Source organism: Streptomyces sp. NPDC051662, from assembly GCF_040681655.1.
In the GTDB taxonomy this organism is placed as follows: Bacteria; Actinomycetota; Actinomycetes; order Streptomycetales; family Streptomycetaceae; genus Streptomyces.
The window spans coordinates 340,094-455,436 of record NZ_JBFAZD010000002.1; the positions used below are offsets into that span (position 1 = coordinate 340,094).

At 69.6% G+C, this 115,343-nt stretch carries 104 protein-coding genes, 1 pseudogene and 2 riboswitches (1 of these 107 cut by a window edge); of the genes and pseudogenes, 45 read left to right on the forward strand and 60 right to left on the reverse strand.

The window, feature by feature from the left end:
• The 5 genes from AB0M67_RS04200 to AB0M67_RS04220 form a co-directional block, all read right to left on the reverse strand.
• A protein-coding gene (locus AB0M67_RS04200; protein ID WP_365742397.1) for a hypothetical protein crosses the window boundary here: on the reverse strand, nt 1–567 show its 5' portion. It extends 402 nt beyond the left edge of the window; the window shows 567 of its 969 coding nt (coding positions 1–567); it begins with the start codon at nt 565–567; the stop codon falls past the left edge of the window.
• Nucleotides 568–618: 51 nt separating this feature from the next.
• Nucleotides 619–1,536, reverse strand: a complete 918-nt coding sequence (metF, locus tag AB0M67_RS04205) for a methylenetetrahydrofolate reductase [NAD(P)H] (protein ID WP_365742399.1) — start codon at nt 1,534–1,536, stop codon at nt 619–621.
• A 201-nt stretch (nt 1,537–1,737) separates the two neighbouring features.
• On the reverse strand, nt 1,738–2,388 hold the full coding sequence (gene thiE, locus AB0M67_RS04210; RefSeq protein ID WP_365742400.1) for a thiamine phosphate synthase: 651 nt from the start codon (nt 2,386–2,388) through the stop codon (nt 1,738–1,740).
• Nucleotides 2,389–2,485: 97 nt separating this feature from the next.
• Nucleotides 2,486–2,851 carry an Rv2175c family DNA-binding protein gene (locus AB0M67_RS04215; protein WP_365742402.1) on the reverse strand — a complete coding sequence of 122 codons (366 nt, stop codon included), beginning with the start codon at nt 2,849–2,851 and terminating at the stop codon, nt 2,486–2,488.
• A gap of 104 nt (nt 2,852–2,955) precedes the next feature.
• On the reverse strand, nt 2,956–4,119 hold the full coding sequence (locus AB0M67_RS04220) for an FAD-dependent oxidoreductase (RefSeq protein WP_365742860.1): 1,164 nt from the start codon (nt 4,117–4,119) through the stop codon (nt 2,956–2,958).
• 249 nt (nt 4,120–4,368) lie between these two features.
• Nucleotides 4,369–4,482: riboswitch (TPP riboswitch) on the forward strand.
• Between AB0M67_RS04220 and thiO the strand changes: the two genes are divergently transcribed.
• From thiO to AB0M67_RS04245, 5 genes are all read left to right on the forward strand, one after another.
• Entirely contained in the window at nt 4,480–5,679 is a 1,200-nt protein-coding gene (gene thiO, locus AB0M67_RS04225; protein ID WP_365742404.1) for a glycine oxidase ThiO, read from the forward strand. Its footprint overlaps the riboswitch before it by 3 nt.
• A complete protein-coding gene (gene thiS / locus AB0M67_RS04230) occupies nt 5,676–5,876 on the forward strand; it encodes a sulfur carrier protein ThiS (RefSeq protein ID WP_365742406.1) in 201 nt (66 codons plus the stop codon). Before thiO ends, thiS begins: the two co-directional genes overlap by 4 nt.
• A gap of 3 nt (nt 5,877–5,879) precedes the next feature.
• A complete protein-coding gene (locus AB0M67_RS04235) occupies nt 5,880–6,677 on the forward strand; it encodes a thiazole synthase (RefSeq protein WP_365742408.1) in 798 nt (265 codons plus the stop codon).
• 511 nt (nt 6,678–7,188) lie between these two features.
• Nucleotides 7,189–9,093, forward strand: coding sequence for a Stk1 family PASTA domain-containing Ser/Thr kinase (pknB, locus tag AB0M67_RS04240; protein WP_365742410.1), 1,905 nt, complete (start codon nt 7,189–7,191; stop codon nt 9,091–9,093).
• Nucleotides 9,094–9,097: 4 nt separating this feature from the next.
• Nucleotides 9,098–9,952, forward strand: coding sequence for a deoxyribonuclease IV (locus AB0M67_RS04245; protein ID WP_365742412.1), 855 nt, complete (start codon nt 9,098–9,100; stop codon nt 9,950–9,952).
• Between the two features lie 15 nt (nt 9,953–9,967).
• Here the strand turns inward: AB0M67_RS04245 and AB0M67_RS04250 are convergent, their stop codons facing one another.
• On the reverse strand, nt 9,968–10,600 hold the full coding sequence (locus tag AB0M67_RS04250) for a sulfite oxidase-like oxidoreductase (RefSeq protein WP_365742414.1): 633 nt from the start codon (nt 10,598–10,600) through the stop codon (nt 9,968–9,970).
• Between the two features lie 156 nt (nt 10,601–10,756).
• Here AB0M67_RS04250 and bfr point away from each other — a divergent pair, with 156 nt between their 5' ends.
• On the forward strand, nt 10,757–11,236 hold the full coding sequence (gene bfr, locus AB0M67_RS04255; RefSeq protein ID WP_365742416.1) for a bacterioferritin: 480 nt from the start codon (nt 10,757–10,759) through the stop codon (nt 11,234–11,236).
• A 15-nt stretch (nt 11,237–11,251) separates the two neighbouring features.
• Here bfr and AB0M67_RS04260 read toward each other — a convergent pair whose 3' ends face one another.
• Nucleotides 11,252–11,518, reverse strand: coding sequence for a (2Fe-2S)-binding protein (locus AB0M67_RS04260; RefSeq protein WP_365742418.1), 267 nt, complete (start codon nt 11,516–11,518; stop codon nt 11,252–11,254).
• Nucleotides 11,519–11,676: 158 nt separating this feature from the next.
• Complete coding sequence (locus AB0M67_RS04265; RefSeq protein ID WP_365742420.1) at nt 11,677–13,029, reverse strand: class II 3-deoxy-7-phosphoheptulonate synthase; 1,353 nt, start codon at nt 13,027–13,029, stop codon at nt 11,677–11,679.
• Nucleotides 13,030–13,303: 274 nt separating this feature from the next.
• Here AB0M67_RS04265 and AB0M67_RS04270 point away from each other — a divergent pair, with 274 nt between their 5' ends.
• Nucleotides 13,304–15,217, forward strand: coding sequence for an anthranilate synthase family protein (locus tag AB0M67_RS04270; protein ID WP_365742422.1), 1,914 nt, complete (start codon nt 13,304–13,306; stop codon nt 15,215–15,217).
• A gap of 62 nt (nt 15,218–15,279) precedes the next feature.
• On the opposite strand, the gene AB0M67_RS04275 is transcribed toward AB0M67_RS04270, so the two are convergent.
• From AB0M67_RS04275 to AB0M67_RS04290, 4 genes are all read right to left on the reverse strand, one after another.
• The gene (locus AB0M67_RS04275; protein ID WP_365742424.1) at nt 15,280–16,308 is read right to left on the reverse strand and encodes a 6-phosphofructokinase; all 1,029 of its coding nucleotides are present in this window, start codon (nt 16,306–16,308) and stop codon (nt 15,280–15,282) included.
• Nucleotides 16,309–16,453: 145 nt separating this feature from the next.
• A complete protein-coding gene (locus AB0M67_RS04280) occupies nt 16,454–17,128 on the reverse strand; it encodes a response regulator transcription factor (RefSeq protein WP_365742426.1) in 675 nt (224 codons plus the stop codon).
• Complete coding sequence (locus tag AB0M67_RS04285; protein ID WP_365742428.1) at nt 17,125–18,306, reverse strand: DUF5931 domain-containing protein; 1,182 nt, start codon at nt 18,304–18,306, stop codon at nt 17,125–17,127. Before AB0M67_RS04285 ends, AB0M67_RS04280 begins: the two co-directional genes overlap by 4 nt.
• Nucleotides 18,307–18,387: 81 nt before the next feature.
• Nucleotides 18,388–19,101, reverse strand: a complete 714-nt coding sequence (locus tag AB0M67_RS04290; protein WP_365742430.1) for a lysophospholipid acyltransferase family protein — start codon at nt 19,099–19,101, stop codon at nt 18,388–18,390.
• 148 nt (nt 19,102–19,249) lie between these two features.
• On the opposite strand from AB0M67_RS04290, the gene AB0M67_RS04295 reads away from it, so the two are divergent.
• Nucleotides 19,250–20,029 carry an alpha/beta fold hydrolase gene (locus tag AB0M67_RS04295; RefSeq protein WP_365742432.1) on the forward strand — a complete coding sequence of 260 codons (780 nt, stop codon included), beginning with the start codon at nt 19,250–19,252 and terminating at the stop codon, nt 20,027–20,029.
• On the forward strand, nt 20,022–20,699 hold the full coding sequence (locus AB0M67_RS04300; RefSeq protein WP_365742434.1) for a hypothetical protein: 678 nt from the start codon (nt 20,022–20,024) through the stop codon (nt 20,697–20,699). The genes AB0M67_RS04295 and AB0M67_RS04300 overlap by 8 nt, the downstream gene beginning before the upstream one ends.
• Before the next feature lie 28 nt (nt 20,700–20,727).
• On the opposite strand, the gene AB0M67_RS04305 is transcribed toward AB0M67_RS04300, so the two are convergent.
• From AB0M67_RS04305 to AB0M67_RS04330, 6 genes are all read right to left on the reverse strand, one after another.
• The gene (locus tag AB0M67_RS04305) at nt 20,728–21,480 is read right to left on the reverse strand and encodes an endonuclease/exonuclease/phosphatase family protein (protein ID WP_365742436.1); all 753 of its coding nucleotides are present in this window, start codon (nt 21,478–21,480) and stop codon (nt 20,728–20,730) included.
• A gap of 122 nt (nt 21,481–21,602) precedes the next feature.
• Nucleotides 21,603–22,544: an ROK family glucokinase gene (locus AB0M67_RS04310; RefSeq protein ID WP_249950828.1), complete on the reverse strand. Its 942-nt coding sequence runs from the start codon at nt 22,542–22,544 to the stop codon at nt 21,603–21,605.
• 102 nt (nt 22,545–22,646) lie between these two features.
• A complete protein-coding gene (locus AB0M67_RS04315; protein ID WP_365742439.1) occupies nt 22,647–23,117 on the reverse strand; it encodes a DUF5304 domain-containing protein in 471 nt (156 codons plus the stop codon).
• 89 nt (nt 23,118–23,206) lie between these two features.
• Nucleotides 23,207–24,388: an ArsA-related P-loop ATPase gene (locus AB0M67_RS04320; protein WP_365742441.1), complete on the reverse strand. Its 1,182-nt coding sequence runs from the start codon at nt 24,386–24,388 to the stop codon at nt 23,207–23,209.
• Nucleotides 24,389–24,393: 5 nt separating this feature from the next.
• Nucleotides 24,394–24,837, reverse strand: a complete 444-nt coding sequence (locus AB0M67_RS04325) for an SRPBCC family protein (protein ID WP_365742443.1) — start codon at nt 24,835–24,837, stop codon at nt 24,394–24,396.
• 74 nt (nt 24,838–24,911) lie between these two features.
• Nucleotides 24,912–25,679: a metallophosphoesterase gene (locus AB0M67_RS04330; protein ID WP_365742862.1), complete on the reverse strand. Its 768-nt coding sequence runs from the start codon at nt 25,677–25,679 to the stop codon at nt 24,912–24,914.
• 297 nt (nt 25,680–25,976) lie between these two features.
• On the opposite strand from AB0M67_RS04330, the gene AB0M67_RS04335 reads away from it, so the two are divergent.
• Complete coding sequence (locus AB0M67_RS04335; RefSeq protein WP_365742445.1) at nt 25,977–27,773, forward strand: AMP-dependent synthetase/ligase; 1,797 nt, start codon at nt 25,977–25,979, stop codon at nt 27,771–27,773.
• Between the two features lie 489 nt (nt 27,774–28,262).
• Here AB0M67_RS04335 and AB0M67_RS04340 read toward each other — a convergent pair whose 3' ends face one another.
• Entirely contained in the window at nt 28,263–29,417 is a 1,155-nt protein-coding gene (locus tag AB0M67_RS04340; RefSeq protein ID WP_365742447.1) for a glycosyltransferase family 4 protein, read from the reverse strand.
• A gap of 113 nt (nt 29,418–29,530) precedes the next feature.
• Here AB0M67_RS04340 and AB0M67_RS04345 point away from each other — a divergent pair, with 113 nt between their 5' ends.
• Nucleotides 29,531–30,781 carry a glycosyltransferase family 87 protein gene (locus AB0M67_RS04345; protein ID WP_365742864.1) on the forward strand — a complete coding sequence of 417 codons (1,251 nt, stop codon included), beginning with the start codon at nt 29,531–29,533 and terminating at the stop codon, nt 30,779–30,781.
• On the opposite strand, the gene AB0M67_RS04350 is transcribed toward AB0M67_RS04345, so the two are convergent.
• The 5 genes from AB0M67_RS04350 to AB0M67_RS04370 form a co-directional block, all read right to left on the reverse strand.
• Entirely contained in the window at nt 30,738–31,913 is a 1,176-nt protein-coding gene (locus AB0M67_RS04350) for a hypothetical protein (protein ID WP_365742866.1), read from the reverse strand. The two genes, AB0M67_RS04345 and AB0M67_RS04350, sit on opposite strands and share 44 nt — an antisense overlap.
• A 114-nt stretch (nt 31,914–32,027) precedes the next feature.
• Nucleotides 32,028–33,062 (reverse strand): NlpC/P60 family protein, encoded by a 1,035-nt coding sequence (locus AB0M67_RS04355; protein WP_365742449.1) that lies wholly within the window; start codon nt 33,060–33,062, stop codon nt 32,028–32,030.
• Between the two features lie 232 nt (nt 33,063–33,294).
• Nucleotides 33,295–34,332 (reverse strand): NlpC/P60 family protein, encoded by a 1,038-nt coding sequence (locus tag AB0M67_RS04360; RefSeq protein WP_365742451.1) that lies wholly within the window; start codon nt 34,330–34,332, stop codon nt 33,295–33,297.
• Nucleotides 34,333–34,691: 359 nt separating this feature from the next.
• Entirely contained in the window at nt 34,692–36,056 is a 1,365-nt protein-coding gene (locus AB0M67_RS04365) for an NYN domain-containing protein (RefSeq protein WP_365742453.1), read from the reverse strand.
• Nucleotides 36,057–36,093: 37 nt separating this feature from the next.
• Complete coding sequence (locus AB0M67_RS04370; protein WP_249950837.1) at nt 36,094–36,336, reverse strand: hypothetical protein; 243 nt, start codon at nt 36,334–36,336, stop codon at nt 36,094–36,096.
• Between the two features lie 211 nt (nt 36,337–36,547).
• Between AB0M67_RS04370 and AB0M67_RS04375 the strand changes: the two genes are divergently transcribed.
• The 7 genes from AB0M67_RS04375 to AB0M67_RS04405 all read left to right on the forward strand — a co-directional run bounded on the left by AB0M67_RS04375 (nt 36,548) and on the right by AB0M67_RS04405 (nt 42,716).
• Complete coding sequence (locus AB0M67_RS04375; RefSeq protein ID WP_365742455.1) at nt 36,548–37,258, forward strand: rhomboid family intramembrane serine protease; 711 nt, start codon at nt 36,548–36,550, stop codon at nt 37,256–37,258.
• Nucleotides 37,255–37,536 carry an Lrp/AsnC ligand binding domain-containing protein gene (locus AB0M67_RS04380; protein WP_249950839.1) on the forward strand — a complete coding sequence of 94 codons (282 nt, stop codon included), beginning with the start codon at nt 37,255–37,257 and terminating at the stop codon, nt 37,534–37,536. The genes AB0M67_RS04375 and AB0M67_RS04380 overlap by 4 nt, the downstream gene beginning before the upstream one ends.
• Before the next feature lie 107 nt (nt 37,537–37,643).
• A complete protein-coding gene (locus AB0M67_RS04385; protein WP_365742458.1) occupies nt 37,644–37,949 on the forward strand; it encodes a small hydrophilic protein in 306 nt (101 codons plus the stop codon).
• Nucleotides 37,900–39,363 carry an ATP-binding protein gene (locus AB0M67_RS04390; RefSeq protein ID WP_365742460.1) on the forward strand — a complete coding sequence of 488 codons (1,464 nt, stop codon included), beginning with the start codon at nt 37,900–37,902 and terminating at the stop codon, nt 39,361–39,363. Before AB0M67_RS04385 ends, AB0M67_RS04390 begins: the two co-directional genes overlap by 50 nt.
• The gene (locus AB0M67_RS04395) at nt 39,360–40,019 is read left to right on the forward strand and encodes a response regulator transcription factor (RefSeq protein ID WP_129769780.1); all 660 of its coding nucleotides are present in this window, start codon (nt 39,360–39,362) and stop codon (nt 40,017–40,019) included. Before AB0M67_RS04390 ends, AB0M67_RS04395 begins: the two co-directional genes overlap by 4 nt.
• Nucleotides 40,020–40,110: 91 nt before the next feature.
• Nucleotides 40,111–41,544: an SLC13 family permease gene (locus AB0M67_RS04400; RefSeq protein WP_365742463.1), complete on the forward strand. Its 1,434-nt coding sequence runs from the start codon at nt 40,111–40,113 to the stop codon at nt 41,542–41,544.
• Nucleotides 41,541–42,716 carry a glycerate kinase gene (locus tag AB0M67_RS04405; RefSeq protein WP_365742465.1) on the forward strand — a complete coding sequence of 392 codons (1,176 nt, stop codon included), beginning with the start codon at nt 41,541–41,543 and terminating at the stop codon, nt 42,714–42,716. The genes AB0M67_RS04400 and AB0M67_RS04405 overlap by 4 nt, the downstream gene beginning before the upstream one ends.
• Nucleotides 42,717–42,719: 3 nt before the next feature.
• Here the strand turns inward: AB0M67_RS04405 and AB0M67_RS04410 are convergent, their stop codons facing one another.
• From AB0M67_RS04410 to AB0M67_RS04435, 6 genes are all read right to left on the reverse strand, one after another.
• Complete coding sequence (locus tag AB0M67_RS04410) at nt 42,720–44,105, reverse strand: aminotransferase class V-fold PLP-dependent enzyme (protein WP_365742467.1); 1,386 nt, start codon at nt 44,103–44,105, stop codon at nt 42,720–42,722.
• Nucleotides 44,106–44,302: 197 nt separating this feature from the next.
• A riboswitch (SAM riboswitch) is annotated at nt 44,303–44,420 on the reverse strand.
• A gap of 660 nt (nt 44,421–45,080) precedes the next feature.
• Nucleotides 45,081–46,145, reverse strand: coding sequence for an anthranilate phosphoribosyltransferase (gene trpD, locus AB0M67_RS04415; RefSeq protein WP_365742469.1), 1,065 nt, complete (start codon nt 46,143–46,145; stop codon nt 45,081–45,083).
• A 194-nt stretch (nt 46,146–46,339) separates the two neighbouring features.
• Nucleotides 46,340–47,965 carry a ubiquinol-cytochrome c reductase cytochrome b subunit gene (locus tag AB0M67_RS04420; protein WP_365742471.1) on the reverse strand — a complete coding sequence of 542 codons (1,626 nt, stop codon included), beginning with the start codon at nt 47,963–47,965 and terminating at the stop codon, nt 46,340–46,342.
• Nucleotides 47,962–49,014 (reverse strand): Rieske 2Fe-2S domain-containing protein, encoded by a 1,053-nt coding sequence (locus AB0M67_RS04425; protein ID WP_365742473.1) that lies wholly within the window; start codon nt 49,012–49,014, stop codon nt 47,962–47,964. Before AB0M67_RS04425 ends, AB0M67_RS04420 begins: the two co-directional genes overlap by 4 nt.
• Entirely contained in the window at nt 49,011–49,820 is an 810-nt protein-coding gene (locus AB0M67_RS04430) for a c-type cytochrome (RefSeq protein ID WP_365742475.1), read from the reverse strand. Before AB0M67_RS04430 ends, AB0M67_RS04425 begins: the two co-directional genes overlap by 4 nt.
• Nucleotides 49,821–49,890: 70 nt before the next feature.
• On the reverse strand, nt 49,891–50,511 hold the full coding sequence (locus AB0M67_RS04435) for a heme-copper oxidase subunit III (protein WP_365742477.1): 621 nt from the start codon (nt 50,509–50,511) through the stop codon (nt 49,891–49,893).
• A gap of 196 nt (nt 50,512–50,707) precedes the next feature.
• On the opposite strand from AB0M67_RS04435, the gene AB0M67_RS04440 reads away from it, so the two are divergent.
• A complete protein-coding gene (locus tag AB0M67_RS04440) occupies nt 50,708–51,109 on the forward strand; it encodes a hypothetical protein (RefSeq protein WP_365742479.1) in 402 nt (133 codons plus the stop codon).
• A 100-nt stretch (nt 51,110–51,209) separates the two neighbouring features.
• Here AB0M67_RS04440 and AB0M67_RS04445 read toward each other — a convergent pair whose 3' ends face one another.
• From AB0M67_RS04445 to coxB, 4 genes are all read right to left on the reverse strand, one after another.
• The gene (locus AB0M67_RS04445; protein ID WP_365742481.1) at nt 51,210–52,460 is read right to left on the reverse strand and encodes an Ig-like domain-containing protein; all 1,251 of its coding nucleotides are present in this window, start codon (nt 52,458–52,460) and stop codon (nt 51,210–51,212) included.
• Nucleotides 52,461–52,566: 106 nt separating this feature from the next.
• Nucleotides 52,567–52,965, reverse strand: coding sequence for a cytochrome c oxidase subunit 4 (locus AB0M67_RS04450; protein ID WP_249950853.1), 399 nt, complete (start codon nt 52,963–52,965; stop codon nt 52,567–52,569).
• Entirely contained in the window at nt 52,962–54,701 is a 1,740-nt protein-coding gene (gene ctaD, locus AB0M67_RS04455; protein WP_365742484.1) for a cytochrome c oxidase subunit I, read from the reverse strand. Before ctaD ends, AB0M67_RS04450 begins: the two co-directional genes overlap by 4 nt.
• Nucleotides 54,698–55,660, reverse strand: a complete 963-nt coding sequence (gene coxB / locus AB0M67_RS04460) for a cytochrome c oxidase subunit II (protein WP_365742486.1) — start codon at nt 55,658–55,660, stop codon at nt 54,698–54,700. Before coxB ends, ctaD begins: the two co-directional genes overlap by 4 nt.
• Nucleotides 55,661–55,950: 290 nt before the next feature.
• Here coxB and AB0M67_RS04465 point away from each other — a divergent pair, with 290 nt between their 5' ends.
• Entirely contained in the window at nt 55,951–57,336 is a 1,386-nt protein-coding gene (locus AB0M67_RS04465) for an aminotransferase class V-fold PLP-dependent enzyme (RefSeq protein ID WP_365742488.1), read from the forward strand.
• Nucleotides 57,337–57,351: 15 nt separating this feature from the next.
• On the opposite strand, the gene AB0M67_RS04470 is transcribed toward AB0M67_RS04465, so the two are convergent.
• Entirely contained in the window at nt 57,352–58,329 is a 978-nt protein-coding gene (locus AB0M67_RS04470; protein ID WP_365742490.1) for a carbohydrate kinase family protein, read from the reverse strand.
• Between the two features lie 252 nt (nt 58,330–58,581).
• Here AB0M67_RS04470 and AB0M67_RS04475 point away from each other — a divergent pair, with 252 nt between their 5' ends.
• Complete coding sequence (locus AB0M67_RS04475; protein WP_365742492.1) at nt 58,582–60,138, forward strand: hypothetical protein; 1,557 nt, start codon at nt 58,582–58,584, stop codon at nt 60,136–60,138.
• Nucleotides 60,139–60,271: 133 nt separating this feature from the next.
• Here the strand turns inward: AB0M67_RS04475 and AB0M67_RS04480 are convergent, their stop codons facing one another.
• Complete coding sequence (locus AB0M67_RS04480) at nt 60,272–60,628, reverse strand: iron-sulfur cluster assembly accessory protein (RefSeq protein ID WP_030355429.1); 357 nt, start codon at nt 60,626–60,628, stop codon at nt 60,272–60,274.
• A gap of 267 nt (nt 60,629–60,895) precedes the next feature.
• Here AB0M67_RS04480 and nadA point away from each other — a divergent pair, with 267 nt between their 5' ends.
• Both nadA and AB0M67_RS04490 read left to right on the forward strand, forming a co-directional pair.
• On the forward strand, nt 60,896–62,083 hold the full coding sequence (nadA, locus tag AB0M67_RS04485; RefSeq protein WP_365742495.1) for a quinolinate synthase NadA: 1,188 nt from the start codon (nt 60,896–60,898) through the stop codon (nt 62,081–62,083).
• 271 nt (nt 62,084–62,354) lie between these two features.
• Entirely contained in the window at nt 62,355–63,587 is a 1,233-nt protein-coding gene (locus AB0M67_RS04490; RefSeq protein WP_365742497.1) for a multidrug effflux MFS transporter, read from the forward strand.
• A gap of 82 nt (nt 63,588–63,669) precedes the next feature.
• Here AB0M67_RS04490 and AB0M67_RS04495 read toward each other — a convergent pair whose 3' ends face one another.
• From AB0M67_RS04495 to AB0M67_RS04515, 5 genes are all read right to left on the reverse strand, one after another.
• Nucleotides 63,670–66,828, reverse strand: coding sequence for an efflux RND transporter permease subunit (locus tag AB0M67_RS04495; RefSeq protein ID WP_365742499.1), 3,159 nt, complete (start codon nt 66,826–66,828; stop codon nt 63,670–63,672).
• A 195-nt stretch (nt 66,829–67,023) separates the two neighbouring features.
• Nucleotides 67,024–67,716: a response regulator transcription factor gene (locus AB0M67_RS04500; protein WP_365742501.1), complete on the reverse strand. Its 693-nt coding sequence runs from the start codon at nt 67,714–67,716 to the stop codon at nt 67,024–67,026.
• Complete coding sequence (locus AB0M67_RS04505) at nt 67,713–68,954, reverse strand: sensor histidine kinase (RefSeq protein ID WP_365742503.1); 1,242 nt, start codon at nt 68,952–68,954, stop codon at nt 67,713–67,715. The genes AB0M67_RS04500 and AB0M67_RS04505 overlap by 4 nt, the downstream gene beginning before the upstream one ends.
• A gap of 166 nt (nt 68,955–69,120) precedes the next feature.
• Nucleotides 69,121–69,402, reverse strand: a complete 282-nt coding sequence (locus tag AB0M67_RS04510; RefSeq protein ID WP_249950863.1) for a hypothetical protein — start codon at nt 69,400–69,402, stop codon at nt 69,121–69,123.
• 9 nt (nt 69,403–69,411) lie between these two features.
• Nucleotides 69,412–70,179, reverse strand: coding sequence for a PspA/IM30 family protein (locus AB0M67_RS04515; RefSeq protein WP_249950864.1), 768 nt, complete (start codon nt 70,177–70,179; stop codon nt 69,412–69,414).
• Nucleotides 70,180–70,464: 285 nt separating this feature from the next.
• On the opposite strand from AB0M67_RS04515, the gene AB0M67_RS04520 reads away from it, so the two are divergent.
• The 5 genes from AB0M67_RS04520 (at nt 70,465) to rph (ending at nt 77,889) form a co-directional block, all read left to right on the forward strand.
• Complete coding sequence (locus AB0M67_RS04520; protein ID WP_129769807.1) at nt 70,465–71,061, forward strand: DUF3043 domain-containing protein; 597 nt, start codon at nt 70,465–70,467, stop codon at nt 71,059–71,061.
• Between the two features lie 59 nt (nt 71,062–71,120).
• Nucleotides 71,121–71,855, forward strand: a complete 735-nt coding sequence (locus AB0M67_RS04525; protein WP_365742868.1) for a methyltransferase domain-containing protein — start codon at nt 71,121–71,123, stop codon at nt 71,853–71,855.
• A gap of 75 nt (nt 71,856–71,930) precedes the next feature.
• Nucleotides 71,931–73,721 (forward strand): ABC transporter ATP-binding protein, encoded by a 1,791-nt coding sequence (locus AB0M67_RS04530; protein ID WP_365742869.1) that lies wholly within the window; start codon nt 71,931–71,933, stop codon nt 73,719–73,721.
• A gap of 104 nt (nt 73,722–73,825) precedes the next feature.
• Nucleotides 73,826–74,914, forward strand: coding sequence for a trypsin-like peptidase domain-containing protein (locus AB0M67_RS04535; RefSeq protein WP_365742506.1), 1,089 nt, complete (start codon nt 73,826–73,828; stop codon nt 74,912–74,914).
• Between the two features lie 377 nt (nt 74,915–75,291).
• A complete protein-coding gene (gene rph / locus AB0M67_RS04540; RefSeq protein ID WP_365742508.1) occupies nt 75,292–77,889 on the forward strand; it encodes a rifamycin-inactivating phosphotransferase in 2,598 nt (865 codons plus the stop codon).
• Between the two features lie 143 nt (nt 77,890–78,032).
• Here rph and AB0M67_RS04545 read toward each other — a convergent pair whose 3' ends face one another.
• The gene (locus AB0M67_RS04545; protein WP_365742511.1) at nt 78,033–78,242 is read right to left on the reverse strand and encodes a hypothetical protein; all 210 of its coding nucleotides are present in this window, start codon (nt 78,240–78,242) and stop codon (nt 78,033–78,035) included.
• Between the two features lie 92 nt (nt 78,243–78,334).
• Here AB0M67_RS04545 and AB0M67_RS04550 point away from each other — a divergent pair, with 92 nt between their 5' ends.
• The 11 genes from AB0M67_RS04550 to AB0M67_RS04600 all read left to right on the forward strand — a co-directional run bounded on the left by AB0M67_RS04550 (nt 78,335) and on the right by AB0M67_RS04600 (nt 94,076).
• Nucleotides 78,335–79,543, forward strand: coding sequence for a bifunctional adenosylcobinamide kinase/adenosylcobinamide-phosphate guanylyltransferase (locus AB0M67_RS04550; protein WP_365742513.1), 1,209 nt, complete (start codon nt 78,335–78,337; stop codon nt 79,541–79,543).
• Between the two features lie 98 nt (nt 79,544–79,641).
• A complete protein-coding gene (gene cobT / locus AB0M67_RS04555) occupies nt 79,642–80,730 on the forward strand; it encodes a nicotinate-nucleotide--dimethylbenzimidazole phosphoribosyltransferase (protein WP_365742515.1) in 1,089 nt (362 codons plus the stop codon).
• A gap of 75 nt (nt 80,731–80,805) precedes the next feature.
• The gene (locus AB0M67_RS04560) at nt 80,806–82,584 is read left to right on the forward strand and encodes a phosphatidylglycerol lysyltransferase domain-containing protein (RefSeq protein ID WP_365742518.1); all 1,779 of its coding nucleotides are present in this window, start codon (nt 80,806–80,808) and stop codon (nt 82,582–82,584) included.
• Nucleotides 82,585–82,638: 54 nt separating this feature from the next.
• A complete protein-coding gene (locus AB0M67_RS04565; protein WP_365742520.1) occupies nt 82,639–83,454 on the forward strand; it encodes an adenosylcobinamide-GDP ribazoletransferase in 816 nt (271 codons plus the stop codon).
• A gap of 205 nt (nt 83,455–83,659) precedes the next feature.
• Nucleotides 83,660–85,192: a leucyl aminopeptidase gene (locus AB0M67_RS04570; RefSeq protein WP_365742522.1), complete on the forward strand. Its 1,533-nt coding sequence runs from the start codon at nt 83,660–83,662 to the stop codon at nt 85,190–85,192.
• 248 nt (nt 85,193–85,440) lie between these two features.
• Complete coding sequence (gene lpdA / locus AB0M67_RS04575) at nt 85,441–86,829, forward strand: dihydrolipoyl dehydrogenase (protein WP_365742524.1); 1,389 nt, start codon at nt 85,441–85,443, stop codon at nt 86,827–86,829.
• Nucleotides 86,830–86,925: 96 nt separating this feature from the next.
• A complete protein-coding gene (gene sucB / locus AB0M67_RS04580) occupies nt 86,926–88,728 on the forward strand; it encodes a 2-oxoglutarate dehydrogenase, E2 component, dihydrolipoamide succinyltransferase (protein ID WP_365742526.1) in 1,803 nt (600 codons plus the stop codon).
• Nucleotides 88,729–88,859: 131 nt separating this feature from the next.
• On the forward strand, nt 88,860–89,483 hold the full coding sequence (locus AB0M67_RS04585) for a GntR family transcriptional regulator (protein ID WP_249950878.1): 624 nt from the start codon (nt 88,860–88,862) through the stop codon (nt 89,481–89,483).
• A gap of 215 nt (nt 89,484–89,698) precedes the next feature.
• The gene (gene aceE, locus AB0M67_RS04590; protein ID WP_365742529.1) at nt 89,699–92,389 is read left to right on the forward strand and encodes a pyruvate dehydrogenase (acetyl-transferring), homodimeric type; all 2,691 of its coding nucleotides are present in this window, start codon (nt 89,699–89,701) and stop codon (nt 92,387–92,389) included.
• A 97-nt stretch (nt 92,390–92,486) separates the two neighbouring features.
• Entirely contained in the window at nt 92,487–93,452 is a 966-nt protein-coding gene (locus AB0M67_RS04595) for a YafY family protein (protein ID WP_365742531.1), read from the forward strand.
• Between the two features lie 102 nt (nt 93,453–93,554).
• A complete protein-coding gene (locus AB0M67_RS04600; protein ID WP_365742871.1) occupies nt 93,555–94,076 on the forward strand; it encodes a DUF4240 domain-containing protein in 522 nt (173 codons plus the stop codon).
• A gap of 10 nt (nt 94,077–94,086) precedes the next feature.
• Here the strand turns inward: AB0M67_RS04600 and AB0M67_RS04605 are convergent, their stop codons facing one another.
• On the reverse strand, nt 94,087–94,584 hold the full coding sequence (locus tag AB0M67_RS04605) for a GNAT family N-acetyltransferase (protein WP_365742533.1): 498 nt from the start codon (nt 94,582–94,584) through the stop codon (nt 94,087–94,089).
• Between the two features lie 35 nt (nt 94,585–94,619).
• On the opposite strand from AB0M67_RS04605, the gene AB0M67_RS04610 reads away from it, so the two are divergent.
• Both AB0M67_RS04610 and AB0M67_RS04615 read left to right on the forward strand, forming a co-directional pair.
• Nucleotides 94,620–95,528: a TIGR01777 family oxidoreductase gene (locus AB0M67_RS04610; RefSeq protein WP_365742873.1), complete on the forward strand. Its 909-nt coding sequence runs from the start codon at nt 94,620–94,622 to the stop codon at nt 95,526–95,528.
• 754 nt (nt 95,529–96,282) lie between these two features.
• Nucleotides 96,283–97,605, forward strand: coding sequence for an NAD(P)/FAD-dependent oxidoreductase (locus tag AB0M67_RS04615; protein WP_365742535.1), 1,323 nt, complete (start codon nt 96,283–96,285; stop codon nt 97,603–97,605).
• A gap of 102 nt (nt 97,606–97,707) precedes the next feature.
• Here the strand turns inward: AB0M67_RS04615 and AB0M67_RS04620 are convergent, their stop codons facing one another.
• Nucleotides 97,708–99,159 (reverse strand): regulator, encoded by a 1,452-nt coding sequence (locus tag AB0M67_RS04620; protein WP_365742537.1) that lies wholly within the window; start codon nt 99,157–99,159, stop codon nt 97,708–97,710.
• 308 nt (nt 99,160–99,467) lie between these two features.
• On the opposite strand from AB0M67_RS04620, the gene lipB reads away from it, so the two are divergent.
• The 4 genes from lipB to AB0M67_RS04640 all read left to right on the forward strand — a co-directional run bounded on the left by lipB (nt 99,468) and on the right by AB0M67_RS04640 (nt 102,710).
• The gene (gene lipB / locus AB0M67_RS04625) at nt 99,468–100,265 is read left to right on the forward strand and encodes a lipoyl(octanoyl) transferase LipB (RefSeq protein ID WP_365742539.1); all 798 of its coding nucleotides are present in this window, start codon (nt 99,468–99,470) and stop codon (nt 100,263–100,265) included.
• Nucleotides 100,266–100,490: 225 nt separating this feature from the next.
• Nucleotides 100,491–101,456, forward strand: a complete 966-nt coding sequence (lipA, locus tag AB0M67_RS04630; RefSeq protein ID WP_365742541.1) for a lipoyl synthase — start codon at nt 100,491–100,493, stop codon at nt 101,454–101,456.
• A gap of 356 nt (nt 101,457–101,812) precedes the next feature.
• Complete coding sequence (locus AB0M67_RS04635; RefSeq protein ID WP_365742875.1) at nt 101,813–101,998, forward strand: hypothetical protein; 186 nt, start codon at nt 101,813–101,815, stop codon at nt 101,996–101,998.
• Between the two features lie 10 nt (nt 101,999–102,008).
• Complete coding sequence (locus AB0M67_RS04640) at nt 102,009–102,710, forward strand: DUF4191 domain-containing protein (protein ID WP_365742543.1); 702 nt, start codon at nt 102,009–102,011, stop codon at nt 102,708–102,710.
• Between the two features lie 1,492 nt (nt 102,711–104,202).
• Here the strand turns inward: AB0M67_RS04640 and AB0M67_RS04645 are convergent.
• The 16 genes and pseudogenes from AB0M67_RS04645 to AB0M67_RS04720 form a co-directional block, all read right to left on the reverse strand.
• Nucleotides 104,203–104,706, reverse strand: a pseudogene (locus AB0M67_RS04645) (recombinase family protein); the annotation flags it as partial.
• Nucleotides 104,707–105,608: 902 nt separating this feature from the next.
• The gene (locus AB0M67_RS04650; protein ID WP_365742545.1) at nt 105,609–105,860 is read right to left on the reverse strand and encodes a hypothetical protein; all 252 of its coding nucleotides are present in this window, start codon (nt 105,858–105,860) and stop codon (nt 105,609–105,611) included.
• 9 nt (nt 105,861–105,869) lie between these two features.
• Nucleotides 105,870–107,624, reverse strand: a complete 1,755-nt coding sequence (locus AB0M67_RS04655; RefSeq protein ID WP_365742547.1) for a DNA polymerase — start codon at nt 107,622–107,624, stop codon at nt 105,870–105,872.
• Nucleotides 107,625–107,672: 48 nt separating this feature from the next.
• Nucleotides 107,673–108,302 carry an SAM-dependent methyltransferase gene (locus AB0M67_RS04660; protein ID WP_365742877.1) on the reverse strand — a complete coding sequence of 210 codons (630 nt, stop codon included), beginning with the start codon at nt 108,300–108,302 and terminating at the stop codon, nt 107,673–107,675.
• 86 nt (nt 108,303–108,388) lie between these two features.
• Nucleotides 108,389–108,835: a hypothetical protein gene (locus tag AB0M67_RS04665; protein WP_365742549.1), complete on the reverse strand. Its 447-nt coding sequence runs from the start codon at nt 108,833–108,835 to the stop codon at nt 108,389–108,391.
• Nucleotides 108,836–109,044: 209 nt separating this feature from the next.
• Entirely contained in the window at nt 109,045–109,596 is a 552-nt protein-coding gene (locus tag AB0M67_RS04670) for a hypothetical protein (protein WP_365742551.1), read from the reverse strand.
• Complete coding sequence (locus tag AB0M67_RS04675; protein WP_365742553.1) at nt 109,589–110,401, reverse strand: metallophosphoesterase; 813 nt, start codon at nt 110,399–110,401, stop codon at nt 109,589–109,591. Before AB0M67_RS04675 ends, AB0M67_RS04670 begins: the two co-directional genes overlap by 8 nt.
• Nucleotides 110,398–110,787 (reverse strand): hypothetical protein, encoded by a 390-nt coding sequence (locus tag AB0M67_RS04680; protein WP_365742555.1) that lies wholly within the window; start codon nt 110,785–110,787, stop codon nt 110,398–110,400. Before AB0M67_RS04680 ends, AB0M67_RS04675 begins: the two co-directional genes overlap by 4 nt.
• Before the next feature lie 127 nt (nt 110,788–110,914).
• Entirely contained in the window at nt 110,915–111,514 is a 600-nt protein-coding gene (locus AB0M67_RS04685; protein ID WP_365742879.1) for a topoisomerase, read from the reverse strand.
• Complete coding sequence (locus AB0M67_RS04690; RefSeq protein WP_365742557.1) at nt 111,438–111,839, reverse strand: CHC2 zinc finger domain-containing protein; 402 nt, start codon at nt 111,837–111,839, stop codon at nt 111,438–111,440. The genes AB0M67_RS04685 and AB0M67_RS04690 overlap by 77 nt, the downstream gene beginning before the upstream one ends.
• Before the next feature lie 123 nt (nt 111,840–111,962).
• Nucleotides 111,963–112,262, reverse strand: a complete 300-nt coding sequence (locus AB0M67_RS04695; RefSeq protein WP_365742559.1) for a hypothetical protein — start codon at nt 112,260–112,262, stop codon at nt 111,963–111,965.
• 41 nt (nt 112,263–112,303) lie between these two features.
• Nucleotides 112,304–112,585 (reverse strand): hypothetical protein, encoded by a 282-nt coding sequence (locus AB0M67_RS04700; protein WP_365742561.1) that lies wholly within the window; start codon nt 112,583–112,585, stop codon nt 112,304–112,306.
• The gene (locus AB0M67_RS04705) at nt 112,578–113,015 is read right to left on the reverse strand and encodes an endonuclease VII domain-containing protein (protein WP_365742563.1); all 438 of its coding nucleotides are present in this window, start codon (nt 113,013–113,015) and stop codon (nt 112,578–112,580) included. Before AB0M67_RS04705 ends, AB0M67_RS04700 begins: the two co-directional genes overlap by 8 nt.
• Nucleotides 113,015–113,362 (reverse strand): hypothetical protein, encoded by a 348-nt coding sequence (locus tag AB0M67_RS04710; protein WP_365742565.1) that lies wholly within the window; start codon nt 113,360–113,362, stop codon nt 113,015–113,017. The genes AB0M67_RS04705 and AB0M67_RS04710 overlap by 1 nt, the downstream gene beginning before the upstream one ends.
• Before the next feature lie 33 nt (nt 113,363–113,395).
• The gene (locus tag AB0M67_RS04715) at nt 113,396–114,232 is read right to left on the reverse strand and encodes an AAA family ATPase (RefSeq protein ID WP_365742567.1); all 837 of its coding nucleotides are present in this window, start codon (nt 114,230–114,232) and stop codon (nt 113,396–113,398) included.
• A 146-nt stretch (nt 114,233–114,378) separates the two neighbouring features.
• Nucleotides 114,379–115,182, reverse strand: a complete 804-nt coding sequence (locus AB0M67_RS04720; RefSeq protein ID WP_365742569.1) for a PD-(D/E)XK nuclease family protein — start codon at nt 115,180–115,182, stop codon at nt 114,379–114,381.
• Nucleotides 115,183–115,343: the final 161 nt, after the last annotated feature.

Genomic DNA, 115,343 nt, shown 5'->3' on the forward strand with positions numbered 1-115,343 from the left:
CGCGTCATATCCGCCGCCGTACTCATGCGCGCCGCCGCCGCCGGCCGCCGCGCCCGCGCCCGCGTGGGGCTGCTGCTGGTGGGCCTCACGAGCCGCGTCGTCGTATATCCCGTACTGCCCGGTGTCATCGGGCAGCGGCTCCGGCTCGTACACCGCGGCGGCCGGCGCGGGCGGCTCCGCCGGGTACGCGGCCGTCGCGGGTGGCTCCGGGTCGTACGCCACCGGCTCGTACTCCAGGTCCGAGACCTCAAGCGCGGGCTCGCGCTCCTCCGCCTGCCGGCTCCCGGCCTTGCGGCGGCGGCTCGCGCCGGGGCTGCCGCCTATCGCCCAACCCGTCGAGAATCCGCGGCGGAAGGACAGCGTCACATACGTCTGGCCGACCGCGAACGCGACCGCGCCCAGCGCGATGACATATATGGAGGGGATCAGTACGCCGAGGACGACGCCCATGAAGCCGGAGAAGGCGAGCAGCCGCCAGCGCAGCCGCGCCTTGTACTGGAGCAGTACCTCACCGAGCAGCCACAGCGCCACGATGCCGAACGCGATGTAGAGGACCGTCCAGCCCATGCCCGCCCCTCTCCTGGGCCCACCGCCCCGGGACAGGGCGGGTACGGCCGGTCACGACTGCTCGTGCAGTCCGAGATTCTCGTAGATTTCGAGCGTCGCCGTGGAGTTGTTGAGTGTGATGAAGTGCAAGCCGGGGACACCCTCGGAGAGCAGTTCGGCACAGAACTCCGTCGCGAACTCGATGCCAATGGAGCGTACAGCGGCGGGATCCTCCTTGACCGAGAGGATCCGCTCTTTCAGCTCGGGAGGGAAGACCGCGGTGGAGAGCTGCGGCAATCGCTCCAGCATCTTCACACTGGTGACCGGCATGATTTCCGGAATGATCGGCGTCTCGCAACCGGCGGTGGCGACGCGGTCGCGCAGCCGCAGATAGCCCTCGGGGTCGAAGAACATCTGCGTGATCGCGTAATCGGCGCCCGCGCGGCACTTGTTCACGAAGTGCCCGACGTCGGTCTCCCAGTCGGTGGAGCGCGGATGCATCTCGGGGAAGGCCGCCACTCCGACACAGAAGTCCCCTGACTCCTTGATCAGGCTGACCAGTTCGGAGGCGTAGCGCACACCGTCGGGGTGCTTGATCCACTCGGCCATGGGGTCGCCGGGCGGATCGCCCCGTACGGCGAGGATGTTACGGATCCCGGCGTCGGCGTACTGCCCGACCATGTTGCGCAGTTCGGCGACGGACTGGCCGACGGCCGTGAGGTGCGCGACCGGTGTGAGCGTGGTGTCGGCGGCGATCCGCTCCGTCGCCCTGACCGTGCCCGCGCGGGTGGAGCCGCCCGCGCCATAGGTCACGGAGACGAAGCTCGGGGCGACCGCCTCGATCCGGCGCAGTGCGTTCCAGAGGTTCCGCTCGCCCTTCTCCGTCTTGGGCGCCCAGAACTCGAAGGAGAACGAAGTCTTGCCGGTCGCGAGCAGATCACGCACGGTCAGCGCGTGATCCGATCTGGTCGAAGCTGTACCTAGGGCCATATGTGCAGGCTATCGAGGGTGTGCCGGTCCCCCAACCGGAGGCGGGGCTTTTGGCTGGATTGCCGGGTAAGTGGCCACACTCCCTCACGCTCCGTTCCCATACGGCGAACCGCCGTCCTCCGCGCGTGAACACCGCCGTCATCCGGCGTACAGCCGCCCTTCACACTGCCGTCATTCGCACCGCCGTCATTCGCACCGCCGTCACACGGCACGGTCCCGCACCCGCTTCGCCAGGGCCGCGGTCGCCGCCGCCGGGTCGTCGGCCTCGGTGATCGCCCGTACGACGACGACCCGGCGCGCACCGGCGTCCAGCACCTCGTCGAGATTGGCCGCGTCGATCCCGCCGATCGCGAACCAGGGCCGCTCCGTGGCACGGGACGCGGCGTACCGCACCAGTCCCAGCCCCGGCGCGTGGCGCCCCGGCTTGGTGGGGGTGGGCCAGCAGGGGCCCGTACAGAAGTAGTCCACGCCGGGCTCGGCGACCGCCGCGTCCACCTCGGCCTCGGCATGGGTGGAACGGCCGATCAGCGGGGCGTCCCCGAGGATCGCGCGCGCGGCGGGGACGGGCAGATCGCCCTGTCCCAGATGCAGCACGTCGGAGCCGATGGCATGGGCCACATCGGCGCGGTCGTTCACGGCGAGCAGCCGGCCGTGCCGACGGCAGGCGTCCGCGAAGACCCGGAGATGGTCCAGCTCCTCGGCCGCCTCCATGCCCTTGTCGCGCAGTTGCACGATGTCCACGCCCGACGCGAGTACCGCGTCGAGGAACTCGGGGAGATCCCCCTGCCGCTTACGGGCGTCCGTGCACAGATAGAGCCGGGCGTCGGAGAGCGACGCGGAAGCCGTGGACATGGAAGATCCCCCCGTGGTGTTGGGTCGGCGGTGCGCGGCGGCCGGCCCACGACCGGACGGTCGTACGGGGCCGCCGCGCACCGCGGATGGTGATGTCTCAGACGGCGAGCGCCTGGGCCCGGCGCTTCACCTCCGTGCCGCGATTCTCACTGAGCGCCTGCGCGGGCGTGCCCGGCAGCGTGGGGTCGGGGGTGAAGAGCCACTCAAGCATCTCTTCGTCGGTGAAGCTGTCGTCCCTCAGGAGCGTCAGGGTGCCCGCGAGCCCCTTGACGACCTTGTTGCCGTCGATGAAGGCGGCGGGCACCTGGAGCGTCCTGTTCTCGCCGCGGCGCACCGCGATCAGCTGGCCTTCCTTCACCAGCTGCCGCACACGCGTCACCTCGACATCGAGCTTTTCCGCGATGTCCGGCAGGTGGAGCCAGGCGGGGACGAGAGCATCGATCTTTGCGTCAATCTCGGTCACAAGGACAAGCGTGCCATCCCGGACTGACAGACGGTAGCCGAGGAGCCCCAATCGGGCCGCCGCCCCGGCGGGGCCGGGGGCCCGGGACGGGCTCCCGCCCGAGGTCAGAGGGCGGCTTCGCGCAGCGGTACGGACGGGTCCGCGGTCCGCTCGGGGTCCAGCCGCGCGCCCGCCTCGATCAGCTTGCGCCCCTGGGCCAGATCCCGGGGCCTGCCGACGGCCAGCAGCGCGGTCGGCAGGCCGTCCCGCAGCCACACCACCGACCAGGCGCTCTCGGCCGGATCGCCGCGCCACACCAGGGTGTCGCCGGCCGCGTGGTGGCCCGCGTACTGCACGAAGCGGCCGAACTGCTCCGACCAGAAGTACGGCACGGGGTCGTAGACCGCGTCGGTCTCGCCGGTCACCTGCGCGGCGACCGTGCGCGGCCCCTGGAGCGCGTTGTCCCAGTGATGTACGAGCAGTCGCTCTCCGTAACGGGCCGAGGGGAACGAGGCGCAGTCACCGACCGCGTACACCTCGGGCAGCGAGGTCCGCAGCCGCTCGTCCGCCACGATGGCGCCGTCCTGGCCCAGCTCGATGCCCGATCCGGCCAGCCAGCCCGTCGCGGGCCGCGCGCCGATGCCCACGACCACCGCGTCGGCGGCCAGCCGCCGGCCGTCGGCGAGGATCACCGCGCCCGGTTCGACACCGGCCACCGGGGCGTCCGTCAGCAGTTCGGCCCCGCACTCCGGGTACCAGCGGGTCATGGGCGCGGCGATCTCGGCGGGCAGGACGCCCGCGAGCGGCCGGTCGGCCGCCTCCACCACGGTCACGGCGCAGCCCGCCTCCCGGGCGGCGGTGGTGAACTCCGCGCCGATCCATCCGGCGCCGACCACCACGACCCGCTGTCGTCGGCCGAGTACCGGACGCAGCCGCTCCGCGTCGTCCAGCGTGCGCAGCAGATGGACCCCGGGCAGCGACTCGGTGCCCGGCAGACCGATCGGTTCCGCGCCGGTCGCGATGACCAGCACGTCGTACGGGACGGGCCCGCGCGCGGTGTCCAGTTCCCGTGCGCCGGGGCGCAGTCCGGTGACATCGAGCCCGAGCCTGAGCCGGACGGAGAGCGCCGTGAAATCGATGTCGAAGGCCGAGCTCTCGGCCTTGCCCAGCAGGACCGCCTTGGAGAGCGGCGGCCGGTCGTACGGCGGATGCGGCTCGGCGCCGAGCACCGTCACCGGGCCGCCGAAGCCCTTCTCCCGCAGGGCCACCGCGGTCTGCACCCCCGCCATGCCCGCGCCGACGATGACCACCCGCGGCTGTCCCGCCGCTGCCGGCTCCCGCTGTCCCTGCTGTCGCTCGCTCACCCGATCACCTTAGACAGCCCGCCTCACACAAGCTGACGGAACATCCGTCGGAGGCCGCCCTTCACGCCCGTGTCCCCGCCCCTCGTACCCGGCGGCGGACGAGGCCGTCCAGTGAACGGGCCACCGCCATCGCTCCCTTACAAGGCGGAGGACAGGGCGTTAGTCTGGCTTTCGACACTACCTCGCGGGAGTCCGGACGCACCGGGCTGAGAGGGAGGCTGAGGCGGCCTCCGACCGTACGAACCTGATCCGGGTCATGCCGGCGAAGGGAGGGGCTGGACGCCCATGCAGTCACCCCATCAAGGAACCGGTACGGGCTCCGACGTCCTCGTCATCGGGGGCGGGCTCATCGGCCTGGTCACCGCCTGGCGCGCGGCGGGGCGCGGGCTGCGTACCGCCGTCACCGACCCCGAGCCGGGCGGCGGCGCGGCGCGGGTCGCGGCGGGGATGCTCGCCGCCGTCACGGAACTCCACCACGGCGAGGAGACATTGCTCGGCCTCAACCTCGCCTCCGCCGCGCGCTACCCGGACTTCGTCGCCGAACTGGAGGCGGCGAGCGGCCGGGACACCGGCTATCGCGCCTGTGGCACCCTCGCGGTCGCCCTGGACACCGACGACCGTGCCCAGCTGCGTGAACTGCACGACCTCCAGCAGCGCTCGGGGCTGACGTCCCAGTGGCTCACGGGCCGCGAGTGCCGACGTCTGGAACCGATGCTCGCGCCGGGCGTCCGCGGCGGTCTGCGCGTCGACGGCGACCATCAGATCGATCCCCGCCGCCTGGCCGCGGCCCTGCTGACCGCGTGCGAACGGGCCGGGGTGGTCTTCCACCGCGGCCACGCCGACCGGCTCTCCGTCGTACGCGACCGGGCCACCGGCGCCGTCCTGGCCGACGGCCGCGCGCTCACCGCGGACCAGGTGGTACTGGCGGCCGGCAGCCTCAGCGGCCGGCTCGGGGGCGTACCGGCCGATGTCCTGCCGCCCGTACGGCCCGTCAAGGGCCAGGTCCTGCGGCTGACCGTGCCCGGTACGTACGCGCCCTTCCTCTCCAGGACGGTCCGGGCCGTGGTGCGCGGCAGCCACATCTATCTGGTGCCGCGCGAGAACGGCGAACTGGTCGTCGGCGCCACCAGCGAGGAACTGGGCTGGGACACCACGGTCACGGCGGGCGGAGTGTACGAACTGCTGCGGGACGCGCACGAACTCGTCCCCGGCATCACGGAACTGCCGCTCACCGAGACCCTCGCCGGGCTGCGTCCCGGCTCACCGGACAACGCGCCGCTGCTCGGGCCCACCGCGCTGCCGGGGCTGTCCCTCGCCACCGGCCACTACCGCAACGGGGTCCTGCTCACACCCGTCACCGGCGACGCGATGGCCGCGGTGCTGACGACCGGTGAGCTTCCCCCGGAGGCCCGCGCCTTCTCCCCGTCGCGTTTCTCCTCGCGCCGCTCACCCGTCGCGGCCATCCCTCAGGAGCAGCCCGTATGAACATCTCCGTGAACGGCGAGCCCCGCGAGCTCGCGCCCGCCACCACCCTCGACGTCGTGGTCGCCACGCTCACCCCGGCGCCCTCGGGGGTCGCCGCGGCCGTCAACGAGACGGTCGTCCCGCGCACCCGCTGGTCGGGCACACCACTCAGCGACGGCGACCGCGTCGAGATCCTCACCGCGGTCCAGGGGGGCTGAACCATGGCCGACGATCCGCTGACCATCGGCTCCACCACGTTCGCCTCCAGGCTGATCATGGGCACGGGCGGCGCGCCCAGCCTCGACGTGCTGGAACGGTCCCTGATCGCCTCCGGTACCGAACTCACCACGGTCGCGATGCGCCGCATCGATCCCGCGGTACACGGCTCCGTCCTGTCCGTACTCGACTCGCTGGGCATCCGCGCGCTGCCCAACACGGCGGGCTGCTTCACCGCCGGCGAGGCGGTACTCACGGCGCGGCTCGCCCGCGAGGCGCTCGGTACGGACTGGATCAAGCTGGAGGTCGTCGCGGACGAGCGCACGCTGCTGCCCGACCCCATCGAACTGCTCGACGCGGCGGAGACCCTGGTCGACGACGGCTTCACCGTCCTGCCGTACACCAATGACGACCCCGTGCTCGCCGCGAAGCTGGAGGACGTGGGGTGCGCGGCGATCATGCCGCTGGGCTCGCCGATCGGCTCCGGGCTCGGCATCCGCAACCCGCACAACTTCGAGTTGATCGTGGAGCGGGCGGGGGTGCCGGTGATCCTGGACGCGGGGGCGGGTACGGCGTCGGACGCGTCGCTGGCGATGGAGCTGGGATGCGCGGCGGTGATGCTGGCGTCGGCGGTGACGCGGGCGCGGGAGCCGGTACTGATGGCGGAGGCGATGCGGTACGCGGTATCGGCGGGCCGGCTGGCGTGGCGGGCGGGCCGGATGCCGCGGCGGCGGATCGCTTGGGCGTCGTCGCCGGTGGAGGGGGTGGCGTCACTGGACAGGGAGAGGCCGGCGTTCCCCTAGAGGCGGGGGCGCCTCCCGGCGGGGGGTTCGGTGCGCCTTCGGCGCGGTGCGCCGTCCGGCGGGGGGCGGGGTGCGGTGCGCCTTCGGCGCGGGGTGCGTTGTGGTGCCGGGGGCCGGGGCCTCCGGAGGTACATGTCCGGACGGCATGATTTACGGCGCGACTCCGCCCAGTCGATGGTTCGGGCGTCCGTGCGCCACAAATCACGCTTTAGTGTCCGGACACGCACCTCCTACGACCCCGACCCCCTCCCCCGGTGGTCCGCCTCGCGCACGACCGGGCCAGTCCGTGACGGGCGGTGAAGGGGGGCGCGCAGGGGTCGTGTCCGGGACGTAGAGCGTGATTTGTGGCGCGCGAACGCCCGCATCTAGACGTCCGGCTGCTGCGCGCCGTAAATCATGCAGTCCCGGATGCGAGCCCGGAGCGACCACCGGCAACCACCCGCACCCGAAAACCGGCCCCAGCCGAAACGCACCCCGGAAACCGCTCCCCGCAGATCGTAGACTCGGGCGCGTGGATACGAGCCTCAAAGACCCCATCGTCGGGCGCGTGCTCGACGGCCGCTACCGCGTGGACGCGCGGATCGCTGTGGGCGGTATGGCCACGGTCTACCGGGCCGTCGACACCCGGCTCGACCGGGTCCTCGCCCTCAAGGTGATGCACCCCGCCCTCGCCGCCGACGTCACCTTCGTCGAGCGCTTCATCCGCGAGGCCAAGTCGGTGGCCCGGCTGGCGCATCCCAATGTCGTCGCGGTCTTCGACCAGGGCGCCGAGGGCGCGTACGTCTATCTGGCGATGGAGTATGTCGCGGGGTGCACGCTGCGCGATGTCGTGCGGGAGCGTGGGGCGCTTCGGCCGCGGGCCGCGCTGGACATTCTGGAGCCGGTGCTGGCCGCGCTGGGGGCCGCGCACCGCGCGGGGTTCGTGCACCGGGACATGAAGCCGGAGAACGTGCTGATAGGGGACGACGGCCGGGTCAAGGTCGCCGACTTCGGACTCGTGCGGGCGGTCGGCGATGTCACGAACACCACCGGGAGCGTCCTCGGAACGGTGTCGTATCTGGCGCCCGAGCAGATCGAGGACGGCGCGTCGGACGCCCGCGTCGATGTGTACGCCTGCGGGGTCGTCCTCCACGAGATGCTGACCGGTGCCAAGCCGCATGGCGGGGACACCCCCGCGCAGGTGCTCTACCGGCATCTGAACGAGGACGTGCCCGCGCCGTCGGCCGCCGTGCCGGGGCTCGCCGTCGAGCTGGACGAACTGGTCGCGGCGGCGACCGCCCGTAACCCCGAGACGCGGCCCGCCGACGCGGTGGCGCTGCTCGCGATGGCGCGGGAGGCACGGGCCGCGCTGACCGACGCGCAGTTGGACGCCGTACCGCCGCGGGCCAGGCCCGAGCCGGCCGACGGGGCCGACGCCCTCAGCCGTACGACGGTGATTCCGCGCATCCGGCCCGTCGAGGAGGAGGACGAGACGCCGAACCGCACCAGCCGGCTGGAGACGGCGCCTCCGGCGGGCCGCCGGTTCGTCATGCCCCGGCGGGGCGTCGTCGCGGCGGTGGTCGCCGTACTGCTGGTGCTCGGTATCGGTACGGGTGTCTGGTACATCAATTCCGGACAGTTCACGCACGTCCCCTCGGTGCTCGGCCGGAGCGAGCAGGAGGCGAGGAAGCGGCTCGCCGACGCGGGCCTTGAGGTGAGGGTCACCAGGGACTTCAGCGACGCCTTCGACCGCGGCACGGTCATGGGCAGCGACCCCGAGCCCCGCGCGCGTATCCGCGGCAATGGCTCGGTGACGATCGTGATCTCGCGCGGCCCGGAGATCGTCAAGGTCCCGGATCTGGAGAGCATGCCGCTGGGCGAGGCCCGGCGGGCGCTGAAGAACGCCGGGCTGGCGGCCGGGGTCGTCACACGAGAGTTCGACGACAACATCCGGCAGGGCGCCGTGATCGGTTCGACCCCGGCGTCCGGGAGCGAGGTACGGCCGGATTCCGGGGTCGCGCTCCTGGTGAGCAAGGGCAGCCCGGTCGATGTCCCCGATGTGACCGGTGAGTCCGTTGAGGACGCCACCTCGGAGCTGGAGGGCGAGGGGCTCAAGGTCAAGGTCGCGGCGGAGCGGGTGAACTCCGACGAGGACGCGGGGTCGGTCGCCCGGCAGTCCGCCGCCGAGGGTGCCCAGCTGGCCCGGGGCGAGACGGTCACGCTGACGGTCTCCAAGGGGCCGCGGATGATCTCCGTACCCGATGTCACCGGCAAGAAGACCGACGAGGCCACGCGGCTGCTGGAAGAGGCGGGCTTCGAGGTCACCGTCGACCGGGGCTTCCCCTTCCTGGGGGACACCGTGGGCAAGCAGTCGGTCGAGGGCGGCCGGCAGGCCCCCGAGGGCAGCTCCATCACCATCACGACCAAGGGGCTCTAGAAGTATGCGCAACCCTGTCGGCGGCCATGTCCCCGTGGCCGGCGGCCTCGCCTCGACCGGCCTGGCCTACGCGCGTGAGCTGGACGCCGAGACCGTCCAGGTGTTCGCGGCCAATCCGCGCGGCTGGGCGACGCCCCCGGGCAATCCGACGCAGGACGAGCTGTTCCGCGCGCGGTGCGCGGCGGAGGGCATCCCGGCGTATGTGCACGCGCCGTATCTGATCAACTTCGGCTCGCACACGGAGGCGACCGCCGAGAAGTCGGTGGAGTCCCTGCGGCACAGCCTGCGCAGGGGCCGGGAGATCGGCGCGCTGGGTGTGGTCGTGCATACGGGCTCGGCGACCGGCGGACGGCCGCGCGCCGTGGCGCTCGCGCAGGTACGGGAGCTGATGCTGCCGCTTCTCGACGAGCTGACCCATGACGACGATCCGTTCCTGCTGCTGGAGTCGACGGCGGGACAGGGCTTCTCGCTCTGCTCGCGGACCTGGGACTTCGGCCCGTACTTCGAGGCGCTCGACGCCCACCCCAAGCTGGGCATCTGTCTGGACACCTGCCATATCTTCGCGGCCGGGCACGATCTGTCGGGACCGCACGGGATGCGGCAGACGCTGGATCTGCTGGTGGAGACGGTCGGTGAGGGGCGGCTCAAGCTGATCCACGCCAATGACTCCAAGGAGGTGGCGGGCGCGCACAAGGACCGTCACGAGAACATCGGCGCGGGACACATCGGCGAGGAGCCGTTCCGGGAGCTGTTCTCGCATCCGGCGACCGAGAACGTTCCGCTGGTGATCGAGACTCCGGGCGGCAAGGAGGGGCACGCGGCGGATGTGGCGCGGCTGAAGAAGCTGCGCGACGGCTGACGCGGGGGCCCGTCCCTACAGCTCCGGGCCGTCTCCCGGGAGCTCCTGGTAGGAGTAGCGCTGCTCGGCCCAGGGGTCGCCGACGTTGTGATAGCCGCGCTCCTCCCAGAAACCACGGCGGTCGGCGGTCATGTACTCGACGCCCCGGACCCACTTGGGCCCCTTCCAGGCGTACAGATGCGGTACGACGAGACGCACGGGGAAGCCGTGCTCGGCGGTGAGGAGTTCGCCGTCCTTGTGGGTGGCGAATATCGTCCGGTCCGAGAGGAAGTCGGCGAGCCGCAGATTGGAGCTGAAGCCGTACTCGGCCCAGACCATGACATGGGTGACGCTCGGCGCCGGCGGTGCGAGTTCCACGACCGTACGCGCCGGGACCCCGCCCCATTCGGCCCCCACCATGCTGAACTTCGTGACGCAGTGCAGATCGCCCACGACCGTGGAGAACGGCAGTGCCGAGAACTCCTCGTGATTCCAGCAGTGCTTGTCGCCGTCGGCGGTGGCTCCGAAGACCCGGAACTCCCAGCGTTCCTGCCGGAATTTCGGTACGGGCCCGTAATGGGTCACCGGCCAGCCGCGCTGCAGACGCTGGCCCGGTGGTAGCTCGGACTGTTCCGGCTCTTGACGTTCCCGGCTTTCCGGCTGACCCATGCCTTCCATGGTGACAGACCGCGAGGGGTGGTCATGACCAGGTTCGGAATCAATCGGGCAACCCATGCTAAGTGTGGACTTACTGGACGGCCCCCGGTGACGGTGCGAGGATGCGCGCATTCTGCCCCCGCCACATGCCTGGAAGGAGCCTCTGCGATGCAGGGCGACCCCGAGGTCATCGAATTCCTCAATGAGCAGCTGACCGCCGAACTGACCGCCATCAATCAATACTTCCTGCACAGCAAAATGCAGGAGAACAACGGGTGGTACAAGCTCGCGAAATACACCCGGGCCGAGTCGTTCGACGAGATGAGGCACGCCGAGCTGCTCACCGACCGGCTGCTCTTTCTGGAGGGGCTGCCGAACTACCAGCGGCTTTTCCATGTGCGGGTCGGGCAGACGGTGACCGAGATGTTCCGGGCGGACCTGGAAATCGAGGTCGAGGCCGTCGACCGGCTGAAACGCGGAATCGAAGTCATGCGGAACAAGGCCGATCACACCTCGAAGCGGATCTTCGAATCGATCCTCAAGGACGAGGAGCACCACATCGACTATCTCGAAACCCAGCTGGAGCTGATCGAGAAGCTCGGTGAGCCGCTCTATATCTCCCAGCAGATCGAGCAGCCCGACAGCTAGGCCCTGTCGCCCGGGTCAGGCGGCGTTCCGCAGCGCGGGCGGGGCCGTGCTCTCCGACACGTCGAGTTCCACGAGCGCGGGAGCGCCCTGGTCGAGCAGGTCGCGGCGGGGGCAGCCGCCTCGGCCGAGAAGGGACTGGATACGGCGTACGCACGATCCGCAGTCGGTGCCGGCCTTGCTGACCGACGCGATCTGGCGGGGGGTGCACGCCCCGGCGGCCGCGTGTTCCTTCACCTGTGTTTCGGTGATGCCGAAGCACGAGCAGACGTACACGCGGTTCACCTCCCGGAGGGGTCGCTGGTTCGGGCCACCCCCGGATTCGAGGTGAGGCTAACCTAACCTTACCTGCCACCTCCGCCACGCAAAAGCCCGGGAAACACCGATGGGGCACGGATCACATCGATCCGTGCCCCTTCGTGGCGTTCCGGCCCGCGGCGTTCCTACTGGTCGCGGTACATCTCGGCGACCAGGAAGGCCAGGTCGAGCGACTGGCTGCGATTGAGCCGCGGGTCGCAGGCCGTCTCGTAGCGCTGGTGCAGATCGTCGACGAAGATCTCGTCGCCGCCGCCCACGCACTCGGTGACATCGTCGCCGGTCAGCTCCACATGGATACCGCCCGGGTGGGTGCCGAGGCCCTTGTGGACCTCGAAGAAGCCCTTGACCTCGTCGAGCACATCGTCGAAGCGGCGGGTCTTGTGGCCGGAGGCCGCCTCGAAGGTGTTGCCGTGCATCGGGTCGGTCACCCACGCCACCGTGGCGCCGGAGGCCGTGACCTTCTCGACCAGCTCGGGGAGCTTGTCCCTGACCTTGTCGGCGCCCATCCGGACGATGAAGGTCAGCCGGCCGGGCTCGCGGTCGGGGTCGAGCCGGTCGATGTAGGTGAGCGCCTCGTCGACCGTCGTCGTCGGACCGAGCTTGATCCCGATCGGGTTGTTGATCTTCGAGGCGAACTCGATGTGCGCGCCGTCCAGCTGGCGGGTGCGCTCACCGATCCAGACCATATGGCCGGAGACGTCGTACAGCCGGCCGGTACGGGAGTCGATCCTGGTCAGCGCCGACTCGTAGTCCAGCAGCAGCGCCTCGTGCGAGGAGAAGAACTCGACCGTGCGGAACTCCGCCGGGTCGGTGCCCGCGGCCTTCATGAAGTTCAGCGCGTTGTCGATCTCGCGGGCGAGCTGCTCGTAACGCTGGCCCGACGGGGACGACTTCACGAAGTCCTGGTTCCAGGCGTGGACCTGGCGCAGATCGGCGTAGCCGCCGGTGGTGAAGGCGCGGACCAGATTGAGCGTGGCGGCGGACGCGTGGTACATCCGCTTGAGCCGCTCGGGGTCCGGGATCCGGGCTTTCTCGTTGAAGTCGAAACCGTTGACGGAGTCGCCGCGGTATGTCGGCAGTGTCACGCCGTCGCGGGTCTCGGTGCCCTTGGAGCGCGGCTTCGAGTACTGCCCGGCGATCCGGCCGACCTTCACCACCGGCACGGAGGCCGCGTAGGTGAGGACGGCGCCCATCTGGAGAAGCGTCTTCAGCTTGTTGCGGATGTGATCCGCGGAGACGGCGTCGAACGCCTCGGCGCAGTCGCCGCCCTGGAGCAGGAACGCCTCGCCCTTGGCGACGGCTCCCATCCGGGCGCGCAGCTGGTCGCACTCGCCGGCGAAGACGAGCGGAGGATAGGTCCCCAGCTCGGCCACGACCTCGCGCAGGGCTTCCTGGTCCGGATACTCCGGCTGCTGGGCAGCGGGAAGATCTTGCCAGGAGGGCACATGGGCGGCGGGGTTCTCAGCATTCACTGTCACGCGCTCCAGATTACGTGGTCGCGCGCCGTGGTACAGGCGGCGCTCACAGTATGGAACGCGAGGCTCGTGGGGCGGATGCGCTAGGGTTCCGGCCATGTTCGCGCATTCCCAGCAGACCTGGTGGTGGACCGCTCGCTCGGCGGCCCACTGATTCACGCGCGCACCACGAATCGCGAAGGCCGCCCGAGGGGCGGCCTTCGGTGTTTTCCGGGTCCGGGGTTCGGACCGGAGAAGCGGGCCGTTCCTCCCCCTCCACTCGGAAGGAACACCGCAGATGACCGACGGAACACCCCGGACGCTGGTCGCCCGGCTCCTGGACGACGACTGCCCGCCCTTCGCCCTGCTCCGCCGCCGCACACCCGGCCGGGACCACGACGTCGTGGAGCTGCTGATCGGAGCCGTACACGAAGCCGACCGGCTGGCCGAGCTGCCGGACGGTGCCACGGGGCCCTCGCTCGCGCTGGTGCCGTTCCGGCAGATCAGGGAGCGCGGCTTCGACGTACGGGACGACGGGACCCCGCTGGCCGTGCTGGTCGCGGACGAGACCTACGAACTGCCGCTCGCGGAGCTCCTCGCCCGGCTGCCCGCCCATGACGTACGGGTCGAGGACGGCGCGTTCGACATCGACGACGAGTCGTACGCGGAGATCGTACGGCGGGTGATCGAGGACGAGATCGGACAGGGCGAGGGCGCGAACTTCGTCATCCGGCGGACCTTCGAGGGCCGTGTCCCCGGTTTCGGGCGGGCCGACGCGCTCGCCCTCTTCCGGCGGCTGCTCACCGGTGAGCGCGGCGCGTACTGGACGTTCCTCGTCCACACCGGCGAACGCACCCTGGTCGGCGCCAGCCCCGAGGTCCATGTCCGGATGAGCGGCGGGACCGTCGTGATGAATCCGATCAGCGGGACCTTCCGCTATCCGCCGCAGGGCCCGTCCCCGGAAGCGCTGCTGGAGTTCCTCGGCGACCGCAAGGAGACGGAGGAACTCTCCATGGTCGTCGACGAGGAGCTGAAGATGATGTGCGCCGTCGGCGACCGGGGCGGGGTGGTGATCGGCCCCCGGCTCAAGGAGATGGCCCATCTCGCGCACACCGAGTACGAGTTGCGCGGCCGGTCGTCGCTCGATGTGCGCGAGGTGCTGAGGGAGACGATGTTCGCGGCGACGGTCACCGGCTCGCCGGTGCAGAACGCCTGCCGGGTCATCGAACGCCATGAGGCCGGCGGGCGCGGCTACTACGGCGGCGCGCTCGCGCTCATCGGGCGGGACGCCGGCGGGGCGCGGACGCTCGACTCCCCCATCCTGATCCGTACCGCCGACATCGACCGCGACGGCGGGCTGCGGGTACCGGTCGGGGCGACGCTCGTACGGCATTCGCGCCCGGAGAGCGAGATCGCCGAGACCCACGCCAAGGCGGCGGGGGTGCTCGCGGCCCTCGGCGTACGGCCGGGCCGGCCGCGCGAGGAGTCCGCGCGCCCGCGGCTCGCCGACGACCCGAGGGTGCGGGCCGCACTGGACGCGCGGCGCGCGGATCTCGCGCCGTTCTGGCTGAGGATGCGGGCCGCGTCCGCGACGCTCACCGGGCACGCGCTGGTCATCGACGGCGAGGACACCTTCACCGCGATGCTGGCGTATGTGCTGCGCTCGTCCGGTCTGACGGTGACGGTGCGCCGCTACGACGAGCCGGGGCTGCGCGCGGATGTGCTCGCGCACGAGGGGCCCGTGGTGCTGGGGCCGGGACCGGGTGATCCGGGGGACAGGACGGATCCCAAGATGCGTTCGCTGCGCGGGCTGGCGGCCGGCCTGATCCGGGAGCGGCGGAACGGGCTGCTCGGGGTCTGTCTCGGGCATGAGCTGATCGCGGCCGAGCTGGGCCTGGAGACCGTACGCAAGAGCGTCCCGTATCAGGGCGCGCAGACCCGGATCGACCTGTTCGGCCGGGCGGAGACCGTCGGCTTCTACAACAGCTTCACCGCGCGGTGCGACGACGCGGCGGCGCGGGAGCTGGCGGCGCACGGGGTGGAGGTGAGCCGGGACGCGGCGAGCGGGGAGGTGTACGCGCTGAGGGGCGGTGGTTTCGCCTCGGTGCAGTTCCATCCGGAGTCGGTGCTGACGCTGAACGGTCCGGAAGTGCTGGCGGGGCTGCTCGCGGGGGCGATGGCCGTCGGGCGGGGCGTCGTCGACGTGGGGTGAGGTGTGAGGGGGGCCGTGGCCGCGGTGGGCTGCGGACCACGGCCCCCGGAGGCGAACGGAGATCAGCCGAAGAAGACGCCGGCCTCTTCGTACAGCTCCGGCCGCACCGTCTTGAGCTGGGCCGTGGCCTCGGAGATAGGGACGCGGACGATGTCCGTGCCGCGCAGGGCGACCATCTTGCCGTAGTCGCCGTCGCGTACCGCCTCGATCGCGTGCAGACCGAAGCGGGTGGCCAGCCAGCGGTCGAAGGCGCTCGGGGTGCCGCCCCGTTGTATGTGGCCGAGCACCGTCGTCCTGGCCTCCTTGCCGGTGCGCCGCTCGATCTCCTTGGCCAGCCATTCGCCGACGCCCGACAGCCGGACATGGCCGAAGGAGTCCAGCGTGCCGTCCTTGAGGACCAGATCGCCGTCCTTCGGCATCGCGCCCTCCGCGACGACGACGATCGGGGCGTACGAGGCCTTGAACCGGGAGGTGACCCAGGCGCAGACCTGGTCGACGTCGAAGCGCTGCTCCGGTATCAGGATGACGTTCGCGCCGCCGGCCAGGCCCGAGTGCAGGGCGATCCAGCCCGCGTGACGGCCCATCACCTCGCAGACCAGGACACGCATATGGGATTCGGCGGTGGTGTGCAGCCGGTCGATGGCCTCGGTGGCGATACCGACCGCGGTGTCGAAGCCGAAGGTGTAGTCCGTGGCCGAGAGGTCGTTGTCGATCGTCTTGGGTACGCCGACGCAGGGGATGCCATGAGCGTCGGAGAGCTGGGCCGCCACCCCGAGCGTGTCCTCGCCGCCGATCACTATCAGCGCGTCGACATGGTGCGCGGCCAGCGTCTCCCTGATACGGCGGACGCCGTCCTCGACCTTGAGGGGGTTGGTGCGTGAGGAGCCGAGGATGGTGCCGCCGCGGGGCAGGATGCCACGCACCACGGGGATGTCGAGCCGTAGGGTGTCGTCGTCCAGCGGTCCTCGCCAGCCGTCCCTGAACCCCGTGAATTCGTAGCCGTATTCCTGGACACCCTTGCGTACGATGCCGCGGATGACCGCGTTGAGCCCGGGACAGTCGCCGCCCCCGGTCAGTACTCCGACGCGCATGGAAAACACTCCCCTTCGCCATCGATCGGGTACCCGGGCCACAGGAAGGGTGACTCAGGTCACTCCGGCATGGTGCGCAGGGTCAATTGCGTTACACCAGAGGGCGGATGGAGGCTTGTGGAGGGATTCTCCGGGGGCGGGCCGCTCAGATGTCGTCGAGACCGCGTTCGATGGCGTAGCGCACCAGCTCGACGCGGTTGTGGAGCTGGAGCTTGCCGAGGGTGTTCTGCACATGGTTCTGCACGGTGCGGTGCGAGATGACCAGGCGTTCGGCGATCTGTTTGTACGAGAGGCCCTTGGCGACCAGCCGCAGCACTTCGGTCTCGCGCTCGGTCAGTTCGGGCGCCTTGGGCTCGTCGGGGGCGGCGGGCGCGGGCTCGGAGGCGAGTCTGCGGTACTCCCCCAGCACCAGGCCCGCGAGGCCCGGGGTGAAGACCGGGTCGCCGACGGCGGTGCGGTGTACGGCGTCGATCAGGTCTTCCGTACGGGCCGACTTGAGCAGATAGCCGGTGGCGCCGGACTTCACCGCCTCCAGGACATCGGCGTGCTCACCGCTGGCGGAGAGCACCAGGACGCGGAGTCCTGGATGGGAGCCGACCAACTCCTTGCAGACCTGAACGCCCGGCATACCGGGCAGATTGAGATCGAGGACGAGCACCCGCGGGGTGGTGGCCTTCGCGCGGCGCACCGCCTGCGGGCCGTCCTCGGCGGTCGCGACCACCTCGAAGCCGGCCGCCTCCAGATCGCGGGCGACGGCGTCACGCCACATCGGATGGTCGTCGACCACCATCACCCTGATCGGGTCGGTCTGTTCACTCATCTCCGCGTCTCTCCCCGTGGAACCTTCAACTCGACTTCCGTGCCCTGTCCCGGCACCGAGATCAGCTCGGCCGTGCCGCCCAGATCCCGCAGCCGGCCACGGATCGAGAGGGCGACGCCGAGCCGGCCCTCCCCCTCGGCCTGGGCGAGCCGGCCCTCCGGGATGCCGGGGCCGTCGTCCCGTACGGTCACGATCACTTCGTCCGGCCACTCCTCGACCAGGATCCAGGCATGGGCGTCGGTGCCCGCGTGTCCACGGACATTGTCCAGGGCGGCACTGACAGCCGCCGCCAGTTCCTTGGCGGCGGCCGACGGCAGCAGTACCGGAGCGCCCGGTTCCGAGAAGGTGATCCGTGAACCGGCGTACGGCGCGAGGAGCGTGCGCAGGTCGCACGGCTCGTCGTCCTCCCCTGCCGTACGGACCACCGTGTCCTGAGCCGCGCGGGAGGCGGGCACGAGGCCGCTGGAGACCAGGGTGCGCAGGGCGATCTCCTGTTCCCCCGCCAGCCGGCCCAGTTCGGCGGCCTCACCGCCCAGCGCCGTACCGCGCCGCTGCACCATCGCGAGCACCTGTAGGACGCTGTCGTGGATGTCACGGGCCAGCCGCTCGCGCTCGCGGGTCGCGGCCTCGATCTCCAGGGCGCGGGCGAGGGTGCGTTCGGAGGCGCGGGCCACCTCGACGACGTAGCCGATGGCGATGGAGGCGACCCACACGAGCAGGACATTGTGGAGGGTGTCCCGGCTGGGGTGCGCACGCTCGACGAGGTTGGCGACGGCGACGACGGAGGAGGCGACCGCGGCCCAGCGCCAGCCGCCCTTGATGGCGAAGGCGAGGACCGCGCCCGCGGCCCATATCGACGGCAGGGTGGGGCCGTCGACCCGCTGGGCGTGGGTGTCGGCGAGCGGCGTGAGCAGGATGCCGGTGACCGCGACGGTCAGATCGGCGACCAGGAAGCGCTTGGTGCAGCTGGCGGCGTTCGCCACTCTGGGCAGCGTGGCGAGCGTCCATACGGCCAGGAACGCGAGGAAACAGGCGGCGATCCAGGGGCGTTCGAAGCGTTCGCGCTGGAAGAGGAAGATCAGGACCGCGTAGACCATGGTCAGCACGCGGTACGCGGTCAGCGCACGCCACAGCGGCTGCTCCACGGACATCCGTATGACACGCTCGCGCCTGGCCACTCGCCCCCCTGTTCGTTCCTCAGCGGCCCGTTCGCCTCCGGCCGCCCCCGGCCGGTACGGCTCACTCCCCGCCGGTACGGCTCACTCCTCGCCGGTGCCCGCCGCCTTCGCCGCTTCGGCGAGTTGGCGTTTGGCCGCCGTCGCGTAGATGTCGACATACTCCTGGCCCGAGAGCTTCATGATCTCGTACATCACCTGGTCGGTGACCGACCGCAGGATGAACCGGTCGCCCTCCATACCCTGATAGCGGGTGAAGTCCAGTGGCTCGCCGATCCTGATCCCCGGGCGCATCAGCTTCGGGACGACCTTGCCGGGCGGCTGGATCTTCTCCGTGTCGATCATGGCGACCGGGATGACCGGCGCACCGGAGGCGAGCGCCACGCGCGCGAGGCCGCCGGGCTTGCCGCGGTACAGACGGCCGTCGGGCGAGCGGGTGCCCTCCGGGTAGATACCGAAGAGTTCACCGTTCGCCAGGACCTTGATGCCGCTCTGGATCGCGGCCTCGCCCGCGCCGCGCGCGCCCGAGCGGTCCACCGGCAGCTGTCCCACGCCCTTGAAGAACGCGGCGGTGAGCTTGCCCTTGACTCCGGGCGAGGTGAAGTACTCGGCCTTGGCGATAAAGGTGACCTTGCGGTCGAGCACCGCCGGGAGGAAGAACGAGTCGGAGAACGAGAGATGGTTGCTCGCGAGGATCGCCGGACCGTCGGCGGGAATGTTCTCCAAGCCCTCCACCCAGGGCCTGAAGGCAAGCTTCAGTGACCCTCCGATGGAGAACTTCATGGCGCCGTAGATCAACTCGAATGCCTCCTGTGTGCTGTCGCACCGACCTTAACCCGTGGGGCCCCCGGGCTCTCCTTCATGGGTGCCCGACGGATCTGGTCGGTGTCGGTCCGGTCGCGTACGGTGAAGTACAGTTTCCGATCCTCACGAACAGGAGTACCCGGTGCCGGTCCTTCCTGGAGCCGAGCCGTACCGCCATGAGGGCGGTGAGGTCGGTGTCCTTCTCTGTCACGGATTCACCGGTTCCCCACAGTCGCTGCGCCCCTGGGCCGGATATCTGGCCGAGCGCGGGCTGACCGTATCGCTGCCGCTGCTCCCCGGGCACGGCACTCGCTGGCAGGACATGCAGGTCACCGGCTGGCAGGACTGGTACGCGGAGGTGGACCGGGCGCTGCGGGAGCTGCTGGAGCGGTGTGCCCAGGTCTTCGTCGTCGGGCTGTCGATGGGCGGGGCGCTGGCGCTGCGGCTGGCGGCCAAGCACGGCTCGGAGGTCAGCGGGGTCGTGGTGGTCAACCCCGGGATCAAGGTGCATGGAGCGGCGGCGTACGCGCTGCCGGTGATCCGTCATCTGGTTCCCACGACCAAGGGCCTGACGAGCGATATCGCCAAGGAAGGTGCGCGGGAGCTGGGTTACGACCGGGTGCCGCTGCACGCCGCGTACTCGCTGCGGAACTTCTTCCGGCTGGTGGACACGGCGCTGCCGCAGGTCACCCAGCCGTTGCTGCTGCTGCACAGCCCCCAGGACCATGTGGTGCCGCCCGCCGACTCGGCCAGGATCCTGTCCCGGGTCTCGTCGGTGGATGTCCGTGAGGTCTTGCTGGAACAGAGCTACCACGTGGCGACGTTGGACTATGACGCGGAGCGGATTTTCGAGGAGAGTCACGCGTTCATCGGCCGGCTCGCTCCGAGTGTCGGGAAGAAGGGGAGCACCACCGGTGGCTGAGCATGACGCGGACCGCGAGCCGCAGCCGATCGACGAGGACGCGGCCTGGGCGGCGATCGTGGCCGGGTACGGCGAGGAGCCGGCGGATCCGCCGGGCGCCAAGCCGTTCAAGTCGGTGGGCGATCAGGCCCTGCTGGAGAGCGAACGGAACAGTACGGCCCCCGAGGCCGGGCCGGCGGCGGGAGCCGCGGGTGCGGCGGAGGCCCCGGCTCCGGACAAGACGCTGAGCAAGCCCCCCGAGAAGAAGCCGGAGCAGAAGCCGGAGCAGAGGCCGGAGCAGAAGGCCGATAAGGAACCGGATCCGGACGCCGAGGACGGGACGCCCCGGCTGGGCGGTTCGGTGGTCTTCGCGCCCGGCGTCGGCGGGCCGCGCGACTACCAGCTGGCCGAGCCCCGGGAGGAGGACCTCGACGAGAGCGACGAGGGCCATTTCGTCCCGCCGGAGCCGCCGCCGCTGCCGGAGTCCGACACGACGGCCAGATTCGCCTGGCTCGGGGTGATCGGCGGTCCGGTGCTGATGCTGGTCGCCGTGTTGCTGCGGTGGGACATGACGTGGTGGCTGACCACGCTCTGCATCGGCGGCTTCCTGGGCGGTTTCGTCACCTTGGTGGCGCGGATGAAGCCTGATGACGACGAGAGCGACGACCCGGGGCGCGGCGCGGTGGTCTGACGGGACCGGGTTCGACGGGCGGGGCGGATCAGGACGCCGGTACGCGGAGGGCGGCCAGTACCGGAAGGTGATCCGTCGCCGCCCTCAGGTCGGCCCGGTCGAGGCCGGGCAGATCGCGTGGCACCCCGCAGCCGAGCACGTCGATGCCGGGTGTGGCGAAGATCGCGTCAATGCGCCGGCGCGGGTGCTCGGCGGGCGAGGTGTACTCGTCCCCCCAGGGCGCGACGGTCCGGCAGTCCTGGAGTTCCCCGGCGAGCAGCCGGAAACTACGGCCGGTGGGGAGGTCGTTGAGGTCCCCGGCGACGATCGAGTGCGGTACGTCCATGGTCTTGAGCCGGTCGAGCACCATCCCCGCCTGTGCGTGGCGTTCATCGTCCTGGAGGCTCAGATGGCAGCTGAGCAGCCCGATCCTGGCGCCCGCGATCCGTACCACCGCCGTCGCGAATCCCCGTCGGTGCAGACCCGGGGTGAGCGGCAGCAGGATGTCCTCGGTCCGCTCGACCGTGGCGCGCAGCGAGCAGAGCAGCAGCGGTCCCGCCGCGGTGGCGCCGCCGCTCAGCACCACGAGACCGGTGTGCTTCGCCAGCCAGGCCGCGCGCTTGCGCCAGCGGAAGAACCGCGGTGCCTCCTGGACGAAGACCAGATCGGGCGCGCAGGCCCTGATCACCCGGGCCAGCGCCGCGTTGTCGTCGCGCAGGGAACGGATGTTGTAGCTGAGCACCCGGATCACCGCCGAACCATCCGGCTCGGTACGGGAGTCGGGCAGCGTGGGCATCGCCATGCCGCCAAGATATCGGCAGGCCGGACGGCCGTGAGCACCGACACCACCGCCCCGGAGCTGACGGCGCCCGCCGCACCGATGACGCGGTGACGGCGGGCGCGATCGCCTGAGGACTTGTCCGATCAGCCCTGCCTGGCCAGGTCCGCTGCTCCCACGAGCCCTGCCTCGCCGCCCAGTTGGGCCGCGAGCACCTGGGCGTGCGGGCGCCACTCGCCACCGATCAGCCAGCGCCTGAAGGACTTGCGGATCGGGTCGAGGACCAACTCGCCCTCGTCCGAGACCCCGCCGCCGACGATGAACGCGGACGGGTCGAAGAGCGAGGCCAGATCGGCGAGACCGGCACCCGCCCAACGGGCCAGCTCACGGAAGGAGTCGATGGCGACGGGGTCACCGGCGCGGGCCGCCGCGCTGATGTGCCTGCCCTCGATCCCCTCCGGGGTGCCGTCGCCGAGACCGAGCAGCGTCCCGGCGTTCTCCGGCGTCGCGTTGGCGCGCTGCCTGGCGTACCGGACGAGCGCACGCCCTGACGCGTACTGCTCCCAGCAGCCCTGACTGCCGCAACCGCACAGCAGCCCGTCGGGCACGACCCGGATGTGCCCGAACTCGGCGGCCACACCGAAGCGTCCGCGGCGCAGCTTGTTGCCGATGATGATGCCGCCGCCGAGCCCCGTGCCGAGCGTGATGCAGATGACGTCGTCATGGCCCTGCCCGGCACCGAACCTGTACTCGCCCCAGGCCGCGGCGTTGGCGTCGTTCTCCACGACGACCGGCAGTCCGACCCGCTGCTCGACCTTGTCCTTGAGCGGTTCGTGACGCCAGTTGATGTTCGGCGCGAAGAGGACGGTGGCGCGTTTGTCGTCCACGTAACCGGCGGCGCCGATGCCGACGGCCTCGATCTCGTGCCCCTCGCCGGCACCGGAGACCGCGGCGCAGATCGCGTCCACGATGCCTTCGGCGGTCGGCGGAGTGGGTACCTTGTGCGTTTCCAGGATGGTGCCCTCTTCGTCGACCACGCCGGCCGCGATCTTCGTGCCGCCGATGTCGACGCCGATGGTGAGTCCCATGTGTCCCTCAGTTTTCGGTCGAGCCCCGCTAGGGCCAACCGTACCCGAGGGCGGGCCCGGGACCGTCCCCTCCGGCCCTGGCCAGCGCTGTCGGTCCGGTGGTCAGTCCAGGTCGATCCGGCCGTCCGGACCAGGTCCTTCGTCCCTCGGGTCGGTGGGATCGCCCGCCTTCTCCGTCTCCCGTACGGCGCCGGGCGACGGAGGCGTCCCCTGGGTCCAGCGGGCTTCCTGGGACTCGACGGCGGAGCGGTAGGCGGCGAGCAGTTCGTTGCCCGCGGCGGCGAGATGGTCGAAGACTCCGGGGTTGCGCTCGATGACCGGCTCGACGGCCGCCTTGGCCTGGTTGATGAACTGCTGAACGGCGCCCTGCGCGGCCACACCGAACAGCGGGCCTGGCAGCGCGGAGACCTTGTCGGCGACGGCGTCGACCAGCTTGCGCAGTTCCTCGGTGGCGGAGCCTGGCTGCGGTCCGTAGGTGGCGCGGCGGCGCGCCTTCTCGGCCTCCAGGTCCTCGGCGCATGCCGTGGCCCAGGCGTCCGAGTCGGCGGCGGGGCGCTCGGTGGCATCGCTCATGCGGCACTCCTGCGTCAGAGACAGGGTCTTCCGCCAGGGACAGCGGAAGGGTTCGTACCTTCGACGGTACCCGAACGCCGGTACGTCGTTCAGTGTGCGCGCGGCCACAGTGCGGGGTCGGGGGTGAATCTCACGCGCAGCACGCCGTCCTTGAGTGCCGCGCCGGTGACGGTGCAGCGGCGCAGCGCGGACGGCAGCGGCACGATTCGGCGGAACGGGCCGACGGTGAGCAGGAGTTCATCGTCCCTGCGTACCAGCGCGAGTTCGCTCTTGACCGCTCCGGGCAGTGGCAGACACCAGACGAGCAGGTTCTCCTCGGCGAGCCGGTCCTCGACCGGCCAGGGGTCCTCGACGGGGCCTCCGGCGGCGCCCTCAGGCGCGCGGCCGAGGAGGCCGAGATCATCGGGACCGCGCGGGTCCCGCCCCAGATGTGCCACCGGGTGGACGGGCGTCCCGGGCGCCCATTCCTCGTGCCACTCGTCCAGGCACTTGCGCTGCTGGGCGACGAGCGTCGCGAGCCAGGGGTCCGTGGCGTCGCCGGGCAGTATCCGGTTGGGTACGAGCGTGTCGACGCGCAGTCCGTACAGCGCGATCGCGGCGCGGGCGGCGCGCAGGGCCTCGGCCGCCGCGGGCCCCGGCTCGGCGACCAGCCGCAGGGTCGTGGCGGGGTCCGCGATGAGCGACTGGACGGCGGCCAGCTCGTCGTCCCACCGCGCGGCCGTCTCGTACAGCCACTGCGCGGGCATGGGTATCCCGGCGAGCTGGGCCATCACCGGGCGCAGCGCGCGGGCGGCCTGCCGCTCCTGGGGCAGCAGACGGCGCAGATAGCGGCGCAGTTGCTCGGGCAGCGCGAGCAGGGCCAGGGCGTCGCGCAGCGGCGGGAGGTCGACGACGAGGACGTCCCAGTCGCCGGTCGCGGCCCGGCGCAGGGCGTGCAGCAGGGCGGACTGTTCGCTGCCCGGCAGTTCGGTGAGTTCCTCACCGGCCAGCTTGCGGGCTCCGAGCAGGTCCAGCAGGGTGGCGGCCCGCTCCTGGAAGGCGAGGGTCTCCGTACGGAAGTGCGCGCCGGAGTCGACGCGCGCCGCCCACAGGCCGTCCCGTACCGGAGCGGGGGCGTCCGGCGGACCGGCCGGGGTTCCGAGGAGATCGCCGAGCGGGTCGGCGGAGAGCAGCAGGACACGTCCGCCGGGCCGGGCGGCGGCGAGCGCGGTGGCGGCGGCGATGGTCGTACGGCCCGCCCCGCCGGGGCCGGTGACAAGGACCGTACGCATCGGCGTCAGGCTCCGGGGACGGATTCGACGCGCTTCTTGAGACCCGCGAGGGCCCGGTCGATGATGACCTTCTCGGCCTTGCGCTTGATCATCCCGAGCATGGGGATCTTGACGTCGACGGTCAGCCGGTAGGTGACCTCGGTGCCGGAGCCGGCCGGCGCCAGCAGATACGAGCCGTCGAGGGCGCGCAGCATCTGGGACTTCACCAGCGTCCAGCTGACCTCGTTGTCGCCGGTCCAGGTGTAGGCGAGGGTGTGGTCGTCCTTGATCGCTCCGGCGTCCAGCACCAGCCTGACCTGCTCGGCACGGCCCCGGCTGTCGGTGGCCAGTACCTCGGCCTCCTTCACCTCGCCGGTCCACTCGGGGTAGCGGTCGAAGTCGGCGATCACGCCCATGACGTCGGCCGGTGCCGCCTCGATCGTGATGCTCGAACTGGTGTGTTCCGCCATCGCCGTGCTCCTCCGGTGCTGGGGCTGTCCCGGCTTCTGGATATGTGTGGTGCAGGCTATCGCGAGTGCGCCGGTCACCATTCCATGGCCCACGGCCGCCCCGTCGACGCGAAGTGCCCCACGTTCACGCACTCCGTGGCGCCGACGCGCATCCGGCGGGCCAGCGGCTGATGGACATGCCCGAACAGGGAGTACCGCGGCCTCGTACGGCGGATGGCGTCCAGCAGCGCGGTGCTGCCGCGCTCGAAGCGGCGGGCGACCGTGTCGTACGTCAGCTCGGGCACATCCGGCGGAATGTGCGAGCACAGCACATCCACCTCGCCGAGCGCCTCGACCTTGGCCGCGTACTCCTCGTCGGAGATCTCGTACGGGGTGTTCATGGGGGTACGCAGCCCGCCGCCGACGAAGCCGAAGACCCGGCCGCCCAGTTCCACCCGCTCACCGTCCAGCAGGGTGGTGCCCGGCCGCGCGTACTCAGGCCAGAGGCCCGGGATATCGACATTGCCGTAGGTCGCGTACGTCGGGGTGGGGAACGCCGCGAACAGCTCGGCGTACTGGCGCCGCACACCCTGCTCGATCGCGGCCTTCGGGTCGAGCCCGAGCCCCGCCCACAGCTCCCGGCCGAACTCCCGTGCCTCGTCGAAGCGGCGCTCGGTCCTCAGCGCCACGATCCGGTCCGCGTTCTCGACCCCGAAGAGGTCGGGGAAGATACCGCGCGAATGGTCCGCGTAGTCCAGGAAGAGGACGAGGTCACCGAGACAGATCAGGGCGTCGGCGCCGTCGCCCGCCGCCGCGAGATCCCGTCCGTTCCCATGGACATCACTGATCACATTGACTCGCATGCCTCGCATGCCGATCACCCTAGAACCCCGCTTCCACCCTCGGTAGAGGGGCCGGACCTGCGGTTCCTTCCGCGGTGAGCGCGGTGTCGGAGGGGGTGGACTACTCTGCGCGAAGTACCGCACAGCACGTGTGACGCACGGAACATCTGGCCGGGACCCTCTATCGGTACCTCAGTACCGATGGGTAACGTCCGGGCAGTCCAGTTGTGCTCGCCCCGGTGGAGCACCTGCCCGATCTTGGACAGCAGCCGGCGCGCACAAAGCCGTGGCGCCGGCGCCCGATGAGGAGCAGCAGTCTTGCGCGAGTTCAGCCTTCCGGCCCTGTACGAGGTCCCTACGGACGGCAACCTGACGGATCTCATCCGCCGCAATGCCGCGCAACACCCCGATGTCGCGGTCCTCGGCCGCAAGGTGGCCGGCGCCTGGACGGACGTCACCGCCACCCAGTTCCTCGCCGAGGTACGGGCCGCGGCCAAGGGCCTGATCGCGGCGGGCATCCAGCCCGGCGACCGGGTCGCACTGATGTCCCGTACCCGCTTCGAATGGGTACAGCTCGACTTCGCGATCTGGAGCGCCGGCGGGGTCACCGTCCCGGTGTACGAGACCAGCTCGGCCGAGCAGGTGCAGTGGATCCTCGGCGACTCGGGCGCGGTCGCGGCGATCGTGGAGAGTCCGGAGCACACCGCCAGGGTGGAGTCGGTACGGGACGGACTCCCCGGCCTGCGGAACGTCTGGCAGATCGACGACGGCGCGATCGCGGAACTGACCGCCGCCGGCGCCGGGATCACGGACGCGACGGTCGACGAGCGCGCCGCGACCGCGAAGGCCGACGACCCGGCGACCATCGTCTACACCTCGGGCACCACCGGCCGCCCGAAGGGCTGTGTGCTGACGCACCGCAGCTTCTTCGCGGAGTGCGGCAACGCGGTGGAACGCCTCAAACCCCTCTTCCGCACGGGCGAGTGCTCCGTACTGCTCTTCCTTCCCGCCGCGCATGTCTTCGGGCGGCTGGTCGAAGTGGCGGCCGTGATGGCACCGATCAAGCTCGGCTGCCTGCCGGACATCAAGAACCTCACCGACGATCTGGCGACCTTCCGGCCGACGCTGATCCTCGGAGTGCCACGCGTCTTCGAGAAGGTCTACAACTCCGCCCGCGCCAAGGCCCAGGCGGACGGCAAGGGCCGGATCTTCGACAAGGCCGCGCATACCGCGATCGCGTACAGCCGCGCGCTGTCCACCCCCCGGGGCCCGTCCCTCGGCCTGAGGATCCGGCGCACGATCTTCGACAAGCTCGTCTACGGCAAACTCCGCGCCGTCCTCGGCGGACGCGGCGAGTACGCGATCTCGGGCGGCGCGCCGCTGGGCGAGCGGCTCGGCCACTTCTACCGGGGCATCGGCTTCACCGTGCTGGAGGGCTACGGCCTCACCGAATCCTGCGCGGCCACCGCCTTCAACCCGTGGGACCGGCAGAAGATCGGCACGGTCGGCCAGCCCCTGCCGGGCTCGGTCGTCCGGATCGCCGACGACGGCGAGGTCCTGCTCCACGGCGAGCACCTGTTCACGGGCTACTGGAACAACCCCGAGGCGACCGCCGAGGCCCTGGCCGACGGCTGGTTCCACACCGGCGACATCGGCACGCTCGACGAGGACGGCTATCTCGCGATCACCGGCCGCAAGAAGGAGATCCTGGTCACCGCCGGCGGCAAGAACGTCGCCCCGGCCGTGATCGAGGACCGCATCAGGGCGCACGCGCTGATCGCGGAGTGCATGGTCGTCGGCGACGGCCGCCCGTTCGTGGGCGCGCTGATCACCCTGGACGAGGAGTTCCTGACCCGCTGGGCCAGGGACCACGGCAAACCGTCCGACGCGACGCCGGCGACGCTGCGCGAGGACCCGGAGCTGCTGGCGGAGGTGCAGCGGGCGGTGGACGAGGGGAACGCGGCGGTGTCGAAGGCGGAGTCGGTACGGAAGTTCCGGGTGCTGACGCGGCAGTTCACGGAGGAGGCGGGGCATATCACGCCGTCGCTGAAGCTGAAGCGGAATGTGGTGGCGAAGGACTTCGCCGACGAAATCGAAGCGATTTATCGGGGCTAGGGGGGGTTCGTTTCGGCTGGGGCCAGTGGTGCGGTGCGGGTTGTCGCCGGGGTGCGCTCCGGGGCTCGCGCCCGGGACTGCATGATTTACGGCGCGCAGCAGCCGGACGTCTAGATGCGGGCGTTCGCGCGCCACAAATCACGCTCTACGTCCCGGACACGACCCCTGCGCGCCCCCCTTCACCGCCCGCACGGACTGGCGCGGCCGTGCGCGAGGGTGGGCGGGGGAGGCGGCGGCACTCTCCCGCACCCGGCCACCTGCCGGTACCAACCGGATCGGGACCGGTGACCACCGGGGGGAGGGAGCCGGGGTCGTAGGAGGTGCGTGTCCGGACACTAAAGCGTGATTTGTGGCGCACGGACGCCCGAACCAACGACAGGGCAGAGTCGCGCCGTAAATCATGCCGTCCGGACATGTACCTCCGGAGGCCCCGGGCCCCGGCACCACGACCACGCACCCGCAACCCCGCCGGAGGCGCCCCGCGCAGCGCTAAAGCAGTGACCTGAGCCGCGACGCCAGCAAGTCCCAGCGCCACCTCTCCTCCACCCACTCCCGCCCCCGCTCCCCCATCCGCCGCCTCAGCTCCCCGTCCCGCAGCAGCGCCACCACCCGCTCCGCCGTCTCCGCCGACGCCACCGCGCGCGGCCCCCCGCGCACCACCCACCCCGTCTCGCCTTCCAGCACCGCGTCCGGCGCCCCGCCCGAGTCGCCCGCGATCACCGGAAGCCCCGTCGCCGAAGCCTCCAGGTAGACGATGCCCAGGCCCTCGACGTCGAGCCCGCCGCGCCGGGTGCGGCACGGCATCGCGAAGACGTCGCCCGCGCCGTAGTGGGCGGGCAGCTCCGACCAGGGGACCGCGCCGGTGAAACGTACCGAGTCGGCCACCCCCGTGTCGGCCGCCAGCTTCCGCAGCGCCCCCTCGTACGGCCCGCCGCCCACGATCAGCAGCACGGTGTCCGGCACCCTCGCCAGGATCGCGGGCAGTGCGTGGATCAGCGTGTCCTGGCCCTTGCGCGGGACCAGCCGGGAGACGCAGACCACGACGGGCCGGTCGGCGAGGCCGAGCCGTTCGCGGACGGCCCGGCCGCCCGAGCCGGGGTGGAAGGTCTTCTCGTCGACGCCGGGCGGCAGTTGCACCATCCGCGCGGCGGCCTCGGGGGTGAGCGCGGCGGCGATGCGCGAGCGGGTGTACTCACCGAGATAGGTGATCGTGTCCGTGCCCTCGCCGATGCGCCGCAGCAGCTGCCGGGAGGCGGGCAGCTGGGCCCAGCCCGCCTCGTGGCCGTGCGTGGTGGCGACCAGGCGCCGGGCGCCGGCCGCGCGCAGGGCGGGGGCCATCAGGCCGAGCGGGGCCGCCGCGCCGAACCAGACCGACTCGCAGCCGTGCTCGCGCAGCAGCCGGGTGGCTCTGCGGGTGACGCGCGGGGTCGGCAGCAGCATCGTCGTACGGTCGCGTACGACGGTGAACGGCTGCTCCGCGTCGAACGCCGCCATCGCCTCCGCGCCCTCGCGCCCGCGCTTCCAGGTGGAGGCGTAGACGACGAGCCGCTCGGGGTCCAGACGGAGCGCCATGTTGTGCAGGAACGCCTGGATGCCGCCCGGCCTGGGCGGAAAGTCATTGGTCACGATCAATGTCTTGTGCATCGCCGCAGACAGTACCCAACGCACCGGCGGCCCTGCCTCGTGGCTCCCGCACAGCAGCGCCCGGCATCATGACTCCCGCGATCATGTACGAGTCGGACGAGGATGAGGCGGTCATGGCGGGCGCGCACGGCACACGGTTCCCGGTCGCGGTGTGGGTCCTCACCAGGGCGGCGCTGCTGCTCTGCGTCTTCAAGGTCGTCACGCTGCCGGGGCCCGACGTCACCGGCGATGTCGTGGTGATCTACCAGGGCTGGTACGAGGTGCTGAAGACCGGCACCTATCCGCTGGACGATGTGACCTGGCAGTATCCGCCGGCCGCGGCGCTGGCGATCATCTCGCCGGCGGCGCTGCCGTTCCTCGGCTACCCCTCCGCGTTCTTCGTGCTGGCGCTGCTCTGTGACGCGGTGGCCTTCGGGCTGCTGCTGCACGCGGGCCGGCGGACGGGCCGGTCCATGGGGGGCGCGTGGGTGTGGGTGGCGGGGGTGCCGCTGCTGGGTCCTACGGCGTACGCGCGCTACGACCTGATGGTGACGGTGGTGGCGATAGCGGCCCTGCTCGCCGGGGTGCGCCGGCCACGGCTGCTGGGGGCGCTCGCCGGGTTCGGGGCGCTGCTGAAGGTGTGGCCGGTCCTGCTGCTGGTGGGCACCCCGCGCGGCCGGGCCACCCGGCGGTCCTGGGCGACGGCCGCGGTGGTGGCGGCCCTGCTGGTCGTGGTCTGTTCCGCCGCGATGCCCGGGGCGCTGGCGTTCCTCACCTTCCAGCGCGACCGGGGCACCGAGATCGAGTCGCTGGGCGCGATGGTCTTCCAGGTGGCGAGGCATTACGGCTGGAACGGGAGCGTGCTGCTCAACTACGGGTCGGTGGAGTTCGTCGGGCCGTATGTCCCACTGGTCAGCAACGCCGCGCTGGCACTGACCGTACTGTCCTTCGGCTGGCTGCTGGTATGGCGGCTGAGGGCGCGCGGGTTCGGCGGGGGCACGCTGTACGACGCCGCGTTCACCGCCGTACTGCTGTTCACCACCACGAGCCGGGTGATCAGCCCGCAGTACATGCTCTGGCTGGTCGGTCTGGCGGCCGTCTGTCTGACGCTGCGGGCGAGCCGGATGACCCTGCCCGCGTGGCTGGTGGTGGCCGCGACCGCCGTGACGCTGCTCGAATTCCCGCTGCTGTTCTCGCATGTGGTGGCCGGCGACCCGGTGGGCATCCTGCTGCTCGCCCTACGGAACGGGCTGCTGGTCGCGGCGACCCTGACCGCGTGTGTGCGGCTGTGGCGGGACACCGTCCCGGGGCCCCGGCAGCGCGACGGGGACGCGTCGGCGCTCAGGCCAGACGCTGACGAGCAAAGTCGCGCCAACGTGCCGTGAGGTCGTCGGGCGTGGTGGAGAGCACGTCGTGCGCCGCCTTCTCCACCGCTCCCTCGCGCCCCGGGTACGCGCCGACGGCCCGGTAGAAGTCGATCAGCCGCCGCTCGCCCCAGTCCCGGGCGATCAGTTCGCAGGCCAGCCAGCCGCCCTCGTAGGAACGGGCCAGCCGGTCGGCGTCGCCGCCGAAGGCGAAGTCCTCGTCGGACGGCAGCTGTGCGGGCGTCTCCCCGCGGCGGACGGCGCGCTGGAGTTCGGGGGCGATCTCGCCCGCCGTCCGGTCCGTACCCCGGTACGCGACCCAGTCGGCGAAGCCCTCCGAGAGCCACGCCGGAGTGGCGGCCGAGGTGGCGGCGCGGGTCGCGACATGGGTGGTCTCGTGGGTGAGGACGATCCGCTGTCCGTAGGTGCTCAGGTCGCCGTACGCCTCGGGGTTCACCACGATCCGGTCCGCGGGCGCCGCCCCGGGGGAGCCGACCTCGCCGGTGGTGACCGCCGCGATGCCGCGGTATCCGGCCGCCGGCGCCTTCAGGAGCCCGGCCATGGACTCCAGGGAGTCCGGTACGAGCAGGACCACCCGGCGCGCCCACGGGCCCGGCCAGGCGTCGTCCACGGCGGGTACGGCCCGGTCGGCGGCGACCGCGATCCCGCGCAGCCGCGTGTCGGTGGCCTCGCCCGCCCCGACGCCGAGGACGAGGCTGTGGTCGCCGTGTACGGCCCGTACCTCGCCCTGCTGCCAGAGCTGTGGGCCGCCGCCCGCGCCGGGCCGGTCCCCGGTCACGTACCAGCGTCCCCCGCTCTCCTCCAGCGCCAGCGTGCGGGGCGTGGAGACGGGCGCGGTGTCGTAGCCGGCGATCCGGTAGCGCAGTTCGGCCTGGACGGTGGCCCGGTCGCCGGCGCGTTCGATGTCGGTGAGGTGGTACGTCCAGGAGCCGAGCGGCATGTCCGCGAGGTTCTCGAACTCCTCGCGCGCGGTGGCGCGCAGGGTCCGGGCGGAGGGGGCGAGGACGGCGAGATACGCGTCCTCGTCCCGGTCCATCACGGCCGCGGCCCGCCGCTCCAGGGTCCGCCCGATCGCGTCGGTGGCGGTGTCGGGTGCCTTCCCGGGGGCCGTACAGCCCGCCGCCAGCAGCAGCGCGACGAGCCACGGCACGGCCCTATGTCCCCACGCGCCGTGCCGTCCTGCCGCCGTACGCGCCGGACCCGCCACGCCGCCGATCGTACGGGGTGGCCGGCGGACCGGTCCTGATCAGACGCGCGTGACCGACGAGACCGGCATCATGCCGACCGGGTCGTAGCGCACCGAGGCGCCGGGGTAGGGGGCGTGGATCACCTGGCCGTTGCCGACGTACATGCCGATATGGCTCGCGTCGTCGCGGTACGCCACGAGGTCACCGGGGCGCGCGGCGGAGAGCGGGACCTGCCGGCCCGCGTACCGCTGTGCCTGGGAGGTGCGCGGCAGTCCGACGCCCGCCTGCGCGTACGACCACTGGGTGAGTCCCGAACAGTCGAAGCCCGAGGGGCCGTTGGCGCCCCAGACGTAGGGCCGGCCGACCGCGTTCTGGGCGGCCTGTACCGCCGCCGCGGCACGTCCCGAGGCCGGTACGCCGCCGGAGAGCGCGGAGCCGTCGCCGCGGTCGGAGCGGGAGGCCCGGTCGTAGGAGTCGCGGTCGGCGGTGGGCAGCGAGTCGAGCAGCCGCCGTGCCTCGGCGAGTTTGCGTTCGACGGTGCGCTTGTGCCGGGATACGGCGGCCCTGCTGCGCTCCAGCTCGGTGAGGTCGTGGGCGGCTTCCATACGCACCTGTCCCAGCCTCCGCTGGGCCTGCTGGAGTTCTCTCAGGGTGCCGGACTGGCGGGCGCCGACCCGGTCCAGGACGGAGGCCTTGTCGAGATAGCTGTCGGGGTCGGAGGAGAGCAGCAGGGCGAGGGCCGGATCGATGCCGCCCGAGCGGTACTGGGCGCCGGCGAGTGAACCGAGCGCTCCGCGCATCGTGTTGACGCGCTCCTGGCCGCGGGCGGCGCTGTCCTGCGCGTGGTCGACCAGGCCGCGCAGCCGTCCCATCTGCTCGCTCGCCTTGTTGTACAACTCGGTGGCCTTCTCGGCCTGTTCGTACAGCTGGTCCACCTTGGCGCGGGTGGCCTCCGGTGTCTGCTGCGGGTCGGCGCCCGCGGGGGCGGCTCCGAGCGCCGCCGCGGCCGTGGCCGCCGCGGCGGACACTGCGAAGGCGCTGCCGCGGGCGCCGAGGCCCAGACCGGACTGTGAGGGGCGGCGATGGGACACCACAGGAAGCCGCACTTCCTTCCGCTGTACGCACTGACGCAGCCCCTGCCGCCCGACGGGCGGACCGCTGGCCGGAGCTGCGCGCAGCAGACAGTAGCCGTGCGACCACGGAGCGGCCAACGACCGCCCCGCGCACACAAAACGGCGCCCCACCGGAGACCACAAGGTCATCGGTGGGGCGCGGCGTCAGCGTGCGTAGCGGGAATTCGCCCGAATGGGCGGGTGTCAGGAGCCGTCAGGCGATCCGGACCCCGAACTGGAACGGCATGTTGTTGATGGACTCGTAGCGCACGTTGGCACCGGGCTTGGGGGCGTGCAGCACCTGGCCGTTGCCAGCGTAGAAGCCGACGTGGTGCAGGTCGCCGTAGAAGATGACCAGGTCGCCCTGCTTGAGCTGGCTCATCCCGAGGCGCGTACCGGCGTTGGCCTGGGCCTGGGAGGTACGGGGTATGGCGGCGCCGGCCTGCGCGAACGCCCAGGAGGTCAGCCCGGAGCAGTCGAAGGAGCTGGGGCCGCTGGCGCCGTAGACGTACGGGGTGCCGATCTTGCTCTGGGCGGCGGCGAACGCGGCGGCGGCGAGCTGCGAGGAGGACCCGACGTTGCCGAGGTCGGCGCGCGAGGAGGTGCCGCCGTCGCGGCTGGCGCGGGACTCCTCCTCCTGGGCGAGCGCCTGACGCTCCTGCGCGGTCAGCGTGTTGAGCAGCTTCTGCGCCTCGGCGAGCTTCCCGCGGACCTCGTCCTTCTTCTCGCCGAGCTGCTTGCGGGTCTCCGCGAGGTCCTTGACCTTGCCCTGGGCCTCCTGGCGCTGCTGCGCGAGGGTCCGCTGCTTGGACTGGATCTGCTGGAGCGTGTCGGCCTGCTTGGCGCTCACCTGGTCGAGCGTGGACGCCTTCTCCAGGTAGCTGTCCGGGTCCGAGGAGAGGAACAGCTGCACGGCCGGGTCGATGCCGCCGGTGCGGTACTGGGCGCTGGCCATCGAACCGAGGCCGTCGCGCAGGTCGTTCAGCTCGTCCTGGCCGCGGGCGACCTTGTCCTGGAGGGCGTCGACCTGCTTTTCGAGCTTGCCCTGCGCCTCCTTGGCCCCGTTGTACTTCTCGGTGGCCTTCTCCGCGTCCTCGTAGAGCTTGTCGACCTTCTCCTTGACGTCTTCCTTGCTCGGCTTCGGGGCGGCGTTCGCGGCCTGGGCGCTGAGAGCAACGGCAGCGGCGGCGGTAACGGTGAGCACGGTCACACGGGCGCGGCTCGGCTGCTTGGGTCGACGGTGGGACGCCACGGAGGCGAGCTCCTTCTTCCTCAGCCGCCTACCGGGCGTGGGGGACGCGAAGTCCCGGCTTCCTGCGTCCATCCCTCCAGCGAACTGGACTGAACCGGGCTGAACTGCACGAAATCGGCGGTTCCTTCGCTGCCACCCCGGATGGATGATCAACCGCGCGAAGGTTCGAGGCCTGACCTTAGTGACCTTCTTGTGATCACTTCAAATCCTTCCAAGGAAAAACTCAGTCGGGACGCACATAATTTACCGACACCACACAGGCAGTCATGGACATTTGACGCTGCGCTGCGACAACAAGCGATCAATTCGGTCATTGTTCCCATGACTTGACCAGTGCCGCGATCAGGGTGCGATCGGCATCAGACGCGCGAAAGCCGCTTCAGCAGCAAGGCGGACGCGACCGGCCTGGCGCCGGCCCTGGCGACCCCGTCCGCGACCTCCCGGTCGGTGGAGACGACCACCACGGGCCGGCCCGGCGGCTCCGCCCTGACAAGCTGGCGGATCAACTCGTCCGCCGTCACACCCGGTTTCGAGAACAGCACCCGTACCCCGCGCGGCGGGGCGAGCAGCACCGGCGCCGCCAGCTCGGCGCCGTCGAAGACACAGGTCATCTCGGCGCCCGTCTGCGCCGCGAGCATGGCGAGCCCGCCCAGCAGCCGCAGCCGCTGCTTCTCCAGCGGCATCGTCGGATAGCCGGTCTTGGTGACGTTGTAGCCGTCCACGATCAGATGCGCCTGCGGCAGCGCGAGCAACTGGTCGAGCAGCGCGGGATCGGTCTCGGAGAGCGCGCGGGCCGCCACGTCCTTGGGAGACATCCGGCCCGGCTCCACCGCGTCGACCAGGTCCGCGGGGCGGGCGGCGGCGGGCGGCAGCGCCAGCTCGCGGCGCAGCCCCTGCGCCGACTCCAGCACCGTGTCCAGCAGCAGCCGCAGCCGCATGTCCTCCACCGAACGGCCCTCGCGGGCGGCCCGGCGGCTCGCCTCGACGGCCGCCTCCGCCTCACCGAGACGCGCCCTGATCCGGCGCGTCTCGCTCTCCGCGGCGGAGATCTGCGCCGCGGACTCGGCCCGGAACGCCTCGGACTCCGCGTGCGCGCGGCGCAGGGCCGCCTCGCCACGCTTCACATCGCTGTGGGCGCTGCGCAGCTTGCGATGGAGCGATTCGGACTCCTTACGGGCCGCCTCCAGCTCCGTACGCAGCCGTTCGGTCTCGCTCTTCGTCAGCGCCCTGGCGACGGCCAGCTCCTCGCGCAGCCGCTCCAGCTCGCGCCGGGTCTCCGCACCGGCCCGCTCGGCGTCCGCCCGCTGGGCCTCCTCGCCCGCGGCGGCCACCAGCTTCACCCACCCGGGCGGCCTGAGGACATACGCGGCGGCGGCGACATCGACGGGGTCGGCGGCGGCGGGCGGCGAGCCCGCCTCCAGAGCCGCGGCCAGTTCCGGCTGGGCCTGGCCGATCCGCTCCCCGATCCGCTGGCGGAACACCGGGTCGCTCTCCAGGGCGGCGGCCATCGCGTTCCCCGCGAACTTCGCCCGTCTGTTCGGGGTGAACCGGGCGTACTGCCGCAATTGCGCGGGGAGTTCGGTGACGGTCAGCCCGCCGAAGGCGTCGGAGACCAGCGCGACGACCCGGCGCCGTACCCCGTCCGGGAGCGGGCGGTCGAGCGCCTCCGCGGCGTCACCGCCGGCCGCACCGGCCGGCTCAGCACCGCTCGCGGGCTGCTCCACGATCCGTCACCCCATCTACCCCTTTCGGGCGGCTCCCTCAGGAACCGGCCCCTGGCCTGTCCACCAGCTCGATCTGGTCCACGGCGTTGCACCAACGGCACCGCACCGACTCGATGGTCTCACTGACCACCTCGCGCTCCTCGACCTTCGGCTCCCCGGCCAGGTCCAGATGGACGTACTCGACGGTCTTCGACGAGCGGGTCACATCGAAGCGCGTGAGATTGCCGCACAGCGTGCAGCGCCACCTGGTAGCGGCCGTCGGCTGGGGAACCGTCGTCATCGTCGCTGTCCTCTTTTCGTAGTTTCGGAGTTTCGTAGCTTCGGAGTTTCGTGGTTTCCGTCGTCTCTCGTGCGGTGTCCCGCGATGCGCCGTCGAAACGCGGAGATGCCGGAACACGCATGTGATGCCAGCAACCCTACGGCCTGGCGGCCACTCCAGGGGGCGGCGAGGCGCTCTGTACCAGTCGGTCCCGTTAGGCAATGCTCTGTCCATGATCAAGTGGCGGACGGCGGCCGACGGCCCAGTGGTGACCTATGGACTGATCGGCCTCTGCTGTCTGGTCTTCCTGGTCAGCCCGCTGTCGGGGTTCAATCCGGGGTACGGCGAGGGGGACACGCTCCTCGCGACCCAGAGCGCGTACTTCGAACGGTGGGGCGTCATCCCCGTCAATCTGCTGCGCGGCACCCCGCACGCCCTGCTCACCCCGCTGACGGCGCTCTTCGTCCACGGCAGCTGGCTGCATCTGCTGGGCAACATGCTCTTTCTGTATGTCTTCGGGGCGATGGCCGAGGAGCGGATGGGCCGGGCGCGCTTCGCGCTCTTCTATCTCGCCGTCGGCTATTTCGCGCTGTTCGTGTACGCGGCGGCCAACGCCGACTCGGACCAGACGCTGGTGGGCGCCTCGGGCGCGATCTCGGGGGTGCTCGGCGCCTTCCTCTATCTCTTCCCCAGAGCCCGGGTCACCAGCCTTTTCCCGTTTCTGCTCTTCCTGCCGCTGCGCTTCCCCGCCTGGATCGTGCTGATCTTCTGGTTCGTGCTCCAGTGGGTGGCGGCGCACGGCGCGAGCTCCGGCCCCGGGGTCGCCTATCTCGCGCATCTGGTGGGGTTCGGGGCGGGCTTCCTCTACGCCTGGGTGCGGTACTGGCGTACCGATAGAGTGAAAGACCAAGCCGCGGCCACCGAGGGAGAACGCCAACCGTGATCACCGCGATCGTGCTCATCAAGACCAGCGTCGACCGGATCCCCGAGATCGCGGAGTCGATCGCGGCCCTCGACAACGTCAGCGAGGTCTTCTCGGTCACCGGTACGTACGACCTGATCGCCATGGTCCGGGTCCCCAAGCACGACGATCTGGCGGATGTGATCCCCGGCCGGATCAGCAAGATCGAGGGCGTCGAGGGCACGGACACGCATGTGGCGTTCCGTACGTACTCCCAGCACGACCTGGAAGCGGCCTTCGCCATCGGACTCGACGCCTAGAGCCTCTCGGCGTCGGTGCCAGTGCCGACGGCGGCGGCGGCGGCGGATGAAGAATTCCTCATCCGGCGCTCATCCCCGCCTCCTCCGCGCCCGGCACCATGACGGACATGGCTTTCTCTCCTCGTCTGGCGGCCCTGGCGGCGGTCGTCGCCATCCCGCTCGGTATCGCCGCGACCAGCTACGCGATGACGGACAGTCCCGACGCGCCGAAGGTGCCGCCCAAGGTGGAACTCGGCACCACGCCGTCCGGCACGCCGACCGTGCTGCCGGACACCACGCCGACCCCCTCGATGAGCCCGGGCCCCGGCGCCACCCCGGGCGACGCCGTCGTACCCGGGCCCTCGGCCACCGACGGTGACGACGATGACGACCGCGGGGACGACCGCGGGGACGACGCCGGTGAAGACGGCTGACTCGCGCCCCATCTCCGCCCGGGTACGGATCCTCCTCTGGCTGCTCGTGGTGATGGCGATCGCGCTGGCCGCCGTGGCCACCACCACCCGCTCGATCCTGTTGCGGGATGTCGACCAGCGGATCAGCCAGCTGCTCACCCAGGAGACCGGCGAGTTCGCGAACTTCGTCAGCCAGGGCGTCGATCCGGAGACCGGCGAGCGGTTCAGCGACCCGCGCAGACTGCTCCGGGTGTTTCTGCAACGCCAGTACTCCGACGCGGACGAGGAACTGCTCGGCCTGATCAGGGCCGATGTACCCAAGCCTCATGTGATCCGGCAGCGCCGCGATCTCCCCGACCGGACCGCCCTGTGGCGGGACGGCGACGCGCTGACCCGGATCTTCGCCTCCGAGGCGGCCTCCGGCACCCTGCACCGCTCGGGGGGCGAGCTGCGCTGGGCGAAGGTCGCCATAGACCCGGCCGGTGACGCGGCGCCCGGCGCGTTCGTCGTCGCCTTCCACGCGGACCGGGAACGGGCCGTCGCGAACGAGACGTTCCGTACGCTGCTGGCCATCTCGGGGGTGGCGCTGCTGATGACGACCGGCATCGGCTGGGCGGTCGCGGGCCGCATACTCGCGCCCGTACGGGTCGTACGGATCACCGCGGCGCAACTCACCGAGCAGGACCTCACCCGCCGGATCCCCGTCAAGGGCCGGGACGACATCGCGGCCCTCGCCGAGACCTTCAACGGGATGCTCGACCGGCTGGAGCGGGCGTTCGCCGCGCAGCGGGAGTTCGTCGACGACGCCGGGCACGAACTGCGTACGCCCATCACCATCGTGCGCGGCCATCTGGAGGTGATGGGGGACGACCCGGCCGACCGGGAGGAGACCGTACGTCTGGTCACCGACGAGCTGGACCGGATGAGCCGCATCGTCGAGGATCTGCTGCTGCTCGCCAAGGCCGAACGGCCCGACTTCATCAGCCCCGAACCGGTCCAGCTCGCCGAACTGACCGCCGATGTCTTCGTGAAGGCGCGGACGCTGGGCGACCGGGAATGGGTGCTGGACGGGGTCGCGGACCGCGAGGCGCGGCTCGATCCGCAGCGGATCACCCAGGCGATGGTGCAGCTCGCGCAGAACGCCGTGCAGCACACCGTGCCGGGGCAGCGCATACGGATCGGCTCACAGGCGTACGGCGACCGGTTCGAACTCCATGTCACCGACAACGGCCCCGGCGTACAGCCGCAGGACGCGGAGGTGATCTTCGAACGCTTCCGCCGCGGTACGGCCCGCCGCGGCGCCCGCACCAGCGGCGCCGGGCTCGGCCTGGCGATCGTCAGAGCGATCGCCGAAGGCCACCGGGGCCGGGTCGAGCTGCGCCCCACCGAGGGCGGCGGCGCCACCTTCGTACTCATCCTGGAGACGAGTTCATGAACCGCATTCTGATCGCCGAGGACGAGGAGCGCATCGCCTCCTTCGTGGAGAAGGGGCTGCGCGCCAACGGCTTCACCACCACCGTGGCCGCCGACGGCGACTCGGCCCTGGAGTACGCCGTCACCGGCGGCTTCGATCTGGTCCTGCTCGACATCGGGCTGCCGGGGCGCGACGGCTTCACCGTGCTGCGGGAGCTGCGCGAGGCACGGGTGACGCTGCCGGTCATCGTGCTGACGGCACGGGATTCCGTACGGGACACCGTGGCAGGACTGGAGGGCGGCGCCGACGACTGGATGACGAAGCCGTTCCGGTTCGAGGAGCTGCTGGCGCGGATACGGCTACGGCTGCGTACCGCGGCCCGCGCGCCCGAGGTGACGATGTTGCGCAGCGGCGACCTCAGCCTGGACCTGCGGACCCGCAGGGCGCGTTCCGGCGAGCTCACCGTCGATCTGACGGCCCGTGAGTTCGTGCTGCTCGAACTGTTTCTGCGCCATCCGGGCCAGGTGCTCTCGCGTGAACAGATCCTCTCCCATGTCTGGGGGTACGACTTCGACCCCGGCTCCAATATCGTGGACGTGTACGTACGGGCCCTGCGCAAGAAACTGGGCGCCCAGCGGCTGGAGACCGTACGGGGCATGGGCTACCGGATGCCGTGACGGCCATCCGGCCCCGGCCAGGCCCGCCACATGAACTCCCTTTCACAAAGCGTTCATTCGGGGCTCACCGCACGGACAGAAGCTGTTCGTCGTGACCCTCTCGTTCCGGCAGGCCGGCTGGCTCTGCGCCGTACTCAGCATCTGCGCGCTGCTCGCCGTGCCCGGTTCCCTTCCGGGCCTGAGCGGTGACGCGCGGCTCACCCTGGGCGTCTTCGCCCTCGCCACCTGCGCCTGGATCGCCACCCCGGTGGACGACACGTATATCGCCCTGGGCGCCGGGCTGGCGCTGACCGCGACGGGCGTGATCAGCAGCGAGACGCTGTTCGCGACGCTCGGCGACGAGACGGTGTGGCTGCTGATCTGCGCGTTCGTCCTGGCGGCCGCGGTCACGGGCACCGGGCTGGCGGGCCGGGCCGCGGCCTTCCTGGTCGGCGGGGCCCGTACCGTACGGCAGTTGACGCATCTGACCACAGCCGCGCTGGTGGTCACCGCCTTCGCCGTACCGGCCACCTCGGGGCGCGCGGCCCTCGCCCTGCCGGTCTTCCTGGCGCTCGCCAAGGCGCTCGCCGACCGCACACGCCTCGTCGTCATGCTCGCGCTGCTCTTCCCGACCGTCATCCTGCTCTCCGCCGTCGCCACCCTGATCGGCGCGGGCGCGCATCTGATCACCGTCAGCGTGCTGTGGGAGCAGACCGGACAGCGGCTGGGGTTTGTCGAATGCCTGCTGCTCGGGCTGCCGCTCGCCGTCGTCTCCTCGCATCTCGCCGCCGAGGCGGTACTCCTGACGACCACCACACGCGCCGACCGGCGCGGACCCGTCCACATCACCGCCGCCGAGATCCAGCAGCACTCGGGCACCCCGGTCGACGGCCCGCTGACCTCGTCGGAGGCGCGGTGCGCGCTGCTGCTCGGGACCGTGGTCGTGCTGTGGTGCAGCGAGCCGTTGCACGGTGTGTCACCGGCGGTGGTCGCGCTGATCGGCGCGGTCGTCGCCGCGTCCCCCGCGCTCGGGACCGTCGGACTCAAGGACGGACTGCGGACCGTGCCCTGGCCCCTGCTGCTCTTCATGGCGGCGACCATGGCGATGGGGGTCGCCCTCGCCGAGTCGGGAGCCGCCGCGTGGCTGGTCAGCTGGGTGCCCGGCGGCTCCACCATCCCGCCGTGGGCGTTCCTCACCGGGGTGGTGCTGATCAGTACGGCGGCCCATCTGGCCCTTCAGTCCCGCTCGGCCAGATCCTCCGTACTGGTCCCGCTGGTGGTCGTCGCGGCCATCGGCGCCGGCGTCAACCCGATGGCCGCCGCGCTCGCCTCGACCGCCGCGGCCGGGTTCTGCCACACCCTGCCCGCCTCCGCGAAACCCGTCGCGCTCTTCGCCGATCTGCCCGGCACACCCACCTACACCCCGCGTGATCTGCTCCGGCTCTCCGCCGTGCTCGCGCCGCTCACAGCAGCCCTCGTCCTGCTCTTCGCCCTCGCCGTCTGGCCGCTGCTCGGCGTGCCCGTTCGTCTGGAGACCCAGCCATGAGCTACCGCATCGCCATCGCCCCCAGCGGCTTCAAGGAGTCCCTCTCCGCCCGCCAGGTCGCCGAGTCCATCGCCGAGGGCCTGCTCAGGGTGGTCCCCGACGCGGAGGTCGATCTGATCCCGCTGGTGGACGGGGGCGAGGGCACCGCCGAGGCGCTGGCCGCCGCGACCGGCGGCCGGCTGGTCCCGTACACCGCGACCGGCCCGGTCGGTGACCCCGTCAGCAGCCACTTCGCACTCCTCGGGGGCACCGCGCCCGCTACGGCGACCGCCGTCGTCGAGATGGCCGCCGTCGCGGGCCTCTCGCTCGTACCGGCCGGCCGGCGCGACCCGGGCACCACCACGACCCACGGCGTCGGCCAGCTCATCGGCGCCGCACTGGACCTGGGCGTCCGGCGCGTCCTCGTCGGCTGCGGCGACTCCGGTACGTCGGACGGCGGCGCCGGGGCGCTGCGCGCGCTCGGCGCCCGGCTCCTCGACCACCGCGGCCGGGAACTGCCCCCGGGCGGCGCGGCGCTGCGCGGACTGGACCGTATCGATACGAGCGGACTCGACCCGCGGCTCTCCGGCACCGAACTGCTGGTCGCCTGCAACCCGTTCAACGTCCTGTGCGGCCCGCGCGGGGTGGCCCGGGTGTTCGGCCCGCAGAAGGGCGCGGGCCCGGCCCTGGTGGAGGAGCTGTCCATGGCGCTGGAGCGGTGGGCGGCCGTCCTCACCCGGGACCTGTCCCCCGGAACCGACCTGCGCACCGCCCCCGGCACGGGCGCCTCCGGCGGTCTGGGAGCCGGTCTGGCCGCCCTCGGCGCGCGTCTGCTGCCCCGCTTCGACGTCCTGCTCGACCGGCTCGACCTCGACGCCCGGCTGGCCCGCGCCGATCTGGTGATCACCGCCGAGGGCGCGCTCGACCACCAGACCGTACGCGGCAAGATCCCGGCCGAAGTGGCTCGCCGCGCCCACGCGTCCGGGGTACCGGTCCTGGTACTGGCCGGCACCATCGGGCAGGGCGCGCACGAGGTGCGGGCCCTGGGGGTCGACGCGTACAGCTCGATCCTGCCCGCGCCGGTGGCACTGCCCGAAGCCCTCGACCGCGGTGGCGAGTTCCTCGCCGACGCGACCGAACGCGCCCTGCGGATGGTGCTGTTGGGCACGCGCCTCGCACCCGTCGCGGCCTGAGGCTCAGCCCCGGTCGGGGACGCAGCGGCCGTCCTCCGTACGGTAGTTCCACCGCGCGCCATCGGTCACCAGCTCCCGCACGGCCCGGACGAACCGGTCGACATGCTCGTCCGGCGTCCCGGCGCCGAAGCTGACCCGGATCGCGTTGAGCGACCGCTCGCCCGGCTCGGCGTCCGGGGCGCCGCACTCCCCCGGGTCCCGCGGGTCACTGCCCAGCAGCGTCCGTACCAGCGGATGGGCGCAGAAGAGCCCGTCCCGTACACCGATGCCGTACTCCGCGGAGAGCGCGGCGGCGAAGTGCGAGCTGTTCCACCCCTCGACCACGAACGACAGCACGCCGACCCGCGGCGCGTCATCGCCGAACAGCGAGAGCACCTTCACCTCGGGCACCCCGGCCAGCCCCTCCCGCACCCGGGCCACGAGCCGCTGCTCGCGCGCCACCAGCGTGTCGAACCCGGCGTCCGTGAGCGCCTTGCAGGCCGAGGCGATCGCGTACACCCCGATGACATTGGGCGAACCGGCCTCATGCCGGGCCGCGGTGGTGTGCCAGTCGACATCCACCCCGCCATCGGCCCGGCGCGCCACCTTACGGCTGGCGCCACCGCCGGCGAGATACGGCTCCGCGCCCTGGAGCCAGTCGGCCCGCCCCGCGAGCACCCCGGACCCGAACGGCGCGTACAGCTTGTGCCCGGAGAAGGCCACCCAGTCGACATCCAACTCCGCGATGTCCACGGGATGGTGCGGCGCGAGCTGAGCGGCGTCCAGCACGATACGGGCACCCCCCGCGTGCGCGGCGGTCGCCAGCTCCCGTACGGGCCACAGCTCACCGGTCACATTGGACGCACCGGTCACACAGACCAGCGCCGGCCCCGCGGACCCCCGCCCGGCGAGCGCCCGCTCCAGCGTGGCGACGGCCTCGCCCGGCGTCCGGGGAGCGTTCAGATAGGTCACCCGCGCGTCCCGCCAGGGAAGCAGCGAGGCATGGTGCTCCGTCTCGAACACGAACACCTCGCACTCGGCGGGGACCGCGGCGGCCAGCAGATTGAGCGAGTCGGTGGTCGAGCGGGTGAAGACGACCTGGTCATCGGGGCGGCAGCCGAGGAACTCCGCGACCGTGCGGCGGCTGTTCTCGAACAGGTCGGTGGAGAGCTGCGAGAGATAACCGGCGCCCCGGTGGACACTGCCGTAGTACGGGGCGTACGCGGCGACGTCGTCCCACACGCGCTGAAGGGCGGGGGCGCTGGCCGCGTAGTCGAGCGCGGCGTAGGTGACCTCGCCGCCCGTGACGAGCGGAACGGTCACCTCACGCCCGAGCACGGGCAGCGGTGCGGCGCAGGCGGGGTCGTCGGAGGCGGTCGTGGTGGCGGCGGCGTTCGGGCGTGCGGACATGGCGATATCTCCCGGCAGGACAAGTCGGAACGGCTTCAAGTCCCCGCGGTGCGCGGCTGCGCCGCGATGGTGGCGGGGTGTGCCTCGACGCACGGGGTCGCCGTGCGGAGGTGTTGAAGAGGGGGCGCGCTCGCCCTAACGCATTCGCTTGCTCACGAGACTGCTCCCTTGAGGACCAGGACCCCAAAGGTGGCAGGGGTCCGCGCTTGCCGCAGACCTCGCTGCCTACGGCCTGGTCTTCACCCGGGGCACCCCGCCACGGACGGAGGGTTGCCGGACAGCGAGCCGGGGCCTTAATCGCTGTCGCTCATGACCTTGCCGGAGAGTATGCCATATGGGTGGGCGTGGGTGTGGTTCGGGTTGCGGTTGCGGTTGCGTGGTCAGCTGCCGGGGGCCGGGGCCTCCGGAGGTACATGTCCGGACGGCATGATTTACGGCGCGACCCTGCCCCGACGATGGTTCGGGCGTTCGCGCGCCACAAATCACGCTTTAGTGTCCGGACACGCACCTCCTACGACCCCGACCCCCTCCCCCCGGTGGTCACCCGTCCCGATCCGGTCGGTACCGGCAGGTGGCCGGGTACGGGAGAGCGCCGCCGCCTCCCCCGCCCACCCTCGCGCACGACCGGGCCGCCTGAGCGGGCGGTGAAGGGGGGCGCGCAGGGATCGTGTCCGGGACGTAGAGCGTGATTTGTGGCGCGCGACCGCCAGTGTCCAGACGTCCGGCTGCTGCGCGCCGTAAATCATGCAGTCCCGGACGCGAGGCCCGGAGCGCACCCCGGCGACAACCCGCACCGCACCACCGGCCCCAGCCGAAACGCACCCCGGAAACCGCCCCCGCCGGAAGGCGCACCGCCCGGAGGGCACCCCGGCGACAACCCGCACTCGGAAACCGGCCCCAGCCGAAACGCACCCCGGAAACCGCCCCCCGCCGGAGGTGCACCGCACACAACCACCGGCCCCGGCCACAGAAAACCTACGACTGCGACGACGCGACCCACCGCGCCAACGCCCGCCCCGCTGAACCCGAGTCGATCGACTCCGCCGCCCTCGCCATCCCCGCCGACAGCTGCGTCGCCAGCGACTCCCCCGTCGGATCCAGCGCCACCAGCGCCGCCGCCGAGTTCAGCAGCACCGCGTCCCGCACCGGCCCCGTCTCCCCCGCCAGCAGCCGCCGTGCGACATCCGCGTTGTACGAGGCGTCCGCGCCCCGCAGCGCCTCCACGGGGACCAGTTCCAGGCCCACGTCCCGCGGATCGAACGCCTCCTCCGTCACCGCGCCGTCCCGTACGACCCACACCCGCGACGTCGCGGTGGTGGTCAGTTCGTCGAGGCCGTCGTCGCCGCGGAAGACCAGCGCGGAGGAGCCGCGCTCGGCCAGCACGCCCGCGATGATCGGCGCCATACGGGCGTCCGCGACGCCGGTCGCCTGCGCGCGGACCCGCGCCGGGTTGGTGAGGGGACCCAGGAAGTTGAAGGTGGTGCGGATGCCCAACTCGCCTCGCGCGGCGGCCACATGACGCAACGCGGGGTGGAACTTCACCGCGAAGCAGAAGGTGATGCCGGCTTCCTCGGCAACCTCGGCGACCCGCTGAGGGGTCAGTTCCAGGTTGACGCCGAGCTTCTCCAGCACATCGGAGGCACCGCTCGCCGAGGACGCGGCGCGGTTGCCGTGCTTGACGACCTTCGCACCGGTGCCGGCGACCACGATCGACGACATGGTCGAGATGTTGACGGTCTTGGCGCCGTCGCCGCCGGTGCCGACGATGTCGACGGTCCGGCCGGGCACCTCGATCAGGTTGGCGTGCGCGTACATCGAGCGTACGAGGCCGCTGATCTCCGCGACCGTCTCGCCCTTGGCGCGCAGCGCGACAACGAATCCGGCGATCTGCGCGTTGGTGGCCTCGCCGCTCATGATCCGGTCCATCGCCCAGGCCGTGGCGTCCGCGCTCTGGTCGGCACCGCTCAGCAGCGCGTTCAGTACGCCCGGCCAGGTGCGGGCCGCCGCGGTGTCGCCTCCGACGGGGGTCACAGCGCTCATGCTCGCTCCTGGGTGTCCGGGTCCATTGCGCGGGCCTTGTGTGCGGCCCTCGGCCAGCCTATCGGCGCGTACCGGCGTGCAGGGCGGATGCCCGTACTCCGGGACAGGACATACGCCGAGGGCCCCGGCCGGTTCCCTTTCGGGAGACCGGGCCGGGGCCCTCGGTGGTGGCGACCTTATGAGGCCGGGCGGGATCAGTGGTGGCCGTGGCCGCTGGTGATCTCCTTGTACTCCTCGGCGGTGGGCTTGGGAATCTGGTTGCCCTCGCCGTAGTAGCCCTTGCTCAGCTTCGAGCGGAGCTTCTCGGTCGGGCCGACCTTGCGCTCCACGCCGTTCTCGTCGACCGTGGGGCCGATCTCGGCCGGCTTGTACTGCTCGTGCGCGGTGAGCTTGTGCAGGTCGCCCTGTTCCAGCGGGGTGTGGACCTCGATGAACTCACCGTGCGGCAGCCGCTTGATGACACCGGACTCGCGTCCGTGCAGCACCTTCTCGGCGTCGCGCCGCTGGAGACCCAGACAGATCCGCTTGGTGATGACGAAGGCGACGACCGGTCCGGCGAAGAAGGCGATCCGGACGAACCAGGTGATCGCGTTGATCGACAGATGGAAGTGCGTCGCCCACAGGTCGTTACCACCACCGACCAGCAGGATGAAGTACCAGGTCAGCCAGGCCACGCCGAACGCCGTACGGGTCGGCGCGTTGCGCGGGCGGTCCAGGATGTGGTGCTCGCGCTTGTCACCGGTGACCCAGGACTCGATGAACGGGTAGACCGCGATCGCGACCAGCACCAGCGGGAAGATCACCAGCGGGATGAAGACACCCAGGACCAGGGTGTGGCCGGCGAAATTGATCTCCCAGCCGGGCATCACACGGATGAGTCCCTCGGAGAAGCCCATGTACCAGTCGGGCTGCGCGCCGGTGGACACCTGGTCGGGACGGTACGGGCCGAGAGCCCAGATCGGGTTGATCGTGGCGATCGCGGAGACGATCGCGATCACACCGAAGACCAGGAAGAAGAAGCCTCCGGCCTTCGCCATGTAGACCGGCAGCAGCGGCATGCCCACGACGTTCCTGTTCGTACGGCCGGGGCCCGCGAACTGCGTGTGCTTGTGGTAGAAGACCAGGATCAGGTGGGCCACCACCAGGCCGAGCATGATGCCGGGCAGCAACAGGATGTGGACCGAGTAGAACCGGGCCACGAAGTCGCCGCCGGGGAACTCCCCGCCGAACAGGAACATCGACAGATACGTTCCGACGACCGGCACCGACAGGACCGCGCCCTGCATGAACCGGACACCGGTGCCGGACAGCAGGTCGTCCGGGAGCGAGTAACCGGTGAATCCGGTGAACATGCCCAGGACGAACAGCAGGAAGCCGAACAGCCAGTTGACCTCGCGCGGCTTGCGGAACGCGCCCGTGAAGAAGACACGCATCATGTGGACCAGCATGGCCGCGAGGAAGATCAGCGCCGCCCAGTGGTGGATCTGCCGGATCAGCAGACCGCCGCGGACGTCGAAGCTGATGTCCAGCGTGGAGGCGAACGCCTCCGACATCATCACGCCCTGGAGCGGGACATAGCTGCCGTGGTACTCCACCTCGTTCATCGACGGGTGGAAGAACAGCGTCAGATACACACCCGTGAGGATGATGATGATGAAGCTGTAGAGGCAGATCTCACCGAGCATGAAGGACCAGTGGTCCGGGAAGATCTTCCGCATGTTGGCCTTGGCCAGGCCGTAGATGCCCAGCCTGCCGTCCGCCCAGTCGGCGACCCGCTCACCGGCGGGCGCCTTGCGGTTCTTGTCGTCAGCGGTACTCATCCGCGCTCCCAGAAGGCAGGGCCGACGGGCTCGTCGAAGTCGCCGAGCGCTTCGAGGTTGCCCTCAGCGTTCACACCGATACGCAGCTGCGGAAGGGCGTGACCGGCCGGGCCGAAGATGACGCGGGCGCCGTCGGAGAGGTCGAAGGTGGACTGGTGGCACGGGCAGAGCACATGGTGCGTCTGCTGCTCGTACAGGCTGATGGGGCAGCCGACATGGGTACAGATCTTCGAGTACGCCACGATCCCCTGGTGGGACCATTCGAGCTCGCGCTTGTCCTTGATCTCGTCCGGCTGGATCCGGACGATCATCAGAGCCGCCTTGGCGATCTGCTTCTGGAAGTCCTCGCTGTGTGTGTCGAGACCCTCGGGCATGGCGAAGGTCAGCGAACCCACGACGATGTCCTCGGGGCGCAGCGGCTCATTGGTGTTCATGTTGATGAGCTCTTTGCCCTTGCGCCACAGCGTGGAGCGGAGCTTCTTCTCGGGCAGCGGGCCCAGGTCGCGCAGGAGCACCACGCCGGAGAGCGGCACCAGCGCCATCGCGCCGAACATGGTGTTGCGGATCAGCTTGCGCCGGCCGAAGCCGGACTCCGCGGCGCCCATCGCGAAGTCCTCCAGGACCTTCGCCTTGACCTCGGGCGTCGCCTCGATCGGATGGCGCTCGTCGGCCATCTCCACGTCCGACATCAGCGTGCGGGCCCAGTGGACCGCGCCGGCGCCGATGCAGAAGAGCGCGATGCCCAGGGTCAGGCCCAGCGAGAAGTTCAGGATGCTGATGTGGCCGAACGGGAAGATGTAGACGATCTTGTTGACCGGGAACGCCACGTACGAGGCGATGAAGGCCACCGTCGCGACCATCGACAGCAGGAACAGGAAGGCGATCGCGCGCTCGGACCGCTTGGCCGCCCGCTCGTCGATGTCCTGCACACGCGGCCGGTGGGCCGGCAGTCCCGGGTCCGCGAACGGGTCGTCCGTACGCTCCACCGCGGTGCCCGCGGCCCCCTGCTCGCTCGGCAGGTTCTCTGGAATCTCTTCTTGGCTACTCATGACTTCTTGGCCTTAGCGGTGTGGGCCGCGACCCAGACGGCAACTGCGATCAAAGCACCCAGACCGAAGATCCAGGCGAAAAGCCCTTCGCTGACCGGGCCGAGGCCGCCCAGATTCAGACCGCCGGGGCTCGCGGACTGCTCACCGTTCACCGCCTTGACGTAGGCGATGATGTCCTTCTTCTCCTTCTCCGGCATCGTGGAGTCGGGGAAGGACGGCATGTTCTGCGGGCCGGTCTGCATGGCCTCGTAGATGTGCTTCGGATCCACGCCCTCAAGCGACGGCGCGGTCTTGCCGTGTGTCAGCGCCCCACCCTCACCGGTGAAGTTGTGGCACTGGGTGCAGTTGGTACGGAACAGCTCGCCACCGTTGGCGATGTCCGCACCGGCGGGGCTGTACTGCTTCTCGGTCGGTGTGATCGGACCGGCGCCGAGGGACGCGACATACGCGGCGAGCTGGTCGATCTCCTTCTGCGAGTAGATGACCTTCTTCTTCGGCACCTGGGCGCCGGGCGCCATGGCCGGCATACGGCCGGTGCCGACCTGGAAGTCCACGGCGGCGGAGCCGACGCCGACCAGGCTCGGGCCGTCAGAGGTTCCCTGACCGCCGGTTCCATGGCAGCTGGCGCAGCCGACGGAGTAGAGCTTCTTGCCCTCCTCGATGGCGAGGGACTGGGCGGTTTCGTCAGCCTGCGCCTTGCCCGCGGGCGCGAACGCGGTGTACAGCCCCCCGGTGGCCGCCAGCGCGAGGAGTAGGACGACGACCGCCGCCAGCGGATGGCGTCGTCGTGCGGAGAGCTTTTTCACGGATTACCCCGGTGTCAGGATCTTCTGCGTCGGTGCTTCTGGACTGTGTGCGCTCGGGCGCGGTGCCCGGCTACTTGATCAAGTAGATCGTGGCGAAAAGGCCGATCCAGACGACATCGACGAAGTGCCAGTAGTAGGACACGACGATGGCGGCGGTCGCCTGCTCGTGGGTGAATCTCCTGGCCGCGTACGTCCTGCCCAGAACGAACAGGAACGCGATCAGACCCCCCGTCACGTGCAGACCGTGGAAGCCGGTGGTCAGATAGAACACCGAGCCGTACGGGTCGGAGGAGAGCGAGATGCCGTCCTTCTTGACCAGCTCGGTGTACTCGAAGACCTGGCCTCCGATGAAGATCGCACCCATCACGAACGTGATCACGAACCAGGTGCGGAGCTTCTTCACGTCACCTCGCTCGGCGGCGAAGACGCCGAGCTGACAGGTGAGGGAGGAGAGCACCAGGATGGTGGTGTTCGTTGCCGAGAACGGGACGTTCAGGGCATGAGCCATTTCCTTCCAGTACTCAGCTCCCATCACCGATCGCAGGGTGAAGTACATCGCGAAGAGGGCCGCGAAGAACATCAGCTCGGAACTCAGCCAAATGATGGTTCCGACGCTGGTGAGGTTCGGCCGATTGACCGACGGGTGCGCGTGCCCGGTTTCTACTGTCGTTGCTGTCGCCACGACCGACATTATGTCGGTCGCTTATCCCGCCCTGACCCCGGGGGTGCCGTTCGGTGTGTCCACGGGGTGTGCCCAGCTCGAACAGCCCGGCGAAGCGGTGTCATTACCCGTGCTGACATGGTGTCCGACGGAGTAGCATCCGCGGCATCGGTTCATGGCAACGACGCCCTGAAGCCCTCGCAGACACTGATGTCACGGAGGAACAATGCAGCCGACCGCCACGGTGCTGGTCTACAGCGACGACGCGAACACCCGCGAGCAGGTCCGGCTGGCAGCGGGACGCCGACCGGCCGCCGATGTGCCGCCGGTCGAGTTCCTGGAGTGCGCCACTCTGCCCGCGGTGCTCAAGCAGCTGGACAAGGGCGGTATCGACGTCTGTGTGCTGGACGGCGAGACGGTCCCCGCCGGCGGTATGGGGGTCTGCCGGCAGATCAAGGACGAGATCTTCCACTGCCCGCCCGTGCTGCTGCTGATCGGCCGCCCGCAGGACGCCTGGCTGGCCACCTGGAGCCGCGCGGACGCCGCGGTGACCCTTCCGGTCGAACCGGTCGGCTTCGCGGAGGCGCTGGCCTCCCTGCTGCGCACCAGGCTCGCCGTGGACGCGTGAGGACCACGCACGACTGACGACCACGCACGACTGAGGGCCGCGGACGTCGGTCAGGACGTCCACGGCCCCCTCACGGACCATTCGGTTCGGGATCCCGGGCTCAGACGACGGGCCGGAGCCTCGCCTTGTCCGCGGGGCTGCTGCCCTCCCGCGTACCGGCCTGGAGGACGCTGCCGTCGCGCCAGTCCTTCCAGTCCACGTTCCAGTCGCCGTAGCCGTTGCCGAAGTCCTCCATGTAGTCCCCGGCGCTGTTGATGACCTGGACGATGTCGCCCTCCTGGACGGTCTCGAAGAACCAGGCGGCGTTGCCCGTGGACATGCCCACGCAGCCGTGGCTGACGTTCGCGGACCCCTGCGACCCGACGGACCACGGCGCGGCGTGTACGTACTCACCGCTCCAGGTGACGCGGGTGGCCCAGTAGACCGGCAGGTCGTAGCCCTCCCCGCCGCCGATGCCGACGCTGGTGCCGCGCATCCGTACGAAGTACTCCTGGCCCAGGACGACCTTGATGCCGTTGCGGGTGGAGAAGCCGGGCTTGCCGGTGGTCACGGGGATGCTGTTGATCTCTTCCCCGTTGACATAGACCGTCATGTAGTGGGCGCTGGCGTCGACGATGGCCTCGACCCGGTCGCCGGTCTTCATCTTGATCGGCTTGACCGCGCCGCCGTACAGCTTGTCGCTGATCTTCACACCTTCGAGGGTGCTCGACGCGGTGACGGTCCCGTTGGCGGGCCAGTAGTCCTTGGGGCGGTAGTGGAGTTCGGTTTCGTCCACCCAGTGCCAGGCGCCGCCGTCCGCGGCGGGCTGGGAGCGTACCTTCAGGGACCGCTCGACCACGTCCCTGGCCTTCTTGGAGGTGACCGGCTCGCTGAGCGTGGCGGTGATGGGCTGGCCGACCCCGTACTCGCCCGAGTCCGGGCCGAATTCGACGGTGAGCTTCTTCTTGGCGGGGCGAGTGTCGAAGGTGAGCGTCCGGAGGCCCGGGGCACCCTTCTTGCTCTCCGTGGAGACCTTGACGGTGTAGCGGCTGCCGGCTGCCAGGGGCGCCGTGGAGTGCCAGCGTGTGCCGTCGGCGGCGAGTTCGCCGGCCAGGTAGTGGCCCGTCTTGTCGACAGCGGTGACGTCGGTGATCTTGCCGTCGGCCCCCGTGGAGGTGACTTCGAGGGGCTTGTCCGGGTCGGCCTTGGTCTTGCCCGCGGACGTGCTGAAGGAGATCTTGCCGGTGGCGTCGGACGGCTTGGCCGAGAGCGGGTGCTTCTCGTTGCCGCTGCACGCGGTCGCGCTCGCCCAGAGGGACACGACCAGCAGGGTGCAGCTCAAGACGGTGCGCAAGCGTGGCGTGTGATTCATGAGCACAAGATAAGAACGCCTGCCGCTTTTGCGCGCGGTGAGAAGAGCAAACGGGGGACCCGAGCACTCCGCATGGAATGCTCGGGCCCCGGGTTCACTCAGAGTGCTACTGGTTCTGGTTCTCGCCCCGGTAGAACTCGAAGACCCAGCCCCAGAGACCGATCAGGATCAGTGGTGCCGAGAAGTAAAGCAGCCACCAGCCGATAGCGATACCCAGGAAGGCGAGCGCACCGCCGACGGCGAGCGAGAACGGCTGCCAGCTGTGCGGGGCGAAGAACCCCACCTCGCCGGCCTCGTCCGCGACGTCGGCCTCCTTGTTGTCCTGAGCCAGCGCGTCCATCCGGCGAGCCGTGAAGGCCAGATAGAACCCGATCATGATGCTCAGGCCGAAGGCCAGGAACAGCGCCGTCGTACCGACCGGCTCCTTCGACCAGACGCCGTAGACGACGGCGGTGGCCAGGATGAAGACGCTCAGCCAGATGAACAGCCTGCCTTGGATCTTCACTTGCCGACCTCCTTGCCACCCGCGAGGGCGGTGTCCTTCTGGCCGTCGAGCTCAAGGTGTTCCAACGCGGCGATCTCGGGGTGGTGCAGATCGAACGCCGGCGATTCGGAACGGATGCGCGGCAGCGTGAGGAAGTTGTGCCGCGGCGGCGGGCAGGAAGTCGCCCATTCGAGCGAACGGCCATAGCCCCACGGGTCGTCGACCTCGACCTTCTTGCCGTACTTGGCCGTCTTCCAGACGTTGTAGAAGAACGGCAGGACGGAGGCGCCGAGGACGAACGAGCTGATCGTGGAGATGGTGTTCAGCGCGGTGAAACCGTCGGCGGCGAGATAGTCCGCGTAACGGCGCGGCATACCCTCGGCGCCCAGCCAGTGCTGGACGAGGAAGGTGCCGTGGAAACCGATGAACAGCGTCCAGAACGTGATTTTCCCGAGCCGCTCGTCCAGCATCTTGCCGGTGAACTTGGGCCACCAGAAGTGGAATCCGGCGAACATCGCGAACACCACCGTGCCGAACACCACGTAGTGGAAGTGCGCCACCACGAAGTAGGAGTCGGACACATGGAAGTCCATCGGCGGCGACGCCAGGATCACACCGGTCAGACCACCGAACACGAAGGTGATCAGGAATCCGATCGTCCACAGCATCGGCGTCTCGAAGGACAGTGAGCCCTTCCACATCGTGCCGATCCAGTTGAAGAACTTCACACCGGTCGGCACCGCGATCAGGAAGGTCATGAAGGAGAAGAACGGCAACAACACGCCGCCCGTCACATACATGTGGTGCGCCCATACCGTCACCGACAGGCCCGCGATCGCGATCGTCGCCGCCACCAGACCGATGTAACCGAACATCGGCTTGCGCGAGAAGACCGGAATCACTTCGGAGACGATGCCGAAGAACGGCAAGGCGATGATGTACACCTCTGGATGCCCGAAGAACCAGAACAAGTGTTGCCACAACAGCGCCCCGCCATTGGCGGAGTTGAAGATCTGCGCACCGAACTTACGGTCCGCCTCCAGCGCGAAGAGCGCGGCGGCGAGCACCGGGAAGGCCAGCAGGACCAGTACACCGGTCAGCAGCACGTTCCAGGTGAAGATCGGCATCCGGAACATCGTCATGCCGGGGGCGCGCATGCAGATGATCGTGGTGATGAAGTTGACCGAGCCGAGGATCGTACCGAAGCCGGAGAAGGCCAGACCCATGATCCACAGGTCCGCGCCGATACCCGGCGAACGCACCGCGTCCGACAGCGGCGAGTACGCGAACCAGCCGAAGTCCGCGGCGCCCTGAGGGGTGAGGAAACCGCTCACGGCGATGATCGAGCCGAAGAGGTAGAGCCAGTACGCGAACATGTTCAGCCGCGGGAACGCCACATCGGGCGCGCCGATCTGCAGCGGCATGATCCAGTTCGCGAATCCGGCGAAGAGCGGCGTCGCGAACATCAGCAGCATGATCGTGCCGTGCATCGTGAACGCCTGGTTGAACTGCTCGTTCGACATGATCTGCGTACCGGGACGGGCCAGTTCGGCGCGCATGAAGAGCGCCATCAGACCGCCGATGCAGAAGAACGCGAACGATGTGACCAGGTACATCGTGCCGATCGTCTTGTGATCTGTGGTGGTCAGCCACTTCACGACGACATTGCCCGGCTGCTTGCGCCGTACCGGCAGCTCGCTCTCGTAGGAGTCGTCAGCTGCTGCGGCGGCACCCTGGGGTTCGTTGAGGATGCTCACAGTTTGTTCGTCTCCGCGTTCTTGGCCGGATCCGTCTGCGCGATGCCCGACGGGATGTAGCCGCTCTGGCCCTTCTTGGCCAGATCCTCCAAGTGCTTCTGGTAGCGCTCAGGAGAGACCACCTTGACGTTGAAGAGCATCCGCGAGTGGTCGACGCCGCAGAGCTCGGCGCACTTGCCCAGGAAGGTGCCCTCCTGGTTCGGGGTCACCTCGAAGGAGTTGGTGTGACCCGGGATGACGTCCTGCTTCATCAGGAACGGCACCACCCAGAAGGAGTGGATGACATCACGCGACGTGAGGATGAACCGGACCTTCTCGCCCTTGGGGAGCCACAGCGTCGGACCCGGGTTCCCGGTCTGCGGGTTCCGCTGGCCCGGCACACCGGCGTCGTAGACGCCCTCGGCACCCTTGGGGAACTGGTCGGTGAACCGCTTCGGGATGGCGTCGAGCTCCGGGGGGATCTCGTTGCCCGTGCCGGTGTTGCCGTCCACGTTCTCGATGTAGTTGAAGCCCCAGCTCCACTGGTAGCCGACCACGTTCACGGTGTGGGCCGGCTTCTCGGAGAGTGAGAGGAGCTTCGACTCGTCCCGTGCGGTGAAGTAGAACAGCACCGAGACGATGATGAGCGGGACCACGGTGTACAGCGCCTCGATGGGCATGTTGTACCGGGTCTGCGGAGGTACCTCCACCTTGGTGCGGCTGCGCCGGTGGAAGATGACGCTCCACAGGATCAGACCCCATACCAGGATGCCCGTGACGAGCGCTGCCGCCCACGAGCCCTGCCAGAGGGAGAGGATCCGGGGAGCCTCCTCCGTCACTGGGGTGGGCATTCCAAGGCGGGGGAAGTCCTTGTATGTGCAACCGGTGGCGGTCGCGAGGATCAGGCCCGCAGTCAGCACCTGCGGCAGCTTCCGCCGCATCGGGCGCCGCGACGAGCGGTCGGAGCCGTTGGGACTCACGTAGCGCCTTCCCGAGAGTCTCGCCCGCGCGGTCGGCTGCGGCCGTCTCCTGGTCGGTCGCCGGCCCACGCAGGCAGGGGTTTGGATGTTTATGCGGACCAAACCCTACTGGACGCGATTTAGGGCCGTGCGGGGAGGGTGCCCAACGCGCCGCCCGACTCCACGAAGGGGTGGACTTGCCGTTCCCGAGGCCCTCCCGGGGCCTTGGAAGGACCGCTTCCGGGGTGCTTCTGACGCTCCCTCCGGTTACCTGGAACCAGCAGCTCCGGGTACCCGCGTTAGCGTGGGGCGTGGCCTACTTCGACGTCGCTTCCTCCGCTCCGCTGCACCCCGTCGCCCGTCAGGCTCTCCAGGCTTCCCTGGACGAGGGCTGGGCCGACCCCGCCCGGCTCTACCGCGAGGGCCGGCGGGCCGCGGTGCTGCTGGACGCGGCCCGCGAGGCCGCCGCCGAGGCCGTCGGCTGCCGCCCCGACGAACTGGTTTTCACTCCTTCGGGGACACATGCGGTGCATTCCGGAATGTCGGGCGCGCTGGCGGGGCGCCGGCGTATCGGGCGGCACGCGGTGGTGTCCGCGGTGGAGCACTCCTCGGTGCTCCACGCGGCAGCGGCCCATGAGGCGGCGACCGGCGGCTCGGTGACCGAGGTGCCGGTGGACCGGCTCGGCGCGGTGTCGCCCGACGCGTACGCCGGAGCGCTGCGCGAGGACACGGCGCTGGCCTGTCTCCAGTCGGCCAACCACGAGGTGGGGACGGAGCAGCCGGTGGCGGCGGTCGCCGAGGCGTGCCGCGGCCGGGGCGTGCCGCTGCTGGTGGACGCGGCGCAGTCGCTGGGCTGGGGCCCGGTGGAGGGCGCGTGGTCGCTGCTGACGGGGAGCGCGCACAAGTGGGGCGGCCCGGCGGGCGTCGGGCTGCTCGTCGTACGCAAGGGTGTCCGGTTCGCCCCGCGAGGTCCTGCCGACGAGCGGGAGTCGGGGCGCGCTCCCGGGTTCCAGAACATTCCGGCGATCGTGGCCGCAGTGGCCTCACTGCGGGCGGTACGCGCGGAGGCGGCGGACGAGGCGGCGCGGCTGCGGGCGCTGGTGGACCGGATCAGGGCGCGGGTGCCCGAGCTGGTGCCCGATGTGGAGGTGGTGGGCGATCCGGACCGCCGGCTCCCCCATCTCGTCACCTTCTCCTGTCTCTATGTCGACGGGGAGGCGCTGCTGCACGAGCTGGACCGGGCGGGGTTCTCCGTCTCCTCGGGCTCGTCCTGTACGAGCAGCACGCTGACCCCGAGCCATGTGCTGCGGGCGATGGGTGTGCTGTCGGAGGGAAACGTCCGGATCTCGCTGCCCCTCGGCACTCCGGAGACGGAGGTGGACGCGTTCCTTGAGGTGCTGCCCTCGGTGGTGTCCGGCGTACGCGAGCGCCTGGGAGCGCCGGTCTCCGCCGCCGGGTCCGCGGGCGGGGAACCCTCGCTCGTGGTGGACGCACTGGGCAAGCGGTGTCCGATTCCGGTGATCGAGCTGGCGAAGGTGTTCGGCGACGTACCGGTGGGCGGGACGGTGACGGTGCTCTCGGACGACGAGGCGGCGCGGCTGGACATTCCGGCGTGGTGCGAGATGCGCGGCCAGGAGTACGTGGGCGAGCGGCCGGCGGACCACGGTGTCGCGTATGTGGTCCGCCGGCTGTCGTAGCTCCCGGGCCGTACGTCAGACGGCCAGATGGGCCTGGACCTCGGCGGCGGCGTCATGGCCGTACGCCTTGGTGAAGCGCTCCATGAAGTGGGTCCTGCGCAGGGTGTACTCCTGGGTGCCGACGGTCTCGATGACGAGGGTCGCGAGCATGCAGCCGACCTGGGCCGCGCGCTCCAGGCCGACGCCCCAGGAGAGGCCGGAGAGGAATCCGGCGCGGAAGGCGTCGCCGACGCCCGTCGGGTCGGCCTTGGTCTCCTCCTCGGGACAGCCGACGATGATCGGCTCCTCGCCCACGCGGTCGATACGGACGCCGTTCTTGCCCAGCGTCGTGACGCGGTGGCCGACCCGGGAGAGGATCTCGGCGTCGGACCAGCCGGTCTTGGACTCGATGAGCCCCTTCTCGTACTCGTTCGAGAAGAGATAGGTGGCGCCGTCGAGCAGGGTACGGATCTCGTCCGAGCCCATGCGCGCGATCTGCTGCGAGAAGTCCGCGGCGAACGGGATCCCGCGGGTACGGCACTCCTCGGTGTGGCGGAGCATGCCCTCGGGGTCGTCCGCGCCGATGAGCACCAGGTCCAGTCCGCCGACGCGGTCGGCGACCTTCTTCAGCTCGATCAGCCGCGCCTCGCTCATCGCGCCCGTGTAGAAGGAGCCGATCTGGTTGTGGTCGGCGTCGGTCGTGCAGACGAAGCGGGCCGTGTGCAGGACCTCGGAGATACGGACCGACAGGGTGTCGACCCCGTGGCGGTCCAGCCAGGCGCGGTACTCGTCGAAGTCCGCACCGGCCGCGCCGACCAGGATGGGAGAGGTGCCCAGCTGGCCCATGCCGAAGCAGATGTTCGCTCCGACACCGCCCCTGCGCACATCGAGGTTGTCGACCAGGAAGGAAAGGGAGACCGTGTGGAGCTGCTCGGCGACCAGCTGGTCGGCGAAGCGGCCGGGGAAGGTCATCAGATGGTCGGTGGCGATGGAGCCGGTGACTGCGATTCGCACGGCGTGAACGCTCCTGATGAGGAGAACGGTTGACAGTTCACGCTATCGGGTCGGCGGCGGCCTTCCAAAGCTCACGAATTACCCGATAGCGGGGCCTTCTTCATGAGAAGGTCGGCCATACGGGGCGGATACGGGACAGGGAACGGCCCGGGCACCCGCTCGGCGTACTCCGGGGAACCGCGCGCTCCTCCGTTCCGTCCCACCGGCGTCAGGGGACGACCCGGGACGATTCACAGCCGAAGGAGCGCAACGGTGACCAGCACGGAGCGGCCTCAGCAGAGCACAGCGGGCGCCGACGCCCCCGAACGCCCGCGCCGGCGGCGTTCCCCGCTGGCCGTCGCCACGGTGGCGGCGGCGGTACTGATCGCCGGGGGCGGTGGCGCGTACTTCGCCACGAGCGCGTCCGGCGACGCCACGGACGGCGGGAGCGGTGCGGCGGGGAGCGGCGGGCCACCGCTGCTCGCGCTCGACGGCGCGGCGAGCGGTTCCGGAACCGAGTCCGGAACCGGGTCAGGGTCCGGGTCCGGAAGCAGCCCTTCCGAGCCTCCCGGCATCGCGCCCGGCGAGCCGGATCCGAGCGGGGTCACCTACCGCGCCAAGGGCGCGCTGCCCGAAGGTCCCGCGACGGCCCGTGTCTACCGTACGAACGGTGAGGTCGCGTCCGCCGATGTGGCCCGGTTGGCCGAGGCGCTCGGGGTGGCGGGGGCACCGCGGTCGGACGGGACGGTCTGGAAGGTCGGTACGGAGAAGGACGGTTCAGGCCCGCTGCTCCGGGTCGCCAAGCAGGCGCCCGGCACCTGGACCTTCGACCGGTACGGCCCCTCGGGCGGTGACAACTGCCTCAAGGGGAAGAGTTGTCCGAGCGCGGGCGGCGCCGGCGGTTCCATGGCGGGCAACGAGAGTGACGGCCGCGGTGAGGCGGTGAGCGAGGCGGCGGCGAAGCGGGCGGCGGCGCCGGTACTGAAGGCGCTGGGCCAGGGCGGGGCCGCACTGGACGCACGCCAGTTGATGGGCGCGATCCGGGTGGTGAACGCGGACCCGGTGGTCGGCGGGCTGCCCACCTATGGCTGGTCCACGGGGATCCAGGTGGACGCCAACGGGCATGTGACGGGCGGCACCGGCCAGTTGACGGCGCCCGAGCAGAGCGACTCGTATCCGGTGATCGGCGCGGACGAGGCGCTGAAGGAGCTGAACGCGTCGGGCGACGCCACCGGCGGCGGCCGGATCGGCGGCTGCGCGACCCCGGCGCCGCTGGACGGGCCGGTGGACGGGGGGACCTCACAGGAGGGCGGGAAGCCCTCGGCTCCGTGCCTGCCGAAGAGCGCCCCCGAACCGGCGCCGCTGGTGGTGGAGAAGGCGGTCTTCGGGCTGGCGACGCGGTCCGTGGACGGGCGGGCAGCGCTCGTCCCGTCCTGGCTGTTCGAGGTGGCACCGGGCGGGGACGCCCAGCCGTACACGGTCGCCCAGCCGGCGGTCGCCCCCCAGTTCCTGGCGAAGCCGAAGCCTCCCCAGTCAAGGCCGCGGCCGAGCGAGGAGTCGCCGGGCGGCCGGGTCCAGCGGGTCACCTCGTACTCCACCGAGGGGCGGACCCTGACGCTGCACTTCTCGGGCGGTATGTGCAGTACGTACACGCCGTCGGCGGACGAGAGCGGTACGGCGGTGAAGGTGCGGCTGACCGAGTTCAGTGAGCCGGGGACGGTCTGTGTGGCGATGGCCAAGGTCATGACGGCGAAGGTGACGCTCGACAAGCCGCTGGGCGACCGGCGCGTGATCGAGGCGACGACGGGCGATCCACTGCCGCTGAAGTAGTCCTGGACGAGCAAGTCCGGGAAGCGACACGAGCGACGGGCGGCGGCCCCGGGGTTCCGGGGCCGCCGCCCGTCGCTCGCGCGCTCTGTTCCCGCCGGTTCTGTCCTGGCCGGACAGACCTACCGGACAGGACCTAGCTGAAGGAGTCCCCGCAGGCGCAGGAGCCCGTCGCGTTCGGGTTGTCGATCGTGAAGCCCTGCTTCTCGATGGTGTCGACGAAGTCGATGGAGGCGCCGCCCAGGTACGGAGCGCTCATCCGGTCGGTGACGACCTTGACGCCACCGAAGTCCTTGACGACATCGCCGTCGAGCGAGCGCTCGTCGAAGAACAGCTGGTAGCGCAGGCCGGAGCAGCCACCGGGCTGTACGGCGACGCGCAGCGCGAGGTCGTCCCGGCCTTCCTGGTCCAGCAGGGCCTTGACCTTGCCCGCGGCGGCGTCGGACAGGAGGATGCCGTCGCTCACGGTGGTGGTCTCGTCCGATACGGACATCTGCTTCTCTCCCGGGTTGTACGGACTGCTTGCCGACAGTGCAACCGGCTCGGCCGCGGATTCATTCCGGGCCCTGGCGCGTGTCTTTCCCTCCTTCATGCTCGCACACCGGCTCGCGATGCGGCAGCCGGTGGGTTCCTCGGGGCCCCGGCCCCGGAACGCGTCACATCGACGCTATGGGCATCGTCAAAGTGACGTGAACCGGTTATCATAGATAGTGTCAATTAGACGAAAAGGCTCGTCTGCAGAGAAGAAAGGGTGTGTGACGTGACCACCGCCCAACCCCGTCAGGATCTCGCCGTCCAGCCGACGCCCCTGGCCCTGCTGCTGCTCGGCCGCGAGGCGGACCCGCGCAGCGAGCGGGGCGTGGAGTGTCCGGGCGACCTGCCCTCCCCGTCCGACCCGGACCTGGTGGAGCGCGCCCGCGCGGCGAAGGAGAAGCTCGGGGACAAGGTCTTCGTCCTCGGGCACCACTACCAGCGCGACGAGGTCATCCAGTTCGCGGATGTCACCGGCGACTCCTTCAAGCTCGCCAGGGACGCGGCGGCGCGGCCCGACGCCGAGTACATCGTCTTCTGCGGCGTGCACTTCATGGCGGAGTCCGCGGACATTCTGACCGGCGACGACCAGAAGGTCGTCCTGCCCGACCTGGCCGCGGGCTGTTCCATGGCCGACATGGCCACCGCCGAGCAGGTCGCGGAGTGCTGGGACGTACTGACCGAGGCCGGCATAGCCGAGCGGGTCGTCCCTGTCTCGTACATGAACTCCTCGGCCGACATCAAGGCCTTCACCGGCAGGCACGGCGGCACGATCTGTACGTCCTCCAACGCCGAGCGCGCGCTGAACTGGGCCTTCGAGCAGGGCGACAAGGTCCTCTTCCTGCCCGACCAGCACCTGGGGCGCAACACCGCCGTGCGGGATCTGGGGATGTCGCTGGAGGACTGTGTCCTGTACAACCCGCACAAGCCGAACGGCGGCCTCACGGCACAGGAGCTGCGCGACGCGAAGATGATCCTGTGGCGCGGCCACTGCTCGGTGCACGGGCGGTTCTCGCTGGACTCCGTCCGTGATGTACGGGAACGGATCCCGGGCGTGAACGTACTGGTGCACCCGGAGTGCAAGCACGAGGTCGTGGCCGCGGCGGACTACGTCGGCTCGACGGAGTACATCATCAAGGCCCTGGAGGCGGCCCCGGCCGGCTCGAAGTGGGCGATCGGCACGGAGCTGAACCTCGTACAGCGGCTGGCGAACCGTTTCGCCGCCGAGGACAAGGAGATCGTCTTCCTCGACCGTACGGTCTGCTTCTGCTCCACGATGAACCGGATCGATCTGCCCCATCTGGTGTGGGCGCTGGAGTCGCTGGCCGAGGGCAACGAGGTCAACCGCATCCAGGTCGACCAGGAGACGGCGGACTTCGCACAGCTGGCGCTGGAACGGATGCTGGCGCTTCCGTAGGCGCGTCCGGTCGCCGAGTACACCTTGTCGTCGTACACCTTGTCGTCGCCCCGGGGGCGTCCCGCGTGATTGCGGGACGCCCCCGGTGTCGTCTACGGTCTGTCGCGTTCACCAGCCGCCCAGGCGTTCTTGAGCGGGGCCATCGGCCCGCTCCGCCCATGGGGCCGGTTCCCGGAGTGATGTCGCGCGCTCGCACGCTCCAGCAACCCCCTCTGTCTCCCGGTCGATTCACCGTCTCTCCTCCGTACCGGACCGAAGAGGTTGCCGCCCCATGCCCCGATCCCGATCCCGATCCCGCTTCCGCTCCCGCTCCCGCTCCCGCTCCCGCTCCCGCTCCCGCTCCCGGCTCACCGTCGCGCTCGTCCTGCTCTGTTTCGTCGGCCCGTTGTCGACCGACATGTATCTGCCCGCCTTTCCGCGGATGGCCGCGGAGCTGCGCACCGACGCGTCCGGGGTGCAGCTGACACTCACCTCGTTCCTGGCCGGGATGACGGCCGGCCATCTCGTCTTCGGTCCGCTGTCGGACCGCTGCGGGCGACGGGGGCCGCTGCTCGCGGGGGCGGCCGTGTGCGCCCTGGCCACCGCGCTGTGCGCGCTCACGCCGGGGCTCGGCGCGCTGGTCGTGCTGCGCTTCGTGGCCGGGTTCAGCGGCGCCGCGGGGGTCGTGATCGGGCGGGCGGTGGTCGCGGATGTCGCCGAAGGAGCCGCGGCGGCACGGCTGTTCGCGATCCTGACGACCCTGTCAGGTACGGCGCCGGTGGTCGCGCCGCTCGCGGGCGGCGCGGTGATCGGGGCGACCGGCTGGCGGGGTGTGTTCTGGGTGCTGGCCGGGGTCGCGCTGCTGGTCGCGGCGGCCGTGCTGGTCGCCGTACCGGAGAGCCTGCCGCCGTCGCGGCGGCGGACGGGCAGCGGCGGGGAGTTGCTCCGTACGGTCCGGGAGGTCGCCGGGGACAGCGCGTACCGGGGTTACACCCTCGCGTACGCCTTCGCCTTCGGAGCGCTGTTCTGCTATATCGCCGGGTCGCCTTTCCTGCTCCAGAACGTGCTGGGTCTGAGCGTCGGTGTCTCGTCCATGACGTTCGCGGGCGGCGCGGTCTGCACCGCGCTGGCCGGGGCGGTGAACGCGCGGCTGGCGGGCCGGATCGCCCCGGAGCGGCTGTTGCGTACGGGGGTGCGGGCCGTGTTCGCCGGCACGGTGTCGCTGTTCGCCGCGGCCGTGGCGGGCGTACTGACGGTGGCCGGCTGTCTGGTCCTGATGGCGGTGGTGTGCGGTGGCCTGGGCCTGGTCCTCACCAACGCGACGTCCCTGGCGCTCGCCCGGGTCCCGGCCGCGGCGGGCACGGGCTCGGCGCTGCTCGGTACGGCGCAGAGCGCGCTGGGCGCGGTGGTGGCGCCGCTGGCGGGACTCGGCGGAGCGGATACGGCGGTACCGCTGTTCGCGGTGATGACGGCCTGCGGCGCGGGCGCGGTGGTGGCGGCGGCACGGGCGGGACGGGCCGGCTGAACCCACCCCCGTACGCGGCGATGCCCCGGAGCGGCCCGATCCTCGCGGCCGCCCCGGGGCATCGCCCGGTCAATCCATCACCTCAGACGTTCACCGGTTCCGGCTCGCTCGGCGATTCCGAGGCCGGGGTGCCGTTGCCCCCCTTGGCGTGGCGCTTCCCCGCCTTCTTGTTCGCACGGCGCTCCTTCCGCAGCTCCACCATCGTGTACAGCGTCGGCACGAGCAGCAGCGTCAGCAGCGTCGACGACACCAGACCGCCGATCACCACGATCGCCAGCGGCTGCCCGATGAAGCCGCCCTCGCCGGTGATGCCCATCGCCATCGGGAGCAGCGCGAAGATCGTGGCCAGGGCCGTCATCAGGATCGGGCGGAGCCGGTGACGGCCACCCTCGACGACCGCTTCCACCACGCCCATCCCCTGCGCCCGGTACTGGTTGATCAGGTCGATCAGCACGATCGCGTTGGTCACCACGATCCCGATCAGCATCAGCATGCCGATCATCGCGGGGACGCCCATCGCCGTACCGGTCACGACCAGCAGGCCGAGCGCGCCGGTGGCCGCGAAGGGGATGGAGACCAGCAGGATCAGCGGCTGGATCAGCGAGCGGAAGGTCGCGACCAGGAGCATGAAGACGATCGCGATGGCCGCCACCATGGCGAGAGCGAGCTGTCCGAAGGCCTCGCCCTGGTCCTCAGCGACACCGCCGATGGACGCGGTCGCGCCCGTCGGCAGATCCAGGGCGTCGATCTTCGACTGGAGAGACGCGGTGACCGCACCGGTGTCGTCACCGGTCGGCCGCGCCGTGATCGTCGCGGCCCGCGCGCCGTCGATCCGGGTCATCGAGACCGGACCGTCGACCAGCTTCACGTCCGCGATCTCACCGAGCTTCACCGGGCCCAGGGACAGGTTCTTCAGCTGGGCGATGGTCTTGGCCGGCTTGGCCGAGGTGACGAGGACATCCCGCTCGGTGTCGTCCAGGATCGCCTTGCCCGCGGCGGTGCCGCGGATCGCCTGACCGACCGCGACACCGAGCGTGGTGTCGTTGAATCCGGCCGCCGCGGCCTTGGCGTTGCCCTTGACCGAGACGCGCGGGACGGACTGCGACAGGTCGCTCTGTACGTCGGTGACGCCGTCGAGCTTCGCGACGGTGTCCCGAACCTGCTCGGCGGCCTTGCGGAGGGTGTCCGCCTCGGACGCCTTGACGACGACGTTCACGTTCTGGCTGCCGAGGCCGCCGCCACCCGAGGAGATCGCCGTGTGGCCGATGCCGTCGAGCCCGGCCAGCTCCTTCTCGATGCGGTCCTGCGTCGCCTCGTACGTCGTGGCGTCCTTCAGGGCCACCTGGTACGTCGCCTGGTTGGCACCCGAACCGCCGCCGAAGGCGGCAGCGAAGCCGGAGGAACCGATGGTGACCTGGTAGTCCTTGACCTCCTCGATGCCGGAGAGGACCTTCTCGACCTTCTTCGCGGAGGCGTCGGCCGCCTCCAGGCTGGTGCCCGGCTCCAGCTCCTGCTTGATGGAGAGGACTTCCTGATCACCCGCGTCGAACAGGTTGGTCTTGAGCGCCGGCACCATGGCGAATGTGACGAGCAGGACGACGACCGCGATGACCAGGCTCTTGACGCGGCGGTGGGTCGCGAAGTGCAGCACCCGTACATACCGGCGCTGGAGCTTGCTGTTGCTCTCCTTCTCCTCGGCCAGGCGGCGGGCCTCTTCGGGGCTGATCCCGATGACTTCCTTCGGCGCGCGCAGGAACCAGTACGAGAGCACCGGTACGACGGTCAGCGAGACGAGCAGGGAGGCGAGCAGCGCCGCCGTGACCGTCAGCGAGAACGAGCCGAACAGCTCGCCGACCAGACCGCCGACCAGACCGATCGGCAGGAACACCGCGACGGTGGTGAGGGTGGAGGCGGTGACCGCTCCCGTGACCTCCTTGACCGCGGTGAGGATGGCGGTCTGACGCTCCTCGCCGTAGCTCAGGTGCCGCTTGATGTTCTCCAGGACGACGATCGAGTCGTCGACCACCCGGCCGACCGCGATGGTCAGCGCGCCGAGGGTGAGCATGTCCAGCGACAGGTCGCGCGTCCACAGCACGATCAGCGCCAGGACGACGGAGAGCGGGATGGAGACGGCGGTGACGAGGGTGGAGCGGATCGAGCGAAGGAAGACCAGGATCACGAGCACGGCGAAGACAAGGCCGAGCATGCCCTCGGTGGTCAGTCCCGAGATCGACTTGGAGACCATCGGGCCCTGGTCGCTGACGACCGTGAGGGTGGCGCCGGTGCCGAGGTCCCTGTGGAGATCGGGCAGCTTCTCCTTGACCGCGTCCGAGATGGCGACGGCGCTGCCGTCCTTGTCCATGGTGATCGAGACGGCGAGGCTGGGCTTGCCGTCGGTACGGGTCAGCGAGGTCGCGGTGGCCTGCTGCTGCTTGACGGTGGCGATGTCACCGACGCGTACCGCGGAGGGCGTTCCCGTGCCGCCGCCCGGGGCAGCCTGGGGCAGTACCCGCAGGTCCTCGATCTGCTTCAGCGAGGTGAAGCCGCCGCCGACCTGGACCGTACGGCTCTTGCCGTCCTCGGAGAACGAACCGGCGGGGAAGGTGGCACCGCCGGCCTTCAGCGCGTCGGAGAGCGCCATGGCGTTGAGGCCCGCGGCGGCGAGCTTCCCGTCGTCGGGGGTGACGGCGATCTGGACGTCACGGACGCCGTCGACGGAGACATTGCCGACGCCGGAGATGTCCTGGAGGGCGGGGACGACCGAACGGTCCAGCTGATCGGCCAGCGCCTGCTGGTCCTTGTCGGAGGTGACGGCGAGGACGACGGTCGGGATGTCGTCCGTCGAGCCGGCCACGACCTGCGGGTCGACGTCGGCGGGGAGCTGGGAGCGCGCGCGGTTGACCGCCTGCTGGACATCGGCGACGAGCTGCTTGGTCTCCGTGCCGCCGAAGTCGAAGCTGGCCTGGATGACGGCGCTGCCCTCACTGGCCGTGGCGGTGGTGCCGGTGAGGCCGTCGACCGTCTTGATGGAGTTTTCGAGCGGTTCGACGACCTGCTTCTCGACCACATCCGGAGAGGCGCCCTGGTAGGAGGCGACCACCGACACCATAGGGAATTCAATGGACGGCATGAGCTGCTGCTTGAGCTGCGGTATCGCGATGGCTCCGAAGACGATCGCAACGATCGACATCAGCCCGATCAGGGCCCGTTGCGAGAGACTGAATCTCGACAACCAGGACATGGGGGTCTCTCTTCTGTGGTGTACGCGGGAGGTGGACGCTGCGGCTCGGCCGTGGAGAGGCGCTGCGGCGCCTCCAGCGGATGGGCACGACGGCCCCTCTATACGATCGGCCATCGATGGGGGTCGGCGCGTAGACCTCAGGTCGAGTTTCCTTATCCGGCGCGTACCGCATCTGGAGTACGTGCGAGAGGTGTGCTACTCCACCCTTGGACGTACCAGGCCCGATTCGTATGCGATTACTACCAATTGGGCCCTGTCACGAGCCCCGAGTTTTGCCATCGCGCGGTTCACATGGGTCTTGACCGTCAGCGGACTGACCCGGAGGCGCTCCGCGATCTCGTCATTGGAGTAACCGCCCGCGACCAGCACCAGCACCTCGCGCTCGCGCCCGGTGAGCGCGTCCAGCCGCTTCGGACTGACCGTCGGGGCCGCGTGCTCGCCCGAACCCGCGCCCGCGCCCTGTGCGAGGAAGGTGGCGATGAGGCCCTTCGTCGCGACGGGCGACAGCAGCGCCTCGCCCGCCGCCGCGATCCGGATGGCGTTGAGCAGCTCCTCCGGCTCCGCGCCCTTGCCGAGGAAGCCGGAGGCTCCGGCGCGCAGCGACTGCACCACGTACTCGTCGACCTCGAAGGTGGTCAGCATGACGACATGCACCCCGGTGAGGTCCGGGTCCGCGCTGATCACACGGGTGGCCGCGAGGCCGTCCGTGCCGGGCATCCTGATGTCCATCAGGACGACATCGGGCCGGTTGGAGCGGGTGAGAGCCACGGCCTGCGCGCCGTCGGCCGCCTCCGCGACGACCTCCATGTCCGGCTCGGAGTCCACCAGGACCCGGAACGCGCTGCGCAGCAGCGTCTGGTCGTCGGCGAGCAGGACCCGGATCGTCATACGTTCTCCCCCGTGCGGTTCGTGACCGGCAGTATCGCCTGGGTACGGAAGCCGCCGCCGTAGCGGGGCCCCGCGGTGAGGGTGCCGCCGAGGGCGGAGACGCGCTCGCGCATACCGATGAGGCCATGGCCGCCGCCGTCCCCGGGCTTGCCCGCGCCCCGGCCGTCGTCCAGCACCGTGATCTCGATGGCGGTGCCCACACGTACGACGCTGACCTCGGCCTTCGCCGCCTGGCCGGCGTGCTTCCTTACGTTGGTCAGGGCCTCCTGGATGATCCGGTACGCGGCGAGGTCGACAGCGGCGGGGAGGCGGTTCTCCGCGTCGCCCGCCCCGTCCGCCGCGAAGTCCACGGGCAGGCCCGCGTTGCGGAAGGTGGCGAGGAGCCCGTCGATATGGGCGAGACCGGGGGCCGGTTCGGTGGGGGCCGCCGGGTCGCCGGACTGGCGCAGCAGCCCGACGGTGGCGCGCAGTTCGTTGAGCGCGGAGCGGCTGGCCTCCCGTACATGGGCCAGGGCTTCCTTGGCCTGGTCGGGGCGCTTGTCCATGACGTGCGAGGCGACACCGGCCTGCACATTGACCAGGGCGATGTGGTGGGCGACCACATCGTGCAGATCGCGGGCGATGCGCAGCCGCTCCTCCGCGACCCGGCGGCGCGCCTCCTCGTCCCGGGTGCGTTCGGCCCGTTCCGCGCGCTCGCGGATGGCGTCGATGAAGCCGCGGCGGCTGCGTACGGCGTCTCCCGCGGCGCCCGCCATGCCGGTCCAGGCGAAGAGCGACACATTCTTCTGGGCGTACCAGGGGTCGGGACTCACCCACATCGCGACGGCGGTGAGGACGACGGCCGTCGCGAGGCCGACCCGCCAGGTGGTGGGCCGGTCGGTGTGGGCGCCGACGTTGTAGAGCGCGATGATGGCGCAGATCACCACGGTCTCGGGCGGATGGATCGTGAAGAAGTCCACGAGGGACAGTCCGCCGGTGCACAGCAGTACGGGCAGCGGCGCGCGGCGGCGGAAGACGAGCGCGCTCGCGCCGAGCACCATGAGCAGGACGCTGATCGGGGCCGGGGAGCGGGTACCGAAGGTGGGGCCGCCGGGACCGGTGTGCGGCTCGGTGAACGACGCGAGCACCATGCAGACGAGGACGACCGCGGCCAGCACGCCATCGGCGACGAAGGGATGCGCGCGCACCGAGCCGCGCGCACGGACGAGCGCGGTTCCGAGGGGGGTCACGTCAGGCATCCGAAAGGGGTCACGAAGCAACGGTACGGGGTCCCGGACGCGGGCCGTGCCCGCGCGTGGGCGCCGCATCCCGGACGCGGGCCGTGCGCGCACGTGCCCCGCGCCGGCCGGCCGGAAGCCGGGGGCGCGGGGCACGCGGGGAGTGCTGGAGTGCGGGAGACGCCGGTCAGGCCGAAGGGATCAGGCCGTCGTCGTTCAGCATCTCGCGGACCTCTTCCAGGGTCGCGCCAGGAGCGGGCAGGATCAGTTCGGACGGCTCCAGGGAGTCGTCGGGCAGCGGCTCGCCGAGCTCGCGCACCTTGTCCAGGAGGGCGTGGAACGTACGGCGGAAGCCGTCCGTGTCACCGTTCCTGATCTCGGCCAGCAGCTCGTCGTCCAGCTTGTCGAGTTCGGTGAAGTGGCTGTCCGCCAGCTTCACCTGGCCCTCCCCCATGATCCGTACGATCATGACGAATCCCTACTGCTTGTCGAATTTGTTCGTGGTCGGCGGAGCGTCCTGGGTGCCGCCCTCGATCGCCTGCTTCGGGGCCGAGCCGCCCGCGAGCTCCGCCTTCATGCGCTGGAGCTCCAGTTCGACGTCCGTGCCGCCGGAGATCCGGTCCAGCTCGGCGGCGATGTCGTCCTTCGCCATCCCGGACTGGTCGTCCAGGGCGCCGGAGGCCAGCAGCTCGTCGATCGCGCCGGCGCGCGCCTGCAGCTGCGCGGTCTTGTCCTCCGCGCGCTGGATCGCCATACCGACGTCGCCCATCTCCTCGGAGATGCCCGAGAAGGCCTCCCCGATCCGGGTCTGCGCCTGTGCCGCGGTGTAGGTGGCCTTGATGGTCTCCTTCTTCGTACGGAAGGCATCGACCTTGGCCTGGAGGCGCTGCGCGGCGAGCGTGAGCTTCTCCTCCTCGCCCTGCAGCGTCTGGTGCTGCGTCTCCAGGTCGCTGACCTGCTGCTGGAGCGAGGCACGGCGGGAGAGCGCCTCACGCGCCAGGTCCTCCCGGCCGAGCGCCAGCGCCTTGCGGCCCTGGTCCTCCAGCTTCGACGACTGGCCCTGCAGCTGGTTCAGCTGCAACTCCAGCCGCTTACGGGACGTCGCCACATCGGCGACCCCGCGACGTACCTTCTGCAGCAGCTCAAGCTGCTTCTGGTACGAGTAGTCAAGGGTCTCGCGCGGATCCTCGGCCCGGTCAAGGGCCTTGTTGGCTTTCGCGCGGAAGATCATCCCCATACGCTTCATGACACCGCTCATGGGCTTCGCGCGCCCCCTTCTGACGGACTACAGCTCCAGCACTCCAACAGAACCCACAGTACGGGCCCTGCCTCTATTACCGCACTGTTCCAGCACGGATGCGCTCCTCCCCAAGGACGACTGCTCCGCCGCCCGGTCAGGCGCAAGGAGTAGACGGCTGTCAGGGACAGGGGAGACAAAGTCCCCCTCTGTCCCCATACGGACGCTCGCTGTTGCGGGATCGTTCCCCGCGGGGGTGGGGTCCAACCACGACACCCCGTACCCTTGGGTTTTGTGTTCCGAAGCCGTTCCAAGGAAGAGAAGGCCCCCGCCACCCAGGTGACACCGGGCCTCTCCACGCAGCCCCGCGACCCGCAGGCCCCCAAGGGCCGCCCGACTCCCAAGCGCAGTGAGGCGCAGACGCAGCGACGCCGCGCCTCCACGACGCCGACCGACCGCAAGACGGCCATGAAGCGCCAGCGCGAGGCACGCCGCGCGGATCTGGCGAAGCAGCGCGAGGCGCTGGCGAGTGGTGACGAGCGCTATCTGCCCGCCCGTGACAAGGGGCCGGTACGCCGCTTCGTCCGCGACTTCGTCGACTCACGCTTCTGCATGGCCGAGTTCTTCCTGCCGCTCGCGGTGGTGATCCTCGTGCTGAGCATGGTCAGGGTCGGTGCCCTCCAGAACATCGCGCTGCTGTTGTGGCTCGGTGTGATCGTGCTGATCGTCATCGACTCGATCGGGCTCTGGTTCCGGCTGAAGAAGCAGCTCGCCGAGCGCTTCCCGGACACCCCCAAGCGTGGTGCGGTGGCCTACGGCCTGATGCGTACGCTCCAGATGCGCCGACTGCGGCTGCCGAAGCCGCAGGTCAAGCGCGGAGAGCGGCCCTGAGCGCGGAAGTCTCCGGCTCCGCGGGAGGCTCGGCCGACCGGCCGGTCACCGGTGGCGCGCTGCGCCATGTCGTCCGGCGGGAACTCGTCGCGCGCCAGCTCGACGAGCAGATCGCCGGCCGTTTCCCGGTGGGGCGGCGGCTGCGTGTCCTGGACGTCGGTATGGGGCAGGGCACCCAGGCCCTGCGCCTGGCGCGCGCCGGGCATACGGTCACCGGTCTTGAGTCGGACGCCGCGCTGCTCACCGAGGCCCGCGCGACGCTCGCCGACGAGCCCGCGGGCATACGTGAGCGGGTCAGGCTGATCGAGGGCGAGGGCCTGGAGACCGGGGTGCACTTCCTGCCCGGCAGCTTCGACGTGGTCCTCTGCCACGGGGTGCTCATGTACGCCGACGAGCGGGACGCGCTGCTCGCGGGGCTGGCCAGGATGGTGGCACCGGGCGGTCTGCTGTCGCTGCTCGTACGCAACGGGGACACCCTGGCCCTGCGGCCAGGGCTGGCCGGGGACTGGGCGGGGGCGCTGGACTCCTTCGACACCGACACCTATGTCAACCCACTGGGACTGCGGGTACACGCGGACCGGCTGGAGGCGCTCACCGCCACGCTGGCGGGGATCGCCGCGCCGCTGCACGCCTGGTACGGCGTACGCGTCTTCACGGACGGCGCGGCCGGGGACGCGGAAGCGCCCGCCGGGGAGGAGCTGGCACGGCTGCTGGCCCTGGAGGACCGGGCGGGGCGCACGGAGCCGTACCGCAGGGTCGCCGCACTGCTGCATCTGTGCGGCGTGCGCGGCTGAGCCCCGGGACATGACCCGGCCGGGGAGTCAGTCAGGTGGCGGGCCCCCGGACGCGTCCTCACGGTCGTGAGCAGCATAGAGAGCGGCGGCGGAGCCGGCGCACCCGAGACGGCCCGGCTCTCCGCGGGGGAGACCTGGCGGGCCCTGTACCGGCACTTCCGGCCGCACCGCCGGATCGTTGCCTTCGGCGCGTTCCTGGCGCTGATCGGCGCGGCGAGCGGACTGGCCCAGCCGCTCGCGGCCAAGGCCCTGGTCGAACGGCTGGGTGAGGACGGTTCGATCACCGGCATTCTGCTGGTGCTCACGGGGCTGGTGGTGTTCGGTACGGCGATCGAGGCGCTCGCCTCGTACCTCCTGGAGCGGACCGCCGAGTCCGTCGTCCTCGCCGCCCGCCGCACCCTGATCGGACGGCTGCTGCGGCTGCGGCTGCCCGAGGTGGAGCGGACCCAGCCGGGCGATCTGATGTCCCGGGTCACCTCGGACACCACTCTGCTGCGCGCGGTGACGACCCAGTCGATCGTCTCGGCGGGCACCGGCGGGCTCGCGTTCCTGGCGACCGTCGTACTGATGGGCGTGATGGACGTGGTGCTGCTCGGTGTGACGCTGGGGGTGATCGTGGTGATCGGCGCCGCCGTGGCGCTGGTCATGCCCAGGATCTCGCGGGCGACGCGACGGTCGCAGGAGGCCGTCGGCCATATCTCCACCGTGCTGGAGCGGGCCTTCGGCGCGTTCCGTACGGTCAAGGCGTCGGGCGCGGAGGAGCGCGAGGCCGCCGTGGTGGAGGCGGCGGCCACGGAGGCGTGGCGGCATGGCGTACGGGCCGCGAAGTGGCAGTCGCTGGCCGGGTCCTCGGTCGGGCTCGCCGTACAGGTGTCGTTCCTGGCGGTGCTGGGGATCGGCGGGGCCCGGGTGGCCTCGGGGGCCATCTCCATCTCGACGCTGATCGCGTTTCTGCTGTTCCTGTTCTATCTAATGGATCCGGTGTCGAAGCTGGTGCAAGCGGTGACGCAGTACCAGGTGGGATCGGCGGCCGTCGCCAGGATCGCGGAGGCGGAGCGGCTGGAGACCGAGGTCCTGGAGCCGGCCGCCGGAAAGCCGGGGACCGCCGGGCCGCACGGCGGGGGCCCGGCCACCGTGGTCTTCGAGGACGTCACCTTCCGGTACCGCGAAGAGCTTCCGTATGTCCATCACGGTGTCTCCTTCGAGATCCCCGGCCCCGGGATGACGGCCTTCGTCGGCCCCTCGGGCGCGGGCAAGACGACCGTCTTCGGACTGATCGAACGGTTCTACGAGGCCACCGGCGGCCGGGTCCTGGTCGACGGCAGGGACGTACGCGACTGGTCGCTCCCCGAGCTGCGCGCCACCATCGGCTATGTCGAGCAGGACGCCCCGGTGCTGGCCGGGACGCTGCGCGAGAATCTGGTCTTCGCCGCCCCCGACGCCACCGATGAGCGGATCAGGGAAGTGCTCGTACGGGCAAGGCTGGACGGGCTCGTGGAGCGGCTGCCGGACGGTCTGGAGACGCTGGTCGGGCACCGCGGCTCCAAGCTGTCCGGCGGTGAGCGCCAGCGCGTGGCGATCGCGCGGGCGCTGCTGCGCGGGCCCCGGCTGCTGCTCCTGGACGAGGCGACGTCCCAGCTGGACGCGGTCAACGAACTGGCGCTGCGCGACGCGGTGGCGGAGGCGGCCCGGGAGGTGACGGTGCTGGTGGTGGCGCACCGGCTGTCGACGGTGACGCTCGCGGACCGCATCGTGGTGATGGACGCGGGCAAGGTGCGGGCGGTGGGTACGCACGAGGAGCTGGTGGCGAACGATCCGCTGTACGGGGAGCTGGCGGCCACCCAGTTCCTGGCGGCGGCACGCTGAGCGGCGCGACGGCGTACGCGCCGGTCGGGGCCGGTCGGGGCGGCGCCCCCTGATCGGCGGTGCACCGCAGGCCACACCGATAGGACAAACGGGATACTCCGGGCATGGATGTTTCCCTTCCCCGCCGTCGCGCCCGCCGGCCGCTGCTGCCTCTGACCGCCGCGATCTGTGTGGCGGCGGTGGCCGGCGGCTGCGCCGGCCCCGGCACCCCGGGCTCCCACAGGTCGAACCCCGACATCACGACCCAGGCGGCGGCCATGCGGCGCGCCGGCAACGATCTGCAGACCGCCTACGAGACGGCGATCAAGAATGTGCTGCCCTCGGTCGTCCAGATCCAGTCGGGGGACACTCTCGGGTCGGGCGTCGCCTACGACGGACAGGGCCACATCGTCACCAACGCCCATGTCGTCGAGAAACAGCGGACCTTCTCGGTCACCGTGGCCAACAGCGAGCAGCCCCTCGGGGCCAAGCTCGTCTCCAGCTTCCCCGAGCAGGATCTGGCCGTCATCAAGCTCGACAGGATCCCGGCCGGGCTGAAGCCCGCCAAGTTCGGCGAGACCTCGGCGGTCGCGGTCGGTCAGATCGTGCTGGCCATGGGGTCACCGCTGGGGTTGCAGGGCAGCGTCACCCAGGGCATCGTCTCGGCGGTCGGACGGACCGTCAGCGAGCCCTCGTCGGGCGGCGGTACGGGCGCCACCATCGCCAACATGGTGCAGACGTCGGCCGCGATCAACCCGGGCAACAGCGGGGGCGCGCTGGTCAACCTGAACAGCGAGGTGATCGGCATCCCGACACTGGCGGCGGTCGACCAGCAGCTGGGCAACAGCGCAGCGCCCGGGATCGGCTTCGCGATCCCGGCGTCGCTGGTGAAGACGATCGCCGACCAGATCATCAAGAACGGCCGGGTCATCGACTCGGGCCGGGCGGCCCTGGGCATCAGCGGCCGTACCGTACTCGGCCCCGACTTCCAGCCCATCGGCGTCGCGGTCGTCACGGCCCCGAGGGGCGGCGCCGCGGCCAAGGCGGGGATCAAGCCCGGGGACATCATCACCAAGGTCGGCGGCGCCCGGGTCACCACGATCCTCGCGCTGTCCGAGGAACTCGCCTCGCAGAAGCCGGGACAGAAGGTCAAGGTGACCTTCACACGGAACGGCGCGACGAAGACGGCGGAGGTCACACTCGGCGAGATGTAGGGCCTGTCCGGCGGATCACGCCGACTCGGCACACACGACGGGGTCCGCCGGACACGATCGGCGGGCCCTGCCCGCGTTGTGGCGCGCCAGCCCTGAATCTCGTCGACGGCAAAAAGCGAAGGCAAGGAGAGCTCTCTCCTTGCCACTCTCAAGGTATAGCGCGCCGGGGGGCTTGCCGCAAGACCCGGGGTACCGCGCAGAATCGTCGGCCGACGCCACAACCTGCGGAAATGGGAGCACGACGTGCGGCAGCCAGAGGCGAGAACGTGTCTGACAAGAGGTCCGGCGGAACGGGGGGCACCGGTGGTGCGCTCGGCCGGTGCGGTGCGAGGGGACACGGCGCGAAGGGACCCGGCTGCCTCGGCGGAGGTATCGCGATGACCGAGCGGTACGTATGGGATCTCCACGAGGTCGACGAGACGCGGGCCGCGGTCGTCGGCGGCAAGGGCGCGCACCTGGGCGGGCTGTCGCGGATCGAAGGCATCCGGGTGCCGGAGGGCTTCTGCGTGACGACGGACGCCTTCCGGCGGATCATGGCGGAAGCGCCGTCGGTCGACGATCGACTCGATCGGCTGGCGAACCTGAACCCGGACGACCGGGAGGCGGTCCGTGCGCTCAGCGCGGAGATCCGCCGGACCGTCGAGGGGATCGCCGTCCCGGGCGATCTCGCGGCGGCGATCACCCGCGCGCTCGCCGGGCTCGGCGAGCAGACGGCCTGCGCCGTCCGCTCCAGCGCGACGGCGGAGGACCTGCCGACGGCCTCCTTCGCCGGCCAGCAGGACACGTATCTGAACGTCGTGGGGCCGACGGCGATCCTTCAGCACATCAGCAGGTGCTGGGCCTCGCTGTTCACCGAGCGGGCCGTGACCTACCGTCAGCGGAACGGCATCGATCACCGTACGGTCCAGATGGCCGTGGTCGTGCAGCGGATGGTCCTCCCGCACGCGGCCGGCATCCTGTTCACGGCCGACCCCGTCACGGGCAACCGGAAGGTCGCCACCGTGGACGCCGGCTTCGGCCTCGGCGAGGCCCTGGTCTCCGGCCTGGTGAACCCGGATGTCTTCACGGTGCGACAGGGCGAGATCGTCGCCAAGGCGATCGCCGCCAAACAGCGCGCCGTTCACGCCCTGCCGACGGGCGGTACGCGGGAAGTGGCGATCGACCCGCGGCGGCAGAAGCAGCCGGCGCTGACGGACGCGCAGGTCCTGCGGCTCGTGGAGCTCGGGCGGCGGATCGAGGCGCACTTCGGCCGCCCCCAGGACATCGAATGGTGCCTGGCCGACGATGACTTCCGGATCGTTCAGAGCCGGCCGATCACCACGCTGTTCCCCATCCCCGAGACCGGCGACCAGGAGAATCATGTCTACGTCTCCGTCGGTCATGGGCAGATGATGACCGACCCCGTGAAGCCCCTGGGGCTCTCCATGTGGCGGCTGACGGCCATGGTGCCGATGCACGAGGCAGGCGGGAGGCTGTTCGTCGACGTCACCCGGCGGCTGGCCTCACCCGCGAGCCGCGCCGGTCTCCTGGACGTCATGGGGAGAGGCGATCCGCTGATCAGGGACGCCCTGGAGACCGTCCTCGACCGCGACGGCTTCGTCCCGTCGCTCCCGGACGCGGCTCCCGGCGGACCGCCGGCCAGAGGCGCGTCCGCCCCGATCGAGACCGATCCGGCCCTCGTCACCGGGCTGATCGAGCGCAGCCGGGCGTCCATCGCCGCACTGGAGCGCGACATCGGGACGAAGACAGGACCGGCGCTGTTCGACTTCCTGCTGGAGGCCTTCGAGGAGCACAAACGAGTCCTCGGTGATCCGCTGAGCATTCAGGCGATCATGGCGGGGATGGAGGCCACGTGGTGGCTCAACGACACGCTGCTGGAGTGGCTGGGCGAGAAGAACGCGGCTGACACGCTCACGCTGTCCGCCCCCGACAACGTCACGTCGGAGATGGGACTGGCGCTGCTCGACGTCGCGGACGTGATCCGCCGGTGGCCGGAAGTGGTGGCGTTCCTTCAGGACGTCGAGGACGAGGGCTTCCTGGACGAGCTGCCCGGACTCGCGGGCGGGACCGAGGCGCGCGACGCCATCGAGTCCTACCTCGACCGGTACGGCATGCGCTGCGTCGGCGAGATCGACATCACGAGGCCACGTTGGCGCGAGCGCCCCACCACGCTCGTGCCCGTGATCCTCGACAACGTCAGGAACTTCGAGCCGGGCGCCGCCGAGCGCCGCTTCGAGCAAGGGCGGCGGAAGGCGCGGAAGAAGGAACAGGACGTGCTGTCACGCTTGCGGGCCCTGCCGGACGGAGACCGGAAAGCCGACGAGACCAAGCGGATGATCGACCGGGTCAGAACCTTCATCGGATACCGGGAGTACCCGAAGTACGCCATCATCAGCCGCTACTTCCTCTACAAGCGGGCCCTGCTGGAGGAGGCCGAGCGCCTCGTGCGGGCCCATGTGCTCCGTGAGAAGGAGGACATCTTCTACCTCACGTTCCAGGAAATCCACGACGTCGTGCGCGAGAACCAGGTGGACGACCAGCTCATCCGGCGGCGCGAGGAGGCGTTCCGGTCGTACCACGCGCTCACACCGCCCCGGGTGCTCACCTCGGACGGTGAGGCCGTCACCGGGGCCTACCGGCGCGACGACGTGCCGGCCGGCGCCCTGATCGGCCTCCCGGTCTCCGCCGGGACCGTCGAGGGAAGGGCCCGCGTCATCCGTGACATGGCGGAGGCCGATCTCGAAGCGGGCGACATCCTGGTCACGACCTTCACGGACCCCAGCTGGTCGCCGCTGTTCGTCGGAATCGCGGGCCTGGTGACGGAGGTGGGCGGCCTGATGACCCATGGCGCGGTGATCGCCCGGGAGTACGGCCTGCCGGCCGTCGTGGGCGTGGAGCGGGCCACCGGGCTGATCCGGGACGGGCAGCGGATCCGCGTACACGGAACCGACGGGTACATCGAGATCCTGCCCTGACCGACCACACCGGGAAGCCTTGGACGGGTGGGTCCGTGTCAGCGTCGTCCACCCCCCGGCGGCAGACGGGACTTCGGGCCTGCTCGTCCAGGAAGGTGCCGGGTGCCCGCGGACCGGTCCGCGGGCACCCGTGCGCGTACGGATCAGCTCTCGTCGGCCCGCAGGCTCATCGGACCGTAGATCTTGGCGCCGTCCTCGAACAGCGAGACCTGTTCCGCGCCTCCGTCGAGAAGCTCCCTCCATGCCTCGCCGACCCACGACTCGGCGTCCCCCTGCGTCGTGAACTCCTCGGGCTCCACCGCCGGCGAGACCTCCGTCCCGTCGGCCTTCTCGAACCGCCACATCCACGCCATGTGCGCCTCCCGGGTCCCGCGGAACTGATCGATTTCCTGCCCGCAGCGTAGCCGGGCGCGCACCGTGAGCGGTGACACGGGAGGATCGCCCCGTGGAACTGACTCTGCTCGGCACCGGAGCCCCCTCGGGACTCCCCCGCCCCCACTGCACCTGCGCCGCCTGCGCGACCGCCCGCGGTGAGCGCGCCCGCGCCGCGACCGCCCTGCTGGTGGACGGCGTCCTGCTGCTCGACCTCACCCCGGGTGCGGCGCTCGCCGCGGCCCGCGCCGGGCACTCCCTCGCGGGCGTACGGCAGGTGCTGCTCAGCCATCCGCACGACGGTCCCGCGGTGGAGCTGCCCGCCGGACTGCCCGCGGCGGGCCGGGTGGCGGACGGCCGGGTACTGACGCTGCTCGGCGGACACCGGGTACGGGCGGTGCCGATGGACGCGCCGGGTACGGGGTACGAGGTGACGGCGTCCGGCGGCGAGCGGTTGCTGTATCTGCCGCCGGGCGGGGCGCCCGCGGGTCTCGCACCCGAGAACGGCCGGGCCGCGGCCCCCTACGACATGGTCGTCGCCGACGTGGTGGGGCGGCCCGACGCGGTGGCGCGGCTGCGGGCGGCCGGGGCGATCGGGCCCGACACCGATGTCCTCGCCGTCCATCTCGACCACGATGTGCCGCCGGGCCCCGAACTGGACCGACGGCTGGCGGCGGCGGGCGCGCGGGCCGTACCCGACGGGACGACACTGACCGTCGGCGCGTACCACCCGGTGCCCCAGGTGCCCCGGCGCACGCTGGTGACGGGCGGGGCGCGCTCGGGCAAGTCCTGGGAGGCGGAGCGGCGGCTCGCGGCGTTTCCCGGGGTGCTGTACGTGGCGACCGGCGGCGGTCGCGAGGGCGACCCGGAGTGGGACGTCAGGGTCCGCGCGCACCGTGAGCGCCGGCCGGGGTCCTGGCGCACGGAGGAGACCTGCGACCTCGTACCCCTGCTCGCGGCGGAGGGGCCGCCGCTGCTGATCGACTGCCTGTCGCTGTGGCTGACGGACGCGATGGACCGGGTGAACGCGTGGGACGACGCGGCGTGGGCGACGGGCGGCGAGAAGGCGCTGCGGGAGCGGACTGCGGCGCTGGTGGCGGCGGTGCGGGGTACGCGGCGCACGGTGGTGGCGGTGACGAACGAGGTGGGGTCGGGGGTGGTGCCGGCGACGGTGTCGGGAAGGCGGTTCCGGGATGAGCTGGGGAGGCTGAACGCGGGGGTGGCGGAGGAGTGTGAGCATGTGCTGCTGGTGGTGGCGGGCCAGGCGGTGACGCTGCGGTAGCCCCTGCGGGGCGCGTCCGGGGGGGGCGGTGTGGTGCCGGTGGTCGCCACCGAGCACCAAAGGCGAACGCCCCCCGGCCGGACGGTAACCTCGGCGAAATGAGCTCGCTTAATCTCGATGACTTCTCCGATCTGATCGAGCGCCCCGACAGCGGTACGCGGCGGGACGCCGAGGAACGGCGGGAGCGGCTGGCCGTGCCGAGCGGGGCGCTGGGGCGCCTGGACGAGCTCGGTGAGTGGCTCTCCGCCGCGCAGGGGTCCGTACCGGTCAAGGCCGTCCGGCAGCCCCGCGTCGTGCTGTTCGCGGGTGATCACGGCGTCGCCGCGCTTGATGTCTCCGGGCGGCCCGCGGGCAGCGCGCAGTCGCTGGTGCGCGCGGTGCTGGAGGGCGAGAGCCCCGTCGCGGTGCTGGCCCGGCTGGCGGAGGTGCCGGTGCGGATCGTGGACGCCGGGCTCGACTGCGATCCGGCGCTGCTGCCCGACGAGGTCGTACGGCACCGGGTGCGGCGCGGCAGCGGGCGGATCGACATCGAGGACGCGCTGACGATCGAGGAGGCCGAGCGGGCCGTACGGCTCGGGATGGCGATCGCGGACGAGGAGGCGGACTCGGGCACGGATCTCGTCGTACTGGGCGATCTGAGCGTCGGCGGCACGACGCCCGCGGCCACCCTGATCGCCGCGCTGTGCGGTACGGACGCGTCCGTGGTGACCGGGCGCGGTGGCGCCGGGATCGATGATCTGGCGTGGATGCGCAAGTGCGCGGCGGTGCGGGACGCGCTGCGCCGGGCGCGGCCGGTGCTGGGGGATCAGCTGGAGCTGCTGGCGACGGTGGGCGGCGCGGATCTGGCCGCGATGACCGGGTTCCTGCTGCAGAGCGCGGTACGGCGGATGCCGGTGATCCTGGACGGTGTGGTCTCGGCGGCCTGCGCGCTGGTCGGCCAGCGGGCGGCGTTCCGCGCTCCCGACTGGTGGCTCGCGGGCCAGTTGAGCGGGGAGCCGGCGCAGGCGAAGGCGTTGGACAGGATGGCGCTCAACCCGCTGCTGGACCAGGGCGTCACCGTAGGGGAGGGATCCGGGGCGCTGCTCGCGCTCCCGCTCGTCCGGGCCGCCGCCGCTCTCGCGGCGGAGCTGCCGGAGCGGGCCGCGGCGCGGGACGCGGAGGACACCTCGGAGTACGTCACCGAGTGAGGCATCGGTGCGGTCGCTACCACGGGCGGCCGTATCAGTCTGCGTGAAACACGATGCCCCATATGATCGTGTTTTATGGGAGAAGTCCGCATGGCTGTCTATCCATTGGGCCGGGCGACCGGGGCGAGCCGGGCCACCGAACGTTCGCGGCGCGGCGCGGCGTTCGCGGTCTGGTATCTGCGCGCCGTCACCTTCGTCAATTTCCTGAGCGCCGTATGGGTCTCGCTCGGACAGGATCTGCGACGGCACAACGTCGACAACTACTTCACCCCGTATCTGCTCACGGCGGGCTTCGCGTCCGGGGTCTTCACGCTCTTCCTCGCGATCACCATGCGCCGCCGCAAGCGTGCCGCCTGGATTCTCAATCTCGTTCTCGCCGGGTCCTTCCTGCTGCTGTTCGCGTTCGTGATGGTCTTTCCGGAGATCAGGCGGTACCCGCAGAACTGGGTCTCGCTCGGGCTGACCGGCGCCTTCGTCTGCGCGCTGCTGCTGGGGCGGCGGGAGTTCTACGCGAAGGGCGACCGCTCCAACCCGAGGCTGGCGGCGGCCGTGGCGGTCGGCGGGCTGCTGGTCACCTCGCTGCTGGCCGCGCTGCTCGTCACCGTCACCAACACGGCCGGGGGCTCCTCGTCCTTCACCGAGCGCTGGCGGTACGGCACGGCACGGCTCGTGTCGCTGATGGCCGACGACTCCCGTTTCCCGGGGATCGTGACACCGGGCTGGGTCAAGGTCACCATCAACGTCCTGTCCACGCTGCTGCTGCTCGCCGTGTTGTACGCGGCCTTCCGCTCGCGGCGCGCGGTCGACCCGATCACCGGGGACGACGAGGCGAGGCTGCGGGTGCTGCTGGACAGGCACGGGGAGCGTGACTCGCTCGGCTACTTCGCGCTGCGCCGTGAGAAGAGCGTGATGTGGTCCCCGACCGGCAAGGCCGCCATCACCTACCGGGTGGTGGGCGGGGTGTCGCTCGCCTCCGGCGATCCGATCGGTGATCCGGAGGCATGGCCCGGGGCCATCGAACCCTGGCTGGCCGAGGCGCGGGAACACGGCTGGCTGCCCGCCGTGATGGGGGCGAGCGAGGAGGCCGGCACGATCTACGCCCGGCACGGTCTGGACGCGCTGGAACTGGGCGACGAGGCGCTCGTCGAGACCGCCGAATTCACCCTGGAGGGGCGGGCCATGCGGACCGTGCGCCAGGCGTACAACCGGGTCGCGCGGGCCGGCTACCGGGTCACGGTCAGGCGCCACGAGGACATCCCCGCCGACGAGATGGCCGAACTGCTGCGCCGCGCCGACGACTGGCGCGACGGCGCGACCGAGCGCGGCTTCTCGATGGCGCTCGGCCGGCTGGGGGACCCGGGCGACGGCCGGTGCGTGATGCTCGAATGCCATGACGGGAACGGCGAGCTGAGGGCGGTGCTGAGCTTTGTGCCCTGGGGGCCCAAGGGGCTCTCGCTCGACCTGATGCGCCGTGACAGGGACAGCGAGAACGGGCTGATGGAGTTCATGGTCATCGAACTCCTCCGGCGCGCGGGGGAGATCGGGATCACCCAGGTCTCGCTGAACTTCGCGATGTTCCGGTCGGTCTTCGAGCGGGGCGCGAAGCTGGGCGCGGGCCCCGTGCTCCGGCTGTGGCGCTCGCTGCTCAGCTTCTTCTCGCGCTGGTGGCAGATCGAGTCGCTGTACCGCGCCAACGCCAAGTACCGGCCGATCTGGGAGCCACGCTTCATGCTCTTCGAGAAGAGCGCCGATCTGCTGCGCATCGGTATCGCGGCGGGCCGCGCCGAGGGCTTCCTGGAGGCGCCGGGGCTGCCGGGGTGGCTGCATCGCAGAAGGCTGGGAACGCGTCGCTGACCGTCGGGGGACCGGGCGTACTCGTCGGTCCCGTCGTCTCGTTAGTCTCGTGCGATGACCCCCATGGACGGCGAACGCGTGGACACCGCACGCGCCCCGGTGGCCGACGGCATACGGTTCGCCTTCGGCACCCTCACCGTGCTCCCGGTCCGGCTGACGCGCTGGGACCGCGGCGCCGCCCGTGCCGGAATGCTGAGCGCCCCGGCCGCCGGGCTGGTCGTGGGGGTGGCCGCGGCGGGCGCCGGGGCGCTGCCGCTCCTGGCGGGCGCGCCGGCGCTGCTCGCGGCGGTGGCGGCGGTGGCCGTACCCGCCGTCCTCACCCGCGCTCTCCATCTCGACGGTCTCGCCGACACCGCGGACGGCCTCGGCAGCGGCAAGCCGGCCGAGGACGCGCTGCGGATCATGAAGCGGTCGGACATCGGCCCGTTCGGGGTGGTCACGCTGGTGCTGGTGCTGCTGGGGCAGATCGCGGCGGTGGCCGGTCTGTACGCGCAGAGCGCGGCGCGCGGCGCGGTGGCGGTCGTCGTCGCCGGGGTGACGGCGCGGCTCGCGCTCACCCTGGCGTGCCGTACGGGGGTGCCGCCGGCCCGGCCCGACGGTCTGGGCGCGGCGGTGGCGGGCGCGGTGCCGGTACGGTCCGCCGCGGTCGCCGCGCCGCTCGTCCTGGCGGCCTGCGCCGCGGCGGGCGCGCTCCTCGGTCCCTACGGCGCCGTGCGGCACGCGCTGGCGGCCGTGGCCGGGCTGGTCGCGGCCCAACTGCTGCTGCGGCACTGCGTACGGCGCTTCGGCGGGGTCACCGGCGATGTCTTCGGCGCCCTCGCGGAGACGGCCGCGACCGTGGCGCTGGTCGCGCTGACGCTGGGCGTGTGACAGCCGCCGTACGGGGCGCGGTCCGGCGGGACGCAATGGTGCGAAAGCCGCCCACAGCCGAAGGAACCGCCGCCCCGGTGAGCGACGGATATCACTGAGCGTAGGCTCGTTCCCGCCGCGCGCAGCGCCCGCTTACGATGCGGCGGGCACGGTCGGCCCACCCCTCGACCGCCAATGAACCTAACGGAAGCGAGATTTCACCACCGTGACTGCTCTCACTCTCAGCACTGCCGGGGCGGCGACGCTGCGCGCCGACGCGATTGTCGTCGGTGTCGCGAAGGGCGCCAAGGGGCCGGTCGTGGCACCGGGCGCCGAGGCCGTGGACAAGGCGTTCGACGGAAAGCTCGCCTCCGTCCTGGAGACCCTCGGCGCCTCGGGTGCCGAGGGAGAGGTGACCAAGCTGCCCGTGCTGTCGGGCCTGAAGACACCGGTCGTCCTCGCGGTCGGGCTCGGCCCGGTCCCGAAGAAGGACGCGACGTACGGCGCCGAGCCGCTGCGCCGCGCCGCCGGGGTCGCCGCGCGCGCTCTGTCCGGCGTGAAGAAGGCCGCGTTCGCGCTGCCCGTCGAGGCGGCGGAGGACATCGAGGCGATCGCCGAGGGCGCCCTCCTCGGCGCGTACGCCTTCACCGCGTACCAGGGCGGCGAGAAGAAGGCCAAGAAGGGCGACAACGGCCCGAAGCAGCCGCTCGGCGAGGTCGCGCTGCTGGGTGCCAAGCCGCGCGACAAGGCGCACAAGGCCGCGGCCGAGCGCGCGGTCGCGCTGACCGAAGAGGTCAACCGCGCCCGTGATCTGGTGAACACCCCGCCGAACGACCTCACCCCCGAGTCCTTCGCCGCCGTGGCCACCGCCGCCGGCAAGGAGAACGGCATCAAGGTGCAGGTCCTCGACGAGAAGGCGCTCGCCAAGGGCGGCTACGGCGGCATCCTCGGGGTCGGCCAGGGCTCGGCCAACCCGCCGCGGCTGGTGAAGCTCGCCTACACGCACCCCGACGCGGAGAAGACCCTCGCCCTCGTCGGCAAGGGCATCACCTACGACTCGGGCGGCATCTCGCTGAAGCCGGCCGGTCACAACGAGACGATGAAGTGCGACATGAGCGGCGCCGCCGCGGTGTTCGCCGCCGTTGTCACGGCCGCGCGGCTCGGTCTCCCCGTCAACGTCACCGGCTGGCTCGCCCTCGCGGAGAACATGCCGTCCGGCACCGCCACCCGCCCGGGTGACGTGCTGCGCATGTACAGCGGCAAGACCGTCGAGGTCCTCAACACCGACGCCGAGGGCCGGCTCGTGCTGGCCGACGCGCTGACCCGGGCCTCCGAGGAGAACCCGGACGCGATCGTCGACGTGGCGACCCTGACCGGCGCGATGGTGCTGGCGCTGGGCAACCGCACGTTCGGGATCATGGCGAACGACGAGGCGTTCCGTACCTCGATCCACGAGATCGCGGAGGAGGCGGGCGAGGCGTCCTGGCCGATGCCGCTCCCCGCGGACCTGCGCAAGGGCATGGACTCCCCCACCGCCGACATCGCGAACATGGGCGAGCGGATGGGCGGCGGACTGGTCGCCGGACTCTTCCTGAAGGAGTTCGTCGGCGAGGGCATCACCTGGGCCCACCTGGACATCGCGGGCCCGGCCTTCCACGAGGGGGCGCCGTACGGCTACACGCCGAAGGGCGGTACGGGCTCCTCGATCCGTACGCTCGTGAAGCTGGCCGAGCGCGTCGCCGCGGGCGACCTGGGCTGAGTCACGGACCGGGTCACGGTCCGCGCGCGCGGGCCGGCGGACCGGGGCTCCGGAGGTGAGTGGGGGCGGTAGAACTATGTCGCCCGTCTCACCTCCGGGGCCCCGCGTCCCGTCTTGCTTCGACAAGTGCGAAGATGGGTTCTCGGCAGGACAGGGCCCCCACCACAGGGCCGAAGACATAGCGGCCGAAGACCAGCCGCCGCCCGGTCACCGGACCGCGCCCGGCGCACATGCATGGAGGACGTGACGTGGCGAACGACGCCAGCACCGTTTTCGACCTAGTGATCCTCGGCGGCGGTAGCGGCGGTTACGCCGCGGCGCTGCGCGGAGCGCAGCTGGGCCTGGACGTCGCCCTGATCGAGAAGAACAAGCTGGGCGGCACCTGCCTGCACAACGGCTGCATCCCCACGAAGGCTCTGCTGCACGCCGGCGAGATCGCGGACCAGGCGCGCGAGAGCGAGCAGTTCGGTATCAAGACCACCTTCGACGGCGTCGACATCGCCGGTGTGCACAAGTACAAGGACGAGGTCGTCTCGGGCCTCTACAAGGGCCTCCAGGGTCTGGTCGCCTCCCGCAAGGTGACCTACATCGAGGGCGCGGGCCGGCTCTCCTCCCCCACCTCCGTCGATGTGAACGGGCAGCGCGTCCAGGGCCGTCATGTCCTCCTCGCGACCGGTTCCGTACCGAAGTCGCTGCCGGGTCTGGTGATCGACGGCGAGCGCGTCATCTCCTCGGACCACGCGCTGACGCTGAACCGGGTCCCGAAGTCCGCGATCATCCTGGGCGGCGGCGTCATCGGCGTCGAGTTCGCCTCCGCGTGGAAGTCCTTCGGCACGGACGTCACCGTCGTCGAGGGCCTCAAGCACCTCGTCCCCGTCGAGGACGAGAACAGCTCCAAGCTGCTGGAGCGCGCCTTCCGCAAGCGCGGCATCAAGTTCAACCTCGGTACGTTCTTCGAGAAGGCCGAGTACACGCCGGACGGTGTCCGGGTGACGCTGGCCGACGGGAAGACCTTCGAGGCGGAGATACTGCTCGTCGCGATCGGCCGCGGTCCGGTCTCCGAGGGGCTCGGGTACGAGGAGCAGGGCGTCGCGACCGACCGCGGCTATGTCCTCGTCGACGAGTACATGCGCACGAACGTGGAGACCATCTCGGCGGTCGGCGACCTCGTCCCGACCCTCCAGCTGGCGCATGTCGGCTTCGCCGAGGGCATCCTGGTGGCCGAGCGGCTGGCCGGACTGAAGACCGTTCCGATCGACTACGACGGCGTGCCCCGGGTGACGTACTGCCACCCCGAGGTCGCCTCCGTCGGTATCACCGAGGCCAAGGCCAAGGAGATCTACGGCGCGGACAAGGTCGTCGCTCTCAAGTACAACCTCGCGGGCAACGGAAAGAGCAAGATCCTCAAGACCGCGGGCGAGATCAAGCTCGTCCAGGTCAAGGACGGCGCCGTGGTCGGCGTCCACATGGTCGGTGACCGTATGGGCGAGCAGGTCGGCGAAGCTCAGCTGATCTACAACTGGGAGGCCCTGCCGGCCGAGGTCGCGCAGCTCATCCACGCGCACCCGACCCAGAACGAGGCTCTCGGCGAGGCCCACCTGGCCCTGGCCGGCAAGCCCCTCCACTCCCACGACTGATGCTTCAGTCCGGGCGCGACGACCACTACCGCACTTCCCCTCGCTCGGCGCTCCGCGCGAGCTGGGGAGACCCCATCGTTAGGAGCAACTGAGACCATGGCGGTTTCCGTAACCCTGCCGGCGCTCGGCGAGAGCGTCACCGAGGGCACTGTCACCCGCTGGCTGAAGGCCGAGGGCGAGCGCGTCGAGGCCGACGAGCCGTTGCTTGAGGTCTCCACCGACAAGGTCGACACCGAGATCCCGGCCCCGGCCGGCGGTGTGCTGGCCTCCATCAAGGTGGCCGAGGACGAGACCGTGGAGGTCGGCGCCGAGCTGGCCATCATCGACGACGGTACGGGTGGCCTCGCGGCGGCCCAGCCGACGCAGACTGTCCCCGCTCCGGCCCCCGTCGCCGAGCCCGCCCCTGCCCCCGCGGCCCCGGCCCCGGTGGCCGAGGCTCCCGCGGCCCCCGCTCCGGCTCCGGCCGCCGCGCCCGCCGCCCCGGCCGGTGGCGCCTCCGGCACCGACGTCACGCTGCCCGCGCTGGGCGAGTCGGTCACCGAGGGCACCGTCACCCGCTGGCTGAAGGAGGTCGGCGAGGAGGTCGCGGAGGACGAGCCGCTGCTTGAGGTCTCCACCGACAAGGTCGACACCGAGATCCCCGCCCCGGTCGCCGGTGTGCTGCTGGAGATCGTGGTCGGCGAGGACGAGACCGCCGAGGTCGGCGCCAAGCTCGCCGTGATCGGTGCTCCGGGGGCTGCCCCGGCCGCCGCTCCGGCTCCGGCCGCGCCGCCGCCCGCACCGGTGGTCCAGCAGGCTCCGGCCCCGGCCGCTGCCCCGGCTCCCGTCGCCGCGCCGGCACCGGCTCCGGCGCCCGTGCCGGTCCAGGCCGCCCCGGCGGCTCCGGCTCCCGCTCCGGCCGCCCCGGCGCCCGTGGCCCCGGCCCCGGTCACCCCGGCGCCCGCCGCGACCGCCGGTGACGACGGCGCGTATGTCACCCCGCTGGTGCGCAAGCTGGCCGCCGAGAACGGTGTCGACCTGACCTCGGTCAAGGGCACCGGCGTCGGTGGCCGTATCCGCAAGCAGGACGTCGTCGCCGCCGCGGAGGCCGCCAAGGCCGCCGCGCGGGCCGCCGCCCAGGCCCCGGCCGCCGCTCCCGCCGCCGCGCCGAAGGCGCCCACGCTGGAGGCGTCCCCGCTGCGCGGTCAGACCGTCAAGATGACCCGCATGCGCAAGGTCATCGGCGACAACATGATGAAGGCGCTGCACACACAGGCCCAGCTGACCTCCGTGGTCGAGGTGGACATCACCAAGCTGATGCGGCTGCGCGCCCAGGCCAAGGACTCCTTCGCCGCGCGTGAGGGCGTCAAGCTCTCCCCGATGCCGTTCTTCGTCAAGGCGGCGGCCCAGGCGCTGAAGGCCCACCCGGTCATCAACGCCCGGATCAACGAGGACGAGGGCACGATCACGTACTTCGACTCGGAGAACATCGGCATCGCCGTGGACTCCGAGAAGGGTCTGATGACCCCGGTCATCAAGGGTGCGGGCGATCTGAACATCGCCGGTATCTCCAAGAAGACCGCGGAGCTGGCGGCGGCGGTCCGGGCGAGCAGGATCACCCCGGACGATCTGGCCGGCGCGACCTTCACCATCAGCAACACCGGTTCGCGCGGTGCGCTGTTCGACACGATCATCGTGCCGCCGAACCAGGTCGCCATCCTGGGCATCGGCGCCACCGTCCGGCGTCCCGTGGTCATCAACCACCCGGACCTCGGCGAGACGATCGCGGTGCGCGACATGACGTACGTCGCGCTCTCCTACGACCACCGGCTGGTGGACGGCGCCGACGCCGCCCGCTATCTGACGGCGGTCAAGGCGATTCTGGAAGCCGGCGAGTTCGAGGTCGAGCTCGGCCTGTAGGCCCCAAACGCCTCACGGCACCCTGTACGGCAAAGGCGCCCCCGCCCGGATCATTTCCGGGCGGGGGCGCCGCCGTATGGAGCGCGCCGCCGTATCGTTCATCCATCGACCGCTGCCCCCAGGAGCGCTTCATGACCCCGCCCGTCATCCACTCGCTGCGCGAACAGATCCGCGAGCACATCGTGGAGGGGATCGTCAGTGGCCGCTGGAAGCCGGGTGAGCGGATCGTGGAGCGGCGTATCGCGACCGAGCTGCGGGTCAGCCAGACGCCCGTACGCGAGGCGCTGCGCGAGCTGGAGAGTCTGCGGCTGATCGAGTCGGCGCCCAACAAGGGCGTACGGGTGCGGAATCTGACCGCGGCCGATCTGGAGGAGAGCTATCCGGTACGGGCGGGTCTTGAGCAGATCGCCGCGGAGCTGGCCGCCGAGCGCCTCGCGCTGGACTGCTCGGCGCTTGAGCCGCATGTACTGGCGCTGTACGAGGCGGACCGAAGAGCCGACGGGACCGGTCAGGTGCGGCACACCGTGGCCTTCCACCGGGAGCTGGTGCGGGCGGCCGGTAACAGTGTGTTGCTGCACACCTGGGAGGGGCTGGGCATCGAGGTCTTCACCGCGCTGTCGATCCGCTGGCTCGGAACGGTGCAGAAGTCGTACGCCGAGGAGCACGAGGAGCTGGTCCAGGCGTTCCGCAGAAGGGATCCCGGCATTGGCGCACTGGTGAAGGACCATGTGCTCGGATGTGCGCCGCGCGCCTGATTCGCCCCTTCTGTCATGACTCACTCTCGGTCACTCGGTGCCCCGTTCTGCGGCACGGAATGCCAATTCCTCCAGATCGAGAAGTTTTGCCTTTCAACCCTTTGATCGATCATCGATCAGCGACTTACAGTCTTAGACGGACTGCACCCAGTCCTCCGCCCTGTCCTGCCAGACAAGGCTTTCTCCACCCCCCTCCTGTCCGGAAGGCGGCGACCATGCCCGACCCCGTAGGCAAACTTCCGAGCGAGCTCGACCAGCTCCCGGACCGTGATGCCGAGGAGACCGCCGAGTGGGCGGCCTCGCTCGACGCCGTGACCGAGCACGCCGGCCCGCACCGCGCCGCCTATCTGATGCGGCGCACCCTCCATCACGCGGGAACGGCCGGGGTCCCGGTGCCCGCGCTGCTGGAGACCGACTATGTGAACACCATCCCCACCGCCTCGGAGCCCGCCTTCGACGGCGACGAGGCGATGGAGTCCCGGATCACCGCCTGGAACCGCTGGAACGCGGCGGCCATGGTCACCCGCGGCGCCCGCTTCGGCGTCGGCGGCCATATCGCCACCTTCGCGTCCGCGGCCTGGCTGTACGAGACCGGCTTCAACCACTTCTTCCGCGGCAAGGAGTCCCAGGACTCCCCCGGCTCCGGCGACCAGCTCTATATCCAGGGCCACGCCTCCCCCGGCATATACGCCCGCGCCTTCCTCGACGGCCGGCTGACCGAGTCGGACCTCGACAACTTCCGCCAGGAGGCGGGCGGCAAGGGTCTGCCCTCGTACCCGCATCCGCGCCGGCTGCCCTGGCTGTGGGAGTTCCCCACCGTCTCGATGGGCCTCGGCCCGCTCTCCGCGATCTACCAGGCGCGCTTCAACCGCTATCTGACCAACCGCGGTATCAAGGACACCTCCGCCTCGCACGTGTGGGCGTTCCTCGGCGACGGCGAGATGGACGAGCCCGAGTCGACGGCGGCCCTGGCGCTCGCGTCCCGTGAGCAGCTGGACAATCTGACCTTTGTCATCAACTGCAACCTCCAGCGCCTCGACGGTCCCGTCCGCGCCAACTTCAAGATCGTGCAGGAGCTGGAGGCCCAGTTCCGCGGCGCCGGCTGGAATGTCATCAAGTCGCTGTGGGGCTCGGCCTGGGACGAGCTGTTCGCCCTGGACACCACGGGCGCGCTGGTCCGCCGGCTGCGCCAGGTGCCCGACGCGCAGTTCCAGACGTACGCGACCCGCGATGTCGCCTACATCCGCGAGCACTTCTTCGGTGTGGACCCGGCCCTCATCGCCCTCGCCGAGCTGCTGCCCGACACGAAGATCGCCGAGTGCTTCTACACCTCGCGCGGTGGCCACGAGGCCCGCAAGGTGTACGCGGCCTACCGCGCGGCCCTGGCGCACAAGGGCGCCCCGACCGTGATCCTGGCGCAGACCGTGAAGGGCTACACGCTCGGCTCCGGCTTCGAGTCGCGCAACGCCAACCACCAGATGAAGAAGCTCTCGGGCGACCAGTTCCGCGCCATGCGGGACCTGCTCGACCTGCCCATCCCGGACGCGAAGCTGGACGACAGCCTCGTACCGTACGGCCACCCCGGCGCCGACTCCCCCGAGGTGCGCTACCTCCAGGAGCGCCGCGCGGAGCTGGGCGGCCCCGCCCCGGCCCGCCGGGTGCACGCCGTGGCCCTGCCCGAGCCGTCCGACAAGCCGTTCCAGGCGGTCCACAAGGGCTCGGGCAAGCAGTCCGTGGCGACCACCATGGCGTTCGTCCGGCTGATGAAGGACCTGATGCGGGACAAGGAGACCGGCAGGCGCTGGGTCCCGATCGTCCCGGACGAGGCGCGCACCTTCGGTATGGAGGCGCTGTTCCCGTCGGCCGGCATCTACTCGCCGCTGGGCCAGACGTACGACCCGGTCGACCGCGACCAGATCATGTACTACAAGGAAGCCAAGGACGGCCAGATCCTCAACGAGGGGATCACCGAGGCCGGTTCGATGGCGGACTTCATCGCCGCGGCCACGTCGTACGCGACGCACGGCGAGACGATGATCCCCTTCTACATCTTCTACTCGATGTTCGGCTGGCAGCGTACGGGCGACCAGATGTGGCAGCTCGCCGACCAGCTGGGCAAGGGCTTCATCGTCGGTGCCACCGCGGGCCGTACGACCCTGACCGGTGAGGGCCTCCAGCACGCCGACGGCCACTCGCATCTGATCGCGTCCACCAACCCGGCCGCCCTCAACTACGACCCGGCGTTCGCGTACGAGATCGCCGTGATCGTCAAGGAGGGCCTGCGGCGGATGTACGGGGAGCCCCTCCCCGGCGAGGACCAGAACGTCTTCTACTACCTGACGGTCTACAACGAGCCGATGCCGCAGCCCGCGATGCCGGAGGGCGTCGAGGAGGGCATCATCAAGGGCCTGTACCGCTTCAAGGAGGGCACCCCGGCGGCGGCCGACGCCCCCCGTACCCAGCTGCTGGCGTCCGGTACGGCGATCCACTGGGCCCTGGAGGCACAGGAGCTGCTCGCCGCCGACTGGGGCGTCACCGCCGATGTCTGGTCCGCCACGTCCTGGGGCGAGCTGCGCCGGGACGCGATGGAGGCCGACGAGGCGCTGCTGCGTGGCGAGGAGCGGGTGCCGTATGTGACGCGCGCGCTGTCCGGCGCGCCGGGTCCTGTCCTCGCGGTCAGCGACTGGATGCGTCAGGTCCCCGACCAGATCAGCCAGTGGGTCGAGCAGGACTACACCTCGCTCGGTACGGACGGCTTCGGTCTCTCCGACACCCGGGAGGCGGCCCGCCGCCACTTCGGTGTGGACGCCCGGTCGATCGTGGTCGCGGCGCTGGCGCAGCTGGCCCGCCGGGGCGAGGTCAAGCCGGAGCGGGTCGTGGAGGCCCGCGAGCGCTACGGCCTCTGAGCCCGCCGGGTCCTGAGGCCCGCCGGGTCCTGAGGCCCGGTGATGCCCCCGGGAGCCCCTGTCACGCCGTGGCGGGGGCTCCCTGCATCATGGTGCAATGCGTGCTGCCCGGCTGATCAAGATGGTGCTCCTGCTCCAGTCCCGACCCTCCATGACCGCGGGCGAACTGGCCCGGGAGCTCGAAGTGTCCGAGCGGACCATCACCCGGGACGCCCAGGCGCTCTCGGAGGCCGGGGTCCCGGTCTACGCGGACCGCGGCAGAAGCGGCGGCTACCGGCTGGTCGGCGGCTACCGCACCCGGCTGACCGGGCTGGCGCGCGGCGAGGCCGAGGCGCTGTTCCTCTCCGGAGTGCCGGGAGCGCTGCGGGAGATGGGGCTCGACGATGTCTCGTCGGCGGCCCGGCTGAAGGTGTCGGCGGCGCTGCTGCCCTCGCTGCGGGATGCCTCGGACTCGGCGGCGCAACGCTTCCATCTGGACGCGCCGGGCTGGTACCAGGAGCCGGAGACGCCCGAGCTGCTGCCCGTCCTCGCCGAGGCGGTCTGGGACGACCGGCTGGTCGCGGCGCGCTACCGGCGCGAGGACACCGAGGTGGAGCGGGAGCTGGCCCCGTACGGTCTCGTGCTGAAGGCCGGTGTCTGGTACGTCTGCGCCTGTTCCCAGGGGGCTTTCCGGGTCTACCGGGTGGACCGGTTCGCCTCGGCGGAGACCTTGCAGGAACGTTTTTTCCGGGATGAGTCCTTCGATCTGCCCGGGTTCTGGGAGGAGCGCGCCGCCGAGTTCGCGCGCTCGCTGCTGCGTACGGAGATCGTGGTCCGGCTCTCGGCGGACGGCGCCCACCGGCTGCCGTACGTCGTCGACCGTGTGGCCGCCCGCGAGGCGCTGGCGACGGCCGGTCCGCCGGACGACCGAGGTCTGCTCACGCTCGCGCTGCCGGTGGAGTCGGAGGACGTGGCGTACTCCCAGCTGCTCACGCTCGGCCCGGACGTGGAGGTCCTGCGACCGGACACCCTGCGCGACCGCTTCGCCGAGGCGGCACGGCGGATGCGGACGCTGTACGAGTGACGGGGCGAACTGGAAGACGACCCGAACACCCGGCAACGAAACGGCTCATAATCCGTGGCTCCGCGTGCGCCGCCCTCCCCCAAGCACGATGCTTGACCCGTGATGGACGAGACGGAGTTCTGGGAGATCGTCGACAGCACCCGCGAGGCCGCCGAGGGCGACCCCGAGGACCAGGCCGATCAGCTGGTCGAGCGGCTGCTGCAACTCGACCCCGACTCCGTACTGGACTTCTCACGCCACTTCGAGTCGCGCTACAACCGCGCGTACCGCTGGGACCTGTGGGGCGCCGCCGCCGTGCTGCTCGGCGGCGTCAGCGACGACGCCTTCGACTACTTCCGCTGCTGGCTCATCGGCCAGGGCCGCGAGATCTTCGAGGGCGCGCTGCACGAGCCGGACGCGCTGGCCGAACTGCTTGACGACTTCGACCCGGACATCGACGGGGACGGCGAGGAGCTGGGATACGCGGCGGACGAGGCGTACGAGCAGCTCACCGGCGTGGTGGCACCCGCCCTGGGCATCGCCTCGCAGCCGGCCGAACCGGAGGGCACACCGCTGGACTTCGAGGACGAGACGGCGCTCGCCGAGCGCTTCCCACGGCTCTCGGAGCGCTTCGGCGGCGAGTAGGTCCTCTCGCTCAGTCCGTCAGCGAGATCCCCATGAGCACATCGTCCGCATACACACCGTCGAGGAAGAACTCCCCGGGCAGAACCCCCTCGACGACATAGCCCTCGGCCTCGTACAGCCTCCGCGCGGGCGCGTTGTGGCCGAGCACCCGCAGCGTCAGCCGCCGCGCCCCCTGGTTGCGCGCGTGCAGCGCCGCCGCGCGCAGCAGCGCGCGGGCCACACCGCGCCCCCGCGCCCACTCGTGGACCGCGAGCCCCTGTATCTGCCGTACATGCGCGTTACTGGCGAGCGGCGTGGGCCGCACCACCCGGACGTAGCCGGCGATCCGCTCGTCGTCGACCTCCGCGACCAGGAAGTCCTCGGGTCGGTGCAGCGCGTCGAAGAACGGACCGTACGGCGGCTCCGGCCGCGGCGACACGGCGTGCAGCGAGGACCAGGTCGCCCGGTCGAGCTCGCCCAGGACTCCGTCGTCGGAGAGAAGCGCGGGACGTATCTGTGCGTCGGACATGGCGCAACTGTGCCATGGGGCGTTCCGCGGGCAGGATGGGTCCCATGAGGATCGCGATCACCGGTTCCACCGGGCTCATCGGTACGGCACTCGCACACTCCCTGCGCGCCGACGGCCACGAGGTGGTCCGCCTGGTGCGGCGCCCCGCCCGGACGGCCGACGAGGTCGAGTGGGACCCGCTGCGCCAGCGGGTCGACGCCCACCGCCTCAACGGCTGCGAGGCCGTCGTCCATCTCGCCGGAGCCGGCATCGGCGACCGCCGCTGGACCGAGGCCTACAAGAAGGAACTCCGCGACAGCCGGATCCTCGGCACCGCCGCCATCGCGGAGGCCGTCGCCACACTCGACCAGCCGCCCCGAGTGCTGGTGTGCGGATCCGCCATCGGGTTCTACGGCGAGACCGGGGACCGGAAGGTGGACGAGAGCGCGCCTCCCGGCGACGGGTTCCTGCCCTCGCTCTGCGTGGACTGGGAGGAAGCGGCCCGGCCTGCGGAAGAGGCGGGCGTACGAACGGTGTTCGCGCGCACGGGCCTCGTCGTCGCGCGCGGGGGCGGGTCCTGGGGCCGGCTCTTCCCGCTGTTCCGCGCGGGGTTGGGCGGACGGCTCGGCTCGGGGCGCCAGTACTGGAGCTTTATCGCGCTGCACGACGAGGTGGCGGCGCTGCGGCATCTGATCGACACGGAAACCCTGGAAGGCCCGGTGAACCTCACCGCGCCGGAACCCGTCACGAACCGCGAGATCACGGCGACGATGGGACGCGTCCTGAACCGCGCGACGCCCTTCCCGGTGCCGGCGGTGGCGCTGCGTGTGGTGCTGGGCGAGCTGTCGGCGGAGGTCCTGGGCAGCCAGCGGGTACTGCCTGCGCGGCTGCTGGAGTCGGGCTTCAGGTTCGCGTTCCCAACGATCGAAGACGCGGTACGGTGCGCCTCCGGCGGGGGTCGTTAGACGCGGTGCGTTTCGGCTGGGGCCGGTGACTGTGTGCGGGTGGTTGCCGGTGGTCGCTCCGGGCTCGCGCCCGGGACTGCATGCTGTGCTTTCCCGGGGGACACCCCCGGACCCCCGTACGGCGCGCAGCTGCCCAGACGATGGTTCGGGCGGTCGCGCGCCACAAATCACGCTCTACGTCCCGGACACGATCCCTGCGCGCCCCCCTTCACCGCCCGCTCAGGCGGCCCGGTCGTGCGCGAGGGTGGGCGGGGGAGGCGGCGGCGCTCTCCCGTACCCGGCCACCTGCCGGTACCGACCGGATCGGGACGGATAACCACCGGCGGGAGGGGGTCGGGGTCGTAGGAGGTGCGTGTCCGGACACTAAAGCGTGATTTGTGGCGCGCGAACGCCCGAACCAACGACAGGGCAGAGTCGCGCCGTAAATCATGCCGTCCGGACATGTACCTCCGGAGGCCCCGGCCCCCGGCACCACAACGCACCCCCGCCGGAGGCGCACCCGCACCCCCGCCGGAGGCGCACCGCACCACGCCCCCCGCCGGACGGCGCACCGCGCCGAAAGTGCCCCGCACCACGACCCCCCGCCGGACGGCGACCCGCACCGCACCCGCGCCCCCTTTGCCTCCGTGACCCCCGCCGCGCGCGTCCGCCCCCCGCCCCCTCCCTCCCTACTCTCGACCCCAACTCGGGCGTTCCGGGGGCCAGATGCGCGCATCAGCCCCCACCCAGCCGCGCCGACCTCGGGGAGGGGCACGTGCTCAGCACCGCACTCAGCACCGCGCACCACGCAGACGTCGTCATCATCGGAGCCGGCCTCGCGGGTCTGGCCGCGGCTCATCATCTGACCAGCGCCGGGGTGAGAGTCAGCGTCCTGGAGGCCGCCCCCCACGTCGGCGGTCGCATGGCCACCGACCGGGTCGACGGCTTCCGGCTCGACCGCGGTGGGCGGCTGCTCACCACCTCGTATCCGGAGTTGCTGCGCACACCGGGTTTGGAGGGCGCCGCCCTGCGGATGTTCTCGCCCGGTGTGGTCGTGCACAGCGACGGGCGGAACTACCGGACCGGGGCCGTAGGGAGCGCGCGGAGCGCACTGACAGTGGCGCGCGCCCTGGCGAGCGCCCCCCGCCCACCGCTCGGCGGCGCGGTCGACCAGGCCCGGCTGGGCGCGGTCCTGGGCCGCCTCGCGGCGACGCCGACCTCCCGGCTGCTGGCCCGCCCCGAACGCACCGCGCTGGAGGCCCTGTCGGTCCGCGGGCTGCCCGTGCGTACGGTCAACGGCTTTGTCCGCCCGCTGCTGTCCGCGCTGCTCTGCGACCCGGAGCTGACCACGTCGAGCCGGTGCGCGGACCTCGCGCTGCGCGCGTTCGCCCGGGGCAGACTGTGTGTGACCGCCGGTGGCTCCTCCGTACTGCCCGAACTGCTGGCGCGGACGCTGCCGGCGGGCACGGTCCGTACGGATGTGTGTGTGACGGACGCGTCGATATCCGGTGTCACCACCAAGGAGCACGGCGAGATCACCTGCCGCTCGCTCGTGGTGGCGACGGGCGCGCGGGCCGCGGCCGAGCTGTTGCCGGGGCTGCGGGTGCCGGACTTCCACGCGGTGACGGTGCTGCACCACACCGCGCCGGTGGCCCCGTTGACCGATCCGACGCTGCTGCTGGACGCCGACCGGAGCGGACCGGTGACGCATACGGCCGTGATGAGCGCGGTGGACCCCTCGCGCGCGCCTGAGGGCCGTGTGCTGATCTCCTCGACGGTGCTCGGGCCGCCTCCCCCGGCCGCCGTTCTCGACCGTACGGTCCGCGCGCAGCTCGCGCGGCTCTACGGGACACCGACCGACGAGTGGGAGCTGCTGGCCGTCCACCACGACCCGGAGGCGGTGCCCGCGATGCCCCCGCCGCACGATCTGCGCCGCCCCGTACGGCTGTTGTCGGGGCTGTACGTGTGCGGCGATCACCGCGATACGAACACGGTCCAGGGCGCGCTGTTCTCGGGCCGCCGCGCCGCCCACGCGATCCTGCGCGATCTGGGCGTACGCCCCGCGTACGGACCGGCGCGGCTACCGGCGGTGGCGTAGCCGGTCCTTCACGCCCCCGCGCACCACAAGGGCTCCGGTCCCGTCCGGGCGCCGACTCACCTCGGACGGGACCGGCTCAACTCCCGGCGGACGCACACCCGTTCAGCCGAGCGCCGCGACCCGGTCGCGGTAGTTCCGTACGGCCGCCGCGTCCCGGTACGGCTCCAGCCGCCGTTCGAAGTCCCGTACGTACTCCACCGCCCGCGCCGACCGCATCTCGGTGGCCTGCTGGGCCGCCTCCGCGCCCAGCAGGCACGCCTGGTCCAGCTCGCCGAGGCCCAGACGGCCGCAGGCGAGCACGACACGGCAGAAGAGACGGCTGCGCGCGTACGCCGGGGAGCGCAGCTGGAGCGAGCGCTCGGCGTGCTGCACGGCGGCGCGGTACTGCTGGAGATCGCGGTGGCAGTGCCCGAACTCGTCGGCGAGCTGCGCCTCGTCGAAGAAGCGGGCCCAGTGCGGTACGTCGTCGCCGGGGCGCGCCGTCCCCAGGGCGCGTTCCGCCCGTACGAGCGAGGCCGTACAGGCCCGTACCTCGCCGAGGACGCCGTGTCCGCGTGCCTCCGCGGAGTGCAGCAGCGCCTGGACGACCGGGGGCGCGGAGGCGCCGATGCCCTGCTGGGCGACGCGGGCCAGCTGAACGGCTTCCCTGCCGTGGCCGAGATAGACCGCCTGGCGGCTCATGGTGGTCAGGACGTACGAACCGTACGCGCGGTCGCCCGCCGCCTGGGAGAGCCGCAGGGCCTGGACGAAGTAGCGCTGGGCGAGGCCGTGCGCCGCGATGTCGTACGAGGTCCAGCCCGCGAGCCGGGTCAGATCGGCCGCGGCGGCGAAGAGTCTGCGCCCGGTGCTCTCCCCGTACAGACCGCGCAGCATCGGCTCGGCCTCGTGCTCCAGATAGCGGACGAGCGCCTGCCGGGCGTGGCCGCCGCCATAGGCGTGGTCGAGGGTGCGGAAGAGGTCACCGACCGAGCGCAGGGCCTCGATGTCCCCGGCGGTGACCCGCTGGCCGACGGCGCGTTCGGTGCGCTGCCGGGGGACGGCCTGGGACTCGGCTCTTCCCTGGGTGGGGACACGGGAGCCGTTCTGCGGGACGGCGGCCGGGTGGGCCACCCGCTCGTCGGGGCGGCCGATCAGCCAGTCACGGCTGGGGACGACCAGCCCGGCCGGGGTGAACGCGATCTTGCGCAGTTCGCTGTGGCTGCCGGAGTCCTTGCGCCAGAGGCCGCCGACGATGTCGACGGCCTCCTCGGGGGTGGCGGCGAATTCGAGGCCGGCGTAGACGGGGGCACAGGCGTCCAGGCCGAGATCCTGGGCGGAGAGCCGGCGGCCGAGGCGGCGGGTGAAGACCTCGGCGATCAGTGCGGGGGTGGTGCCGCGTGGTTGCTGTCCGCGCAGCCAGCGCGTCACCGACGTCTTGTCGTACCGCAGATCGAGGCCGTGCTCCAGACCGAGCTGATCCACCCGACGGGCGAGACCCGCGTGGGAGAAACCGGCTTCTGAGATGAGCGCGGCGAGCTGGCGGTTGGGGATGCGCTGCGGAGGTCGTTCCGACATCAGCTGTACGGTCTCCTGCCTTCCGGGCCCGGGGAGCAGCCCTCATGGAACGGCGCGAATTTAGTAGCAGTGACCGGTTTCACCGGCAGCTTCGTCCCTTATTCATCCGTTCGTGTGAGGATCGATGGCGTTGCTGACAAGCGGGCGGCGGCGGTCCGGCGGTGACCCGCGTGGGCGATCCGGCGGAGGCCCGTCGGGGAGCCGGCGTGAGGTGCCCGCGAGCACCTGCCCGGCTCGCCGTCGAGGGCCCGCCGTACAGTGGCGAAGGCGCGATACGTGCACGGTGAAGGTTCTAAGGAGGCACTGCCGTGAGTGAGCTGCGGTACATCCGCCTGGGGTTCGGCGAGGAATCCGTCGAGTATCAGGAGGCATGGCAGGAGCAGCGCCGGGTACACGCGGCCCGCTTCGCGGACGAGATCCCCGACACCTGTCTGCTGCTGGAGCACCCGCCGGTCTATACGGCCGGACGGCGCACTGCGGACAGTGAACGCCCCCTGGACGGCACCCCTGTCGTCGATGTGGACCGCGGCGGGAAGATCACCTGGCACGGCCCCGGCCAGCTGGTGGGCTACCCGATCCTGAAGCTGCCGCGCCCGGTGGATGTCGTGGCGCATGTCCGCCGGCTCGAAGAGGCCCTGATCCGCACGGCCGCCGAGTTCGGTCTGGAGACCTCCCGGATCGAGGGCCGCAGCGGGGTATGGGTGCTCGGTGATCCGGTGGCGCGGCGGCCGGCCGCGCGCGGGCTCTCGCTGGACTTCGATCCACGGGTGGCGGACGAGGAGTTCGACCCGCGGCTGAACGGTCCGGAGTACGCGCCGTCCAACGCGGGCCAGCGCCGGGAGGACCGCAAGCTCGCGGCGATAGGTATCCGGGTCGCCAAGGGCGTGACCATGCACGGCTTCTCGTTCAATGTGAACCCGGACAACACATGGTTCGACCGGATCGTGCCGTGCGGGATCCGGGACGCGGGCGTCACCTCGCTGGCGTACGAGCTGGGCCGGGAGATCACGGTGGAGGAGGTCGTCCCGGTGGTGGAGAGGCATCTGCGGGACGTACTGGAGCACGCGGAGCCGAAGCCGCGCGAGGTCGAGCGCGCGAGCGCTTAGGACGTACACGGCCCGGGGCCCGCACGGCCTCGGGCGGGGCTAGGCCCGGGACGTACACCGCCTCGGGCGGTACACGGCCCCGGGGTTGGGCCGGCTCCTGGGCCGACCGGGGGAATGTGTCCCTCTGGCCACGGGTTGGCCACACGTAATGCCACGCAAATATCGGGCGTAACCTGGTGTTCGCCGAAGAATCGAATGCCGCGCCAGCAGAGAGAGGTGCCGGACGTGTCCGCTGTCGCACCCGACGGACGCAAGATGCTGCGCCTGGAGGTCCGGAACAGCCAGACCCCCATCGAGCGCAAGCCCGAGTGGATCAAGACCCGGGCGAAAATGGGTCCCGAGTACAAGCAGCTGCAGAACCTCGTGAAGAGCGAGGGGCTGCACACGGTCTGCCAGGAGGCGGGCTGTCCGAACATCTTCGAATGCTGGGAGGACCGCGAGGCGACCTTCCTCATCGGCGGTGACCAGTGCACCCGGCGCTGTGACTTCTGCCAGATCGACACGGGCAAGCCGGACGCGCTGGACCGCGACGAGCCGCGCCGCGTGGGCGAGTCCGTCGTCACGATGGACCTGAACTACGCCACGATCACCGGCGTCGCGCGCGACGACCTGGAGGACGGCGGCGCCTGGCTGTACGCGGAGACCGTGCGCCAGATCCACGCGCAGACGGCGGGACGCGAGACCGGCGCCACCAAGGTCGAGCTGCTCGTGCCGGACTTCAACGCCGTACCGGAGCAGCTGGCCGAGGTCTTCTCCTCCCGGCCCGAGGTGCTCGCGCACAATGTCGAGACGGTGCCGCGGATCTTCAAGCGGATCCGCCCGGGGTTCCGGTACGAACGCTCCCTCGAAGTGATCACACGCGCCCGTGAGGCGGGCCTGATCACCAAGTCCAATCTGATCCTGGGGATGGGCGAGGAGCGCGCCGAGGTCAGTGAGGCGCTGCGGCAGCTGCACGAGGCGGGCTGCGAGCTGATCACGATCACGCAGTATCTGCGTCCGTCCGTACGTCACCATCCGGTCGAACGCTGGGTGAAGCCGCACGAGTTCGTCGAGCTGAAGGACGAGGCCGAGGAAATCGGCTTCTCGGGTGTGATGTCGGGACCGCTGGTGCGGTCGTCGTACCGCGCGGGCCGGCTGTACCAGCAGGCGATGGAGCGGCGCGGCGCGACGGTCACCGCCCAGGCCGGATAAGGGATTCGGGCCCCGGCCGGGCTGTGTGAACCTGAGCACAAGCGGCTACCGGACAGTAGAGACGAGTCGTCCCGCGGCCCGTACTCCCCCGCAGGTCATGGGGGCGTACGGGCCGCGTCGGTGTGTGCGGGGGTGGACCGGGGGCCGCGTCAGGGTTTCATTCGCGTTTGACCGGTCGGTCACGCACTGGTAACACCAGTGAGTGACCCTGAATGCACGTTCCGCGTACAGGTGTCCGTGCTTTCGCCTCTCCGTTCACGTTCACCTTCACCGCTCCTGAAGGGACCGCCGCCATGCAGGTCGCGCCGGTACGACCCGTCACCGAAGTGGTGGCCGCGGCCACCCCCCGCACCCGCATGGTGCTGCCCTCCGTCTCCACCGCGCTGCGTGCCGTGGAGTACCTGCTTCTGAGCGGCGGCCAGCGCACGGCCCGCCGTAACGCCTGGACGGCCGTGCTGGAGGACCGTCGCAGGGCCAGGGACCGGGTCGAGACGGAGCATGTACTGGAGGCGGTGTCCGAGGCCACTTCCCACGCCACGTAAACTTCTGGGCATGGCGAGGAAGGAAAACGCAGACACTGCTGCGAACCCGGGGCGACTGAAGCAGATCGCCCTTACCTACAAGATGACCCGGCGGGCCGACTCGAAGGTCGGTCTTGTCGTCGCGGGTGTGGGAATCGTCACCTTCGGTGTCTTCCTCGCGGTCGGCTTCTTGATCAACCACCCCATCTATCTGGGCATCCTGGGCTTCATCCTGGCGTTCCTCGCGATGGCGATCGTCTTCGGCCGCCGCGCCGAACGAGCCGCCTTCGGGCAGATGGAGGGCCAGCCGGGAGCGGCGGCGGCCGTTCTGGAGAACGTCGGACGCGGCTGGACCACCACGCCCGCGGTGGCGATGAACCGCAACCAGGACGTCGTCCACCGGGCCGTCGGCAAGGCGGGCATCGTGCTGGTGGGCGAGGGCAACCCGAACCGGGTGAAGGGGCTGCTGGCGGCCGAGAAGAAGCGCATGGCGCGCATCGTGGTGGACGTGCCGGTGCACGACATCATCGTCGGTGACGGCGAGGGCCAGGTGCCGCTGAAGAAGGTCCGTACGACGATGCTGAAGCTGCCCCGGGTGCTGGCGGGCCCGCAGGTGACGGCGGCCAACGACCGGCTGCGGGCGATGGGCGACCTGATGAGCAATATGCCGCTGCCGAAGGGTCCACTTCCCGGGCGTGGTGCTCGTGGACAGTCCCGACCACCGCGAGGATAATCCCCGGTCGCACCTTTCCAGTCATCTCCATCTTGGGGAGCGCGTGACGGGGGGCAACAGGCACCCCGTCACAGCCCTTCATGGCCTCCATCACGCGTTCCCATTGACCTGAGTTGCTCCACCGCCTCCAGTGGCCAATCAACCCCTTAGAACCGCTCTCAGCGTTCAGTACGGACCAGGCAACACCAGCACGGGCCTTCCGCAAGAACGCCTCCAGGATCGTCCTGGGGGCGAGCCCGCCCCGTTGGCGAGGCACAAGGCCCCCGTTCGGAAACCCCTCAAGGTCAACGATCTCGTTCCACACGTTGTCAGTAAGGTTCGGCACCGGCCTCTCATGCTCCCTGAACCAGTCACCAATAGGGCAGGCCAAACCTCGGTGCATCGGGGGCGGACTCTCAAGCAACCGGACTTCAATGTCAAGCAGTCCAATCCACTCTTCTTGCCGCTCTTTGGTGAACTTGTCCAAACGACCCGCTGCCGCTTCTGAGAGGAACTGAAGCTCCTTGGTGCGCTGATCAGCCGAAGTGGACTCTTTCTGCCAGACCTCTACCTCATCGCGGTCCCGCCGAAGCTGATCAAGTTCGTCATAGAGGGGCTTCAGCTTCTCCTCAACAGCGGCTTCAGCCGCGAAGCCCTTGAGCCCCTGGCGAGTTACCTGCTTTGCGGCGACAGTCATCATGAGGTCTATCGTGTCGTTCTTCTCGGCGATCTTCTGATCCAAGGAAGCGAGCCGAGAGGCATAGTCGATCGTCTGCTTAGCCGACACGCCCTCCCACTCCTCAGCCAGGGCCTTGAGTCGCTCAACGTCTCCAAGTAGTTCACATATCCTGCCCCACACCCAATCTTCAACGCCTTGGGCATAGATCTGGGGACAGGCACACGTTCCCGCGCCGGCATAGCTTTCCGTCTTACCGTTGCAGTGGTAATGCAACGTCTCCGCCTCAGCGGAGCTACCGCCTACATAGCGTCCGCCACAGATGCTCACCACTCGGCCTGAGAGGGTGTAAACCCTCCCCTCTACGGGCGATGCCCGGTTGGGCTTGGCCGTGGCTGCCCGAAGCTCCGCAACCTCGTCCGGGGTGAACATCGGTTCCAGGGGAAGGGTGATGGACTCGCCCCATACTGGATTGCCATCCGGTCGGAGTTGAGCATTCCTCGCACTACGGAATACGTAGCGCGCGTTCAACAGATCCTCATCCATGAGACGACCCCGAATGTTGGGAGCAGCCCAGGGCTTTCCAGAGCGCGTGAAGAAGCCTTCAGCATTAAGGTAAAGGGCGACCTTCTGCCAATTTCCCTTAACCTTCACGGCCATGTTCCTGGCGAATCGCAGAACCGCAGTTTCGTGAACGGTATCGCAGGGGTCCGTACGGGAGCACGCCTCACCCCCATCGCAAACGTCAAGAACCAAGCGCTGTTCACCCTTCCGCCCCTGGTTCTCAATGCGGTATCCGTAGCGGGCCTGACCACCGGGGAAGCCGCCAACCTGAGCCTTCTCTTGAATGCCGCCCTGAGTACGCCTCCGAATCTTGGAAAGCTCCTTGGAATCCTCGTTGGCCTTGTCACGCATGCGCGACTCGCCCTCTTCGGTTGTGTTGTCAATGTCGTCGTCAACAACAGCCACGAAAATTCCCAGGTCTTGGAGCTTCCAGACCCATTCCCAGAAAACACGGTTCCGACGGCCGATAGCCCGAGTCTCATAGACACAGACCAGATCGAAGGGGCGAGGCTCCTGAACAGCTAGCTCCATGACCCTTGTCGCGCCCTCACGCTTCTCCCAAGGGAGCGTGCCTTTCTCGCCTTCATCAGTAAAGGTGCCGACATGGGTCCAGCCCTTACGCGCGATGTGTGCGGCGGCCCGCCTACCTGTGTAGGCGATGCCGTAACCCTTTGTCTGGTCTTCGGTGGAAACGCGCAGATAATCAACGGCTCGCAGGGCTGATGTATTTGCCGCCCTGGCTGCGGCATCGATTGCAGATATGACAGACTTACCCATGTCAGTCCCTTCACGACTGGCGAGACGACCCCGGGAGGGCCTGAGAAACGCTCCCGGGGTCGTCGTATGGCTAGCTGATCATACGTCAGCCTTCTCTTGACTCCACTGAGAACAACAGTTCGAGAAGGCGACGATGGGCCTCGATGGAGCCCGGCGCTTCGGTGGCAACCCACGTGACGGTCCGGCCTTCTGAGTCAGTCTCAGAGAGGCGCAGGTCAGAGGCACTTGCACCTAGGTCCTGGCTCAAGGCCACTGCCCCCAAGTCACCCCTTCAGCGCCCCGGCCGGGTTGGGTCTGCCTCCCGGCGCCGAGCCCGCTAGGCCACTCAACCTCATCGGCATGAGGCAAGCCGCTACACATAGGCCACGCTGAGGGCTTCTGGAGTGGTGCCGTCTGCCTTGTGTAGGACGATGATGTTCCGGCCGAACGCCTGGCGCTTGGGGTGGCCCGTTTCCCGCTCACCCCCGTGAAAGGAGGTCTCGACGGTCATACGAAGCCCGTTGGGTCCTGCCTCAACGCGGCCCAGTTTGACCCGACCCTGCGTGGTGGAGGCCGAGAGTACGTAGTCCCCTGCCTCAACTTGGGTTCCGAGTGAATCATTCACAGTCCATCTCCATGTCTTCAAACATCACTCCCCCTGTTCGACAATCTCCGTTGGTATTCCAGCCTTCATGGCAAGCTCCGCCGCAATAAAGGCTCCTACGCTGCCGCTCTGGATGAAGGCGAGGCAGTGATTCAGCCCCAGCACGAACCATCTCAGCGTTGCGGAGGAACCCCGTACGCCTGCCGTGTCTGCTCCAGTCGACTGGTGCCGGCCCGCCTCCCGAGCCACCGCACGTCACCGATGACCCTCCCGACGGGGCCAGCATCAGCCGATGCGCGTGAGCCGGTGACCAGCAATCTCAGCCTTCGGCATCCACGCCCTCGAATGCCGACAGGCCCATGAGGGAATTCCAGGTGTCGGCCGCCATGTCCTCAGCAAGCTCGTGGGGAACCCCAGAGGCCACAGCCTCAGTGATTACCGTCCCAGAGATGCGGGCCGCAGTGATGGCGTAGGCGCCCTGCTTGTGCAATCGCTCGGCGTTCAACTGTGTCTCGATGCCGGAAATCAGGTCCTCAAAGGATCCCGCGGTCTCGTTTTCGTTCTCGGTCATCATTCTCCCTCAGTGCTTACTTTTCTCAAGTTCCAGCACACTTCCCCAGGAGCGCTCTCCGATCTCGGCATCAGTCGGAATCAGGAGCCCCTGCACAGAGAATTCCATTAGCTTCGAAGCCTCGCGTGCCATTTCAGATGCTTCCTTCTCGGGGAAACTGAATACGATCTCGTCGTGAATCGGCAATCTCATGTATGGCGTGAAACCAGCCCCGTCGAGCTTCAGCAGGGCACGAGCCGTCACGTCGCGGCTACCGCCCTGGATGAAGTAATTCAGCGCGCGGAACCACTTGCCGGCATCCACCGGTAGCCGACGCCCGGTTGCCGTATAGATGCAGCCCGTTCGCCTGGCCTCACCTGCGAGCTTCTTTCCAAAGGCGCCGACCCCTGGGTAGGTCCCGTTAAACGCCTCCAAGACGCGACGGGCTGTCTCCTCATCGACGTTTGCTTGTTCCATGAGGGCAGACCAGCCGCCTCCGAATACTGTCAAGAAGTTGGCCATCTTACCGACCTTGCGAATTACCCCAGCCGCATCGGCAGTGATCTGATGCAGATCCTCGCCTTTAAGGAATGCCTTAAGCATCGTCGGATCGCGGGAGAATGCTGCCAAGTAGCGAAGCTCCATGTTGCCGAAATCGATTGAGCAACTAACGTGGCCCTCGTCGGCAAGCCACATATGGCGAACGTATCCGTCCCCAGCGGGGAACGTCATTGCCGGAATTACCCCAGTGACCGTCATGCGAGATGTGCGGGCCTGGAGAGAATTTATGGATCCGTGAACCCTGTCATCCGGGCCCCGTCCGTCCAACGCCCGCTGAAACCACGTCTTACGCCATTTTCCCGCCTTCCGCGATTTGATTACCGCATTCGCAAGCGGATGCTTGAGCCCGCTGAGTACATCATCGTCCATCGCAAGTTGACCCCTTTTCGTGCGCTTGGTCAACTGCACACCCATGCGGGTAAATGCCTCAACGAGCTGGACGTTAGAGTTTGGATTTTCGATCTCGAACGACCGAGCAACGGCCTCCCAGCGCTCTTGTTCTGCTGCTAGCTCCGCACAGCACCTCTCGGCGTATTCGACATCGAGTAGATACCCGGTGCGCTCCATCTTGGCTGTGACATGGGCTAGTCGGTGCTCCCAGCCGATGAGGCCCTGAGCCTTGGAGCGAGCCGGTACAAGACGGTAGAGGAGTTGGAAGAGCCGAAATACAAGCGCTGGGTCCATTCCCGCATAGAGCAAGAAATCCGGATCTAGCAGCTCAACAAGCTTCCAGATCTTCTCCTTCGTAGTCTTGTACTTCTTGGCTATGAGAGCCATGGAGCCCTTGACCTCATGTGCGGTCTGCTCACAGATGTAGTGCTTGGTCAGCTCTTCCAGCTTGAGACCAGGCCCCCGCTCCTTCACCGCTCTCGGGTCAACCAGATGCGCGAGTAGCCGGGTATCCCACATCTTCGGAGCAAGCTCCTCCATGGGGATTCCTAGCGCGACCTCAACGACGTGGAGGTCAAAGGTTCCGTTGTGCGCAATCAGCCATTCAAGACGCTGAAGGGCGCGACGAACGGCCTCAGAGAAAACCGGGCCCAATTCCACGGGGATCACCCATGTCTCTGAGCCAGAGCCGAGCTGGGCCAGCCGGCATCGAAAATCAGGGGCCCAATAGTCCAAGCCGGTGGTCTCCGTGTCGAATCCGAGGATACGATGCCGAGAGATGAATTCCTCGAACTGAGGAAGGTCTCTTTCAGACTCGACAACGTGAATTGACACCGATTGCCCCTTCAGCCGGTAAGCGAGTCGCTTCAAACGACCTCCCCTCTACTCCAGCTGTTCGATAAATGCCTCTCCCACGTACTCCGCGTAGGCAGGTGGGATGCACTCACGAACCCCTTCGCGGGACATCCAGGGAACGCAAAGGTCGTCCTTCGCATCTTCAACACCGATGAAATTCCCAACGTAATACCCCATTTCCCCTGGCTTACGTCTCCGTCCCATCTTTGTTTGCCGTCTCATGTGGGGGGCGTGTTCGGGCTGGGGTAGAGTCCAGCCCCCTGACTCGAAGAGCCTGTGGCGATAGGTCTTGAGCCCGAAGTACGCTCCGCACAGCATGACGGGATCCCTCATTTCGGGGAGAGCCCCCATTACGTTCTCAAGCACCCAGGGAACGCCGATGGCATTAAGCGCTGTTCGCGTGGGCGCCAAAAGGTCCGGGTGATGGTTCTGCCTTATCCGCTGCGTCTTGCTATAGAACTGACACGGGCATGAGGCATGGATGAGGTCGAATTGATGGCCGTAGTTCAGAAGGAATTGGATCGCCTCGCCCTGCACGAACTCCAGGGGGTAACGAGGCTGAGGGACAATGTCGACCCCCACGACTTCAAATCCTGCATTTGAGTACCCTTTTCCTGCGCCCCCCTGGCAGCAGTAAAGGTCAAGTAGTCTCAGAATCCCACCGACCCCCCGCGTGGAACAAAAAAAGGGGGCCGAGGAAACCTCGGCCCCCTATGAGGTGCCTTAAAGCGAACTGTTAAGCCTTACTCGAAGGAACCGTCCTTCTGCCGCCACAGCGGATCGCACTGATTCCCTTTCGGTGCGTTGCAAAAGAGCGCGGCCCATCCGCCGTTCTTACCTTGCCCCTCTCGCAGCGTCCGGCCGTGGGGGCAAGGGTCGCCCTCAGGTGCGGCAGCATGGGCAGCGGGCAGGACCTTTCCGCCCGCGAATGTCTTGGGAGTGGAGTTTCCGGCCTTGCCGGTCAGGGGCTGGTGAGTGTCCCTCATCTTCACAGCGGCCGAGCTGACCAGCTCAATGACCCCGTTGTCCGCAAGCGCCTGCACCAGTTCCCGGACGCGCTTTGCGGCCTCGTCTCCAGTGGCACCGAATACGGTCGGCGTGAGCCACTCCGCGTCATAGCCTGCTGCGGCCTTGAGTGTAATGCCGATTTTGAATGGGCTCGGAATAGCAGCCGTACCAGAAGCAGCCATGGGCTTGATCTCCTTGGAGGTCTCCGGCTCTCCCCAGGGGGAGCCTCCATCGAAAGGATTGGGGAAGCTCAATTCAGCTCTTCTCCTTGTCGTCTAGAACATCGAACAAAACACAGGAAGCAACTAATTCGGTAGCGAAAAGGCCACGGGAGCCGACAGGGAACTAAGGCTCACTGTGTAGCCACGAAGGGTTGTCTGGGGTACGCAGTTCATGCGTTTTCCTTCCTCAGGTCGCGGTTCATTTGGCGCGCAAGCGCATCAAGGCCGCGGTTGCTTGCCTTGCGCTCTGTGTCATCCTTTGGAGGAATTCCGAACACGTACCGGCGCATCAGCACGCTACGTTGGCTCTTGGTGAGCCGGTTGAGTGCAGCAGAGGCATCCAGCCGTGCAGAGACGAGATTGTCAGTGACTCGGCATGACAGGAGGTCGTCTCTCTTTCCAAGCATCTGCCCGATTTCTTCGTCGGAGTAGATGAAGGTGGCAAGTGCTGACTTCGCCTCGTCGGGCGTGTAGTAGTACCTCCCGTCCTCAACGTCTCTGGCGTCACGCTCCTTTGAGGCGTACTGATTTCCGGCCTTCTTGCAGAACGCCCAGATGAATGGGTCTTCGTAGGTGCGCTCTATGAGCGTCCGGCGCTCGTATGCGTGGAGGAGTATTGCCTGCTTGACGTCGTCCTTCTCTACCACGCTCCAGGCAGAGGCGATGGAACGAGCCGCCTTATCTGCGATTTCCGCCACGTGGGCCCAGTCGATCTCAGTCACGCGCCAGCCCCTTCCTTGCGAATCGTCCACCAGCGCCACGGGCAAGCATTCCGTAGCACTCGCCTTCAACAACGAATGAGCCGTCTCGACGGATATCCACGGGATAGGGAGATACGTCGCGGTCTCCGACGTAGAGAATCCCGAACCCTGCCTGCCAATTGGCCACAGCGCCGGGTCCGAGGTACTGAGCCTTCCGGGGGTCCATGATGTGTCCCACTTCAAACCCCCAGCGGAGTCCTCCAAGGTGGCTGGGGCCCTGGCGGCGAACACCCAGCCGGTGCGTGTGTCCCATCACGATGTTGTGCACGGCCTTCGTTGCGTGACCGAAGGCCGTGGTACCGGCGATGCCCGACAAACCCTTGATCTCGTGGCCGTGGATCAGCTGAGTGTCCGGCCCCACTGTGTGAAACGGCGGGATCAGGCTGACTCCGAATCCTCCGAAGTCCAGCAGCCTGGAAAAGTGGAAGTCCTCGGAGAACTCAGCCAGGGCAGGGGCTCGGTTGCTCAGATACGTCCTTGGCCTGAGGTCGTGATTTCCTTCCAGGACTCCGAAGAACCCTGAGTAGACGGCCCGGATAGGGTCGAACACGAAACGCTTCGTCTTGTCCGACTCGGACTTGACCTGCTGGCTGTATTCCCGCCGTGTACCCTCATTCCAACGAGACGGTGTTTCATAGTCGTTTAGATCACCAATCTGATACAGCTCATCAGGCTGGTAGTCGCCAATGAAACTGATGAGGTTGTTCAGTGCTTTCGCGTCGTGGTACGGAACTTGGAGATCCGATATGACGACTACTCTTTTCAAATTGTCTCCCCCACTGCCATCGCATGCGCCAGACCCCAAGCAACGTCGTTATCCTGGTGCATCTGCATGCGATTCAGGTCCTCCTTCACCCACCGGGAGAGGGCCGGAACAAGCCGGGTGAGTGCATCTCGTGCATTTTCCCCCTCCTGCTTCTCCAGCTCATCTAGCGGGATGCCAAGGCGGTGGAGGACGACACCGATTACGCAGCCGGCGGCCACGTTGGTGCCATCCTCGTCCTTGTGCACGTAGAAGCAGACACTCCCGTCCTTGGTGGCCCCCATGTGCTCCGGAGCCGAGTACACGTATTCCGGGCGCTCTGCCACGACTTTACGGAGAGTTGAGAGAACGTCCTCGTCAGTGATCTCAGATATCGCAGTGGTGGACATCAATTCTTTCCCTTCTGAGTGGGGCACATCGGTTCGCCGAGCGGAGGAGCAGGATAGAGAAATAAGGCCGGGGAGACAGTTCCGATGGCGCGCCCCACCACTTCATTCCCGCTCTCCGAAAGCCATTTCACAATCCGATCCGTTCTTTCAGGACCCCCGGACCGTGCCGGAGAAGAACCGCATTCGAGTCCTGATCTTCCGGCATCTGAATAGGTGTGGCGTTCGGCAGACTGCTTGCGAGTTCGTCCATAAAAGCAAGCCCAGGCCCGTCTTCCGCGATCAGAAAAACGGTCTCGTAGCCTAGTAGGGCGGGTGTCCAATAATCGCGCCATGTGCCGGTGCCTGGTACTCCCACGGCGGGGATTCCCGCAATGTGCCAAGACATAGTGTCGAATTCGCCCTCAACCACCACCAGGACCGCACTACTCTTAATGAGCGCGGGGGTGTTGTAGAGCCTCGGCGGGTCGCCAGGCAGGCTCATGTACTTGCCGTGGCCCTGGTGCTGTTCCTTCTCACCCTTGTGGAAGAGGTAGCGGCCGTCAGTGTCCTTTACGCATTCGTCTGCGATGCAGCGGAACCGTATGGTTGCAACCCCCTGGTCACCGCCGGCAGGGCGCAGGTACGGAAGGCAGAGGCTCCCCGCGTACCGCTCATGACCAGGTTGAGCCGAACGGACGTAGCCCAGGCCGAACTTGGCTGCGACATCTCCGAGACCCCGGCCCGTCACGTACGTCTCGGCTGGGCTGCCCTTGTACGTCTCGTGGTACTGCTTGGCGATCAGCACCGAATTGGGTACATGCGAGTTCTTTGGCTTCAGCGAAGCCAATTTTTTCCTCCCTCATGATCACAGCGTAAGAGTCCTCGGACAAGCTGCATGCGAAACAGTTCCATCGGTCATTATCGAGATCCACCGATGCGGAGGGATTTGAGTCCGGATGCGAAGGGAGGGGGCAAGCAATCCTCACTCGCCCCCTCGTCACCTTTGTCTCAAGCCCGTAGTAATGGGCGAGGACTCTAACGATTGGCGGTTTCGATGGGCTGACGCTCACCATTGGGGCCAACCTTGTACCTTGTCACCGGGAATTCATACTTGCGGGCCGCGGCCTGCCACGTGTAGAAGTTCCCGCGCCAGTTCCGTGAGTGTGCCGGGTCCGATCCTGTGTAGGCGTGACTCATTAGCTCCGGGAACCCCATCGATAGGGTTCCTTCTTCTCCTGAAAGGAGATGTAGGAGCCTGGTGTAATGTTCTGAAACGGGTGATCTTCAGTCGTCCAGTCCCGGGCTCCCATCATCAGCAGTGCGTTAGTGACACTGTCGACGTGCTTTCGCACAGTGCGTTCCCTGGAGCCGCCGACCTTCGCGGCGATTGCAATGAGCGTTTCCGCTTCCTCCATAGTGAGAGTGAGGGTGATACCCGGCACCTTCGTGACTCGCGTGACTTCCTGTTCAATAATCGTGCGCTTGGCTTCAGCCATGAGAACTCCTTGACGATGTTGAGATATTGGCGGCGCGCATCTCAGAAACTGAGATACGACGTCTTGGGCTCGTTGAGCCAGCGAAGGCTTCCCGAAAGCTGATCGAGGATGGGATTACCGTAGGTGCTGACGCCAGCGCTCTTGAGCGCGTAATAGACAGCATCGGTGTGCTTGCGCGGAGAATTCTCGGCGTTTCCCTTGACGTTCGCGCTCAATGCCACAAGCGCCATGGCCTCTTCCTCAGTGAGTGTCAGCGTGAACGAAGGAATCTTCTTGGTTTCTACAACCTGCTTCTCAACCGTTGTGCGCTGGGCGTCAGCCATTTTCATTCTCCTTGTCGGATGTGTAGCGTGGTCCGAGGACTTTCCAGGCTGGATAGTCCTCTAAGTAGTCCGCTGCCCGGCGCAGAACCTCAGGGCGGTCTCTTGCCCCCCGCGCTAAGAGTTGGCCATTGCAGCGGGCACAAAGAAGGCCGCGAACCGCCCCCGTCTTATGACAGTGGTCCACGGCCAAATTTGCTCTTCGAGTTTCTCGGCAGATTGCGCATTTTCCGTGCTGTGCTTCGAAGAGCGCTTGGTACTCCTCAGCAGACAGCCCGTAAGTCGCCTGGATACGCGTATTGCGAGCTGCCTGACGGCGGGCGACCTTCCGGCAGGATGAACAGACCTTCCCCCGAGTGGACGTATAGAACCTCTCAGATCTGTTTTTCCCGCACTTCGTACACTCCTTGAATCCTTTCCTAGGTGCTGCCATCAGACCCCCGTCCGGATGGCCGCCTCTAGCTTTCGAAATTCTTTGAGTTGGGCGTTCTCCTCCACCAGGGCGAAGAAGTTGAACAGCGGGATTGCCGCAACTAGTCCCTTGTCCCCGAATTCGATGACAGCGGTTTTGACTCCCCCGCTGGCCGCGCCTATGAGAACCTTGGAAAGCTGATAGAGGTTCAGACGGCTCGCGTTATCGATCTCTATAACGATTGCCACGCCTTCAGTTTCTACTTCGGACAGGTCCAGGCGAGGGAAGCGCTTTTCGAGTTGAAACCCGAACTCCCGCTCAGCCTTGAAGCCGCCTCTGGAACCGTGAACCACTGATCTGCTCTCCATTTTCAAAGTAAGCCTTTCAATGACAGGAGGCAACTAATTAGGAACGAAAGAACCCGGAAGCTCCTCCTCAAGCTCCTCCAGTCGCAAGTTGGAGCGATTGAGTCGGAAGCTGGCAAAAGTCCCCCCCGAGGAGTCCTCGAACCCCTCTCGATTTTTCACGGGGCTCACATGGAGGATCCGAGAGTTCATCCCGTCAACCTCTTTATGTATGGTGAGAATGAGCGAGGGAACTCGATGCACTTTCCCTTTCACTCCACTCAGAGGAATGGGATTAAGCCCGTCCGAGTGTTCACCTGTGACGTGATGCAGGCCAAGCACATGAGCACTCGTCTCCCGAGCCATCTCGGAGAGATATTCACAAAGCCCCTCAAGGCCGAATGTATAGCTTTCTGCGTCGCCAACGACTCCGGTGTCCACATTCGTCACATTGTCGACCACCAGCAGATGTGGCGTGCACCCGTACACCTCCAGATAGCACAGGAGGTAAATCTCGATCTCCTGCTGCCCTGGCCTGGCCGAGAAGTTGAAACGAGTCCACCAGCGCTCACCTAGAGCGTGCTCATACGCCGAGAAATCATCGTCAGCCAAGGCTTGCTTCACCGCCCTGACATCCTCTCCCGTAATCATGGCCGTGGCTCTGGTTACCTGCGTGGCGGAGCTGGAGTCCGCGGAAAAGTACAGGACAGGAACGTTCGCCGTCATCGCGAGGAACAACGCAAAGAGACTTTTTCCCGTACCTGGGCCGGCAACGACCAGAGACAATTCCGCACGGCGGAACTCGACCTCTAGCCTCCTGAGCGACTTGAACGTGTTCGGGAGTGGCTCGCCTGCGGCTCCCCTGATATTCACCGACTGAGCAAGAGAGAACAACGACGCACCTTCCTTTCACTGCAAGGACTAACCCAACCCCCTCGCAACACAGGAGGCAACTAACTGTGGTTAAAAAAAGCCCCACGAGGGGCGGGTCTGCTGCCTCACAGGATAGGCAGGGATCACGCACAAGATCAACGGGTTTTCTACACTCGCCGAGCGGAGCACGCGTGAGATACATCGCAAAAGCGACAGTGAAAACCCGGCTTCGCTGCGAAGTCTCCCGCATTCACGGCATCCTTCACGGCTTGGTCCATGCTGACGAACCGCGCGCCCACGGCTTCCTCGGTGACCTTGGTCAGGTCTATGGGCCGTGACGGCTTTCCCGTCTTGGCCATAAACCAGTCAGCATCGTTGACCGTGAGCCCCAATACCTTGCGCGTCAGAACCCCGTACGTCTCAAGCTGAAATTTCGACCTCGTACTACCCGTCTTGAGGTCCCGCACTCGTACCGCGCCGTCCGGCTGCGCTAGGAGCTGGTCCACGTAGCCTTGGACGGTGACACCCGAGATGGACGCCGTCAAGTGTCTTTCGACTCCGGCCCCTTGACCGTCTCTCCAGATGACAGGCCCGGCGCCCTCTGCCCACCGGACGTAGGCCCGTGTCTGCTCCAGCCCGAGAACGTACCGGGCCTCGATGTCCGACGCTCCCCCGGTGCCGGCGGTCATCCAGCGGTCCAAATCGGGTTCTTCCTTGAGGCTCTCTCTCACTCGGGTTGAGTAGTCCCTGTGAAACATGTTCGCGACCTGGTCCGCGGTGAGCTTCCGCCCGCTCACCTCGTACGTCTCTATGGCGGCGTGGAAGGCGCTGCCCTGGTGTGACCACGCGGCAGGCCGAGGAACGATCCTCTCCACCCTCCGCAGCTCGTACTGTCGGGGGCACTTCTCAAATTGCTCAAGCTGACTGACGGATCGCGTCATACTCGCTACCCGCTTGTACCGATCGGTCATGCGTCCCCCATTCGGTATGGACCGCCGGATGCACCAAGTGCACCAGGAAACGGCTCGACAGTGGAAACCACTTGTGAGGGTGACCGTAGACATCTGTTTCCACAACTCGGTTTCCCCACGGAGCCCCCAGCTCCATGCTGAGCCTCTGAAAGGCCGTGTGA

Coding starts and splice junctions, on each gene's coding strand:
- AB0M67_RS04490 (WP_365742497.1), top strand. CDS start 62,355: ATGCCCCGATCCCGATCCCGATCCCGCTTCCGCTCCCGCTCCCGCTCC.
- bfr (WP_365742416.1), top strand. CDS start 10,757: ATGCAGGGCGACCCCGAGGTCATCGAATTCCTCAATGAGCAGCTGACC.
- AB0M67_RS04445 (WP_365742481.1), bottom strand. CDS start 52,460: ATGAATCACACGCCACGCTTGCGCACCGTCTTGAGCTGCACCCTGCTG.
- AB0M67_RS04495 (WP_365742499.1), bottom strand. CDS start 66,828: ATGTCCTGGTTGTCGAGATTCAGTCTCTCGCAACGGGCCCTGATCGGG.
- AB0M67_RS04370 (WP_249950837.1), bottom strand. CDS start 36,336: ATGACGACGGTTCCCCAGCCGACGGCCGCTACCAGGTGGCGCTGCACG.
- metF (WP_365742399.1), bottom strand. CDS start 1,536: ATGGCCCTAGGTACAGCTTCGACCAGATCGGATCACGCGCTGACCGTG.
- AB0M67_RS04425 (WP_365742473.1), bottom strand. CDS start 49,014: ATGAGTAGCCAAGAAGAGATTCCAGAGAACCTGCCGAGCGAGCAGGGG.
- AB0M67_RS04315 (WP_365742439.1), bottom strand. CDS start 23,117: ATGAGCGATGCCACCGAGCGCCCCGCCGCCGACTCGGACGCCTGGGCC.
- AB0M67_RS04650 (WP_365742545.1), bottom strand. CDS start 105,860: ATGACCGAGAACGAAAACGAGACCGCGGGATCCTTTGAGGACCTGATT.
- AB0M67_RS04250 (WP_365742414.1), bottom strand. CDS start 10,600: ATGGGTCAGCCGGAAAGCCGGGAACGTCAAGAGCCGGAACAGTCCGAG.
- AB0M67_RS04700 (WP_365742561.1), bottom strand. CDS start 112,585: ATGGCTGACGCCCAGCGCACAACGGTTGAGAAGCAGGTTGTAGAAACC.
- AB0M67_RS04280 (WP_365742426.1), bottom strand. CDS start 17,128: ATGAGTGAACAGACCGACCCGATCAGGGTGATGGTGGTCGACGACCAT.
- AB0M67_RS04325 (WP_365742443.1), bottom strand. CDS start 24,837: ATGGCGGAACACACCAGTTCGAGCATCACGATCGAGGCGGCACCGGCC.
- AB0M67_RS04220 (WP_365742860.1), bottom strand. CDS start 4,119: ATGGCGGGGGTGCAGACCGCGGTGGCCCTGCGGGAGAAGGGCTTCGGC.
- AB0M67_RS04320 (WP_365742441.1), bottom strand. CDS start 24,388: ATGCGTACGGTCCTTGTCACCGGCCCCGGCGGGGCGGGCCGTACGACC.
- AB0M67_RS04385 (WP_365742458.1), top strand. CDS start 37,644: ATGGCTTTCTCTCCTCGTCTGGCGGCCCTGGCGGCGGTCGTCGCCATC.
- AB0M67_RS04405 (WP_365742465.1), top strand. CDS start 41,541: ATGAGCTACCGCATCGCCATCGCCCCCAGCGGCTTCAAGGAGTCCCTC.
- AB0M67_RS04665 (WP_365742549.1), bottom strand. CDS start 108,835: ATGGCTGCTTCTGGTACGGCTGCTATTCCGAGCCCATTCAAAATCGGC.
- sucB (WP_365742526.1), top strand. CDS start 86,926: ATGGCGGTTTCCGTAACCCTGCCGGCGCTCGGCGAGAGCGTCACCGAG.
- AB0M67_RS04510 (WP_249950863.1), bottom strand. CDS start 69,402: ATGATCGTACGGATCATGGGGGAGGGCCAGGTGAAGCTGGCGGACAGC.
- AB0M67_RS04695 (WP_365742559.1), bottom strand. CDS start 112,262: ATGGCTGAAGCCAAGCGCACGATTATTGAACAGGAAGTCACGCGAGTC.
- AB0M67_RS04235 (WP_365742408.1), top strand. CDS start 5,880: ATGGCCGACGATCCGCTGACCATCGGCTCCACCACGTTCGCCTCCAGG.
- thiE (WP_365742400.1), bottom strand. CDS start 2,388: ATGTCCACGGCTTCCGCGTCGCTCTCCGACGCCCGGCTCTATCTGTGC.
- AB0M67_RS04545 (WP_365742511.1), bottom strand. CDS start 78,242: ATGGCGTGGATGTGGCGGTTCGAGAAGGCCGACGGGACGGAGGTCTCG.
- AB0M67_RS04640 (WP_365742543.1), top strand. CDS start 102,009: ATGGCGAGGAAGGAAAACGCAGACACTGCTGCGAACCCGGGGCGACTG.
- AB0M67_RS04395 (WP_129769780.1), top strand. CDS start 39,360: ATGAACCGCATTCTGATCGCCGAGGACGAGGAGCGCATCGCCTCCTTC.
- AB0M67_RS04585 (WP_249950878.1), top strand. CDS start 88,860: ATGACCCCGCCCGTCATCCACTCGCTGCGCGAACAGATCCGCGAGCAC.
- AB0M67_RS04410 (WP_365742467.1), bottom strand. CDS start 44,105: ATGTCCGCACGCCCGAACGCCGCCGCCACCACGACCGCCTCCGACGAC.
- AB0M67_RS04345 (WP_365742864.1), top strand. CDS start 29,531: ATGGCGGGCGCGCACGGCACACGGTTCCCGGTCGCGGTGTGGGTCCTC.
- rph (WP_365742508.1), top strand. CDS start 75,292: ATGACCGAGCGGTACGTATGGGATCTCCACGAGGTCGACGAGACGCGG.
- AB0M67_RS04420 (WP_365742471.1), bottom strand. CDS start 47,965: ATGAGTACCGCTGACGACAAGAACCGCAAGGCGCCCGCCGGTGAGCGG.
- AB0M67_RS04620 (WP_365742537.1), bottom strand. CDS start 99,159: ATGTCGGAACGACCTCCGCAGCGCATCCCCAACCGCCAGCTCGCCGCG.
- thiO (WP_365742404.1), top strand. CDS start 4,480: ATGCAGTCACCCCATCAAGGAACCGGTACGGGCTCCGACGTCCTCGTC.
- AB0M67_RS04435 (WP_365742477.1), bottom strand. CDS start 50,511: ATGTCGGTCGTGGCGACAGCAACGACAGTAGAAACCGGGCACGCGCAC.
- AB0M67_RS04600 (WP_365742871.1), top strand. CDS start 93,555: ATGGACGAGACGGAGTTCTGGGAGATCGTCGACAGCACCCGCGAGGCC.
- thiS (WP_365742406.1), top strand. CDS start 5,676: ATGAACATCTCCGTGAACGGCGAGCCCCGCGAGCTCGCGCCCGCCACC.
- AB0M67_RS04440 (WP_365742479.1), top strand. CDS start 50,708: ATGCAGCCGACCGCCACGGTGCTGGTCTACAGCGACGACGCGAACACC.
- AB0M67_RS04505 (WP_365742503.1), bottom strand. CDS start 68,954: ATGCCTGACGTGACCCCCCTCGGAACCGCGCTCGTCCGTGCGCGCGGC.
- AB0M67_RS04605 (WP_365742533.1), bottom strand. CDS start 94,584: ATGTCCGACGCACAGATACGTCCCGCGCTTCTCTCCGACGACGGAGTC.
- aceE (WP_365742529.1), top strand. CDS start 89,699: ATGCCCGACCCCGTAGGCAAACTTCCGAGCGAGCTCGACCAGCTCCCG.
- AB0M67_RS04595 (WP_365742531.1), top strand. CDS start 92,487: ATGCGTGCTGCCCGGCTGATCAAGATGGTGCTCCTGCTCCAGTCCCGA.
- AB0M67_RS04270 (WP_365742422.1), top strand. CDS start 13,304: ATGACCGACGGAACACCCCGGACGCTGGTCGCCCGGCTCCTGGACGAC.
- AB0M67_RS04480 (WP_030355429.1), bottom strand. CDS start 60,628: ATGTCCGTATCGGACGAGACCACCACCGTGAGCGACGGCATCCTCCTG.
- AB0M67_RS04565 (WP_365742520.1), top strand. CDS start 82,639: ATGACCCCCATGGACGGCGAACGCGTGGACACCGCACGCGCCCCGGTG.
- AB0M67_RS04635 (WP_365742875.1), top strand. CDS start 101,813: ATGGTGCTGCCCTCCGTCTCCACCGCGCTGCGTGCCGTGGAGTACCTG.
- AB0M67_RS04330 (WP_365742862.1), bottom strand. CDS start 25,679: ATGCGAGTCAATGTGATCAGTGATGTCCATGGGAACGGACGGGATCTC.
- trpD (WP_365742469.1), bottom strand. CDS start 46,145: ATGAGCGCTGTGACCCCCGTCGGAGGCGACACCGCGGCGGCCCGCACC.
- AB0M67_RS04275 (WP_365742424.1), bottom strand. CDS start 16,308: ATGCGCGTCGGAGTACTGACCGGGGGCGGCGACTGTCCCGGGCTCAAC.
- AB0M67_RS04720 (WP_365742569.1), bottom strand. CDS start 115,182: ATGACCGATCGGTACAAGCGGGTAGCGAGTATGACGCGATCCGTCAGT.
- AB0M67_RS04340 (WP_365742447.1), bottom strand. CDS start 29,417: ATGCACAAGACATTGATCGTGACCAATGACTTTCCGCCCAGGCCGGGC.
- AB0M67_RS04710 (WP_365742565.1), bottom strand. CDS start 113,362: ATGGAGAGCAGATCAGTGGTTCACGGTTCCAGAGGCGGCTTCAAGGCT.
- AB0M67_RS04375 (WP_365742455.1), top strand. CDS start 36,548: ATGATCAAGTGGCGGACGGCGGCCGACGGCCCAGTGGTGACCTATGGA.
- AB0M67_RS04560 (WP_365742518.1), top strand. CDS start 80,806: ATGGGAGAAGTCCGCATGGCTGTCTATCCATTGGGCCGGGCGACCGGG.
- AB0M67_RS04610 (WP_365742873.1), top strand. CDS start 94,620: ATGGGTCCCATGAGGATCGCGATCACCGGTTCCACCGGGCTCATCGGT.
- AB0M67_RS04305 (WP_365742436.1), bottom strand. CDS start 21,480: ATGGCGATGCCCACGCTGCCCGACTCCCGTACCGAGCCGGATGGTTCG.
- AB0M67_RS04680 (WP_365742555.1), bottom strand. CDS start 110,787: ATGTCCACCACTGCGATATCTGAGATCACTGACGAGGACGTTCTCTCA.
- AB0M67_RS04705 (WP_365742563.1), bottom strand. CDS start 113,015: ATGGCAGCACCTAGGAAAGGATTCAAGGAGTGTACGAAGTGCGGGAAA.
- AB0M67_RS04515 (WP_249950864.1), bottom strand. CDS start 70,179: ATGAAGCGTATGGGGATGATCTTCCGCGCGAAAGCCAACAAGGCCCTT.
- AB0M67_RS04245 (WP_365742412.1), top strand. CDS start 9,098: ATGCGCAACCCTGTCGGCGGCCATGTCCCCGTGGCCGGCGGCCTCGCC.
- AB0M67_RS04535 (WP_365742506.1), top strand. CDS start 73,826: ATGGATGTTTCCCTTCCCCGCCGTCGCGCCCGCCGGCCGCTGCTGCCT.
- AB0M67_RS04690 (WP_365742557.1), bottom strand. CDS start 111,839: ATGGTGAGCGTCAGCCCATCGAAACCGCCAATCGTTAGAGTCCTCGCC.
- cobT (WP_365742515.1), top strand. CDS start 79,642: ATGAGCTCGCTTAATCTCGATGACTTCTCCGATCTGATCGAGCGCCCC.
- AB0M67_RS04500 (WP_365742501.1), bottom strand. CDS start 67,716: ATGACGATCCGGGTCCTGCTCGCCGACGACCAGACGCTGCTGCGCAGC.
- AB0M67_RS04310 (WP_249950828.1), bottom strand. CDS start 22,544: ATGGGACTCACCATCGGCGTCGACATCGGCGGCACGAAGATCGCGGCC.
- AB0M67_RS04390 (WP_365742460.1), top strand. CDS start 37,900: ATGACGACCGCGGGGACGACCGCGGGGACGACGCCGGTGAAGACGGCT.